Source organism: Streptosporangium sp. NPDC000509 (assembly GCF_042898365.1).
Classification (GTDB): domain Bacteria; phylum Actinomycetota; class Actinomycetes; order Streptosporangiales; family Streptosporangiaceae; genus Streptosporangium.
Genome location: NZ_JBIAYX010000005.1, coordinates 285,700 through 398,684 on the forward strand (window position 1 = coordinate 285,700; position 112,985 = coordinate 398,684).

The following is a 112,985-nucleotide window of genomic DNA, read 5'->3' on the forward strand; positions in this document are numbered from 1 at the left end:
GCTGAGGAAGTCGAAGATCGACAACCAGGTGCTCTTCATCGACGCCTCGGCCGAGTTCATGCGTCAGGGCAATAAAAACAAGCTCGCCGCCAGCCACCAAGCCAAGATCTTGGAGACGTTCACGCGCCGGGAGGCCATCGACCACTTCGCAGCCATGGTCGACTACGAGACTATCCGTGACAACAAGTACAACATCGCGGTTAGTTCGTACGTCGCGGCCGAGGACACCCGCGAAGCGGTCGATATCAAGGCGTTGAACGTCGAAATTGCTCGGATAGTCGCCCGCCAAGCTGAGCTGCGCACCCAAATCGACGCCATTGTCGGCGACCTGGAATCTGTCGATGCGACTGTCTGAATTATTGTCCAAAGCCCCTGTGAAGGAGGAGGCACAGGTGGAGCGCTTCCTCAATGCTCGCCTGCCTTGGGGTAAACACAAGACGATCGAGGTCGGCAAGGTCGCTATCAATTTCAAGTGCAAGACCTGCGACAACGTTCGGACGTTCATGTCGGGTGACAAGCTGTCCTGCCTCGGTGTTGGTGATCGGGTGGTGAGCATCGACGCGTGCCTCAAATGCCCAGTCTGCAAAGCGACCGTAGAAGCTTGGTTCCTCGTGGTGTCCAGGGATGAACTGGACGGACAGGCGCCGACCGTGCGGTTGGAGCGCTACGTAGACAACCGGCGCGGCATGGCGAGTCGGGTCGAAGTCGGCGCCGGTGATTTCGATGATCTGTTGGAGCGTGCGCAGCTCGCCTACGAGGTACAACTTGGTACGGGGGCTATGGTTTACCTTCGGAAAATCTTTGAAGCGATCACCAAGCAGGTCGCAGATATTGCAGGCATATCCACCACCGGAAACAATGGTGGTCGCAAGCCGTTCCGCAACCTCCTGCAAGAGGTTGATGAACAGCATCACATTATTCCGGCGGCATTCTCCAGTGACGGATACAAGTTATTCAGTGAGCTGAGTGAGATCGTTCACGGAGATTCAAGTGAGGAAATTGCCCTGCAGAAGTACCACCCCTGCCGAAGTTTGGTCATCGGCATCATCCGGAATGTCGCCAGCGATCAGGAGATGAAGCGGGCGATCGATGCACTTGGGTGGACTATAAACCAGTTGAACGTGCCTTCGAGTGGGGCGATGGCACCATGAGTGAGATCGACAGGCTGCTTGCCGAGCACTGCCCGGATGGTGTTGAGGTCAAGATGCTCGGCGAGATCGGAACCTTCATCCGGGGACGCCGCTTTACCAAAGCTGACATGGTCAAGAAAGGTATCCCCTGTATCCACTACGGGGAGATCTACACTGAATACGGTGTGTCCACGGAATCTACAATCTCTCACGTAAGAGAGGACTTGCGTAACCAGCTGCGCTACGCGCAGCCGGGGGACGTGATCGTTGCTGGCGTCGGGGAGACGGTCGAGGACGTGGGCAAGGCCGTGGCTTGGCTCGGCGAAGGAGAGGTCGCGTTCCACGATGACTCGTTCCTGTTCCGGAGTGAACTTGATCCGACCTACGTCTCCTACTATTTCCAGACCAGTACCTTTCGTACTGAAAAGGAACAGCATGTCTCCCGCGCCAAAATGAAGCGGCTCTCCAGTAGTGGCTTGAGTAGGATCACGATCCCGGTTCCGCCGCCTGAGGTGCAGTGCGAGATCGTGCGGATTCTCGATAATATGACTGAGTTGCGAGCTGAGTTGCGAGCTGAGTTGCAAGCCGAGCTGCAAGCCCGAACCCGCCAATATGGGCACTACCGTGATCTGATGCTTCGTCTGCCTGCGTCGGGAAAGTCATGGCCTAAGGTCAAGTTGCGCGAAGTTGCTGATATTCGCGTCGGATTCGCATTCAAGAGCAAAGAATTCTCCGAAGATCCTGCTGCAATACGTCTGATCCGAGGAGACAACATCGGACAGGGCCGTCTCAAGCATAAAGGCTACAAGCGCTGGCTCCGGAACGAGAATGACGCACTCGATCCCTTTTTGCTCAGAGAAGGCGACGTAGTCTTGGCGATGGACCGACCATGGATCCCGGCCGGTCTAAAGTGGGCGCAGATCAAGGAAGGCGATGTGCCGGCTTTGCTCGTACAGCGTGTGGCGCGGATGCGAGCTCATTCTGCGCAAGTTGATGAGCGGTTCTTGGGTCGACTGATCGACTCACCGAACTTCACCGAATATGTGCTCAGCGTGCAGACGGGAAACACCGTGCCTCACTTGAGTGGTGCGCAGATCGGCAACTACGAATTCCGCTTGCCGTCGCGTGCAGAGCAAGTTCATCTTGCTGAGCGACTTGAGGCCTTTGATGCACTGATGAACGACCTATCGACGGGCCTTCATGCCGAGATTGATGCTCGGCGGAACCAGTATGAGCACTACCGGGACAAGTTGCTGAAGTTTGAGAAGCGGGTGGCGTGAGTCAGGGCGGCGGTGCGGAGGCACCGGACTCGGCGCTGCGGTACGAGCCGATTGCGGTGAGCGACGAGGCGACGGTGGTCGCCACGTACGAACCGGACGGCGGCAGTGATCAGAGCTACCAGTCTGAGGCGGAGCTTGAGGCCAGTTTCATTAAGATGCTGGGACACCAAGCGTACGAGCGACTTCACATCACGTCGTCGGCTGACTTGGAGGCAAACCTTCGTAGACAGCTAGAGCTGTTGAACAATGTGGTCTTCAGCGACGATGAGTGGAAATGGTTCTTCACCAAGAAGATCGCCTCGAAGAATGAGGGCGTCGTTGAGAAGACATCGCGCATCCAGGAGGACCCGATCCAGGTCCTCGCGCGTGACGACGGCACGAGCAAGAACATCAAGCTGATCGACAAGTCGAACATCCATGCCAACCGACTCCAGGTGATCAATCAGTACGAGACGGTCGGTGAGGGGGCTGGGACGGCTCGCAAGCATCGCTATGACGTGACGATCCTGGTCAACGGGTTGCCGCTAGTACATGTAGAGCTGAAGCGGCGGGGGGTGCCCTTGAAGGAGGCATTCAACCAAATCAACCGCTACCAGAGGGAGTCGTTCTGGACCGATGCCGGCCTGTTTGAGTACGTCCAGATCTTTGTGATCTCCAATGGTACGCACACCAAGTATTACGCGAACACGACGCGAGCACGGAAGGTGGCCGAAGCCGAGGGCGGTAAGCGTGCACGGAAACAGTCCTCGAACTCGTTCGAGTTCACCTCCTGGTGGACCGATGCGAAGAACCGGCGTATCGGTGACCTGACCACGTTCACCCGGACCTTCTTCGTCAAGCACACGCTGCTGAATGTGCTGACGAAGTACAGCGTCTTCGACGTCTCCCGCACGCTGTTAGTGATGCGGCCCTACCAAATCGTGGCAGCCGAGCGGATCCTGCAGCAGATCGTCTCCTCGGGGAACATAAAGTCGACCAGGTCAGAGGCTGGTGGCTACATCTGGCACACCACCGGGTCGGGCAAGACGCTGACGTCGTTCAAGACCGCGCAACTGGCCTCGAAAATGGAGGGCATCGACAAGGTCCTCTTCGTTGTGGACCGCAAGGACCTCGACTACCAGACGCTACTAGAGTACAACCGGTTCGAGAAGGACTCGGTCAACGGATCACGCTCGACTGCGGAGCTTAAACGGCGGCTGCAAGACCCGAACGCCACGATCATCGTGACCACGATCCAGAAGCTGTCGCGGTTCATCGAGCAGAACAAGGGCCACGAGATCACCACGGGTCGTGTGGTGCTGATCTTCGACGAATGCCACCGCAGCCAGTTCGGCGACATGGGCAATGCAGTGCGCAAGGCGTTCCGTCGCTCCCACCTGTTCGGGTTCACTGGCACCCCGATCTTCCCGGAGAACGCGGGCGGTGCGACTAAGGACACTACCGAGAAGATCTTCGGCGACCGGCTGCACACCTACACGATCGTGGACGCGATCAACGACGGAAACGTTCTGCCCTTTCGAGTCTCCTACCTGAATACGGTGCGAGCCAAGGACGAGGTCGAGGACAAACAGGTCGAGGCCATCGACACCGAGGAGGTGCTGCGCAATCCAGAGCGAATCGGATTGAACGTGGGCTACATTCTCGACCACTTCGATACCAAGACCATGCGCACTCAGGGTTACAGCTTGGGTGAGAAACGGGTGCGTGGTTTCAACTCGATGCTGGCGACTGCGTCAATCCCCGCGCTGAAGATCTACTATGACGAGTTCGCTCGGCAACAGGCTGAACGCGCAGCCGCGGACCTGTCCTACCAGCCGCTCAAGATCGCCACGATCTTCAGCTACGCGGCCAACGAGGACGAGCAGGTCGGCGGTGTCCTCGATGACGAGGCGATGGACACCGACAAACTCGACGCCTCCTCCCGCGATTTCCTCGAACGCGCGATCAGTGACTACAACGCAGCTTTCGGCACGATGTACGACACTTCGGGGGCGAAGTTTGAGAACTACTATAAGGACCTTTCGCGTCGGGTGAAGGAGCGTGAGGTCGACCTGGTCATCGTCGTCAACATGTTCTTGACCGGGTTCGACGCAACCACGCTGAACACGCTGTGGGTGGACAAGAACCTCAAGTCCCACGGCCTGATCCAGGCGTTCTCCCGCACTAACCGGATCCTCAATTCAGTCAAGACCTACGGCAATATTGTCTGTTTCCGTAACTTGGAGAAAGCCGTCGACGACGCTTTGGCGCTCTTCGGTAGCTCCGAGGCCCGAGGTGTCGTTCTACTCAAGCCGTACGCCGAGTACCACGCTGCGTACGTCAGTCTGGTTGGGCGGCTCCTGGAACAGTATCCGCCCGGCACCGAACCGTACGGCGAGGCGGCCGAGAAGGCATTTGTCGTGCTCTTCGGCCAGATCCTGAGGTTGCGCAACATCTTGACCTCCTTCGACGAGTTCGCCGAGGACGAGTCGTTGACACCGAGACAGCTGCAGAACTACACCAGCGTCTACAACGCCCTATGGGAGAAGCACCGCAAGCGCGACGCCGGGGAGAAGGAGTCGATCCTCGACGACGTCGTATTCGAGATCGAGCTCATAAAGCAGGTTGAGGTCAACATCGACTACATCCTGATGCTGGCGCAGAGGTGGCGTGACGAGGGCCAAGCCAAGATGGGCGAGGAAGGCAGGACGCCATTACGTGCCATCGAGGACGCCGTCGACGCCAGCCCATCACTGCGGAACAAGAAGGACCTGATCATGGAGTTCGTCGACTTCATATCGGTCACAGGCGAGGTCAGCGACGACTGGCGCATCTTCGTCACCCAACGACAAGAAGCCGAACTCACCGAGATCATCGATGCCGAGCGCCTCCGACCCGAGCAGACGAAGTCATTCATCGAAGTGGCCTTCCGCGACGGGGCGATCGCGACCAACGGAACGGCGATCACTCAGATCCTGCCACCGGTCTCCCGCTTCGCGAGGGATAACAATCTCGGCGCCAAGAAGCAGCGCGTCATCACGAAGCTGAACGCATACTTCGAGCGCTTCTTCGGTCTGGCCTGAAAGACACTGCCACCGCAGGTTATCCGGTTTTCCTTCGGAGCTTGGCCGCCCAGCGATGTGAGTCACGTGTCGTCAGATGACGGGCGCAGTCAGGTGCCAGCGGAACATGCGCGGGATGATCAGGGATGGCGAGCGACTGTGAAGCTGCGTTTCTGCAGGTCAGCTCCCCATGGGAAAGTCACAGTCCGAGCTCTCCTGATGCGGGTGTCTCTGTCGAATCCCATGGCAGGGCCGTGACGATCGCTGACTTCGGTAACCGCCGTTGGTTGCTGGGGCGATCGACGCCAAGCCCCTCCTTCGTCGGAACTTGCCACCGGTTGCCATGGCTGAGGTGACAGCAGCGCTGACAGCAACGTCCCCACACACGGACTCACTTCGGCTACCGTCCACCACCCTCTGAGCACGGTCTCCGCCACCCCACCAGGGTGATTGGTCCGCCTGAAAAGCGGAAGGTCGGCGGTTCGACCCCGCCCCTGACCACAGCAACTGAGCAGCACAAACGCCCCGAGCCATTTATGGTCGGGGCGCTTTTCGTTGTGCTTGACGACAACGCGCTCTTTTCGTTGAGGGAGCGAGTTCCGCACCTTGGATCACGAGCCGCTTCACCGCAGGAATGTCAGCGGCAGAAGAAACGCTCAACGCGACCAGTCCGAACTGTTCTGTCCCCTCGCCCTCAACCCCGAACAGCGCGAAGGCGTCACCAGCCGCCGGACCCTGGAGCCTGATGGCACCGCCGGTGTCCGGACTACGGGGAACCTCAGCTCAAGAATCCCCGAAGATCTTCTGTTGATGCGTCAGTTGATTCGGCGCACCGGCTGCCCGGTCAGGCGGGAGATAGTGTCGAAGTCGGCGTCGGCATGCAGCACGGTGAGCTTGTGGTGCCGAGCCGTTACGGCCATGAGGAGATCGACCGGGGAGGCACTCTGGTGCCACCTCTTGTCGGCGAGTTCGCGTTGCAACTCGCTCGTCTCGTCCCAGGCCGATTCGGGGACGACGTAGTACGGGAAGGTCTCCTGGAGCAGATTTCCTGCTTCGTAGAAGGCCGGCCGACCGCCGACGGCTCGGAGATATTCCTGCCTGACCGGCTCGCAGATGCCGACGAGCCCGGCAGAGACCGTCTGGTCCCATTCTGTTCCGACCTGGCCGCGATAGAAGCGGACCAAGGCGCTGGTATCGATGAGATAGAGCTCTGTCACGCCACAGCCTGGGGTGCACTGTCACCCTTGTCGATGGCTGAGAAGTCGATCTCGCCTTCAGCCACCATCTCCCGCATGCGAGCGACGGCCGCCGCCCGCTTGCGTCGATCAACGATCTCTCGTAGAGCGGCGTTGACCGTATCTTTCTTGGACGAGGTGCCGAGGAACTTCGCGGCCTCGGCTAGTGCATCGTCATCGAGGTCGATCAGGGTCTTGGTCATGACACCCCCGTCTGTATATACGAACTGAGATTAATATATCAGCGATGTTGATCCGGAGACGCTGTTCGCAACCTGAACGCGCGAAAAGGAGGGTCACGTCCCTGCCAGGAGGTTGGAGGCTGTCGGTTGTCGGGGGTTGGGATGTGTCTGTGGAGGTGGTGTACAGCAGTGGCATACAGCTGGGTGACGGCTACTCCTTGCAGGTCGGTTCTGGCCCCAGCGATGGCAACATGTGTTGGTGTCTGAGGGGGGGCGGCCGGTCTCGGTTCTGGAACGCGAGGGTTGACGACAACGGTGACGACAACGTCGGCCACCGCGAGCACACCTCGGCGGCCGTCCACAGCCTTCTGGCCTCGTGTCCGTCGAGGGGAACCGGGTGATCGCTCCGCCTGAAAAAGTGGAAGGTCGGCGGTTCGACCCCGCCCCTGACCACAGCGACTGAGCAGCACAAACGTCCCGAGCCAATCATGGTCGGGGCGCTTTTCGTTGTGCTTGACGACAACGGGTTCTGACGTTCCAGGTGGAGGTCGGCTTCGGCTACGTGGGCCCCGACACCCACAAGGCCGCCCCGGCAGCCTGACCACCACACCAAAGGCGTTCGCCGAAGCGGAACGAGCTCAGGCATCCCGCTGCAAGATCGTAATGAGACGCGAGTCATCGGAGTGATGTCCAGCCCGGATAATGCTGCGATGGTGTTTCGTGCGTTATATGTACTGATCATCTTGTTTATGGTTGTGGGGGTTTCCGCGTGCTCGGTCATCCCTGAGCCATTGATTTCCAAGGCGACAGGAAGAGAGTCCTACCGCGAATCGAGCGAGGCGATGATGCCTACGCTCAAGAAGGGTGCCGTGGTAACCGGTACGGTGACCGACGGGACGTACACACCCAAGACGGGTGACGTCATTGCCTTTCTGCCCCCGAAGTCGTGGGGCGGAAGTGGCGGCTACATGATCAAACGAATCATCGGCGTTCCAGGGAACACGGTCGGTTGCTGCGACCCGCAGCATCGGATGGTCATTGACGGTAAGCCGGTGGATGAACCATATGTGACCAACGAGCGGGCTTCGCAGCTCATCTTCGAGCCGATAGTCGTCCCGGAGGGGTGTATCTGGGTCCAAGGCGACAATCGCGATGTCTCTCTTGACTCGCGTAACCACCATCGCGTGGGGGTTGACGGCACCGTTCCCGTGTCCAACGTCATCGGAGTCATCGACGTCAGCACCGCGAAGTAGAACTCGCTCATGAAGCGTTCGACGATCGTGGTGCTCGTGGTCGTTGTTGTATGGGGCGGTACCCTGATCGTTCCCGTCGCTTTCCAACCCCCAGGTTTTTCGTGTCCTGGACGATCCCGCCCAAACGCAGGATCATGAGAACGTGAGCAGGACGGACAACACGATGCCGCTTCGCTTGCAGGAGGAGGATGGTCGCCGCTACAGGCACGATGTGGGCGGCTCCTATTCGGGCGTCGGTGAAGATGCCAACCTGGCGGAGCGCAAGGCCCGGCAACGGGTACGACTCACATTGCTGCGCGGTGAGGAACCGGAGCCGACCAGGCATCGCCATTGCGAAAAGTGGCGCTATTAACGAGGGCGGCAATGAAGCGTCCCGGAAGGTGACCTCCGGGACGCTTCATTTGTGTACGTGCGATGTCAGCCGAGGGCGTCGCCGGGGGTGCCGTTTCGCCCGGGAAGAGGCTGGACAGGTACGAGCGGGGATTCTGGTGAACCCGGCCCACGAGGCGGCACCGTACGTCACGGCGACGATCGGCGCTCACGGCGGCGCGGTGCTGGTCAGGGCCAACGAAGAGACCGCCGGCGCCACGGCCGGGTGGGGGCGCACGCTGCCGCGGCGCGTTTTCGAAGTCGCCGCCAAGGAGGAGATGATCGAGGCGGTGTCGGCCGCCGTCCGTTTGATGGTCCACGGCGACGGCCCTCGCTGAGCCGAGGCTCGCGCCACCGGGGCGACGAGAGCCCAAGGGCGTTGACTTTGTCGCAATCTTTGACGCATCCTATTGATACAAAGTTTGCGTCAAAGGAGATGTCATGACCCGTGAACCGTTACCGGACGACGGCCCGTCGGCGCGTACGACCGATCTGCGGCTGGCAGGCGCGTGGCTGACCCGGCACGGCCTGACCGACGCCCGCCCGACCCCGCTGCTCGCCAGTCGGCTGGCGGTCCGTGAACGCGCCCGCCTGGCCACCTACCTCATCCTGGCCGCGCTGATCATCGTCAGCGCACTGGCCGCCGTCTCCGCGTTCGGCAACCCCCAGCCCTATCGCCCGCTACCGCTGCTGGCCCTGACCGCGGCCGTGGCCGGGCTGCTGCTGGCACAGTCGCTGCTCGACCGGTGGGTGCGACGCGTCGACCAGCGGGCGGCCGCGACGCTGTCGCGCAGGGCCGCCCATCCGATCCAGCCCGGCTGGCGGATCGTGCTCGGCCGGCCGTACGCCCTCTTCGCCGGCACCACGTTCGCCGGCGCGATAGCGCTGGCCGCCAGCGCCCTGGCCGTTGCCGATCCCACCGTGCGGCAGCTGGCCGTCGTCGTGCTGATCGGCCTGCTCGGCGCGACGGCCATCACCGCCCTGCAGCTGCGCCACCTGCTACGCCACCCGGTCGTGGCGCAGGACGAGGAGTCGCTCACCGCCGACGTCATCATGCGCGTCGAGGACGCCCGCGAGCTCACCACGCCGAACGTGCAGTGGTCACTGCCCATGGTGCTGCTGTTCGGCACCGCGCCCACCTGGTGGGGCGCCACCGCGATCACCTATCTGATCCTGAGCATGATCGCCCTCATCGCGCTCCGCTTCAAAACGCCGTCGTGCGCGACGGTGGCCCGACAGGTCATGAGCGTCCGATGATCGTCATCGATGCGGCCTCGCCGGTACCGCCGTTCGAGCAGCTACGATCCCAGCTCGCCCGGCAGATCCAGGACCGCACGCTGACCGTGGGCGCCCGGCTGCCGACCATCCGCCACCTCGCGGCCGACCTCGGCCTGGCCGCCAACACCGTCGGCCGCGCCTACCGGGAACTGGAGGAGGCCGGACTGATCGAGACACGCGGACGAGCGGGCTCGTTCGTCTCGGCCACCGGCCAGGAAGGCCGGGAGCGAGCCCACCGGGCCGCCGCCGACTACGCCGCCGTGATCGCCAGCGTCGGCATCGACGAGGACGAGGCGATCCGCATCGTACGAGCGGCCCTGACATCCGGCACGGCAGCACCGACCTCGTCATGACCACGACCCGGCCGCAGGTGTCACGTCGTCGAACGCGCGACGTCGGTGTAGTGGCCGATCAAGCCCGGTGACCTGCTGAGAGCGACCGAACCACGGGGGCGACCAGGTCGTTCGAACGGTGGCGGACGTTATCTCCACCAGTCGCCAGGCGCATGGGAATTCCCATGAAGTCGTTTTCCCGGCCGACTCCCATCAAGGCGGCGCTCCGGATCGTCGGACGAAGGACGTCACGGGCGGCGTCCGCCTGCTCGACTCCCGCCGCGAACCACGGCCCCTGTCTCTCCGCGTGATCAAGCGAAAGGGCACGCGTACCCGGCGGTGCCGATTTCACAGTCATCGAGAAAGCATCTGTTCCTTGTGAAAAGGAGTATCAGTGCGATTAAAACTGACATTGTTCATCGCCGTGGCGACGGTGGCCATCGCGGTGGCAGGCGTGCCCACGTCGGCCGGGGCCCGGATCGGCACGCCGGAGCCGGCGGTGGCCGAAGCCAGGGGAGCGGCTCCGATGTGGGGCGAGTGCCTGCCGGTGGAATCCGGTGGCGTCTCGCGCGACCCACGCCAGCAGTGCGCGATGTTGCGGGTGCCGCTGGACTACCGCGCCCCGCGCGGGCGGAGCATCGAGATCGCGATCTCCCGGATCGGCACGGCGCGTCCCGGGGCGCGTCGCGGGATCCTGCTGTCCAACCCGGGCGGCCCGGGCGGTAGCGGCCTGGACCTGCCCAGCCAGCTGGCGAACGTACTGCCGCGCGAGGTCCTGGATCGGTACGACCTGATCGGCTTCGATCCGCGCGGGGTCGGCCACAGCACCCCGGTCACCTGTGGCCTCGATCTCATGAGGCAGTTCACGCTGCTGTTGCCCTACCCGGGACCGGATGGCGGCATCGAGCGCAACGTCGCCTTCGCACGGGACACCGCGGCCGCGTGCGCCGAGCATTCCGGCGATCTGCTTCCGTTCATCACCACGGCCAACACGGCCCGGGACATGGATCGCATCCGAGCCGCACTCGGTGAGCCGAAACTGTCCTACTTCGGCCTCTCCTACGGCACCTATCTGGGAGCCGTCTACGTCTCGATGTTCCCGGGACGCACCGATCGGATCGTGCTGGACAGTGCCGTCGATCCAGACCTGGTATGGCGGGAGATGCCGCGAACCTGGAGTCAGTCGATCGCGGTGCGCCTGCCCGACCTGCTGGCTTTCGCAGCCGAGCGGGACGCCGTCTACCACCTCGGCGCGACACCGGACGAGGTGCGGCGCACCTACGACCGGCTGCTCGCGGCCCTTGACAGGCGGCCCCTGCCGATCCCGGGCGGTCCCGTGCTCGACGGCAACGCACTGCGCGAGATCACCCGAGTGGGGCTTTACTTCGACGGCGACTTCCCTTTCATCGCCGGGTTCTGGCAGGAGCTCACGGCCACCGTCTCAGGATCCACCGTGGACCCCGCCATCATGAGGCGACCGGACCGGCTGGGTTCTGGCGGCAGGGCCGATGACGGCGCCGTCGGTGACAATGGCGCCGGGACGGCGCGGATACCGGCGGACAACCGCATCGCCGCGCTCTACGCTGTGTTCTGCGATGACGTCGCCTGGCCGCGCAGCGTGGCGTTGCACGCCCGGCAGGTCGCAGCCGACCGGCAGGTGTGGCCGGTGACGGCGGGCATGCCCGCGAACATCTGGCCGTGCGCGGCGTGGCCGACCCGACCGGTGGAGCCGCCGGTGACGGTCACCGGTCATGGGCCGCGCAACGTGCTGATCCTGCAGAACACCCGTGACCCGGCCACGCCCCTGGCGAGCGCGCGCGGCCTGCGCGCCGCCCTCGGACGGCGGGCCGTCATGATCACGGTCGACCAGGGCGGCCACGGCGTCGTCGGGCTGGGCAGCTGCGCCGACGAGGCGATGAGCTCCTTCCTCGCCACCGGGGCACTGCCTGGGCGGGACCGCTTCTGCCCGGCTCCGGGGACGCAACCACCGGCCGACGCCGCCCGCTCCACGGCCCTGCCGTACATACCTTCCGTGGGTCCGTTGTAGGGCCGCTGCCTGTGGACTGCCGTGTGCCGGTAGATACCGAACGAGCGACCCGTTTCCCGCTGTCACCCTCGCGACCGGGCCCGCAGGCCCTCCCCGTTGGTGATCTCCACCGATCCCGGAGCGGTTCAATGATCGATTCCCAGGGGTCAGCGATCGATCATCTCTTGACCTCCATCATGCTTGAGGTAGCACCGTGGTGCACATGAACACGGAATCCACGGCGTACGCCGCAGACCTCGAAGCCATCGAACAGGTCGTAGCCACCGTAGAACACTCCCAGCAGCACAAGGACCCCGATGAGTTCCTCGCCCTCTTCCACCCCGACGCGGTCTGGACGACGGCTGCCGGCAAGGTCCTCATAGGCCTTGACGCGATCTCGGAGTTCACCCGCAGGGTCCTCCCCGCGGCGGACTGGGACGGCAAGGTCAACTACGAGGTGGTCCACGTGTTCTTCATTCGCCCGGATGTCGCGGCGGTCAAGGTTCGTCAGCTCTACCTGACCTCGGGCGACGAGAGCGAGGGGGCTCCGCTGTACGTGATGTCCAAGCAGGGCGACGGCCGCTGGTTGCTGACCGCCTGCCAGAACACGGGGGTCGTCGCCGGTTGATCGATTCCGGGGGATCGGCCGTACGCATGAGGCGAGGGCGCCCAACGTCGGTAGGGGTTGAGTGTCCTCGCCACCACGCTGTACATGAAGACCGACGACCTGCTGGAGGACTCACCCCGTCTCGCACCATGGCGATCGATGTGGGGATCGCCCCCGGTCGAGCGCCGCCGAGCCGGTCATCCGCGGAGCGCGAAGCGGCGTATTCTTCGCCCATGGGTCTGAGGCTCAAGACACGTCGGTCCGACTCGCCGTGGGTCGACACCGTGTGGACATGCACGAGCGGGCAGGTCACTTCGATGACGTCCGTCGCAGGGACGTGTTGGGGGCTCGTGTTCTGGGAGCAGGCCGGCCGGACGTACACGAGCATCACCGGTCCCGAGACCCGAACCGGGACGGCGCCGGTGCCGGAGGGTGCGACCTTTACCGGCATCGAGTTCGCCGTGGGCACCTCGTTGCGTGCCGTGCCCACGCCGACGCTCGTCGACGGCGGCATCGAACTCCCCGACACCACGCGCCGGACGTTCCGGCTGGACGGCGCGCGCTGGGAAACGCCCGGCCCCGACGACGCCGAGGCCCTGGTCGACGGGCTTGTCCGGGCCGGGATCGTGGTCCGTGACCCGCTCGTCGCCGAGGTGCTGCGGGGGCACCGCCCGGCCGTCTCGGGGCGCACGGTCGAACGCCGGTTCCGCGCCGCGACCGGACTGACGCGGGGCGTGGTCCGGCAGATCGAGCGGGCCCGTACGGCGACGGAGTTGCTGGCCGCCGGCGACCCGGCCGCCGATGTCGTCGCCAAGCTCGACTACTTCGACGAGCCGCACCTGGCCCGAGCACTGCGCTCCTATGTCGGACGTACCGTCAGGCAACTGCGCGAGGGCGCGGGCGGCGCGATCGCCCTCGACCTGGATCAGCGCTTGACGTCGTAGACGAGCTTCAGGATCCCATTCGAGTAGCTCTCCGACTCTCGCAGCGTCAGCATGTGCTTGTCTCGGTCGGCCCGGCCGAACAGGCTCTTCCCGGCACCGAGCAGCACGGGGAAGACGAGCAGGTTGTACTGGTCGATCAGGCCCGCGTCCGACAGCCGCCGGGCCAGCTCCGCACTCCCGTGGATGAAGATCGCGCCGCCCTCGCTCTCCTTGAGCGCGGCGACGTCCTCGATCGAGCGCAGGATCGTCGTCGGCCCCCACCCGTCGACGAGGGCGTCGTCGGACAGCGTGGTCGACACCACGTACTTGGGCAGTTCCTTGTAGTCGGCGTGGTCCTCCGAACCGGGCCAGACCGGCGCGAACACCTCGTAGCTGCGGCGGCCGAACATCAGCGCCGTGGTGTCGGCGAGCTCCTCACCCTTCAGCGACCAGGCTTCCGGGACGAAATCGAGGTCCTTGACCACCCACCCGCCGCTGCGGTGCTCTTCCCCCGGCCCGCCGCCGGGCGAGTCCACGACGCCGTCCAGCGACATGAAACCGGTGTAGACCAGGTCACGCATTGTGCTGTCTCCTCATGTTCGGGCGAACTGCCGGCTCCACATTAGATCGCGGTCGCGACGGCCGTCTTGGACGGAAACGACAGCGGGTCCAGAGCGTTGTCGATCGAGCCCGCACCCGGTTTCGGAGTCGACCGGCTTCGCCGCCACCAGCACCGAAGTGGCCGCGGTCGGAGCGTTCGGCGAACCGATGCCTGCGATGCGCTTCCATGCGGCTCCCATACGGATGGAGGGAAAGTCACGCACGTCTGGTCGGGAGATCACCACTTGTCCTAGCCCGACCATGCGTACCAGGGGCCGGAGATCGGATCGAGTCGTCCCGGGCCCTCTTCGGACACCTGGCCCCTCGGGCTCCACACGAACCCCACCGACGTGCGTATTCGCCAGTCGTCGATGCTGAACCGGGCTCCGCCGTCGGGGGTGGCCGCTGACCAGCAGACCGGATAAAGACCCACGAGTCGACACTCGTGGGAGGAGGTGCCGCTCCGGGCCACGGCCTGGGCGTGGTCGGTCAGTGCGGACTTCGACAGCGTGAACCGTACCTGGAAGGGAATGTCGGCGCTGATCGCCAAAGCGGTGCAACCGGCGATGATCCATGGCGTCAACCAACGGAGCATGTTCGCCTCCATCGCGCCGATGTCGGTCAGCAGCGCCGGGACGGCCCGGATGATCCACAGGAGGAAGAGCGCGCCACCCGCGAAGAGCACCCAGACGAAGAGCTCGACGTACAGGTACGGCGCGCTGGACCACCACAGGCACACGAACGCCGCGAACGAGAACGCCGTGAGCAACGGCCATCCGGGCGGCTTGGCGATCACGGCGCCACCTTAGCGATCAGCCGACCGATACCGACAGTGGGCGTGGCCGATCGCCGCGGTTCTCCACTCGGTCGCGGCCGAGCGCTGGATCGCCACCCTCTTCCAGCCGGCCGGCGACCTCACGGGCCCGCGCTCATCGGGCACGTCGCCAGGCGAAGTACGGTGTCGGCTGCGGGTGAGGTGGAACGATGGTGCGTATGGGACTCGGGCGTGCGGAGGCACAGCGGCTGCATGACATCGCCGTGATCCGTCGTGTCCGAGACCGGATCGATCGTGAGTACGCCAGGCCGCTGAACCTCCAGGCGCTGGCCGCAGGGGCGCACATGTCGATCGGGCACCTGAGCCGGGAGTTTCGTCGCGTCTATGACGAGTCTCCGTACTCGTATCTGATGACCCGGCGGATCGAACGGGCGATGACGCTGCTGCGCCGCGGAGACCTCAGCGTCACGGAAGTGTGTTTCGAGGTGGGTTTCTCCTCGCTGGGCACGTTCAGTACGAGGTTCACCGAACTCGTCGGCGTGCCGCCGAGCGTCTACCGGCGTGACCGTTCCCAGGCCGCGGCGGGTATTCCGCCGTGTCTGAGCAAGCAGGTGACCAGACCGGTCAAGAATCGAGAAGCCCGCCCCCGATAGTCATGCGTAGCGTGCCGGGCGTGGAGGTCACCATTCAGCACACCTTCCTCCCGCACACCGATCCCGAGGCCGCTCTGGGTTTCTATCGCGACATCCTGGGCTTCGAGGTCCGGGCCGACGCCGGTTACGAGGACATGCGGTGGATCACCGTCGGTCCGGTCGGACAGCCCGGCACCTCCATCGTGTTGCACCCGCCGGCGGCCGATCCGGGCATCACCGATGAGGAGCGCCGCACCATCCTGGAACTCGTCACCAAGGGCGTCTACGCCGCCGTCACGCTGGCCACCGATGACCTCGACGGGCTGTTCGACCGCCTCCAGGCCGCCGGGGCCGATGTGATCCAGGAACCCATCGACCAGGACTACGGGGTCCGCGACTGCGCCTTCCGTGACCCCGCCGGCAACCTCATCCGGATAACCGGCGCGTCTGCCTGAGCCCGCCCGCACGACGCTCGCCCCGAATCGACCGATCTCGGAAAGCACGGAGGAACCATCTGATGCCGCTCTCTGTCGACATCGTCACTCTCGGCGTACCTCAGGTAGGAGCCGCACGCACCTTCTACACGTCCGCGTTCTCAGCCAGGGCGACGGAGAACGACCACACCGCGAGCCTTGACCTTCACGGCACCGGGCGGCTCGCTCTCCGCCGGATCGACGCGCTCGCCGCCGACTCCGGTACGGCCCCGGAGACCTCGGGTTTCCGTGGCTACGTCCTGTCCTCCATCGTGAACCGGCCCGCCGAGGTCAGGACCCTTCTCGATGCCGCCACGGCCAAGGGCGCGACGGTCGTCAAGCCGCCGAAGAAGCAGCTTTTCGGTGAGTTCAGCGCCGCTTACCGGGCACCGGACGGGGCCGTGTGGAAGCTGGCCGCGGCCTCCAAGAAGGACACCGGCCCCGTCCCCGACCCGCCGAAGCCGACCGAGACCGCCGTCTACCTCGGCGTCGCCAATCCGACGGCATCCAGGGCGTTCTATGAGGCGTTGGGCATGAGCGTCAATCACGACTACGGTGACAAATTCCTCGACTTCGTCATCGCCGACGGCGTGTGTCGGCTGGGCCTGCTGCCACGTAAAGCCCTCGCCAAGGACGCCGGCGTCGACGAGCACGGTGACGGCTTCTCGGCGCTCGTACTCACCCACGTCGCCGCTTCCCGTGACGACGTCGATGCTCTTCTCGCCGCCGCGGGCTCGGCCGGTGGTCGGGTCACCGCCGCGGCGGCCCGAACCGACCGGGGAGATTACGCCGGGCACTGCACCGACCCCGACGGCTACCACTGGATGATCACCACACCCGGCTGACCGCGACAGGCCGACCGTCGTCACGCGACCCCCGAGTCGGATACCGCTTCGGGAATCGCGTGACGACGGTCGGCTGGTTCCCGCCCGTCAGGCTTACCGATAACGGACGGACTGGGCGTCCTCCCTCAAACGCCGCGCCACGCGTCCAGCCGCCTTGTCGAGTTCTCCTTCGATCTGCTCCGATCCTGCGGCGGACACCCTGGGCACCGGGTATGGCAGTGCCAGCACGCGTTGCATGCGCAGGTACGTCGGCGGATGGGTCGTGTCGACCCCCGTCTTCTCAAGGCGGGCGGACTTGCGGTGTCGTTCGAGTTCGGTGTCGGCGACGGCGTCCACGTGGGAGCGGAGAGCCGTCCACAGGTTCCCGGTTCCGACGGCCACCGCGCTGGATGCGAGGAAACCTTCGACCGATCGTGTCCGGGTGGTCAGGACGTCCAGAAGCGAAGCGGCGGCCGCGGAGCCGGCTACCTGGGCCTGCATCTCGTCGGCGCGGTATTCGGCGTGCTGGGAGGAGCGGTTCAGCAGGAGCTCCAGCAGGAAGATCAAGCCGCGGACGGGGACGCCCAGGATCGCGAGGAGACACTGGGTGACGAGAGCGGACAAGCCGTCACCGGGGTGCCACTCGAAGCCGGTGACGACGCGGAGTTCGTGGAGCGAGTGCAGGGCACTGCCGGCGACGAGGCCGTGTCTGGCGTCGCCGTTCCTGGAGTGGGCCATCTCGTGGGCCAGCAGGGCGACGCGTTCCTGCGGGGTGAGGATCAGCCAGAGCGGGTAGCCGATCTCCACCAGACGGCTGCGTCGCCACCCGTAGGTGCGGAACGAGGCGTTGACCGCACCGCTGACGGCGACCAGATCTGTTCGGGGGGCTCCCAACTCCTCGCCGACGCGGTCAACGAGGGCGTACAGGTGGGGAGCGTCCTCGCGGGCGAGAGGTACGGCGAAGGCGGGGAAGGGGGCGGGGCGGGGGCGCAGCAGCCAGGCGAGGTCCAGGACTACGAGACCGAACAGGATGCCACCTATCGTCAGACGGGTGACCAGGTATACGCCGGTGAGCAGGAAGGCCGGTGCCAACAGGTGGACGGCCAGGGCAAGAACGTAGCCGCCGGTTCGGGAGACGCGACCGGTCGCTCGGCGTGACTGGACGGGGGCCGCCGGAGGGGGCAGGAAGGGGCCGGGAGGTCGCGGGGGCTCCTGAAACGCGCCCGATGTTCCGGCTGGTAGATCGGTGGACACGACGAACAAGGTGACAGAACCCGAGCTTGGCGGCAATATGCTGGGAACTCCCCTGGGTTCGGCCTTCGGGACAGTCCTGGAGCAGTCGGTTCGCGGCTGCCGGTGGAGTGACGACGCCGCGTCGCCGAGTCGGGGATCGAATACGGGCCACTCGCCGGGCGACCGAACAGGTGAGAGGCGGCGCCCGGCAGTGACGTCATGTGCGAAGTGGGTCAGCAGGCCTTGATGCCCGCGATATACGCGCTGTCCGGGATGCTCGTCCAGTCGCCGATCGTCCGGCCGGCAGGGATATAGTGACACGGCCCGTCCGGGTATCCGACGATTGGACGCCTGATGTCGAGCTTGCGGCTCACCGCGTAGTCATGGCAGTTCCGGATCGTATAGTCATAGCGACCGAACACCGGGCCGCTGTAGCTCAATCCGCACGGCGCCGCGGATGCGGACGACGCGGTCGGAGTCAGCGTCAGCGTTGCGCTAATGGCGAGCAACAGGTACGCCCATGGAGCGGGGCGATAGGTTTTGGTGAGCATCGGGCACCTTTCCTGACGATCGTTCGGATGGTGAACTAGCGACAGCGCAGCAGCTTGAGATCGTTTCGCGCGATCCAGCCGATTCCGTCTACTTTTGACCTGCGTGTGTCGACTGCTCTATACCATCGACGTTCCTGCGGATGATTGTTGTAATGAGTGAGCGCGCTATGCCCGCGGACGATGCCGCCTTTCGGCTTATAGCCGAGTTGGTTGTTCCGGCCATGCAGGCGCTTTGCCGTTGACGGCCATTCGTACACGCCGGTACGCCGCTTTACGCGGTACTCGCAGTCTCCACTGGTCGTGGCTTGGGCAGGGAGGGCGCTGACGAGAGCGCTTGCGACGACCACAGGCATCGCCAGGAGGCGGACTGCGAAGTGGCCAGGTTTCCACATGTGAATCCTTCCTGTTACGGCGAATATCGCCACTTCCGCGACATATGCGGGTAGCGGCACAGGCCAAGTAGATCCGAAGCCCTGCGAGAAGAGAGGGTTGTCTGGAATGCTCTGGACAGACCTGGACACGTACGACAGCCGGACTCTCGTCAAGGAACGCCGTGGACGATGCTCAGCTCTTTCCGCCCCAGCAGCCGATCACTTCCAGGAAGGATCTGGGTGCAGCCCTCAGGCATCACAAAACGCAATACGAACGCAAAAATGGAAAGCGTAACTCGGTGTCCGCCCTGGTCAAAAGGGTGGCTGTCTCCCGTAGCAGTCTGTACGCCTATTTCAACGGCGGCACGCTGCCGGACGCGGTGACACTGGACCGGCTCTTGGTCGCACTCGAGGTCTCCGACGAAGAAAGACGTCGTCTGGGCACCGCCCGGGACGTACTTGCCGAGGCCATGCTGGGAAGGTGCGCGATCGAGGGCGGGGGTGCGGATGAGGACACGGTCGTTCCGCTCCGGCCTTTTCAGCTTCCCGGAGTCAGCACCCACTTTTTCGGACGCGACCAGGAGTTGGCGATGCTCGCCGAGATGGTCGAAGGCAAGAGCGCGCGAGACGGCGCGACCACCATTGTGGTCGTCAGCGGTATGCCGGGCGTCGGTAAGACTTCGCTCGTCCTGTCGTTCGCGCACCAGGTCGCCGACCGCTTCCCGGACGGGGTTCTCTACGTCGACCTGCAGGGATACAGTCCGGATCGCCCGAAACGCCCCAGCGAAGCGCTGAAGCTCTTTCTGGCGGCGCTCCGGGACGACGACACGGACCTGCCGCAGGACGAGGAGGGCCGTGTCGCGCTGTACCGATCGCTGGTGGCGGACCGGCGGATGTTGATCGTGCTGGACAACGCGAACGCGCCCGATCAGGTTCGTCCTCTGCTACCGAACTCGGCGAAATCCGTGGTTCTCGTGACCAGTCGCAGCAACCTGCCTGCGCTGATCGGCAACGGTGCGATCCGGCTACCACTGGCTCGGTTGCCGCACAGGCAGGCGGTCTGCCTCCTGGGGCGCGTCATCACCGCCGAGCGGGTGGAGCGAGAGCGCGCGTCCGCGGACGAACTGGTGCGGGTCTGTGCGTATCTCCCTCTCGCCCTGCTTATCGTCGCCCAGCGGGTGCTGCTGGATCCGCAGGTCTCGCTGGCCCACGTCGTCACCGAACTCGCCGGTGCCAAGGACCGCCTGCACCTGCTCGCCACGCCGGACGACGACCGATTCATGAATGTGGGGGCGGTCTTCTCCTGGTCGTACCGTGCGCTCACCGAGTCGCAGGCTCGCATGTTCCGCCTGCTGGCGCTGCATACCGGGGCCGATGTGAGCGTCGATGCCGCTGCGGCCCTCTGCGGAAGGACCACGTCCGAGGCTCGGAGAGCACTCGAAGTCCTCGCGTCCGTGAACCTGCTCGAACCGCGGGGCGGCGATCGGTACGCGTTTCACGATCTGCTGCGTGAGTACGCCGCCGAACGAGCCCACGAGCACCCGGTAGAAGAGGGGAGGGAAGCGGTTCGGCGCGTTCTCGAATGGTATTGCCATACCGCGCGCGCCGCGTCCCGAATTCTCCTGCCTTATCTTCGCCCAGTCGATATCGAGCCGAGTGAATGGGGCTGCCCTCCACCGCGCTTCACGCGTGCCGATGAGGCCCTGCAGTGGTGCGAAGCCGAGCGCGCCAATCTCGTCGCCGCCGTCCGTCAGGCGGTGGAACGAGAAGAATACGACATCGGCTGGAGGCTTCCTGCCGCGCTGTCCGGCTTCTTCAATCTACGCAAGCCCTGGGAGGAGTGGATCGAATGCTGCGGGCTCGGGTTGGAGTCGGCCCGTGGTCGCGGCGAACGAACGGGAGAGACGTGGTCCCTGACCAATCTCGGCCTCGCCTATTGGGGGTTGGGTGAGCTGGACAAAGCACTGGAATGTCACAACAAATCTCTCGCGGTCTGCCGCGAGATCGGCGACAGATGGGGAGAGGGGATCGTCCTGTCCTGCCTGGGCGATATTCACCGCGATCTCGCTCGCCTCGACTCGGCCATCGAATGCTACGGACAGGCCAGAGACATCTTTCTGGAGATCCAGGAACGATGGGGAGCCGGACTCGCCCTGCATAACCTGGGGCACGCGTATACGAGCCGCGAACAGTACGGTGCCGCGATCGACTGTTACCTTCAGACCCTGTCCCTGTCGGATGAGCTGGGCGACGACCCCTGGGGAAAAGCACAGACGCTGCATTACCTGGCAGACGCGTACCGCCTCTCGGGCTCTTTGGACGACGCCGTGGAGACCTACCGGAAGGCACTCGTGATCCGCAGGGAGATCGGCGACGCGCGAGGAGAGGCGATCACACTCGACAACCTTGGTATCGCCCAGGACAACGCCGGTCTCCATCAGCAGGCACGGCACTCATGGGAGCTCTCCGTCGAGAAGTTCGCCGAGCTCAGGGATACGCGGGCCACCGATGCCGTTCGCGCGCGACTGCGCTGATCCCCCCGGCGTTCATACCGCGCCGATCCCCGGCTTCACGAGGGGACGTCCCGGCGCAGGTCGCGGACCTCGGGGCGTCGCTGGAAGCCGGCCGACCCGTAGGTGGCGACGGCGCCCACATTGGAGCTCGGGGTGATGACGGTCGCGCTCGACGAGCCCAGCTTCCTGAGGGCGGCCGCCGCGGCGAGGGTGATCGCGCGGCCGTGGCCGTGGCCGCGATGGTCGCGGTGCACGCCCATCGGCTCCAGCAATCCGGGCTTCCCCGGACCGGCCGACCACACCGTCACCGCCGCCACCGCGTCGCCCCGGTCGTCGTACGCGACCAGACATCGGGCGTCGGCGTACGGCGGTCCGGCCGCCATCGCGTGCCAGCGCTCGTCGGTGAACGTCGACCCGTCGAACGACGCCCGCTGTACGGCGGCCCGCACGTCCGCCCGCTCCGGTCCGATCACCTCGACCCGCACGCCCGGGTCTCGCACCGGCTCCGCGAGGTCGCGGCGCAGCGGCGTCCACGGCTCGCCGACGTTCCAGCCGTTCCCGGACAGCAGGTCCTGGATCAGCGCGCGCATGGGCGCTTCGACGTTCGCTCTCCCCTCGGGCAGTACGCCGCGCTCCGGCTCGGTCATGTCCGCGACCAGCCGCCGCGCCAGTTCCTCGTCCCGCCGGGCGTCCGGCGCGATCGCGAGCCGCAACACCCTGGGGTCGTCCAGCAGCCCGACGGCGAGAATCCGTCCGTCTCGGCTCCAGGTCCGCACCGCCGCGGCCGTCGCCTCCGCGCCGAATCGCCAGAACCAGCCCAGGTCTCCCGGGTGGAGTTGCGGTGGCGCCTCGTCGTGCTGCCAGTCCCGCAGCACGTCCACGACCGCGCTCAGCCCCTCGACTCCCGGCTCACCCGGCACGATCGTCATGGCCCCGATCACACCCCACCACACCGGTGATCCGCACCTGGTTTTCCGCCGGAGTGGTGGGGCGGGACATCAGGAACGCGAGGACGATTTTCTCGGTGCGTTCCGATCCCCCTGTTTCCGCGCTTCGAGAGCGGTCTTTCTGCGATCGCTCCCGGAACGTGATCGATAACCGCTTGACTCTCCAGCCGCTGGAGATTCCACCGTGGATCGCATGGATTCTGTTACGCAGGAGATCAACCGCGATATCTATGGAATGCCCGCCTTCGTCACGGTGACCGTCGCCGATCTCGATCGCACGGTCGACTGGTATGTGAACGGACTGGACTTCATCTCGCTTTTCACCGTCCCCGGACCCGACGGCAACCCGGTGCTGGTGCACCTGCGCCGCTGGCGCTACCAGGACATCCTGGTGCGCCTCGGCGAAGCGCCCGCCGGTGGCGAATGGACGATCAGCATGATGGCCGCGTTGGAGCAACTCGACGGGCTCGCCGAGCGGGCACGCGCCCACGGCGGTGGCATCGTCGAAGGTCCCTTCGACACGCCGTGGAACACCAGGGATCTGCGCGTGACCGACCCGGACGGCTACACCGTCGTCTACACCGCACGGCGCGCGGAGGGCGAGCGCGACGCGCGTTTCACCGCGATGATGGAGGAGGAGGCGCGCCTGCAGCTCGGCGACTGAGGCGCGCTTGGTCGTTCTCCCCGTCCGTCCTGGTCTGTCCCCGGCTATCCCTGTTTCGCGATGAACTCGCGCAGCCAGTGGAAGCTCGCCTTCTCGGTGCGGGCCTGGGTCTCGTAGTCGACGTGGACGAGCCCGAATCGGGCGGCGTACCCCCGGGCCCACTCGAAGTTGTCCAGCAACGACCAGCAGAAGTAGCCGCGCACGTCCACGCCGTCGGTCATCGCGGCGCGGATGGTGGCGAGATGGTCGCGCAGGAAGTCGACGCGACCGGTGTCGTCGAGGGTCCCGTCGTCGCCGTAGCCGTTCTCGGTGATGAGGATCGGCGGCAGCGCGGGGTAGCGCTTGGTCAGGCCGAGGAGGGTCTGGTGGAGCCCTTGCGGCTCCACCGGCCAGCCCAGCCCGCTCGTCCTCGCGCCGTCGGGGGTGACGCCGCGCACCCCGAGGTCGAAGGCGGAACGCAGTGCGGGGTCGGTCTGCTCGTACGGCGCCGAGGCGGCGTGGATGCGGTAGTAGTAATTGACGCCGAGGAAGTCCAGCGGCGCGCCGATGACCTCCAGGTCGCCCTCGCGGCGGAAGGAGAAGTCGCTGAGGGCGCCGAAGGTCTCCTCCATGTCGGACGCGTAGGCGCCGAGCAGCAGCGGGTCGGTGAACTGCCGGTTGACCAGCAGGTCCATCCTGCGCGCCGCGTCGGCGTCGGCCGCCGAGCCGGTCGCGGGCACCGTGGGCGACATGTTGAGCGTGATGCCGACCTGCTCTCCCTCGCGCGCCCGCGCCCGCAGCCTGGCCGTGGCGAGGCCGTGGCCCAGCAGCAGGTGGTGGGCGGCGGCGAGCGCGCCGTGACCCTCGCGTGCGCCGGGTGCGTGGCGGCCTTCGGCGTAGCCGACGATGGAGGAGCAGTACGGCTCGTTCAGCGTGATCCAACGGGACACCGTGTCGCCCAGCGCCTCGTGCGCGACCTCGGCGTAGTCGGCGAAGCGCTCGGCGGTGTCGCGGTCGCGCCAGCCGCCGCGGTCCTCCAGCGCCTGAGGCAGGTCCCAGTGGTAGAGGGTGACGTACGGTTCGATGCCGCGCTCGCACAGGGCGTCGGTGAGCCGCCGGTAGAAGTCGAGGCCGCGCCGGTTCACCCGGCCGTCGCCGTCGGGCATGATCCTGGGCCAGGCCAGCGAGAAGCGGTAGGCGCCGGCGCCGAGCCGGTCCATCAGCTCCACGTCCTCCCGCCAGCGGTGGTAGTGGTCGCAGGCGTGCTCGCCGCTCTCGCCCCTCGCCACCGCGCCGGGGACGCGGCAGAACGTGTCCCAGATCGAGGGGCCGCGCCCGTCGGCGTCCACGGCGCCCTCGATCTGGTAGGCGGCGGTGGCCGTCCCCCACACGAACCCGGCGGGAAAGGGCGTATGGTCCTGGGTCATCCCTTGATCGCTCCTGACATGATTCCCCCAATGATCTGACGGCCCAGCGCGGCGAAGACCGCCACGATCGGCACGATCGCGAGCACGGTGCCGGTGAGCACGAGCGCGTAGTCGGTGGTGTAGCCGCTGGCCAGGCTGGAGAGCGCGACCTGGACGGTCGGGTTCTCCGGCGTGAGGACGACCAGCGGCCAGAAGAAGTCGTTCCAGGCATGCATGAAGGTGAACAGGCCGAGCACGGCGGTGGCAGGCCGGGCGGCGGGCAGCACGACGTGCCAGAACAGCCGCAGCGTGCTGCACCCGTCGATACGGCCGGCCTCCAGCAGCTCGTCGGGGATGGCGCTGGAGAGGTACTGGGTCATGAGGAACACGCCGAACGCGGTGACCAGGCCGGGCACGATCACCGCCCCGAGCCTGCCGGTCCAGCCGAGCTCCGCCATGAGGATGTACAGCGGGATGATGCCGAGTTGCTGCGGCACGGTGGTGGTGGCGATGGCCATGACGAGCAGCACGTTGCGTCCGCGGAAGCGCAGCTTGGCGAAGGCGAAGCCGGCCAGCGTGGAGAACAGCACGACCGAGACGGTGACCGAGCCGGAGACGAGGAAGGAGTTGAACATCGCCTGGCCGAACGCGGTGGTGTCGAAGACGCGGGCGATGTTCTCGAACAGGTGGCCGCCGGGGGTGAGGACCGGCGGGACGCTGGCGATGACGTCGTTGTCGTGGGAGGCCACGGCGAGCGACCAGTAGATGGGAAAGATCGAGCCGAGCAGCACGGCGACGAGCGCGGCGTAGGTCCAGAACCCGGCCCCGTGGGGGTTCAGTCCGCGTCGGACGGCGGTGAGGGGTGCCATTCAGCTGCTCCTGATCCTGCGGGTGACGGCGAAGTTGACGAGCGCCATCACCACGATGATCACGCAGAGCGTCCAGGCGATCGCCGAGGCGTAGCCGAACTCGTACATGCTGAAGCCCTGCTCGTAGAGGTAGAGGCCGACGGTCTGGAACTGGCGGTCCGAGCCGCCGGTCGGGTTGCCGGTGCCGGCCTGGAACAGCAGCGGTTCGGCGATGATCTGGAAGCCGCCGATGGTGGACACGACGGCGGTGAAGATGATCGTGGGGCGGAGCATCGGAATGGTGATCTTCCGGAACTGGGTGAACTGGCTCGCGCCGTCCAGCCGGGCCGCCTCGTACAGGTCCTCGGGGATGGTCTGCATGGCGGCCAGGTAGATGAGGGCGTTGTAGCCGGTCCACCGCCAGATGACGATCAGCGAGATCGCGACGTGTGAGGAGAGCGTGCCGGCCTGCCAGTCGATCGGATCCAGGCCCACCAGGCCGAGGCCCCAGTTGACCATGCCGAAGTCACGGCCGAAGAGCTGGGTGAAGATGATCGTGACCGCGACGATCGAGGTCACGTTGGGCAGCAGCACGCCCATCCGGAACAGCGTGCGGGCGCGCAGCCTGCGGTTGAGCATGTGCGCGAGGAACAGCGCGGCCAGCAGCTGCGGCACGGTGGAGAGCAGCCAGATGCTGACGGTGTTGAACAGCGCGTTCCAGAAGTAGTCGTCGGCCAGCAACTCGGCGTAGTTGGCCAGTCCCACCCACTCGCGCTCCGGGTCGAGCAGGTTCCAGTCGGTGAGGGAGACATAGGCGGTGTACAACAGCGGGAACATGCCCACCGCGCCGAACAGCAGGAAGAACGGGGCGATGTAAAGGTACGGCGAGCCCTTGACGTCGAGCTGGTAGGCCCAGCGGCGCCGGGGCCCTGATCTGACGGGGGTCACGGTCGGCTCCTCGGGGGAAGGGGGCGCGACGGCGGGCTCTCCCCTGAGCCCTAAGCCCGCCGTCGCGCGGCTCTCACGGATCGATGCGCGTCGTCACTTGCCGATGCGCTCGACGTCCCCGAGCATCTGCGTCCACGCCTCGTCGCCGTTCTGCTTGCCCTCCTCCACGCGGTTGATCGTGTCGCGGATGGCGGTCTGGATGTCACCGGCCCTCGGGCCCTGGTGCTGCGGTTTGAGGTTGCGGGCGGCGGTGGTGAAGATCTGCCCGATCGGCGCGTCGTTGAAGAACTCGTGCTTGAGGCCGGTCACCTCGGGCTTTTCGTAGGTGGCGACGGTGGAGGGCAGGATGCCGTGCTTGCTGAACACCTCGATCTGCTGTTCGGGTGCGGTGAGCCAGGCGATCAGCTCCACGGCCTCCTTCTGGTTCTTGCTCTGGGCGGGGACGGTGAGGTAGGAGCCGCCCCAGTTGCCGCCGCCGCCGGGGATGGCGGCCACGTCCCACTTCCCGGCGAACGCCTTCGCCTGGTCCTGGATCTTGGCGAGCATCCAGGCGGGACAGGCGATGGTGGCGAACTGGCTCTTGGCGAAGCCGGTGTTCCACGCGGGCGAGCTGCCGACGAGCTTGGCCGACTGGCCGTCGGCCACGGCCTTGAGCACCTCGTTGTAGGCGGAGCGCACGGCCGGGTTGGTGGCGACCACGATGTTGTCGTCGGCGTCGTAGTAGCCGGTCTCGGCCTGGCCGATCATCGCGTTGAACACCTGGGGGCCGCCGTCGAAGAACGCGGCGCCTTCCGGCTTCTTGGCGGTGTAGCGCTTGCCGGTCTCGAAGTAGGAGGTCCAGTCGGGCCAGAGCTTGCCGACCTCCTCACGGTCGGTGGGCAGGCCGGCCTTCTCGAACAGGTCGCGGCGGTAGCACATGGCGAGGCCGCCGACGTCGGTGCCGTAGCCGATCTGGGCTCCCGACTTGGCGAGCGACGCCTCCCACTTCCACGGCAGCCAGCGGTCCTTGAGCTGGTCGGCGCCGTGCTGGCGCAGGTCGACGAAGTGCTGGGGCTGGTTCCTGAACTGGGCGATGAAGCCGGTGTCGATCCCCTCGACGTCGGCGGTGCCGGCGCCGGTGGCGAGGTGCGCCGCGAGGTTGCGGTGGTGGTCGTTGTACGCCGACGTTCTCTCGACGATCTTGATGTTGGGGTGGGCCGCCTCGTACTTGGCGTAGAGCTCCTTGAAGCCCATGTTCCCGAACAGGTTGAGGGTGAGGGTGATCTTGCCGTCGGTCGGCGTGGAGCCGGTGGAGGTGGAGCCGCCGCACCCTGCGGCGAGCATGCCGATGGCGAGCACTCCGGCGGCGAGACGGATTCGTTCAGCAGACACCTGGGGCTCCTTCTGGGGGAGAGGAAGGGTGGCTGCGAGATGCGATGAGCGGGCCGAGCCCCGTGGCAGCGGTGTGGCATCGGCCTGTCAGTGGGATATTTCACAGAACGTCGCCACTTGATGTCAAGTCACGGAAACGTCACGCGCCTGAAACCCGAAATGGTGGGTTGACACGATGCGGCCTCTCGCATAACTTCCATGCAACCGGTTACATGAAACCGGTTTCAGCGAGATGCGATAACGTACGCCCGTGGCAACGATTCGAGAGCTGGCGCGCCTTTGCGGGGTGTCGTCGGCGACTGTCTCCCGCGTTTTCAACAACCCCGAGGTGGTGAACGCACAGACCCGCGAGCTCATTCTCAGCACCGCGGCACGCATCGGATACCTGCCCAACGAGTCGGCACGCACCCTGGCCACCAAGAGATCCCGCATGGTCGGCCTGATCTGGGACACCGACCACCGCCGTCCCGGCTGGCGGCACCCGTTCTTCCAAGAGATCCTCATCGGGCTGAAGACCGCGCTGAGCGAGCGCGGTTACCACCTGCTCATGCTCGCCACCAGCGAGGACGGCACGCCCGACGACTTCCTCCGCGCCGTGCGCAGGCACAACCTCGACGGCGTGGTCTTCATCGACAACGGCAGGGACGACCCCTCGCTCCAGCCGCTGGCGGCCTCGGAGGTGCCGTGCGTCTCCCTCGACCGGCCCATCGAGGGACCGCGGACCACCTACGTGACCTCGGACAACGCGGCCGGGGCGCGCGAGGCGGTCCGTCACCTGCACGCGACCGGGCGCCGGGTCATCGCCACCATCACCGGCCCGACCCGCACCAGGCCGGGCGCGGAGCGGCTGCGCGGCTACCTGGAGGAACTGGCCGCACTCGGCCTGGCGCACCGCCCCGAGCTCGTCGTCGAGGGCGACTTCTACCTGTCGAGCGGGTACGCCGCGATGCGCGCCCTGCTGGAGCTGGAGGAGCCGCCCGACGCGGTGTTCGCCGCGGGCGACGAGATGGCGATCGGCGCGCTGCGGGCCGTGACCGAGGCGGGGTTGAAGGTGCCCGAGGACATCGCGCTGGTCGGGTTCGACGACATCGAGCTCGCCGCGCTGGTGCCGCCGGGGCTCACGACGCTCGCCCAGGACAAGGCCGGCTTCGGTACGGCGGCGGCCGCGGCGGTCATCACGATGATCAACGAAGACGTCACCCCTCCTTCGCGCCTCCTGCCCACCACCCTGGTCGTCCGCGGCTCCACCGGCCCCGACCCCCGTTTCTGACCGCGATCGCCGGGGCGGGCACCGACAGCGCCCGGATCCGCCTGACCTCGGACGACACCGGCTGAACCAGTTGAAGGAAGCGTACGTTTGTGGGGCATGAGACTACGAACGGCCCTGCTCGTCGCGCTGTTGTCACTGACCGCGGCATGCGGGGGAGCGGAATCGGATATGTCGGCTGTCGCGGCCGACGGCGGGCCGGTGAAGCCGGTCGCCCTGTGGGGCGCGGAGGGCGGGTTCGTGACCCCGACCACGAACGTGCTGCGTCCGCCGAGGGTGGTGCTGTACAGCGACGGCCTGGTGATCGTCGACGCGAGCAGGCAGTTGAAGCTCACCGATGCGGAAAGGGACGAGACGGTCGCGTCGATGGAGAAGTACCTCACCGGGCAGTCGCCGACCGCGGAGCCGAGGTCGGGTGCGCCGGCGGTGACGGACGTGCCGACCACCGTCTTCGGGGTGCGGGGGAAGGACGGAAAGATGCTCCAGGTCCGGGTCCCGGCTTTGGAGCAGGTCGCGGACTTCTACCCGAAGGCGCTCTTGGACGCGAAGAAACTGATGGAGGGCTTGGCGGCCCGGGCGGAAGCGGGCACCGACTACGTCGCCACCCGCGTCCGAATGGTCGTCGAAGCGGCCGGGTCGGCGGAGGGGAGGCCGGCGCCGTGGCCCGCGGGGGTCCCGGAGCCTTCGGGCACGGTGGACCCGGTGTGGCAGAAGGACATCGAGGGGGCGGCGGTGAGCGCGATCGTCAAGGCGGTGCCTGCCGGGCAGCAGTACGAGCGGTCACTCTTCAAGACCGGCTCGGGAACGCTCTTCCTGCTCTCCTGGCGATACCTGCTGCCTGACGAGTAATCCCACGAGAGCGACGGCGGGTCCTTGTGGATGGCGAAAGGGCCCGCCTTCAGGCGATTCTCTGGCGTTGTTAGCGCTAACTTTCCGCCTTTCAATCGTGCTTTGTTCTCTTTCGAGCGGGTTGTGGTGGTGGAGGGAAGCAAACCTCAGGCGGGAGGGGCTGTCAAGAACCCCGTGCGCGCCGGGCCGGGGGGAAGGTGGGGCGCGCCAGCCTGTTCGGCATCTCGTCGGGCGGTCGTACCTGGTCGGAGAGGGCGCCGCGCTGAAAGTTTCATCGGCGATGTCGTGGCTCGGGTGGCGACGGCGCGGCTTTCGGTGGGATCGGGCGGCGTCGGAGCAGGTCCGTGGCACTCGTGTCGTACAGGTTAACCGAAAGTTTCTGGGAGACCTTGACATATTTCGTCAACGTTTCCAGACTGAGTCCCCGAGACGGTCTTCCTGCCAGTCGGTGGTGCGCGGCAGAGATCGTCGTCCGCGACGCCTCAGTGGTGTGCGTTCCCCGGCGAGGGACGCGGCGTCGGTCCATGGGATGTCCCCCCGTTTTCCCCGCTTTCCATGACCAAAATACGGAGGCTCAGTTATGGGCACAAATGCCATTCCCCCGCCCGGAATCCGGCGACCCCTCGGTGGTCTCCGCCGGACCCTGGTCGCCGGTGCCCTCGGCACCCTCGTGCTCGGCACGTTCGCGGCGGTGACGGTTCCGGGTTCGGCCGGCGCATCGAGCTCCGCGAGTGCCGCGGCGACCACGCTCGGCGCGGCGGCCCAGCAGAGCGGTCGCTACTTCGGCGCCGCGATCGCCGCGGGCAAGCTCGGTGATTCGCAGTACACCACGATCGCGAACCGTGAGTTCGACATGATCACGGCCGAGAACGAGATGAAGATCAACGCCACGGAGCCGAACCAGAACCAGTTCAACTTCAGCAGTGGCGATCGCATCTACAACTGGGCGGTGCAGAACGGCAAGCGGGTGCGCGGGCACACGCTGGCCTGGCACTCCCAGCAGCCGGGCTGGATGGAGAGGATGTCCGGCAGCAGCCTGCGTCAGGCGATGATCAATCACATCAACGGTGTGATGAACCACTACAAGGGCAAGATCTACGCCTGGGACGTGGTGAACGAGGCCTTCGCCGACGGCAACTCCGGCGGCCGACGCGACTCCAACCTGCAGCGCACCGGCAACGACTGGATCGAGGTCGCCTTCCGCACCGCGCGCGCCGCCGACCCGGCCGCCAAGCTCTGCTACAACGACTACAACATCGACAACTGGAGCTGGGCCAAGACCCAGGCCGTCTACAACATGGTCCGTGACTTCAAGGCGCGCGGTGTGCCGATCGACTGTGTGGGCCTGCAGTCGCACTTCAACAGCCAAAGCGCCTACAACAGCAACTACCGCACCACCATCTCCAGCTTCGCGGCGCTGGGCGTGGACGTGCAGATCACCGAGCTGGACATCCAGGGCGGCTCTGCCCAGACCTACGCGGCGGTGGTCAACGACTGCCTGGCGGTGGCGCGCTGCACCGGCATCACCGTGTGGGGGGTGCGCGACAGCGACTCCTGGCTGGGCGCCAACACCAGCCCGCTGCTCTTCGACGGCAACGGCAACAAGAAGGCCGCCTACACCTCCGTGCTGAACGCGCTCAACGCCGCGAACCCCAACCCGAACCCCACCCCGACGGTGACCCCGACGGTCACGCCCCCGCCGGGTACCTCGTTCCGGCTGCGTAACGAGGCGGCGGGAAGGTGTGTGGACTCGCCGAACAGCGCCACCGCCAACGGCACCCAGCTGCAGATCTACGACTGCCACACCAACCCCAACCAGCAGTTCACCTACACCTCCGGCAGGCAGCTTCAGATCCTCGGCAAGTGCCTGGACTCCCCGACCGGCGCGGGTTCCGGCGCCCGTGTCCAGCTGTACGACTGCCACAGCGGCAACAACCAGCAGTGGAACCGTAACTCCAACGGCACCATCACCAGCGTCGCCAACAACCTGTGCCTCAGCGTCACCGGCACCGGCAACACCTCCGGTGTGACCATCGCGAGCTGCAACGGCCAGTCCACCCAGAGGTGGAGCAGCTAGGACGGGATGCTCAGGAGACCCTGACACCACCCGGCACGTGAGCTCCTCGGATCCGGGGGAGCGGCGTCACGGCACGTGACCAGGACCCGATGAGGTCGGCACGGCGGGCTCGGTACGACACCGAGCCCGCCGTGTCGCGTGGAGGGCGTTCACGTCCGGAGAGGTGAGACCCGCCTGCTCGGTGCGGGTCTGTGCGTCGTGGTCGACACGGACGAACCTCGGCCACCGAGGCGGCCCGTGTACGGAACGGCGCCGGTGGCACTACGCTGCCGTGTCGTGCTGGAGACCCGCCTCGACACCGCTCGGATCCGGGCGGCTCGCCATGTGATCGACCCGGTTTTTCTCGACACCCCGCTGTACCGCTGCGAGGCGCTGGAGCCCGGCCTCGGGTGCGCGGTGAGCGTCAAGCTGGAAACGGCGAACCCGGTGCGCAGCTTCAAGGCCCGCGGCACCGAGGTGATCGCGAGCCGGCTCGCCGACGAAGGACCGCGGGCGGCGGTGTGCGCCAGCGCGGGCAACCTCGGCCAGGCGCTCGCCTGGTCCGGGCGCGGCAGAGGGCTCGACGTCACCGTCGTGGCCTCCCGTTTCGCGCCCGTGGTCAAGCTTGATCGCATCCGCGCGCTGGGCGCGAGACTGGAACTGGTGGACGGCGACTTCGACACGGCGCGCGAGCGGGCCGTGGCCATCGCGCGCCACGACGGCATCCGGCTGGTCGAGGACAGCCTGGACATCGAGACCTGCGAGGGCGCGGCGACCATCGGCCTGGAACTGGTGAACACCGCACCGTCGTTCGACGCCGTCCTGATCGCCCTCGGCGGCGGGGCGATGGCGACCGGTGTGGGGCATGTGCTGAAAGCCCTCGCGCCCGGAGTCGAGGTGATCTGCGTCCAGCCGCTGGGCGCACCGGCGATGACACACTCGTGGCGCCAACGGCGCGTCGTCACCACCGACTCGACCGACACCATCGCCGACGGCGTCGCCGGTCGGCGTCCCATCCCCGAGGTCCTGGACGACCTCCTGCTCGTCGCCGACGACGCCGTCCTCGTCCGGGAGTCGTCGATCATCGCCGGTATGCGGATGCTCCTCGACCACGCCGGCCTCGTCGTCGAACCGTCGGCCGCGCTCGGCGTCGCGGCGATCCTCGAAGACCGTGACCGTTTCGCGGGCCGCCACGTGGTCACCGTCGTGTGCGGCGGCAACGTCGACATGAACGCCTATCACCGCTGGATCGGCGCGGCTCCCGTCCGCGGATCGTGACGATCGCTCCTACGTTCCCCGTACTCCGTCGCGCAGGACGGCGCGTGGCCGCCCCGGATCGGTCGGCGCCGTGAGCTATCGGGGCTCATGAGGACAATGCCAAGGTCAGCGGCGCCGAAGACGGCGAGAATGTCGATCATGTGCTCCATCTTCGACCGAGCCTCGGCGGAAGAGGGGGTCGTGTCCGTCCTGGGAGCACTGGGACCAGGCTCCCGGCCGCGGGGAAACCTAGCCTGAGGACATGGCAACCTCAAGACTGGGTGAGTACCTGCAGGGCCGACGCGCGCAGGTGGCGCCGTCCGACGTGGGTCTGCCGGAGGACGGGCGGCGACGCGTCCCCGGCCTGCGCCGCGAAGAGGTCGCGATGCTGGCCCGCATCAGCGTCGACTACTACCTGCGGTTGGAGCAGGGCCGTGAGCGGCGGCCGTCGTCGCAGGTCCTGGACGCCTTGAGCGACGCACTGTTACTCGACGACGACGGTCGGCTGCACCTGTATCGGATCGGGGGAATGACCCCGTCCCCACGCCATCAGGGCAGCATCGAGCACGCGGATCCCCAACTGCTGGCCTTGGCCGAGCAGTGGGACCGCACACCGGCTCTGATCCTGGGACGGGCCTACGACGTCTTGGCCGCGAACACGTTGGGGCGCGCGGTTTTCGACCATCTCCAACCCGGCACGAACCTGCTGCTCGCGATCTTCCTCGACCCGGCGCTTCGATCGTTCTACGCCGACTGGGAGACGGCCGCGGCCAATGTGGTCGCGGGATTCCGCTTCCTTGAGGGCGCCCGGCCGGACGATCCACGGATCCGCGAGGTGCTGCGGACGGCCACGGAGAACAGCCGCGAGTTCGCCGACCTCTGGCGGCGGCGAGACGCGCGCGGCAAGAGTCACGCCGCGAAGGTCCTGCTTCATCCAGAGGTCGGCGAGTTGACCCTGCGCCTACAGGCCTTCGACGTACGCTCAGCCCCTGGGCAGCAACTGATCGTTTACCACGCCCAGGAGGGCACCCGGACCGCGGACGCGCTGCGCCTGCTCGGCTCGCTGACGGCGACTCGCTCCGGACAGCGGGACGACCTGCGGGGGAGGACCTCGTGAGGGCTCGTCTCGAAGCCATGACCGGCGGCATGTGCGTCGCCGTACTCCTCAGCGGAGGTCTCGCCGCGTGCTCCACGGGGCCGGACGGCGGAAGTCTCGCGGGCCCCGACAACGCGGGGCGGCCCAGCCTGCAGGAGCCCTCGCCACCCGGTACGGCGACACCACGGACACGTCCGGCCGAGACCGGAGAGGTGTCACCGCACCCGTACGTCGGAATGTGGGTGACGGCCGACGGGCACATCCGCCAGGAACTGCTCGCGAACGGCCGCTACGACGAGGCTCGCGGAGAGTGGGAGAGCGCCTACACGGGTTCCTACCGGGTCCTTGGGACCCGGATCGAGTACGTCGACGACACCGGATTCAGCGCGGACGGGACGTTCGACGAGGACGTGCTGCACCACGGGGGCTACGTCTTCTACCGAGAGGGCAGCGACGCGCACCGACGAGCAAGGGAGGAAGAAAGATGACGAACGGCATGTCACAGCGGAGCCGGCGCACATTCGTGACGGCGGGCATCGCCGGCGGGCTGATGATGGTGTCCGGGACCGCCGGCGCCTCGGCGGCACCTCACGAGGACGCCGGCGCGGCGCGGTCCGGCCGGTCGGCTCGGGAGCGCCGTAACAGGGCAGCCGTGCTCCGAGCCTTCGAGCGGCAGAACGCCGGCGGCGACATCTATGAGATCCTCCACGACGATGTGAAGTGGACGATCGTGAATGGGCGCACGTACACGTCCAAGGCAGAGTTCCTCGCACAGGGATCGGCACCGATCATGGATCGTCTGGCTTCGACGCTCGTGATGACGATCCATGATCTGTGGAGTGAAGGCGACACCGTGATCATTCGCTTCGCCGGCGACGCGACGGCGATCGACGGTGTGGAGTACCACAACGAGTACTGCTGGGTCTGGCGGCTACAGGGCGGCCGCGTCATGCGCAGCCACGCCTACCTGGACATGATCGCCGTACGGGAGCTCGTCGATCGCGTCGAACTGGACTGATCTGTTTCCGCTCCGGAACCGAAGGGTCTTCAGGATGAGCCAAGGCCTCCGGCTTTTCACGTGGCGTTCGGCCCCTCGGGTCCGTCGCGACCGACGGGGTCGTGCCTCTCACGCGAGGGAACCGAGGGGTCCTGCTCCTCCGGCGTGAGAGGACGCGGGATCCGGGGTGACCCAGATCAAGCCCGTCCCGTTGGCATCTCATGATCAAGGAATGGCGATCAGCGAAGGGACACGTGAAAACGGCCTTGATCCTCCGTCACCACCGGCTCACGAAACGACGGGACGTGCCGTCGCCTGCCGGTCCGGGGGTCACCGTGACGCCTCGGTCAGTTCCGGGGACGTCCGCGGCGCGTCGGCCTTTCCCAGGCGGCTGGGCCACCAGGCCCGCGCGCCCAGCTCGCGTACCAGCGCGGGGACGAGCAGGGAGCGCACCACCAGGGTGTCGAGCAGGACGCCGAAGGCGACGATGAAGGCGAGCTGTACGAGGAAGGTGAGGGGGATCACCACGAGCGCGGCGAAGGTGGCGGCGAGCACGACACCCGCCGAAGTGATCACTCCGCCGGTGGTGACGAGCCCGCGCAGCAGACCCTCTCGTGCCCCGTGGTGCACGGTCTCCTCGCGCACCCTGGACATGAGGAAGATGTTGTAGTCCACCCCCAGCGCGACCAGGAAGACGAAGCCGTACAGCGGCACGGACGCGTCGCCGCCGGTGAATCCGAACACGTGCGTGAAGACCAGCGTGGAGACGCCGAGGGTGGCGAGGAAGTTCAGCGCGACGGTGGCCACCAGGAGCACGGGTGTCATCAGCGAGCGCAGCAGGACGACGAGGATGAGCAGGATGATCACCAGGACGACCGGGATGATGAGCAGCGTGTCGTTCTTCGCGGTCTCCGTCGTGTCGTACCGCTGGGCGCTGAAACCGCCGATCAGGACGTCGTTCTCGGCGGCGAAGGCGGCGCGCAGGCGCTTGACCGTGTCCTGGGCGGCGTCGCTGTCCGGGGCGTCGTTCAACGTCGCCTCCACCAGCACGAGCCCGTCGACGATCTTGGGGGTGTCGTCGCCCGGCCGTCCGCTCTCGGGCACCGTCGCGGCCTCGGACACGCCTTCGACACCGCGTGCCGTCTCCTCCACGGCCTCGGCACGCTCCGAGGGGGCGACGATGACCGCGGGCTGCCCCGAGCCTCCGGGGAAGTGCTCGCTCAGCGCCGCCTGTGCCGCCACCGAAGGCGCGTCGTTCACGAAGGTCTCGTCCAGCGGCACACCCCTCGCGCTCAGCTGCGGCGCGAAGAGGGCGAGGGCGATGAGAGGCAGGATGGTGGCGATCCAGAGCCGGCGCGGATGGCGGTCGACCACGGCGGCCACGCGGTGCCAGATCCCGCGTGCCGTGCTGTCGGCCGGACGCGGCTTCGACGGCCACAGGGCGGCACGGCCCAGCAGGATCAGGGCCGCCGGCAGGAAGGTGAGCGCGCTGAGGGCGGCGCACGCGATGCCGATGGCGCCCACCGGGCCGAGCGCGCGGTTGTTGGTCAGGCCGCTGAGCAGCAGCGCGAGCAGGGCGAGGGCCACCGTGGCGGCACTGGCGACGATCGGCTCGAACGAGCGCCGCAGCGCGACGCGGCCCGCGGCGAAGCGGTCGCCGGTCGCGGCCAGTTCCTCGCTGAAGCGGGCGGTGAGCAGCAACGCGTAGTCGGTGGCCGCGCCGATGACCAGGATGAACAGGATGCCCTGCACCTGACCGTCGACCCGGACGATGTCGCGGTCGGCGAGGAAGTACACCACGGCGCACGCCAGGCCGAGCGCGAAGATCGCGCCGCCGATGATGACGAGAGGTAGCAGAACGCTGCGGTACACCGCGAGCAGGATGATCAGAACGGTGGTGAGCGCCACCCCGAGAAGCAGGCCGTCGATCCCGGCGAAGGCGTCGGACAGGTCGGCCCGGCTCGCCACGGGACCCGCGAGCTGGGCCCGCAGGCCGTCGACCGCCACCGCAGAACCGACCCGGTCCAGGACCTCTCTGAGCGAGGTGTCGAGGTCGGGGCTGAGCTGGACCACGCCCTGCAGCGCCCGGCCGTCCTCGGAGGGGATGGAGGGCGTGGGCGTCCCGACGACGCCGTCCGTGCCGCGCAGCGAGGCGAGCGCCTGGGTCGCCTCGGTGTTCTGCTCGGGGGTGATGTCGCCGCCGTTCGCGGTCCACACCACGATGAGCGGCTGCGTCTCGTCCTGACGGAACTTCTCCTGCGCCTCCAGGACGCGTGTCGACTCCGCGCTCTCGGGCAGGAAAGCGGCCTGGTCGTTGGTGGACACCTCGGTGAGCTTGCCGGCGAACGGCCCCAGCCCTCCGCCGATGCCCAGCCAGACCAGCACCAGCAGCGCCGGCACAAGCCAGCGGATCGGTCGCCGCCCCATGACATCACCTTTCCATGACGTACGATAACTCAATCATCGAGTATCTCAATAATTGAAGTAATGTAGCATGGCGTCATGAACGGCGACAGCGGGGAGGGCATCGACCGGCTGGCCTTCGCGATGCGACTGCGAAGGATGACCGCCGAGTTCAACCGCATCGCCCACGAGTTCGCCCACCAGCACGGGCTGCACCCCACCGACGTCCAGGCCCTGATGAAGATCTTCGACGCTCCGTCGCCGATCACCCCGAGCCGGCTGGCGGAGCAGCTGAACCTCACCTCGGGGGCCGTCACCGCGTGCCTCGACAGGCTGGAGCGGGCCGGGCACATCCGCAGGGTTCGCGACGTGCACGACCGGCGCGTGGTTCACCTGCACTACCTCGACGCCGCGCAGGAGTTCGCCGCGGTCTTCTTCCGCCCGCTCGGCCACAGCACGGACAAGGTCCTGCGGCGTTTCAGCCCGGAGGAACTGCGCACCGTGGCCGCCTTCCTTGACGCGATGAACGAGGAGCTCGACGTGTTGCGAGCCGCGCCGGGTTCTCACTGACCCGCTCTTCGAGCGCGCGGGCCTGGCGGTTGCGTACGGCGTCGGTCTTCTCGTTCGCGGTGGGAGGCGGGTGCGGGCGGCGGGTTCCCTCCCCGTTCCTCCGGACATCTGACCCGAGGTCGTGCCTGTACGGAGGGCATCGGCCGGGGCGGCGCCCACGTGCCGGAATCCGGGCTCATGGCCTGGGCTCGTGGTCCGAGGTCATGCCTTCGGGGCATGGTCCGGGCTCATCACCCGGGTGAGCCAGTCGTCGCGCGTCCGGCGCGCCGCGGCCGAGAGGCGTACCTGCGGATACAGCGCGTCGAAGCCGTGGAAGCCTCCCGCCCAGATGTGGAGTTCCGCCTGGCCTCCGGCCGCCCAGATCCTGGTGGCGTAGTCGACGTCCTCGTCGCGGAAGACCTCGGCGGTGCCGGCGTCGATGTAGGTGGTGGGCAGGCCCGAGAGGTCGTCGGCCATCGCCGGTGAGACGTAGCCGGACACGTCCTGGCCGGTGAGGTCACCGAGAACCGACCGCCACCCGTACTCGTTCATCTCGCGGGTCCAGACACCGTGCCCGCCGGAGTACTGACGGCTGGAGGTGGTGACGTTGCGGTGGTCGAGCATGGGGCAGATCAGCACCTGGGCGGCGATCGCCGGGGCGCCGCGGTCGCGTGCCATCAGGGTGACCCCGGCGGCGAGCCCCCCGCCGGCGCTGGCGCCCGCGACGACGACGCGGGCGGGGTCGATACCCAGGTCCTCGGCGTTCTCGGCGATCCAGAGCAGACCCTGGTAGCAGTCCTCGACCAGGGTCGTGCCGGTCGCCTCCGGCGCGAGCCGGTAGTCCACGGAGATCACGACGGCGCCGAGCAGGTCGATCCAGTCGAGGGGGATGTCGATCTGCGAGAAGCGATCCCCCATGATCATCCCGCCGCCGTGGATCCAGTAGACGCACGGTGCCGCCGCGGTGCGGTCGGTCCCGGCGGGACTGATGATCGACAGCGGGAGCATCGTGCCGTCCGGAGTGGGGACGGTGACCTCGCGCCGGTCGACGGCGCGGCCTTCGAGGAGGGTGTCGATCGGCGTCTGCGGGTACTGGCGCAGCTGGGCGAGCACCTCGGGGCTGAGCGGGGGCATGGGCGGCATCTCCGCGAGCAGCGCGCGCAGTTCGGGGTCGAGGTCGGGGCGTACCGATGTCATGGTGAGTTCCTTTCGAGAAGGCCCGGAGAGGGAGGGCCCGCGGGGGTTGGCCGGAGGGGTCAGAAGGCGGCCTTGCCGCCGACCGGCACCTCGTCGGTGTAGAGGGACTCACCGACGAGCAGTGACTGGAGCTTCGCGACCAGCGCCTGCGCCTCCTCGGTCGCGAAGAACCTGGCGTGGGTCTCCCGGCTGGTCCAGCCTTCGGTGACGTGGACGGTGTCCGGGTCACCGGCCGAGCGGCCGACCAGGAAGACGACGCAGTCCTCGTTGGGCAGGGACGGCGCGTTGAGCAGGAACTCGACCAGTTCGTCACCCTTTCCCGGCTGCGCGGTCATGGTGGCGTGGAAACCGTGGCCGACGATCATGGGGGATCTCCTTGTTCGTGGAGCTCGCGTTTGCTCCTGCGATGCTTGCAACTTCATGAAAGCAGCGCGACCAGGGAAAACGTTAGAAAGATGCTCTCTCGCCCTTGCCTAATACTCTTGCTTTGAGGAGTATCGGCCCTGTGCTTCAATCGAGGGCATGGACCTTGAGGAGCTGCGTTCCCTGCTCGACCGCCACGCCCGGCCCGACATGACCACCGCCATCGACGGTGTCCTGGTCTCGAAGGTCGAGCGGCCGAGCCCACCGTCCTCCTCGATGTCGGGCACGGTGCTGGCGCTCATCGCGCAGGGCGCGAAACGGATCGCGCTGGGCGACCGCGTGTACGAATACCGTGCCGGGCAGTATCTCCTCGCCTCGGTCGACATGCCGATCACCGGCCACTTCACCGCGGCGAGCCCCGAGCGGCCGGCGATGGGCTTCGGCCTGGTCCTGCACCCGGCCACCGTCGCCGAGCTGTTGCTGCAGGCCGCCCCCGGAGACCTGCCGCCCGCCGGCGGCGGAGCCCCGTCCGGCATGGCCGTCAGTGACGCGCCCGACGCGCTCGTCGACGCGGTCGTCAGGCTGCTGCGCCTGCTCGACCGGCCGCGCGACATCGCGGTGCTCGCACCGTTGATCAAGCGGGAGATCCTCTGGCGGGTCATCACCGGCGAGCAGGGCGCCGTCGTACGCCAGCTCGGACTCGCCGACAGCAGCCTCGCCCACATCGCCCGCGCCGTCCGGTGGATCCGCGACCACTACACGCGGCCCTTCCGCGTCGAGGAGGTGGCGCGACTCGCGGGCATGAGCGTGTCCGCCTTCTACCGCAACTTCCAGGCGGTCACCGCGATGAGCCCCATCCAGTTCCAGAAGCAGATCCGGTTGCAGGAGGCCCGGCTCCTGCTCGCCACACGTTCCAACGACGTCACCGGCGTCGGTCACAGCGTCGGCTACGACAGCCCGTCACAGTTCAGCCGAGAGTACCGCCGCCAGTTCGGCGTGCCGCCGAGCGAGGACGCCGCCCGCCTGCGCGGTTCGACGTCCCGCCTGTCACCGGCTCTCGCTTGACGCGCTCCCCGGCCCGAAGGCCGAGCACCGGCCCGTATTTCGGTAGCCGCCGTCCGCGGGCCGGCCGTGGGCATGACGAAGGACCGGCCGCCGATGACGGGACCGGTCCGTTCGTCGCCTCGACCCGGGGCGGCCTCGCCGGGAGTGACGTCGTCCATGATGCGTGCCCCGGTATCCGTACCGTGGCGGGCCACACTTCCTTGGAGGTAGGGCATGGTCACGGTGGCCGTGACCATGCCCTGTAGTCGTACCGTGGCGGGGTTTACGGGTGCCTGCGCAGGTGCGCGCGCAGCAGGTTGGGGTCGGTGGCCGTGGTGTAGGCGGCGCTGAGGACGTACACGTCATTGCCGCGCAGCGCGACGGAGGTGGGGTTTTGAAGTCCGTCGCCGGTGTCCAGAACGGTGGTGCTGGTGCCGTCGGGCTTGATGCGTACGACCGTGTTGGGGGCGTTGAGAGCCGCGAGGATCTCGTCGCCGCGACCGGTGAAGGCGAAATCATCGATACCGACCAGGCCCGATGCCTTGACCTGCGGCGTTCCCGCCCGGTTTCCCGGGCGGATCGGAATGCGCAGGAGAGTGCCCCGGTCGAGGTTGGTCACCCACAGCGCGCCGTCGCGTACCTTCGCGCCGTTGGCTCCGAGGAAACCGGTGGAGGCGAGTTCGGGAGCGGTGGACCAGGCGGTGGGTGTGCCGCCGGTGACGGGGACGGTCCACACGGTGCCGAGCACCGAGTCGGTGATGTAGAGCCGTTCGCCCTTCCCGTCCAGTGCCAGCCCGTTGGGCAGGCCGTTCGCGGGTAGCGCGGCGATGCGCCGAGGGGCCTTGCCGTGGCGCAGCCGCCACAGCCCCGTCAGGTCGGCCGTGCCGGTCGCGTACAGCACGTACACGGTGCCGTCAGAGGTGTGGGCGATGCCGGTGGCCAGGGGGAAGCCGAGGATCGGCGTGTTGACCCCGCCGTCGGCGGGCGCGGGCAGGGTCGCCAGGATGCGCGTCTTGCCCTGGGGGGTGACCTGGGCCACCTGGCGGCTGGCGGCGAAGGTGATGTTCGCCGTGCCGTCGGGCAGCAGGGCGATGTTCTCCGGCATCTGGCCCGCCGACAGGTCGAAGTGGGTGGCGATCCGCACGTCCGTCAGTGGTCCCTTGGGAGACGTCGCGTTGGCCGGCGCGGTCGTGGTCATGGTGGCCGCGGTCATGAGAAGGGCCGACAGGGTGATCTTGATGCTTCGCTTGGACATGGTTCCTTCACTGTTTTCCGGCATGCGGCAGCCGCGGCGCGGCGCCGTGGTCGAGAGGGGGTTCGGGGGAGGTCGTGATCGTGCCGCCGACCGGCGGGCTGAGGGCGGCCGGAGACGGGGGGCGGCCGGGAGGCGGTACAGACCGTGCCATCGGGTCGCCGAGCGCGAGGCCGGTCTCGACGGGAGGCACGGTGGGGGGAGGGCGGGGCGGCGCGGTGGAGGGAGGGCGTGGTGGACACGCGCCGTGACCGGACGAGCCCGGACGAGCCCGGACGCACCCGGACAAGCCCGGCCTCCTCGGCCGATGGGAGGACTCGGGTCAGATGGTGCGGGTCTCCGCGCCGAGGCGCGGCCGGGTCGTCTCCGGGGTCGTTGCCCGGGCCGCCTCTCGCGGTGCGATGACCTGGGAGAGCAGGGCCAGAGCCGTCGCCGAGGGGGAGCCGGGGGCGGCCGTGGCCACCACCAGGGCCGGGCCGTTCCCCTGCGGGCTCTGCAGCGTCTGCTGGGTGACCGTCAACGTCCCGACCAGGGGGTGGCGCATCTCGTAGTCGGCGACATCACAGGCCAGGACCCGGTGGTCGGCCCACATCGCGGCGAACTCGGGACTGCGCATGCTCAGCTCGCCGATCAGCTCGGCAAGCAGCGGATCGTCCGGATGTCTCCCGGCTGTCAGGCGCAGGTTGCCCACCACGGCCCTGGCCTTGGCGGGCCAGTCGGCGTACAGGTCACGGGTGTGCGCGTCGAGGAACACCAGCCTGGCCATGTTCGGCCGTCGGCCGGGGACGTTCGGGCCGTCCCGGTCGAGATGACCGGCGAACAGCCCGTGGCCCTGGCGGTTCCAGGCCAGGACATCGCTGCGGCGGCCGATCACGATCGCGGGTGTGCTCCCGAGGGCCGCCAGCAGGGCGGCGGTCGCCGGGGTGACGCGTTCGGTACGCGGCCGGCCCGAGAGTCCGCCCCGTCTCGGTGCGCGGGCCAGGGCGTGCAGGTGGGCACGCTCGGCATCGTCCAGCCGCAGGGCGTTCGCTATGGCGTCGAGCACCTCGCGCGAGGCGTTGTGTGACTGGCCCTGCTCCAGGCGCGTGTAGTAGGGCGCGCTGATGCCCGCGAGCATCGCGAGCTCCTCCCGCCGCAGCCCGGGAACCCGGCGCCGCTCGCCGTAGGTCCGCAGCCCGACGTCCTCCGGCCGCAGCTGGCCCCGGCGTGTCTGCAGGAAGTCGGCGAGATGGCCGTGCTTGTTCATGCAACCGAGTATGCGTGCGGCCGGCGATCCGCGCCTCACCCCGCCGGGGTAGGGATCGGCGGGGTCTGGCTCGCGCGAGCCTCGGTCTCCAGGATGAGCGCGCCCCCCTTCGACGATTCTGTTCTTCGCTTCGAGGAGAGCCCGTGAGCGTCGCTTCCGGTCGGGGGCACCGGCTGGGAGGAGCCCGCAGCCGGTGCCGGTCCGCCGCCGGTTCACCCGCTGATCCATCCGCCGGTCCGCCGTCGCGGCTTCCGCGAGCGGACCGATCGGGGACGGCGCCGCCACGACGAGGTGCCCGGCGGTGGTCAGGGGGTCAGCGCAGGCCGTCGTAGAAGGTGCGCAGGTCTTCGGCGAGCACGTCGGGCACGATGTGAGCGGCGTAGTGGCCGCCGCGGTCGTACGACTTCCAGTGCACGATGTTCGTGTGGTCGCGCTCGGCGAACGTGCGCATGGACACGAAGTCACCGTCGAACATCGCGAGGCCGGTCGGCGTCTTCGTGGGCTCGGTGGGGTGTTCGGCGCGCGCGTCCTCGTAGTAGAGCCGGGTGGCCGACGTCGCGGTGCCGGTCAGCCAGTAGAGCATCGTGTTGGTCAGGATGAAGTCGGCGTCGACGCTGTCGCCGAGCAACTGCGAGTTCCAGCCGAGCAGCCCGGTGGGCGAGTCGAAGATCGCGTATGACAGGGTCTGCGGCTGCTGCGAGTGCAGCGTGTTGAACGACATCTTGGTGTCGTAGAACTCCTGCAGCACCTCCAGGGCCTTCTGGTCCTCCGGGGTGATCCTCTCGAACTCGGCCGGATCGCCGGAGGGGAAGGAGAAGAGCTGGGTGACGTGCACGCCGACGACGTGTTCGGGGTCGATCCGCCCGACCTCGGGGGAGATGAGCGAGCCGCCGTCGTTGCCGACGGCGCCGTAGCGGTCGTAGCCGAGTCGCCGCATCAGCTCCGCCCACGCCCCGGCGATGCGGTACCGGTTCCAGCCCTTCTCCCCGGTCGGACCGGAGAGGCCGAAGCCGGGCAGCGAGGGGATGACCAGGTGGAACGCCCGCGCCGGGTCCTCGGGGTCGGTGAGCGGTTCGATGATCTTCAGGTACTCCACGATCGAGCCGGGCCAGCCGTGCGTGAGGATCAGCGGCAGGGCGTTCTCGTGCCGCGAGCGGACGTGCAGGAAGTGGATGTTCTGCCCGTCGATCTCGGTGGTGAACTGCGGGTGCCGGTTGATCTCGGCCTCGTGGGCCCGCCAGTCGTACTCGTGGCGCCAGTATTCGGCCAGGTTCCGCACGTACTCCACGGGGACGCCGTAGTCCCAGCCGGCGTCCGGCAGCTCGTCGGGCCAGAGAGTGCGGTCGAGCCGGTCGTGGAGGTCGTCCAGCCTGGCCTGCGGGACGTCGATGCGGAAGGGCTTGATCTCGGCGTTTTCGCTCATGATCGGAACACTACGGACCCTTCCGGTCAGCTTCTGTCCTGAAGTACTGGCAGGGTTGGGGACATGTTGGAAACCTCGGCGCGGTTGCTGCGCCTGCTGTCGTTGTTGCAGGCCAGGAAGGACTGGCCCGGCGCGACCCTCGCGGATCGGCTGGGCGTGAGCGAGCGGACCGTGCGCCGCGACGTCGACCGGCTGCGCGAGCTCGGATATCCCGTGAACGCGACGCGGGGCACCGACGGGGGCTACCGCCTGGGCGCGGGGACCGTCATGCCGCCGCTCCTGCTCGACGACGAGGAGGTGGTCGCCGTGGCGGTCGGTCTGCGGACCGCCGCCGGTGGCACCGTCGCCGGCATCGAGGAGACGTCGGTGCGCGCCCTCGCCAAGCTTGAGCAGGTGCTCCCCTCCCGGTTGCGCCACCGGGTCAACGCGTTGCAGACCTACGTCGAACCCGTGCCCGCGGACAGTCCGGGCCCGGTGGTCGACCCCGAGGTGCTGACCGTGCTCGCCGCCGCCTGCCGCGACGGGGAACGGGTGCGGTTCGACTACCGCGCCCACGACGGGTCGGCCAGTGTACGGATCGTCGAACCGCATCGGCTCGTGGCGTGGGGACGCCGCTGGTATCTCGTCGCCTGGGACGTCGACCGTCAGGACTGGCGTACCTTCCGGATGGATCGCGTCGAACCGCGCACTCCCACCGGCCCGCGCTTTCCGCCCCGCGATCCGCCGGAGGGCGGCGCGGCCGCGTACGTCGCGCGCGGGGTCTCGGCGGCGGCCTGGCGCCACCGGGCACGGGTCGTCGTCCACGCGCCCGCCGACGTCGTGACCGAGCGCGTCAACCCCGCGGTCGGCGTGGTGGAGGCCGTGGACGAGCACACCTGCGTGCTGAACACCGGCGCGGACAGCCTGCACGTGATCGCCGTGTATCTCGGCATGCTCGATCTGGACTTCGAGGTCACCGAGCCCTCGGAGCTCGTCGAGCACATGCGGGCCCTCGCGGCCCGCTACGCCCGCTCCACGCCGGTCCACGCCGGTCCACGCGGAGGGGTGACGTCTTTTGCGGAGGGGTGACGTCTTTTAAGGAACCGCCTTCGGAAACCGCCGGGCGGTCGTCGTCGAGCGCGGCCTTCCGCGTCGAGTCGTCTTCGGGCCGTCGTCGAGCGCGGCCTTCCGCGCGGATCCGGTCGGAGTCCCCGGTCGCCGGGGGCGTGTCGCCCCGGTCGCGGCCTCGGGGACTCCGGTCCGTCTCACCCGGTCCGTTTCACTCGCTCGGGTTCACCCGGTCCGTTTCACCCGGTCGGGTTCACGAGTGCCGGGCTCACGAGTGGGCGACAAGGCACTTCTTGAGCGTGTCCCTGGAATCCTGACGCTTCGGTGCGACCTTCATGAGCGCGGCGTCGCGCACCTGCACGTACTTGGCCCCGGCGGCGTTGTATGCCTCCACCATCTTCTTCGCGGCGGGGTCCAGCGCCGGAGCCTTGACCCCGAGCTGCTGCAGGGCCACCTTCTGGGAGAGCTGGTCGATGTTCGCGGCGGCACCGGCCTTCATCAGGGCGGCGTGGGCGGCCTTGACCTCCGGTAGGGCGTCGATGTCGGCGAGGGCGTCCTCGGCGTTCATCAGCGCGAGCTGCTCCTGCGCGCAGGGGGCCGGGGCGGTGGCGGCGACGGCGGTGGTGGCGGTGGCGCCGACGGTGGTCAGGGTGGCGAGAAGGCCGAACGCGGCCAGCGCCGTCGCAGTGGTGCGGGTGTGCATGGGGTGCTCCCGTTGGTGCTGAGGGTTGATTGGCATGTGACCTCATGCACCGTAATCACTGTGGGTAATCACTCCGCCGCTTCAAGTTAACGTCAAGGGTCGCGGGCCGTCCGATTTCCGAGGAGGTCTGATCGCCCGTGGTGCCGGCTCGGGGTGACGTCGGCTTCCGTTCATGACCTGTGAGCAGACCTCACCACGGATCGACGAGTGCGAAAAAGGGTGAAACCACTGGATTTCTATCGGTGCGACAGCGTCGAAATCCGACTCCCGACAAGCCATCCGACTTGCTGGGATCCAGTTTGCCGTTAGCAGGTAAGGCCGGTGTCAGCATCGTCGGAGAGTCATAACCGATCATGACATCTGGGGGAAAAATGCTTCGAAAACTGATCCCGATCCTGGTCGCGGTCGCGGCGGCCGGATCACCCGCCATCGCGACCAGGGCCTGGGCGGAGGTGGCGCCGGCCGCTTCGGCGGCCCGGTCGGTCGCCGCCGCGCAGACGACCGGTACGTGCGTTCCGGGATCGCCGTGCGCGGGGATCAACTGCGGTCCGGGCCGCATCTGCGTCCCCTCGCCCAAGCAGTGCTTCACCACGCCGTGCCCGCAGTACGACTGCGTGCCCGTGTCGGGTTACCCGGGCAGCTACCCCGGCTACCCGGTCGGGTACCCGCCTCCGTATCCGGGCTGGCGTCCCCCCTACCCCGGCTGGCGGCCACCATATCCGGGCTGGCGCCCTCCGTATTCATACTCGTATCCGCGGCCTCCGTACCCACGGCCTCCGTATCCTCCCTATCCGCCGTATCCGGGCGTGCGGCCTCCGTACCCCGCTCCGCTGCCTCCCGGACCGGGGCGGCCTCCGTATCCGGCGTATCCGGCACCGATGCCTCCCGGTCCGGGGCCCAGGGCCATCGGCGGCTGACGGATCGCGGGTCGTTCGGGGGCACCTCCACCGGCGGGCACCAGGTGAGCCTGGCGCGTAGCGGTCCGGCCCTCACCGCAGTCGGTGGCTCGCCCGCGCCGACGATTCGTACGTCACATCCAGCGGTCCCGGCGTGCCCGGCACCGCCCGTCGTCGCCCCGGGCCGCCACGACGGTGGCCCGGGGGGCGGGCGGGCGGCGACGGCTTGTGAGGACACCGGGTGAGCTGGTCTGATGTGCGAAGGATGAGGTGAGCCGGTACGGGGGTTGTTTTCTGCCGTGGAGGCATCTGTCGAGCAACTGGTGTACGTCCGCGAGGACGAGTACACGATCGCGCGGATGAGCGCCGAGGGCATGCCCGGCTTCGTCGCCTCCGGCCGGGCCCTTGGCGGGGTCCAGCCGGGGGAGACGCTCAGGCTCGTCGGTGACTGGGGCGAGCATCCGCGGTACGGCAGGCGCTTCGAGGTCGTCGCGTGCGAGCGGCTGGTTCCGGCCACGGTCCGGGCCATTCGCATCTATCTGGGCTCCGGCCTGATCCGCGGCATCGGGCCGAGGCTCGCCCACGCCATCGTGAGCCACTTCGGCGAGGCGACGCTGACGGTCATCGACACCGAGCCGGGACGGCTCACCGAGGTCGTCAACATCGGCCCCGCGCGGCAGGCCCAGATCGCCGACGCGTGGCAGGAGCAGAAGGCGATCGCCGAGCTCATGGTGGTCCTGCAGGGTTTCGGGATCAGCCCGCTGCTCGCGGCGAAGATATACCAGGTCTTCGGGGCCGACTCGGGAGAGGTGCTCACCTCCGACCCGTACCGGCTCATCGGCAAGGTGAGGGGCATCGCCTTCGCCACGGCGGACAGGATCGCGCTGCGCTCCGGGGTCGCGGAGGACAGCCCGCAGCGGGTCAAGGCGGCGATCCTGGACAGGCTGGAGACGGCGGCGAGCCGCGACGGACACTGCTACGTACGCCTGATCGCGCTGATCGCCCAGTCCGCGGAGCTCGTCGAGCAGGACCACGACCTCGTCGCGCGGATGGTCGACGCACTCGTCGCCGACCGACGCGTGGTCGTCGAGGCGTCGCCCGACGGCCAGGCGACGGCCGTGGTCTATCTGAAGGAGACCCACAGCCGTGAGATCACGCTCGCCGACCAGCTGACCAGGCTCTGGGAGGCTCCCTCGACGCTGCCCATGCGCACCTTCCAGGAGGATCCCGGGCTGGACGAGGACCAGCGGGCGGCGGTGAACATGGCGCTCACCAGTACCGTCTCCGTCCTCACCGGCGGTCCGGGCTGCGGGAAGAGCCACACCGTCAAGACCATCGCGGCGACCGTGCGGGCGATGGGCGGCACGGTGACCCTCACCGCGCCGACCGGCAAGGCGGCCAAGCGCCTGTCGGAACTCACCGGCCTGCCCGCCATGACCGTGCACCGGATGCTGGCCCACCAGCCGGATCCCGACAGCGGCACGCTGTTCGAGCAGACGCCCGCGCAGGCCGACCTGATCGTGGTCGACGAGGCGTCCATGCTGGACCTGAGCCTGGCCACCCGCCTCACCGCGGCCATATCGCCCGGCAGCCACCTGTTGATCGTGGGCGACAGCGACCAGCTTCCCAGCATCGCCCCAGGCAGCGTGCTCGCCGATCTGCTGCGCGTCGAGACGATCGCGCGGATGCGCCTGACCCGCGTCTTCCGCCAGGCGGAGGGCAGCGGGATCATCCGGGCCGCCCGCCGGGTGAGGGCGGGCGAGGTGCCCGCGACTCCCGGCGGGGGAGGCTTCTGGTTCGAGGAGGTCGACGACCCCGAGCAGGTCGCCGAGCGGGTGCTGCACCTGGCGACGGTGGCGATCCCCCGCAAGCAGGGGGTGAGCCCGGACCAGGTCCAGGTCCTGTGCCCGATGCGCAGGGGCCTGACGGGGACGGCCGAACTCGGCAGGATGATCCAGGAACGGCTCAACCCCGCTCGTGAGGGGGTCGCCGAACACTGGTCGGGCGCCTCCGCCTTCCGTGTCGGCGACCGTGTCATGCCGATCCGCAACAACTACGACAAGGGCGTCTTCAACGGCGACACCGGTACGGTCACCGCCATCACCCCCGAGGAGAGGGTCGTCGAGATCCGCACCGACGACGGGCAGACCGTGAAGTACGGCTTCGGCGAGCTCGACGAGCTGACCCACACGTACGCCATCAGCGTCCACCGTTCCCAGGGCAGCGAGTATCCCTTCGTGGTCGCGCCGCTCGTCACCGAGTCCGGGGGCGTCATGCTGCGCCGCAAGCTGCTCTACACCCTGCTCACCCGGGCACGGTCGTGGGTGGTCGTCGTCGGCGAGCGCAAGGCCCTGGAGATGGCCGTCAACCGGCTGGACCACCGCCGCAACACGGGGCTCGCCCGCAGGCTCGCGCTGAGCCTCGGCGCGGGCCTCCACTACGAGATCGCCCCCGACTGACCTTCGAAGGCCTGCCGCGGCCCGATGCCTCGCACCACGGCGGGAGGACGAATCTCGGCGCGAATGCCATGGGGGAGTGGGTCCTAGGTAGGAATATGCGAAGGTATGGTGATTGCTCGTGACGACGTTTCGGATCAGCGAGGCCGCCGCGCTGCTGGGAGTGAGCCCCGACACCGTCCGCCGGTGGGTGGACGCCGGACGGCTCGTGGCCCGGCGGGACGAGCACGGCCACCGGATGGTGGAGGGAGTCGATCTGGCGGCGTTCGCACGTGCCCGGATCGAGTCCGAGGAGGGCACGGGGCACTCCTCGGCCAGAAACCGCTTTCGCGGGATCGTGACCGAAGTGATCAGGGACGCGGTGATGGCCCAGGTGGAGATCGCCGCGGGACCGTACCGGGTGGTGTCGTTGATGAGCCGCCAGGCCGCCGACGAGCTGGGCCTGGCGGTGGGGGTGACGGCCGTCGCCGTGATCAAGTCCACCAACGTGGTCGTGGAGATCGCCGACCACGCCCGTACGACGAGTTGACGGCGCCGTGAGTGGCCCGGCCGACGGGGTAGCGGGTGGCCCGGCCGGCGCCGTTCCGAACGGTCCGTCCGGCGGCGTGCCGGGAGACCTCCCCGGTGGGGTACGCGGCGGTCCGGCCAACGGTGGTGCGGGCGGTGCGTCCGGTGGGGTGCGCGACGGCGGGGTGGCGGGCCGTCTGCCCTGGGTGCTGGTGCTGCCGGCCGTGGCGGGCATGGTCTTCCTGACGCTGCCGCTGGTCGGGCTGCTGACGCGCGCCCCCTGGTCCACCCTGCTGGAGAGGCTGGGCGAGCCGCAGGTGCTGGAGGCACTGCGCCTGTCGCTGGTGAGCGCGACCGTGGCCACGCTGGTGTGCCTGCTGCTCGGCGTGCCGCTGGCGTGGCTGCTGGCCCGGGTCGACTTCCCCGGCCGCCGCCTGGTACGGGCGCTGGTCACCGTCCCCCTCGTGCTGCCCCCGGTGGTCGGCGGGGTCGCCCTGCTGCTCGTCCTGGGACGGCGCGGCCTGGTCGGTCAGTGGCTGGACTCCACCTTCGGCATCACCCTGCCGTTCACCACGGCCGGGGTCGTCGTCGCCGAGACGTTCGTCGCCATGCCGTTCCTGGTCATCAGCGTCGAGGGTGCGCTGCGCGCCGCCGACCTGCGGTTCGAGGAGGCCGCCGCGACGCTGGGCGCCTCCCGCTGGGTGATCTTCCGCCGTGTCACCCTGCCCCTGATCGTCCCGGGCATCGTCGCGGGAGCCGTGCTGTGCTGGGCCCGCGCGCTGGGCGAGTTCGGGGCCACCATCACCTTCGCCGGCAACTTCCCCGGCCAGACCCAGACCATGCCGCTGGCCGTGTACCTCGCCCTGGAGACCGAACCCGAGGCCGCGATCGTGCTCAGCCTCGTCCTGCTCGCCGTCTCGGTGATCATCCTGGCCGGCCTGCGCGACCGGTGGGTGAGCGGCCCGTGACCCTCGACGCCCGTCTCGTCGTCACCCGGCCCCGCTTCCGCCTGGACATCGAACTGGAGGTCGCGGCCGGTCAGGTCGTCGCACTGCTCGGTCCCAACGGCGCGGGCAAGACCACCGCGCTGCGCGCGCTGGCCGGGCTCACCGCCCTGTCCGGCGGGCGGATCCTCCTGGACGGCGAGGCGCTGCATCCCCTGGCGTCCGAACGTCGCCCGATCGGCATGGTCTTCCAGGACTACCTGCTCTTCCCACACCTGTCCGTCCTGGACAACGTCGCCTTCGGACCTCGTTGCCGCGGCGCCTCCAGAGCGGAGGCGCGGCGCGGTGCCGCCGTCTGGCTGGAACGCGTCGGCCTGGCCGGGTACGCCGCGGCGAAACCCCGGCAGCTGTCGGGCGGTCAGGCCCAGCGCGTCGCACTGGCCCGTGCCCTCGCCGTCGGCCCCCGCCTGCTGCTGCTGGACGAACCACTGGCCGCCCTCGACGCCCACACCCGCCTGGAGATCCGCTCCCGGCTCCGCCGCCACCTGGCCGACTTCGAGGGCGCGACCGTCCTGGTCACCCACGATCCGCTGGACGCCATGGTGCTCGCCGACCAGCTGGTCGTCATCGAGAACGGCGCCGTCGTGCAGCGCGGCGCCCCCGCCGAGGTCGCCCGCCGCCCGCGCACCGACTACGTCGCCCGTCTGGTCGGCCTCAACCTCTATCGGGGACTCGCCGCCGAACGGCAGGTCACCGTCGGTGAGGTGCGTTTCAGCGTCGCCGAGAACCTGGAGGGCCCCGCGTTCGTCGCCTTCCGGCCCGGCGCGGTCGCGCTCTACCGGACCCGTCCCGACGGCACCCCGCGCAATCTCTGGGAGGCCACGATCGAGGGTGTCGAACGGCACGGCGACAACGTCCGCATCCACCTGGAGGGACCCATCACCGCCTCCGCGGACGTCACCCCCGCCGCCGTCGCGGATCTCGACCTCACTCCCGGGCAGCGGATCTGGGCGTCGGTCAAGGCCACCGAGACCCACGCCTACCCATCGTGATCGGCGGCCGTGCAGCCGTGCGGCCCGAGAGCCGGGTGGGTGGCCGAGAGCCGGGCGGCCGGGCGGGCGTGGGGCCGCGGCGAGCGAAGGCGAGAAAGAACCGGCCCGTGCTCGCCGTACACGCCCCTGTCCGCCGGCGCGAATCCCCGCCCCCTTGACGGGACTCGCCCCGGCGGACGCTTGGACCGGCGGGCGGCGGACGCCTAGACCGGCGGGCAGTTCTGCGGGCCGCCCGAGGCGAGGTCGGCGAGCGAGCAGACCGAGACCTTCGGGTGGTACGGGCCCATCACGGCGGCGGCGGAGGCCGGGTCACCGTCCTCGGGGACGTTCTGGACGGCCTCGGCGAAGTTCTCGTCCACCACCATGTTGCGGAGCAGGACGGTGTGCGCGGCCCTCGGCTGCGTCGTGGAGAACGGCAGGAAGGTCACCCCCGGAATCCTCTCGATCGCCGCGCGCTGCGACTCCCTGCCGATCACGTACGTGTAGTGGCCGGTGGAGTCCAGCGCGGTCTCGTCGTCGCTGCGGCACCCGTAGCTGACCGTCCCGTTCGGCAGGTTGTTCACCACCACGGGGAGCAGCGGGAAGGTGAGGTTCGTGCACATGGACCAGTAGCGCACGTCCTTGTCCGTCTCCGGCCACGGCGAGGGGTGGGAACCGGCGGAGGCGCGCGGCGCCTTGCCCCGGACGACGACGACCTCGCGGTCGGCCGGTGGGGGGACGGTCGCGCTGAGGTAGGCGGAGTCCGCGTTCGGGAAGCCGCCGACGCGCCGCGTGTCGAGTTTCACCCGGGCGAACCTCATCGGCTCCGGCTCGGCGAGCGGCGGGTCCATGCGGAGTCCTTCGAGCGACTCCATCTGCGCCTGCGTGGGTGTGCCGGTGCTCTCACACCGGGGTACCGGCGTGGAGACGCCGTCGCGCTCGAAGGTGACCGACGGCAGCGGCACCCGCGAGAAGTCGCCGTCGGCCGGCAGGTAGGCCCTCAGCAGAACGTAGCCGTCCGCGCCCTCCGCGGTGCCCTCGGGGGCGAGGGGAAGCGTGTTGACCTGGCCGGGAGCCGCGTCGGAGCTCACGGTCACCGTGTAACGCCCGCCTGGCTCCGCCTGCTGCTGCCACGGGTTGACACTGCCCGGGTCCGGGTCGATGAGGTGGTCGGGCAGCGACGAGCCGACACCGTTGAACGTGAACGACCCTCCGCCGTCCTTGTACACGTTGAACGAGGTGTACCGGCTGTCCGCGTACTCACCCGAGAGCTTGATCCGCAGACGGTCCTGAACCGTGAACGGCAGGACCCAGTACGACGCCGCGGTGTCGGGGAAGAAGACGTTGACGGTGTCCGCGCTCACCCGGAGTTTCCAGGAGCAGTCCGGTGTCACCGGCGGTGCGGCGGTCGCGGCGGCGGCCTGTGGGAGCGGAGAGGCGATGAGCGCGCCGACTCCCAACGCTGCGAGCAGCCCTCGAAGGCGAGGAGAGCGCCGAGGACCGGATTTCGTGCTGGTCATGTGAGATGTCCCCCTGTTTGCGATAGGTGTTTTCGATGGCACGGGGAAGCCGGAGCCTGATGCCTGAGCTCCGATGTCGGAGGCCCGGTTCCGGAACCTTGGTGCCGGACCTTTGGTCCGGAACTCCGATGCCGATGCCTCCGGCGGAAGGCAGGAAGGACGCGCCGTCCCCCGGCCTGTCCTCGTGGTCGGCCCCCGGCCGATCCGGCTTCCGCCCCCGTGCGGATGGGTCGTCGTCAGCGGCTCTTCGCCACCTCGGCGGCCACGGCGCGGAACGCGACCAGCGCCTCGCGCTGGTCGTGGGCCGAGGTGGAGACGGTCGACTTGACGACGACCACGCCGTGCTTGGGCGAGACGTAGACGTACTGCCCGCCGAACCCGGCGGCCATGAAGTCGCCCTCGTCGCCGTCACCGAGCCACCAGTGCAGCCCGTAGCCGGCGTTGAAGGAGGCGGAGGGCGTGGTCGACTTCTTCACCCAGGCGCTCGGCACGACCTGGCGTCCCGCCGCCTTGCCGTCACGCAGGTAGAGCAGGCCGAACCGGGCGAAGTCGCGGTCGGTGGCGTGGTAGCAGCAGTAGCCGAGGCTGTCGCCGGTGGCGTCCTTCTCGATACGCGCCGTGGACTCCATGCCGGCGGGCTGCCAGATCTTCTTCTCCACGTACCGGTGGTACGGCGTGCCCGTGGCGCGGCTGACGATGTCGGCGAGCACGAAGGAGTTCATGCTGGTGTACTCGAATCTGCTGCCGGGCTTCCAGCCGCGCACCTGCCGCGCCGCCAGCTTCTCGACCGACCGGCCCCGCTTCACGGCCATCTGCACCTTGGGGATGTCGGAGCGCTCGTCCCAGGCGATCCCCGACGACATACGCAGCAGGTTGCGGATGGACACCCCGTCGTAGCCGGAGCCGCGCAGTTCGGGAAGGTAGCGGGTGACCTGGTCGTCGATCGAGCGGATGTGGCCCTCCTGCAGGGCGATGCCGATCGCGGCCGACGTGAAGGACTTCGCCATCGACCAGGACTGGAACCGGGTGTTGCGGTCGGCCTCGACGTAGCGCTCGTCCACGATCTTCTGGCCGTCCAGGACGACGAAGCCGTTGGTCTTCGTGCGCGCGAGGAAGTCGTCGAGGGTGCGCTCGTCGCCCTCGTAGGTGTAGGTCACCGAGAGCTTTCTCGGATCGCTCCGCAGTCTGACCGGATTCGCCGATGGTCGTACGAGGTCGAAGGCACCGGCCTCGGCGACGACCGGCGCGGACGGCGACGAGGCCGGTGCGAGGGAGGCCGACGTCATGGCCAGGGCTCCGGCCGGAGCCGCCGAGCCGATCAGCGTGAGTGCGGCGACCGTCGCGATCGCGGGTACTCGCAGGCGATGGATGTTCATGTTCCCCCCGTGGGTTCGGTGGCGGGGTGAGCCGCTCGCGTACGGCGGGGATCATGACGCACTTTCTTGGCAGATTTCTGGCACGACCCACGGCGGGCCTTCGGGACGGCCCACGGCGGATCTCCGGCAGCCCCACTGCGGGACTTCGGCATGCCCACGGCGGATCTCCGGCACGGATTACGCGGAGATCCAGCAAATCTCCCGCACGGTCCACGGCGGAGATTCAGCGGGTCTACGGCGGGGACCGGCGCGGCTCGGTGAGCCAGGAGCCGACCTCGGGAGGACGCTCGTCGGGGCGCGTCGGGGAGCGGGGGGAGAGGGGAGCCGAGGCGGGCAGCCGCACCTCGACGCGCGTTCCGCGGCCCTGTTCAGGGTCGGTCACCGTGACCGTGCCGCCGTGCAGAGCCACCTGCTGGCGGATGAGGGTGAGACCGAGGCCCGAACCCGGGCTGCCGGGTCGGCGGTGGAACCTGGTGAAGACGGAGTCGCGTTCGGCGAGCGGTATCCCCGGTCCCGCGTCCTGAACGGCGAGTACGGCGACCGTACCGTCGGCGGACAGGGTCACCGTGATCGTGGCACGCTCGGTGTCCTCGGTGCGGTCTGTGCCGTCCTTGGCGCTCGTGCCGCCCATGCCGCTGTCCGTGCGGTCTGTGCTGTCTGCGTTGTCTGTGTTGTTCGCTCTGTGCAGGCCGTTCACGGCGTCCGCGCTGTCCGCGCCATCAGGACGGACCACCCTGTCCTTACCGTCAGGGGGGTCCGGGGCATCCGTGCCGTGGATCGCGGCGTTGTCGAGGAGGTTGTCCACGATCATCCGGAGTCCTTCGGCCCATCCCCGTACCGGCAGGTCGGCCGTGGGGGAGAAGGCGATCGCGGCCCTCGGGTGGCGGCGCCGCGCCTCCTCGACGGCGACGGCGGTGATCTCCGCCAGATCGGTCTCGGCGAAGGCCGCGGGCTCGACCAGCTCACCGCGCGCCAGCCGGCGCAGCATCGTGATCAGCCGCTGTGTCCGGCCGTGTTCCGCACTCAGATCGGCGACGATCTCGGCGCGCTCCACCGGATCCAGTCCGGGGTGGCCGAGCAACTCCAGGTTGGTGCCCATGCTGGTCAGCGGCGTCCGCAGCTCGTGCGCCACGGTGGCGGCGAAGGCGCGGGCGGTCTCCAACGCCTCGCCGGTGCGCGTCACCGCCGCGTCACGCCGGTCCAGCAGATCGTTGAGCACGCCGGCCAGTTCGTCGATCTCGGTGACCCCGGAGGCGGTCTCCAGCCGTGTCTCCCCCACGGGGGAAGCGCCGATTCCCCGCGCCTGGCCGCGAAGTACCGCCAGGGGACGCACCGCGAACCTGCCGAGAGCGAGACCGGCGACGACGCCCACCCCCGCCGAGATCAGGGTGACCAGCGCCAACCGGCTGCGGAGCACTCCGAGCCGCCGGTCGAGGTGCTCCTCGGACTCGAACACCCACAGGCGGCCCGCGCCCCCTCGCGGGCCCAGGTCGGACACCACGAATCGCCATTCCCGCGCGCCTTCGCCGAAGGTGGCCGGTCCCTCACCGGCCACGGCGGGTGTCGTGGCCGGTACCTCTCCCATGTCGAACGGCGTGCTCCCCGGTATCTCGACGCGTATCCCGCCGGGGCTGCCGGCCCCCATGGCGGCGGCCCCGGCGAGTCGTTGTGCGATGAGGTCCGGCGGTAGGCGGGGGGTCATGCGGACGCGCCAGGAGTACGAGGTGGCGAGCGGCGCCAGCGCGTGCGCCCGCGTCGCCATCTGCTCGTCCCGCTCGGCGCGCAGGTCGCGGGAGACCAGGTTCAGTACGAGCAGGCCGCCCAGCAGCACCAGCAGCGGGACGAGCGTGGCCAGGCAGGCCGCGAACCGGGTGGAGAGCCTCACCGGTGCCCGTCCCGCACCACGAACCCGACCCCGCGCACCGTGTGCACCACGCGCGGCTCACCCCCGGCCTCCAGCTTGCGCCGCAGGTAGCTCACGAAGGTGTCCACGGCGTTGCCGGTCACCTCGAAGTCGTACCCCCAGACCCGTTCCAGCAGCACCGACCTGGACAGTACGACCCCCGCGTTGTACGCGAGCACCTCCAGCAGGTCGAACTCCCGGCGGGTCAGCTCGACCTCCCTGCCGCTCACGGTGACCCGGCGGGCGGTCGGGTCGACCGTGAGCGGGCCCACCCGGACCGTCTCGCCGGCCGCCCGCCCGGCCCTGCGCAGCAGGGCACGCAGCCGTAGGACCAGTTCACCGAGGTCGAAAGGCTTGACGACGTAGTCGTCGGCTCCCGCGGCCAGCCCCGCCACCCGGTCGGCGACCTCGTCCATCGCCGACAGCATCAGTACCGGAACCTCCGTTCCGCGTGCCCGCAGGCGGGCGCACACCTCGATGCCCGACAGTCCGGGCATCGAGACATCGAGGACGATCGCGTCGGGCGCGGTGCCTTCGGCCAGTTCCAGGGCCCGCTCGCCGGAGTCCGCGGTCTCCACGCCGAAGCCCTCCAGACGCAGGCCGCGCCGTAACGAGCGCAGGATCGCGGGGTCGTCGTCGACGGCGAGGATCCGGTACCCGGTCATCGAAGGGCTCCCGTGCGTGTCAGTGGTCAGGATGCGAGGGCGGAACCGGCCTCCCCGGGGGTGCCGATCCGCTGGGTGTGCCGATCCACTCCGGGGCGGGAGGCGGCGACAGACGGCATCCTGGCAGAAGTCCACACGGACCGGGCAGCCCCACCAGGTCCCGGTCACAATCCGGGGCACCACCGCCCGGTCGTGCCCCCGAGCCGTCGTCTACCTGGCCACGCCTTCCTCCGACCGACCCGCCCGGTCGTGTCCCGGCCACCATTCGCCCGCTTGTGCCCCGAGCTGTCATCTGGCGGCCGCACATCCCTCCGACCGACCCGCCCGGTCACGATCCGTTCGGCAGCCCGGTGCGCCCGTACACGACAAGAGCCCAGGTGAGGCAGCCGAAGGCGGCCACGCACGCCAGCGTGCGGACGAGGTTCCAGCGCACCCAGGCCGCCTCGAACCTCGTCCGCACCGCCGCGAGGTCGGTGACGCGGTCGGGGTCCCCGGCCGCGTCGAGGGCGTTGTTCAGCGGCACGTTGATCCCCATCGTGACGGCGAGCGTCACCACGTAGAGGACGAGCGCGGCCACGATCCAGGGCAGCACGGGCCGCGCGTCCTGGGAGAGGTGCAGCGCCGCGGCGAGGACGGTCAGTACCAGCGCGCCGCCGAAGCAGGCGGCGAACCAGCCGTTGAGGATCGCCACGTTGATCCGCTGCATCGCGCTCACGAAGGTCCGGTCGTCCGTCCGGGCCAGGCCGGGCATGACGGAGCAGGTGTAGGCGTAGAAGAGACCCGCCATGAGTCCCATGGTGATGGCCGCCGCGACCAGCGCGGGGCCTCGGAAGAGCGACATCGCAGTCATGGGACCAGTGAACCGGCGTGGATTGAGACGGTCCATGGTCGAGAAGCGCGTTTCCATGTTTCAGCGTCTACGGTGGATTTCGCGTTTCAGCGTCTACGGTGAAGGTGTGGACGCACTCACCGACTTCCTGGACGGTCCGAGGGCCAGGGGAGCGTTCCTGCTCCGTTCGATCCTGAGCCCGCCCTGGTCCCTGCGCGTTCAGGACCGGGCACCGCTCGCCCTGACGGCGGTGGTCCGGGGTGAGGCGTGGGTGGTCCCCGACGACGGCGACCCGGTGCGTCTGGGGCCGGGGGACGTCGCGATCGTCCTCGGCCCCGACCCCTACACGGTCGCCTGCGATCCGGCCACACCGCCCGACGTGGTGATCCATCCGGGCCAGCGCTGCACCACCGTCGACGGGCGGAGCCTGGCTCAGGAGATGGACCTGGGCATCCGCACCTGGGGCAACAGCCCCGACGGGTCAGCGGTGCTCCTCACCGGCGCCTACCAGATGCGCGGGGAGATCAGCAGCCGTCTGCTGGAGGCACTGCCCTCGCTGCTGGTCCTTCGGGAGGACGCCTGGGACTGCCCGATCGTCCCGCTGCTCGGCGACGAGATCGTCAAGGACGATCCGGGCCAGGAGGCCGTTCTCGACCGGCTGCTCGACCTGCTGCTCATCGCCGTCCTGCGGGCCTGGTTCTCCCGCCCCGAGGCCGGGGCGCCCGCCTGGTATCGCGCCCACGGCGACCCCGTGGTGGGCAAGGCTCTCCGCATGCTGCACAACAACCCGGCCCACCCCTGGACGGTGGCCGCGCTCGCCGCCGGGGCCGGTGTCTCCCGCGCGGCCCTGGCTCGCCGCTTCACCGAGCTGGTGGGCGAGCCGCCCATGACGTTCCTCACGGGCTGGAGGCTCGCCATGGCCGCCGACCTGCTGCGCGAGACCGACGCGACCGTCGGCGCGGTGGCGACGCAGGTCGGGTACGGCAGCGCGTTCGCGCTCAGTGCCGCCTTCAAGCGCGAACGCGGCGTCAGCCCGCAGGAGCACCGGGCCGGGGTCGGGAATTCCCGGCGGACCGGCTCCGCACGTTGACCGGGGGCACGAACCGATGACCGGCTCCCCCGGATCCGGTTTCTCCGGCCATGGTGGTGTGACGGCCTACCGGAACAGCCAGTCGAGCAGACCGCCGCCGCCGCCGCCACCGCCACCGCCGCCGCCGCCACCCGAGTTGTCGTTCGTTCCGGTGTCCTGCGTCGGCGGTGCCGTCGTCGGCTGCCGGCTCGGTTCGGCGCTCTCGGTGGGGGTCTGGCCGGTCTGCGAGGGGGCGGGTTCCGAGGTGATCCGCGCTCGCGGGGTCGAGTTCTCCCGGGAGGCCTCCTCCTGCTCGCTCTCCTCGGCGGTCCGCGTCGGGCGGGTCTCCCTCGGCGGGGCGCTGCGGGTCGGCGACGGACGGGCGGAGGGCTCCTGGGCCCGGGGTGCCCGGGTGGGAGCGGTCGTCGGCTCCTCGGCCGTGGGCGCCTCCTCCGACGGTTCCGTCGTCTCCTCGGGCCCGGGGGCCGGTGTCTCGGAGGGCAGCTTCGGTACGTCGGCCACCGAGCACCGCGCGCCGGGTGAGCACCTGGTGTCGGGCTGCCCGTTCACGGAGGCGGAGAGCATCCAGCCGCCCGCGACTCCCGCGACCACGACGCCACCCACGACCGCGAGCAGGATCCTGCTCCTGCTCCTGCCTTTGCGGCGGCGATCCTCGTAGGGGTCGGGGTCCTCCCGCCAGCCCGATCCCAGGAAACCGCGCGTCGGCGTCTCCTCGTCCTCGTCACGGTAGAGGGGGCCGTCGGAGGTGACGTCGGTGTCCCCTGTCTCGCGACGCTCGTCGAGATAGACCATCTCCCGGGAGCCGTCGGTCCGGATGATCTCCCGGGACCCGTCCACGTGGACGATCACCTGAGATCCGTCGCCCGGTACGGGGTCCGGAAGGTCGATCTCGTTCCATCCGTCCGACAGCACGTCGCCGGCGGGGCGTTCGGGTTCCCGCTGGGCCGGTCCGAGGGGACCGGTCTGCTCGCGAGGATCCTCTTCGTACGATCCCTGGATGTCGTCGCGCCCCACGATGACCCTCTCTGATGTGAACCTTGGTCGGGCATCTTAATAGCAGATTCGACACCAGCATGTCCGAAAAGTTCACACACGGCCGGGAATAATGTGACTTATGAGACATCGCGGGGAATCATTGATGGACCGAGCCACCGCTTCCTGAGCGGCGGATACCCGGGTGAAAGACGTGCCTGAAAGCGGCAGGCGGGGTAGGAAGGGCGCCTGACGGTCCTCTCCGTTCGAAGGCGGAGGTCTCCAGGCTCAAGGAGAACTGATGACAGGGAACTCACCCGCGCACCAGCTGCCCGGTCCCTCCCCTTTCCCGCCCATCGCCGACTACGGGTTCCTGTCCGACTGCGAGACCACCGCGCTGGTCGCCCCGAGCGGGAACATCGAGTGGCTCTGCCTGCCTCGGATGGACTCCCCCAGCGTCTTCGCCGCACTCCTCGACCGGGGCGCGGGAGGCTTCCGGCTCGGCCCCGCCGACCTGAGGGTGCCCGCCGCGCGCCGCTACCTGCCGGGCACCATGGTCCTGGAGACGAGCTGGGGCACCCCCACCGGCTGGATCATCGTGCGCGACGTGCTGCTCATGGGGCCCTGGCACCACGAGGAGGAGGAGCTCTCCCACACGCACAGGAGGGCGCCGACCGACTACGACGCCTCCCACGTGCTGCTCCGCACGGTGCGGTGCGTCAGCGGGGAGGCGCAGGTCACGCTCGACTGCGAGCCGATCTTCGACTACGGGCGCAAGTCCGCCGACTGGGCGTACACCGACAGGGGCTACCAGCAGGGCGTCGCGACCGCGGAGGGGGAGAGCCTGGAGCTGCGGCTCACCACCGACATGCGGCTGGGGTTCGAGGGCGGACGCGCGATGGCGCGCACCCTGCTCAAGGAGGGCGACACGCGCTTCTGCGCGCTGTCGTGGACCATGCACGAGCCGCCGTACACCTTCGAGGACGCCTACCACCGGCTCGTGTGGACCGCCCACCACTGGCAGCACTGGCTCGCCAGAGGCGCCTTCCCCGACCACCCCTGGCGGAGATACCTGGAGCGCAGCGCCCTCACCCTCAAGGGCCTCACCTTCGCCCCCACGGGTGCCCTCATCGCGGCGGCGACCACCTCCCTGCCCGAGACGCCGCGCGGCGACCGCAACTGGGACTACCGCTACACCTGGATCAGGGACTCGACCTTCGCCCTCTGGGGCCTGTACACGCTGGGCTTCGACTGGGAGGCCGACGACTTCTTCTGGTTCATCGCCGATGTGGCGGAACGGGACGAGGAACTCCAGGTCATGTACGGCATCGACGGCGAACGGGAGCTGGACGAGTACGTTCTCGACCATCTCTCCGGCTACGAGGGCGCCAAGCCCGTCAGGGTCGGCAACGCCGCCTACCGGCACCGTCAGAACGACGTCTGGGGCGCGGTCCTCGACTCCTTCTACATCCACACCCGGTCGCGGGACCGCCTGGACGAGCGGATCTGGCCCATCCTGAAGCGGCAGGTCGAGTCGGCCATCAGGCACTGGCGGGAGCCCGACCGCGGCATATGGGAGGTACGCGGCGAGCCACAGCACTTCACCTCCTCGAAGGTCATGTGCTGGGTGGCGACCGACAGGGGCGCGAGGCTCGCCAGGCTCAGGGAGGAGCCGGAACTCGCCGAGCGCTGGCAGGCGGTCGCCGACGAGATCCACGCCGACGTGTGCGCCCACGGCGTCAGCGAGCGAGGGGTCTTCAGGCAGCACTACGACACCGACGCCCTCGACGCGTCGCTCCTGCTCATCCCGCTGGTGCGCTTCCTGCCGCCCGACGATCCCAGGGTCCGCGCCACCGTGCTGGCCATCGCCGACGAGCTGACCGCCGACGAGCTGGTCCTGCGCTACGAGACGAAGAGCACGGACGACGGCATGAGCGGGGAGGAGGGCACCTTCGCGATCTGCTCGTTCTGGCTCGTCTCGGCGCTGACGGAGATCGGGGAGCTCACCCGGGCCCGCAGGCTGTGCGAGAGGGTCCTCTCCTTCGCCAGCGCCCTCGGTCTCTACGCCGAGGAGATCGACCCGGTGACCGGGCGCCACCTCGGCAACTTCCCCCAGGCGTTCACCCACCTGGCGCTCATCAACGCGGTGATCCACATCATCCGCGCGGAGAGCGAGCGGACGCCCCCGACCATCTGGCCGTCATGATCCCGTACTCGCCCTGGCGCCCACCCGGGCGCTGACGTGCGGGACCATCCGGATGCCTGGCTAGGCTCTCAGGTATGAACCGTCGAGTGATTGCCGTAGTGGTGGTCGTCGGCCTGCTCGCGACGAGCGGTCTGTCCGTGGTGCTGGCCTGGGGGTTGAGCGGCTGAGCGCCGCTTCGCCGTCGCGTACGCCCCCGACGCCGCGACGACCCTCCCAAGGGCGACCTTTCGAAGAGGGGGGCTAGGCGCCCACCATCGAGGTCTGGTTCGCGGCCTGCTGCTGAGGGTGGGCGGGCTGCCGGTGCGTGGCGGGCTGCTCCGCGGCGGGCTGAGGCTGGGACTGCTGCTGGGGAGCGGCCTGCTCGGTGGGGGTCTGCTCGGCGGGACAGGTGCAGTAGCCGTTGGCCAGGATCAGGCGTCCTCGCTGTGCGGTGTAGGTGCGGGAGTCGGTGGCGAGGAGAACGCCTGTGCATTTCTGGCAGACGACGGACTGTTGATCCATGGCCGGCTTCCTTCCTTGAGGGTAGCCGTCGAACGTCCTCGGTCCGGTCGGCTGGCTGCTCGTGCCCCGAGGGGAGGAGTTGAATCCCCCAAACGAGGTTTTCATCTTACTTCGTAGCGCGCAGTGATCTTTTGGTGACACCTGATAGCGGGTGTGAACCTTGGTGGTGCTGCTTCACAACGGTCTCATGTGAAGCGGTCCGGCGGGTGGGAATGTCCCTCTCTCACCCCCGCCGGCCCACGCTTCAGCGATCTTCGCGACGCCCGGATCCCCGACGTGGCCGGGGATCGCTACGTGCTCAAAACTTTTTTCTTTTTTTCCTGCACCACCGGCCGGAACAGCAGCGCGTTGGCGGCCACCGCGATGCAGACCACGCCGAGCAGGAAACCCCAGCTCACGTCGCTCAGGTGGTGCATGCCGCGATACATGCGCGAGTAGGCGATGCCCAGGGGAATGCCCAGGCCGACCACCCACCACAGCACGTTCAGGATCTTGAAACGGTGGGTGTGGAGAGTCAGGACCAGGGCGACGCCGCAGTAGAAGGCGACCGCGGCGCTGGTGTGCCCGGAGGGGAAGCTGGAGGTGGGCGGGGCGGGGTCGAGGTGTTCGACGGCGGGTCGCTTGCGCTCGGCGAAGACGGTCGCGAGCAGGAAGATCGCCGACTGGGAGAACACCGCGAGCGCGAGGAAGATCGACTCGTTCCAGCGCTTGAAGGCGAGCCGGAAGCCGATGACCAGCAGCGCGGTGGCAGTGATGATCACCGGGGTGTCGGACAGGCCCGACAGCACGTCGGTGATCGAGCTCAGCTGGGCCGTGCGGCCCTCGGCCATCTGCGCGTTGACCCCCTGGTCGTTCGCGATGAGGGTCGTCGTCTGCAGGACCTTGGTGATGAGGAGGCCGACGCCGATCGTCAGCACGGCCATGATGGCCAGCGGCGCCAGGATGAGACGTGTCACGCCTTTGAAATCCACCGACATTTTCGACATGGCGCGCCAGCTACCCCGAACGGGTCTCCCGGAACGCCTCGGGTTCGACGCCTTCCACGTGTGGTTCGGCGGGTCTGCGGCCCTCTCCACGGCGCCAGGCCTCGAACCCCGCCGCCGCTCCCACCACGACCACCACGCCCAGCGCGACCCCCGCGATCACGTCGCTGGTCCAGTGGACGCCGAGCGCCATCCGGCTGTACGCGACGAACACCATGATGGCCGCGGCGACGACCCAGGCGATGATCCGCGAGGCCGTGCTCCGCAGGAAGGGCAGCAGCAGGAGCACGAGGATGCACGTACCCAGCGCCGCTCCCATCGCGTGCCCGGAGGGGAAGGAGGCTCCGGGCGCCGAGGCCACCGGATCCGGCAGGTCGGGCCGGGCGCGGTCGACGATCTCCTTGACGGCGAGGTTCAGCAGGCCGCCGAAGGTGATCGTGGCGACCGCCCAGATCCCCAGGCGCGGCGCGCCCCGGCGCCAGAGCCAGACGGCGGCCAGCACCACCAGCACACGCCACGTCCAGGGGCCGAACACCTCGGTGGCCACGCTGAGGAAGGTGGTGTAGCCGGGGTTTGCCAGCGCCTGGGCGTGCAGACTCAGGGCGATGCTCTCGTCGAGGCTCTTGAGCGGCGAGGAGGAGGTCTTCACGAGCACCAGCAGCACCACGAACGGCACCGTGAAGATCGCCACTGCCACGAGCGCCATCGTCAGGCGCACGCCCAGCCGCAGGTCAGAAGCGTGGTTATCGGGTTTCCCCTGCGGCGAGGGCTTGCCTTCGACAAATCTGACCATCATTCATGGCTACCCGATTCCCCGCGAATATTCCCCGCGATTCCCCGCACGACATGTGAACGTCCGGACCGGAGGAGGACTCAGGCCGCGTGGCGGGGTTCGCGCCGGGTCGTCCAGCGCAGGACGTCGCAGTGCCGCCGCTCGGCCTCGGCGAGTGCCGCGTCGTCGGTGTGGGCGTCGAGTACGGCCCGCAGCCACGGCATCTGCTCGCTGACGTCGTCCCACGCCTGGGAGGGGTCGTCGAGGCCCAGCTCGATCAGTGCGTCCAGGTGCGCGGCGTAGGCCGTCCACCACTGGCGGCTCAGCTCGGCCAGGAACCCGCCCAGCCCGCCGAACTCCCGCTGGATCTCCTCCTCCCACCAGGCGGGGAGGATGACGTCACCGGTGTCCGCGAGGTCGCGGAGCACGAGGTTCGCCAGGGTGCGCCGTCGTCGGGCGATGGCCGAACGTGACAGGATGTTCATAGGCCCAACCCTGCCGATCGTTGTTTGCCGAACGCTTAACGATGTATTGACGGTGATGTCCGGCCCCTGCATACGGCCAAAGGGGGAACCGCTTGGCCGGAGTCATCGGGCAGCACTAGGCTTTGTTTCGCAGATCATTCCGCCCTGTGTCCGCGGAGCTACCTCGACGTGGAGGAAGCTCGCCCATGACCCAGGTTCTTGAATTCACTCAGCTCGTCGACCGTACCCTGAGCGCCCTCGCCGACGTTCTCGGCTCCGACGGGGCCGCACTCATGCTGATAGACGACCACGACCGGTTGCGCGCGGTCGGAGGCTCCGACGAGCGGGGCCGGCAACTGGAGCTGATCCAGGAGCAGATCGGCGCCGGACCCGCCATCGAGACCCTGAGCCGCGGCGAGGACGTCGTGGTCGACGACCTGCGGGCGGCCAGGCCCCTCGGCTTCCCCGGCGTCGCCGCGCGGGTCTCGGAGGTCAGGGCGGTGCTCTCCGTGCCATTGCGGGCGGAGAAAACGCTGATCGGCACCCTGAATTTCTACGACCGGACGAGCCACGAATGGCAACCCGCGAAAGTCCGTACGGGAGAACGTCTCGGAGAGCTCATGGTGATGGTCCTCCAGAGCATGGCTCATAGATCTTCTCGTTGAGGGAAGTCGTAGTGTGCACGTCAAGTAACCAGGTCGACGCTGAAAGGCGCTCCACATATGACTCACATTGATCCGGAAGCGCTGGTCGCGAGCCTGAGAAGGCTTCAGACGACCTCGTCCACCACAGGCATAGTTCAGCAGTTGGAGCGTGCCGTGGATGTGGTGAACTCGCTGTTCGGATATGCGGGTGCGGGTTTGATGTTTGCCGAAGAAGGTAAAGATCTTCGTTATTTGGTGGCCACCGATGAGCGGGGCCGCAGTCTTGAAGGCGCGCAGCTCCATCTTGGTCAGGGGCCATGTGTTTCCGCGTATGAGCAGAATTGCGCGGTGACCTCAAGTGATGTGCGGGTCGACCCTCGTTGGCCGAAGCTCGCCGACCGGCTGCACCCCGAGGTGCGGGCGGTGGCCGGGGTGCCGGTGCGTCTTGGAGGCGAGCCCGTGGGCACGCTGAACGTCTACCAGGCGAAGTTGTACGAGTGGGACGAGTCGGATGTCCAGGCGCTTTACGGCTACGCGGATGTGATCGAGCAGCTTCTCACCGTCGCGATGGCCGCCGAGGAGAAGAGCGCCCTGGCCGACCAGCTCCAGTACGCCCTCGACTACCGCGTGGTCATCGAGCGGGCGATCGGCTATCTGATGGGAAAGCACGATCTGACCGCCACCCAGGCTTTCACCGGCCTGCGCAAGCAGGCCCGTGACTCCCGCCGCCGCGTCGCCGACCTGGCGGCCGAGGTGCTCGGTGAGGGGGCGGGCGAAATACGGTGATCCTGCTCACGTCGCCTGAGCCCTCGAAGAACAGCGTCGAGATCACCGTTCACGGTGATCTCGACGCCGTTGGAGGCGTCGAGCTACGACGTGTCCTCGGCACGACCACCGCGAAGACGGTGGAGTTCGACCTGGCCCACGTGGGCTTCATCGACTGCGCGGGCGCCCGGACCCTGCTCCGGGCCGACGAGGACATGCGCGGCCTGGGCCGCGAGATGATCGTTCTCCGCCCCTCGGGTCCTGTGCTCCGCCTGTTGCGGCTGCTGGGATTCGACCGATACCTCCTGATCAGATACCCCGGGGACGCGGTGGGCGCGAGCGGCACCCCGCCGGGGCACTAACCTGATCGGTGATGTATCGATTCGTCTTCTCGCAGGTCCTCAGCCGCCTCGACCCGGAGGACGCGCACCATCTGACGGTGCGCGCCCTGCGCGTCCTCTCGGTGACGCCCGTGGTCGGACGGCTGGTCCACCGCCGTCTCGCGCCACGCGACCCCGCGCTGCGCGTGCAGGCCTTCGGCGTGCACTTCCCCGGCCCGTTCGGGCTGGCGGCCGGCTTCGACAAGGACGCCGGCTGCGTGGAGGCCGTGTCCGCGCTCGGCTTCGGCCACGTCGAGGTCGGCACGATCACCGCCCACGCCCAGCCGGGCAACGCCAGGCCCCGCCTGTTCCGCCTCGTGAGAAACCGGGCGATCGTCAACCGGATGGGCTTCAACAACGCGGGCGCGTCCGCCGCGGCCCGGCTGCTGGCCAGGCCCAGGGGCGTCCCCGCGATCGTGGGCGTCAACATCGGCAAGACCAAGGTCGTTCCCGAGTCGGGTGCCGTCGCCGACTACGTGGCCAGTGCCAGGGAGCTCGCCCCCCTGGCCGACTACCTGGTCGTCAACGTCAGCTCGCCCAACACCCCCGGCCTGCGCGACCTGCAGGCCGTGGAGCTGCTGGGTCCGCTGCTGCGGGCGGTGAAGGAGGTGGCCGACGCCACGCCCAAGCGCACCCCGCTGCTGGTCAAGATCGCCCCCGACCTGGCGGACGCCGACGTGGACGCGGTCGCCGACCTCGCCCTGGAGCTCGGGCTCGACGGCATCATCGCCACCAACACCACGATCGGCAGGCAGACGCTGGCCGTCGCGGAGCCCTCGGGCCGTGACCACAGCCGCGAGAGCGGCGGCCTGTCGGGGCGCCCGTTGAAGGCCAGGTCGCTGGAGGTGCTGCGCAGGCTGCGCGCCAGGGTGGGCGACCGCCTGGTGCTCGTCTCCGTCGGCGGGGTCGAGGACGTGGACGACGTCTGGGAGCGCCTGCTCGCCGGGGCCACGCTCGTCCAGGGATACAGCGCGCTGATCTACGAGGGGCCCCTCTGGGCCTATCACGTCAACCGCGACCTCTCTCGCCGCCTGCGCCGTCACGGCGTGGTCGACCTCCGCCAGATCATCGGCCGCACCGCCGACCGGAGCGCCACGGCCTGACGCTATACCCTGGGTGGGTAACCTCACGGCTTTGGAGGCACGATGAGCACGATCACATACACCGTCACCGGCATGACCTGTGGTCACTGCGTGAGCTCGGTCAAGGAGGAGGTCGGCGAGGTCCCGGGTGTCACCGGTGTCGACGTCGACCTTGAGACCGGACGGGTCGACGTCTCCGGCGACGCCTTCGACGACACGGCCGTCCGCGCCGCCGTCAAGGAAGCGGGCTACGAGGTCTCCTGACCGAGCGGAATCCACGTCCCGCCCGTAAACGGGGTGCCCGTCCCGCGCCGGGGCGGGCCGCGGGACGGAAATCCACGTCCCGCCCGTGGGGCTCGTCAAGAGCCGGAGGCCGTCACCTGCCGGGACGGGCAAAGAGGCCGGCTACGGGACCACGGGCGGCCACACCCCGTGGGGACTCGTCAAGGGCGGAAAGACCCGTCACATGCTGGGACGGGTCGAGTCGGCCTCGTGGGTCAGCTCCTCCAGGTGTTTCATCGCCTCGTCCACCTTGACGACCCCTGGGCGGTGGCGTCGGCGGCCGGTCCCCCCACGCTGCCAGGGGTGCGGGCCGGTCAGCGGCCGATACTCGACACCGAGCGCGTCGAGGCGGGTCAGGTGCGCCTCCAGCCGGGTCTCGAACCCGGCCCCGGCCGAGCCCGACCAGGCGATCTCGGCCAGCGCGCACCCCCGGGGCCAGGCCCGGTAGTCCACCGCCCGCGCGTCGGGCAGCCGTTCGCTCCACAGCTGGAACTGTGCCCCGAGCACGTGTTCCCGTTCCTCGGCCGTCCACGACTCCGGCGCCGGAGCGTAGGCCGCGACGTCGGAGACGGTGATCGCGTCGCCGATCGCGAGGGGCTCCTCCTCGCTGGAGGCCTCGGCGTAGTCGAAGTACAGGGGGAAGACGGGGGTCTGCACCACGTCGTGCCCGGCGGCGGCGGCGCGCCTCGCCACCCCGGGACCGCGCCAGGGCATCACGATCGTGTCGGGCCTGAGCATGCCGCTCACGAACGCCTCGTCCCACACCACCGCCCTGCTGCCGCGTTCGGCCAGCTCGTCCGCGAGCCGGCGCAGGAACCAGGCGTGCAGGTCGCTCAGGCTCCCCAGCCCCAGCTCCGCCTGGAAGGCGACGATCTCGGGGGAGCCGGCCCAGTCGTCGAGCACGCACTCGTCCCCGCCGATGTGGACGTACGGGGTCTCGCCCAGCGCCCCCGTGATCTCCTCGATCACGCCGGTCAGGAAGTCGATCGTCTCCGGCAGGGGGGACAGGATCGCGGGGGAGATGCCCCAGCGATCCAGCACCGTGAAGGGCTCGGGGCTCCGGCCGCCGGTGGCGCGGGCGTCGAACCCGGGGTAGGCGGCGAGGATCGCCGAGGCGTGTCCCGGCACGTCGATCTCGGGCACGACCGTCACGGCTCGGGCCCGCGCGTAGGCGCCGATCTCAGCGAGGTCCTCCAGCGTGTAGTAGCCGCCGTGCGGTACGTCGTCGAAGGCGAGATCCTCCCGGTAGTGGCTGGTGACCGTACGCGGGCGGTGCGCGCCCACCTCGTGCAGCCGGGGATACCGACGGCTCTCGACCCGCCATCCCTGGTCGTCCACCAGGTGCAGGTGCAGGCGGTTCAGCTTGTGGACCGCCATGAGGTCGACCATCCTGAGCACCTCGCGCTTGGGCATGAAGTGCCGCGCCACGTCCAGGTGCACCCCGCGCCAGGAGAACCGGGGCGCGTCCCGCACCCGGCCGAGGGGGACGCTCCAGTCCGCCCCGCCGCCGGCCACCGTGCGAAACGCCGCCGAGGGCAGCAGCTGCCGCAGCGTCTGGCCCGCGTAGAAGGCGCCGGCGCGGTCTCCGGCCGCGATCCGCACGCCCTCGCCGGTCACCTCCAGGACGTACGCCTCGGCGCCGAGTGAGGCGTCCGGCTCCACCGTGATCGTTCCCGCCTCGCCCGGGCGCGGGCCGAGGACGGCGAGCGCGAGACGTACGGCGTCGACCGGCTCGGCGGGGCCGGAGACGACGACCCCGTGGGGCAGGCCGAGGACACCGCCGGCAGGTGTGAAGGCGGAGGGGGACGGCAGGAGGTCAGTCATGCTGTAGATCATGCCAAATCGCCGGAATCGCCGGAGGGACCGGCTTTTCACGCCGGCGAGCCCGGACACGGGATCAAGAACCGCCCAAGTACCGCGCGGGAGAAGCGGGGGAGACGCTCCGCCCGGACATGCTGCTGCTCATGTTCCAACCTTCCAGGGTCTCCAGGCGTCAGGCCCGCACACTGTCGGCGATCCTGGTGACGATCATGCTGGTCGCCGGGTGCGCCGTCACCGTCGAGAACCCATCGACCTCGTCCTCGCCCACTCCCACGGTGTCCTCCTCCGCGGTGAGGAGCGCCGAGGGGGACGACACCACCGTGGCGGAGAACGCGAGGGAGGGCGATCCCGGCTGGCGGGTGCGCCGACGTGGCGCCGAGCACGAGATCGAGGGCTTCGCCGACCGGGTGAGCGTGCTGCCCGGCGAGAGCTTCCGGCTGTACGTCTCGACCACCGCCGACCGCTACACCGCGAGGGCCTTCCGGATGGGCTGGTACGGCGGGGCCGGGGCGAGGCAGGTCTGGCGGGCGGCCGGACTGCCCGGCAGGAGGCAGGCGCCGCCCAGGACGATCGCCGCCACGGGAACGGTGACCGCCGCCCACTGGAAGCCCGGCCCCGAGGTGGACACCTCGGGATGGCCGGAGGGCTCCTACCTGATCAGGCTGGACGCCGCCACCGGGGGACGGCGCTACGTCCCCCTCACCGTGAGGTCCGCCTCCGCCGGGGGACGCCTCGTCGTCGTGAACGCGGTCACCACCTGGCAGGCGTACAACGACTGGGGCGGCCGCAGCCTCTACCACGGCCCCGGCGGCTTCGCGGACAGGTCCCGGGCGGTCAGCTTCGACCGTCCGTACGACACATCGGGGGCGCGGCTCTTCCTGGACATGGAACGCGACGCCATCGAGCTCGCCGAGCGTCGCGGCCTTCCGCTCGCCTACGTCACGAGCCTGGACCTGGACCGCGACCCGCACGTCCTCGACGGGGCCAGGGGGCTGGTGTCGCTGGGCCACGACGAGTACTGGTCGCCGGGCATGCGCCGCACCGTCGAGGCCGCCCGTGACCGCGGCACCAACCTCGCCTTCCTCGGTGCCAACGCGGTCTACTGGCGGATCCGCCTCGCCGCGACGCGCCTGGGACCTCGCCGCCTGGTGGTCTGCCACAAGGACGCCGCCGAGGACGCCCGGACGGTCCTGTGGCGGGCCACCGCCAGGCCGGAGAGCTCGCTGACCGGCCCGATGTACGACTGCTTCCCCTCCGAGTCCGCCTACGTGGTCAGGCGCCCCGGCAACTGGATCTTCAAGGGGACGGGGGTGCGGCGCGGCACTGTCTTCCCCGGGATGGTCGGCGTCGAGACCGACAGGGTCGGCGCGGGCGTACCGCGTCCCATGGAGGTCCTGTCGGTCTCCCCGGTCGACTGCGGAGGTCGCGCCACGGTCGCGCACAGCGCCTACTACACCGTGCCGAGCGGCGCCGGGGTGTTCAGCTCGGGCACGATGCGCTGGGTGTGCGCGATGCGGGGTGCCCGCTGCGGCCACGGCGTCACGCGGGAGGCGGGGGCTTTCGTCCGCAGGGCGACGGGGAACATCCTGAAGGTCTTCGCGGCCGGCCCGGCCGCGCGCAGCCACCCGGCCCGCGACAACCTGAGGTCCCTGGGTCTGGAAGGACCCCGCTGAGGTGCCCCCTCCCCCCGAGCATGGGCTCGGGGGTGCCGCTGTAAGCCGCTGAGCGTGTCTCCGCGCCGCCGGAACTCCCTCCGGCGGCTGGGCCCCGGGGTAACGCTGGAGGCCGCTGAGGGGCTTCTCCGCGCCCACGGGATATCGCCGGAGCCCGCCCGAGGTGCCTCGAGGCGCCTCGGGCGATCTCGCCCTCGACTACCGCTTGAGGTACTGCTGGAGCCCGTTCGCGAGAGAGAGCGCGATCTTCTGCCGGAACGCCGCCTGCTGGAACTTGGCCGCCTCGGTGGGGTTCTTCATGTTGCCCGACTCGATGAAGATCTTGGGAACCGTGGAGAGGTTCAGTCCGCCGAGGTCGTCGCGGTAGTCGAGGGCGTTCTTGCCGATGTAGGTGGAGTACGACAGCCCGGTGCCGCGCGCGAAGGCGTTGCGAACGTCCAGGCCGAGCTTCTTGGAGGCCCCGACCACCGGGTCGACCGGGCCGCCGATCTTCTCCGGCATGATCACGTGGAAGCCGTGGTTGGCGGTGCTCGACCCGTCGGCGTGGACCGAGATCGCCGCGTCCGCCTTCGCGTCGTTGCCGATCGCGGCTCGCTCGGTGATGCACGGCCCGACGCCGGAGTTGTCGGCACGGGTCAGCTTCACCGTCGCGCCGCGGCTCTTCAGGATCTTGGCCAGGCGCTGCGAGACGTCCCAGGTGAAGGCGGCCTCGCTGTAGCCGTTCGCGGTGGCGGTGCCCGTGGTGTCGCACGCCTTCCACTGGGTCAGAACGTTGACCTTCTTGTTGATCTCCGCGGGGTGGCGGTAGTTCTGCCCGTTGTGGCCGGGGTCGATGACCACGATCTTGCCGCTGAGCGGCCGGTCGCTCTGGACGCTCCGCCCCGCCGCGGGACTCGCGGTGGGATCGCTCGCCGTGCCGGTCGCCGGGCCGCTCAGGGCGTCGGCGGCCGGTGCCGCGGCCGTGTCGGCGGCGGGAGGGACGGGGCCGCGCTCTCGCGCGAGGTCGGCGCCCGTGGCGGTGCCACCGCAGGCGGCGGCGCCGAGTCCGCACAGGACAAGGGTCGTCGCGAGTGCTTTGCCGGTCACGCTCATCGCCCCCAAGGAAGTCGTCAATCACCCAACTTACGTGGCTCGGACGTATGACTCAGCCGGTGTCGCGATATGTGCTCGCCCGTCACGAGGCGTGACGCACTCCCTCCTCAGAAGGGCTCTCCCGCCCCGCGACGCCCGTCACGCGATGTGACACGTTTCCGCCTCAGGCGGGCCTTCCCGCCACGGGACACGGCCCGCCATGGGACACGGCCCGCTACGGGATACAGCCCGCTACGAGACCCGGCCCGCCAGGAGACACGGCTTCGGGGAACCCTCCCCGTCACGGGACCCGGCCTCAGCCGGACTCTCCCGTCACGGGACAGGCTCACCAGACGTGCTCGCCGACCTCCTGCTTCTGCAGGAGCGAGGCGAGCTCCCTGGCGTCCTCGGCGTCCAGCCCGAGGACCACACGCGGCCGTCCCCACGGATGGTCGATCGAATGAGCCACGTAACTGGCCACGGACTCGGCTCCGGCGTCGCCGCCGCGGCCCCGGGCGGCCCGCCAGTGGGCCCATGCCCGCTCAAGCTCGGCCGCGGCCCGCTGGGCGCATGACACAAGTTCCGGATCACGCATCGCTACCCCCTCGTCTCGGCCAGAGTCAACACCGGCGGCACGTGGGCGCCCTCGATGTTGACCCGGATTTGAGGAGGTCATGAAGCCTGCCTGGGCGGACTGTAACGCTCCAGGCAGGCTCTTCAGCGTTCGGTGGGGCCCGTGCTGTTCCGTACGACCAGCTGCGGCGTGACCTGACGCAGACGCGAGGCCTTGCCGGGGTCTCCGATCCGGTCGTTCAGCAGCGCGGCGGCGGAGCGTCCCATGGCGCGGCGGGGCTGGTCCACGGTGGTCAGCGAGATCGGCTGGGTGCCCGCCCGGTGGATGTTGTCGTACCCGACCACGGACAGGTCCTCGGGAACCCGCAGTCCCAGCTCGGTGGCCGCGGAGAGCACGCCCATCGCCACCCGGTCGTTGGCGGCGAAGATCGCTGTCGGCCGGGGGTCGCGCGTGAGCAGGCTGTGCGCCGCCCTGGCGCCCCCCTCCTCGCTGGACTCGCCCTCCTCGACCATGATGTACGGCGCCAGGGAGTGCCTGCGCATCGCGACCAGGTAACCCTCGCACCGGAAGCGCCCCGAGGAGATGCCCGCGGCCTCGATGTGGGCGATCCTGCGGTGACCGAGCTCCACGAGGTGGTCGACGGCGAGGCGGGCACCGAGCTGGTCGTCGTCGACGACGATGTCCACGCCGCCGAGGTCGATGTCGCGCTCGCCCACCACCACGGTCGGCGTGTAACCGGTGGCCTCGATGAGCGTCCCGCTGGTGGGCGCGATGCCGAGCAGGACGAGCCCGTCGACGCGAAGTTCGAGGAACGCCTCGACCGCCTCGTCCTCGAAGGCGGGGTCCCACTGGCTGTTGCCGATGAGGAGTCTCAGCCCGTCGCCGTGCAGGCTCTCCTGCAAGCCGTCCAGGAACTCCGCGTAGAACGGGTTGTGCAGGTCGGCGACGAGCGCCCCGACCAGGTGGGTACGGCCCTCGACCAGGCTGCGCGCGACGGCGTTGGGCCGGTAGCCGAGGTCTCTGGCCGCCTGGAGCACGGCCTGCCTGCGATGTTCGCTGACGTGGGGCGATCCGCGCAGGACGAGCGAGACCAGTGATTTGGAGACACCGGCTCGTTCTGCCACGTTGCGGATCGTGGGTCTCGGGCGTGGCCCGCCCCCGTCGGATAAGACGGGCTCGGCGAACCCGCGGGCTCGGGTGACGGTGGTGTTGACTGACGGTCCTGACATGGCTCTCCCCCGCGATGGTGGATGGGCACCTGTCACTCAAAACGATCGAGTTCCGAATGGGGTACGGGTTGGAGGGAAGGGAACTCCGATCTTGACCAAGCGACCGGGCGGAACGGCTCCGATAGTCTTCACGATGTGAGGTCGACATCCGGAGCCGCCGAACGGGCGAAAACCGTGCCGGGGGACACGCGACCGGCGCGGCGCAGGCTCAGTGTCGACCGGCGTCGCGAGGAGCTCATGGCGGCGGCGCTGGAGCTGTTCAGCAGGCATGACGCCGAGCACGTGTCGATCGACGACGTGGCCTCCGCGGCCGGCGCGTCGCGGGCTCTGGTCTACCACTACTTCGGTGGCAAGCAGGAGCTCTACGTCGCCGCGCTGAAAAGCGCCGCGGTCCAATTGGAGGCGAGGCTCAGGCCTCAGGGGGCGGGCACCCCGCTGGACGAGCTCGCCGGAGGGCTCACCCGATACTTCGACTTCGTCGAGGAGCACGCGACGGGCTTCGCCGCGTTGCTCAAGGGCGGTCCCGCCAACCGCAGCGGCGAGATCGGGGAGGTCGTCGACTCGGTCAGGCACCGGCTGCTCAGGCTGATCATGAAGCAGATGCGGATCGAGGAGCCGGGACCCGTGCTCCGGGTCGCGCTGCGCTCGTGGATCGCCTCCGTCGAGACCGCGGGCCTCGACTGGCTGGAGCGCCGCGACATCGAGCGGCCGACGCTGGAGCGGATGCTGATCGGCCAGTTGGTGGCGCTGCTCGGCGTGGCGGCCGAGCACGATTCGCGCGTCGGCGAGTTGCTGGACGACCTGTTCAGAGAACAGGCGAGTCGTCCCGTGGACCTGGAGAGGTCCGGGACGGACGGCTGAGGAAGCCCCTGGGGCACCGCTGAGCCGTTCAGGAGCACGTGCTGGGGCGGCGCCGGGCGGGCGACGCCGCTCCCCACAAACCCGTGTGGCCTACACGCTCAAAGGGTGAGCGCGCACCAATCCCCCTAGGTCAGTGACGGCCCCCGTCTTACTCTGAGCGCTGCTGTGGAATCCCCGCGAGCAGCGCGCGAACCTCGGTCTCCCGGTATCGGCGGTGTCCACCCAGGGTGCGGATGGACGTCAACTTGCCCGCCTTCGCCCACCGGGTCACGGTCTTGGGATCGACGCGGAACATGGTTGCGACCTCCGCCGGGGTGAGCAGCGGCTCTGCCTCGGGTGTACGAGCTGACATTTGTGCGGCCTCTCCTCCATGTGGACCGGCGACAGCGATCCTGCGACTTGACGCTTGTCACGGATGTCCGCCTATGGCCCTTGCGTGCGGCTGTTTGGGCCATATGCGGCATCACCCGATGTGACCATACAGCCACGTAGAGCGATTGGCGAGTCTTTGAGCGACTCATCTCTCTTGTGCACGTGTTGTTGTCACGCTCGGTGATTCTAGCGACACGTTTCGTGGTATCGCAGTGAAAACGGCAAACTACTCAGTTCGTAGGTGCATCCCCGGTCATCGACGGACCTACTTACGCAGGTTGAAGGGATGATTTGCGACTCAGTTTGCTGATTCGAGAAGTTGTATTGATCGCCAGCGGAGGATGACGCGCTGGTACATGGCGAACGCCAGTTCTTCCTCGCCTTTTTCCAGACCTGTCAGCGCCGCCGTGAGTTCCGCCACGGACTCGTCGGCCTGGAGTGTCTCGTCGTCCATGAGGTTGACGATGCCGCCGTAGTCCAGCTCGACCAGGGAGTGCGGGTGGAACTCCTCCAGCCAGCGTGCCACGTCCTCGACCTCGGCCGTGACCGAGGCGTCGCCCACCTGCCTCTTGATGATCTGCAGGGCGCGGGCGCTGCGGCGCCTCGCGTGGGCCATGGAGGTGACGTAGATCAGGTTGCGCGTGGTGGTCGTGCCGCCCTGCCCCTCGCCGCCGTCGATCACCAGCCAGCGCTCGTTGCCGTCGAAGGGGACGAACCACGAGGTCGGAACGTGCCAGGTGGAGCTGCGGATGTGCGTGCGCAGCGCGGCGGAGTCGGTGCCGCGCTTGAACCGGTCGAAGTCGTCGGCCGTCCGCTCCGCGACGGCCGGCGGGAAGAAGCGCTCCATCAGCTTGGGCGGGGTCGCCCCGCGAAAGCGTGAGAAGGCGAGCCACGACCTCAGCCTGCTCTGCCAGGGGCAGACGTACAGGACCTCCTCCACGCGCCTCAGGTAGGCGTTGGGGCTCTCCTGGGCGGGTGCCGGGGTCGGCGGTACCCCGAGGAGGCGCCGCACCGCCTCGCCGTGTTCGGCGTGCAGGGCGCTCGCTCGGCGCGGTCGGTCGGTCGTCTCGGAGTAGGCGGACCACGAGACGCGCTCCGCCGGGGCGAACGCGACCAGCGGTTCGTAGACGCGGAGGTACGCGGCGTAGGGCAGCACGACCGCATCGTGTCACGAAGGACCGACCGTTGTCCGTAGCGAGCCCGCTTCCGCGGGGGTCGTCTCGGTCACTGAGATGGGACGTTCGTGCACGTCGTCCCGGTTGGGGACTTGTGGTTACGCTGAGGGTGATCTCCGTCGCAACGGTGCGGCGGTAACGAACGACTGGGAGTCACCACAGTGACCGACGTCTTCGGGCTGTCCCACAAGGACGCGGGCCCGGTAACCGGCCAGGCGAGGCACGAACAGGTCGTTTTCTGCTCCGACGAGCGAAGCGGTCTCCACGCGATCATCGCCATCCACAACACCGCCCTGGGCCCCGGTCTGGGCGGCACCAGGTTCTACCCCTACGAGAGCGAGCAGGCCGCGCTGGCGGACGTGCTCAACCTCTCGCGGGCGATGGCCTACAAGAACGCCCTGGCGGGACTCGACCTCGGTGGCGGGAAGGCCGTCATCATCGGCGACCCGGCGAAGGACAAGAGCGAGGCGCTGCTGCGCGCCTACGGCAGGTTCGTCCAGTCGCTCGGGGGCCGCTACTACACGGCGTGCGACGTCGGCACCTACAGCGAGGACATGGACGTCGTGGCCCGCGAGTGCTCGTACGTGACCGGCCGCACCCTGGCCAACGGCGGGGCCGGCGACTCGTCGATCCTGACCGCGCTCGGCGTGTTCCAGGGCATGCGCGCCGCCGCCGAGCACGCGTACGGGACGCCCTCGCTGCGTGGCAGGCGTGTCGGCGTGGAGGGCGTGGGCAAGGTCGGCCACCGCCTGGTCGGCCACCTGATCGAGGACGGCGCGGAGGTCGTGGTCTGCGACGTGAGCGAGCGGGCCGTGGAGCGGCTGCGGCGGATCCACCCGCAGGTCGAGGTCGTCGCCGACCGGTCGGAGATCACCTCCGCCGACATCGACGTCTACGCGCCGTGCGCCCTCGGCGGGGCGCTGGACGACGAGACGGTGGCCCGCCTGCGCGCCGCGATCGTCTGCGGCGGGGCCAACAACCAGCTCGCCCACCCCGGCGTGGAGAAGCGGCTCGCCGACCGCGGGATCCTCTACGCGCCCGACTACGTGGTCAACTCCGGCGGTGTGATCCAGGTCGCGGACGAGATCAGGGGGTTCAACATGGAGCGGGCGCGGGCAAAGGCCACCCAGATTTACGACACGACTCTCAAGATCTTCTCCAGCGCGGCGGAGGAAGGCGTTCCCCCGGCTGTCGCAGCCGATAGGCTGGCTGAGCGCAGAATGTCGGAAGTCGGGCGAATTAGGGGCATTTGGCTGGGCCGCTAGCCCCACACGCCCATACGACGTACCGAGCTGGGCGTAAAACGGGTACGGTTGTAGGCGAACGAGAGCTGACGCCTAAGTCAGGTGGCGTCAGTGCGTGGTGCGTTAGCGACGAGGGGTCGGGCACGACCCCACACGAGGGGGTCGAGCCAATGGGGCGCGGCCGAGCAAAGGCCAAGCAGGTCAAGGTTGCTCGCCAGCTGAAGTACAACAGCGGTGGCACTGATCTTGAGCGTCTGCGCGACGAGCTCGGAGTCAGAGACGACTCCAACCACAATGACGACTCCAACGACGCCTACGACGAGCTGGCGGATCGGTACGCCGATTACGCCGATGACTTCGGCTCCGGAGATGACCGCGACGACGGGAAATCCGGCCGCCGCTAGGCGGATTTCAGATTGATGTGAGCAGGGCACCCGGTGGTGGACACAAGCCGCCGGGTGTTCTTCTCGCTGCGGGTCGACCATATGCGGCGCTCCGGTGGGTCCGGAGCGCCTTTCGCCGTACCCGACTCCCACTCGGTTCCTCCTCCCCTTCGCGAGGGGAGGAGGAGAGCTACGCGGAGGTTTTCCGGAAAAGCGCGGATCAGCGGAAACGCGCCTCGCCCGAGCCCTCGACGATCTCACCGAGCACCCAGGCGGGGAGGTTCCGCTCGCCGAGCAGCGCGAGGGCGGGCCCCACGGCCTCGGCGGGGACGACCGCGGCCATGCCCACGCCCAGGTTGAACGTCCGGTCCATGTCGGCCTGGGCCACCCCGCCGTGCCCAGCGAGCACCTCGAAGACGGCCGGCGGGGTCCACGACGAGCGGTCGAGCAGCGCGTCCAGCCCCGGAGGCAGCGAGCGGGACAGGTTGCCCGCGAGGCCGCCGCCCGTGATGTGGGCGTACGCGTGGACGTCGACCGCGCGGGCGAGCTCCAGGCAGTCGAGGGAGTAGATCCTGGTCGGCTCCAGAAGCTCCTCGCCCAGCGTCCGCCCCAGCTCGGGCAGCTCGGCCTCCAGCGAGAGCCCCGCCCGGTCGATGATGTGCCTGACCAGCGAGTATCCGTTGGAGTGCACGCCCGAGGACGCCAGCGCGAGGACCACGTCGCCCGCGCGGACCCTGTCGCGGCCGAGCATCCTGTCGGCCTCCACCACCCCGGTGGCGGCGCCCGCGAGGTCGTACTCGCCGGCCTCCATGGCACCGGGGTGCTCGGCGGTCTCCCCGCCGATGAGGGCGCAGCCCGCGAGGCGGCAGCCCTCGGCGACGCCGCCCACGATCTCGGCGATCCGCTCGGGGACCACCTTGCCGCAGGCGATGTAGTCGGTCATGAACAGCGGCTCGGCACCGCAGACCACCAGGTCGTCGACGACCATGCCGACCAGGTCGATCCCGATCGTGTCGTGCTTGTCCAGCCGCTGGGCCAGCATGACCTTGGTGCCGACACCGTCGGTCGACGTGGTGAGCAGCGGTCGTCTGTACGACAGCAGGGCCGAGGCGTCGAAGAGGCCGGCGAAGCCGCTGGCGTCGTCCACGACCTCCGGCCTGCGCGCCCGCGCGACCTTCGACTTCATCAGCTCGACGGCGCGCTCGCCCGCGTCGATGTCCACTCCGGCGGCCGCGTAGCTGGTCATGAACCCTCTCCTCGCGTGCCGGGCCCGCTCAACGCTTGGCCTCGAGCACGTACTTGCCCACGTTGTCCTGGTCGATCGGGATCGGATACTTACCGTCGAAGCAGGCGCGGCAGAGCCGGTCCTCGGGGATCGTGGTGGCCGCGGTCAGGCCCTCCAACGAGATGTATCCGAGCGAGTCGGCGCCGAGCGAGGCGCGGATCTCCTCCACGCTGAGCGAACCGGCGATCAGCTCGGCCCGGGTGGCGAAGTCGATGCCGTAGAAGCAGGGCCAGCTGACCGGCGGGGAGGAGATCCGGACGTGCACCTCGGTCGCACCCGCCTCGCGCAGCATCTTCACGATCGCCCGCTGCGTGTTGCCCCGCACGATCGAGTCGTCCACGACCACCAGGCGCTTGCCCGCGACGACCTCCTTCAGCGGGTTGAGCTTCAGCCGGATGCCCAGCTGCCGGATCGTCTGGGACGGCTGGATGAAGGTGCGGCCCACGTAGGAATTCTTGACCAGACCTTGACCGTAGGGGATCCCGCTCTCCTCGGCGTAGCCGACGGCGGCGGGGGTGCCCGACTCGGGCGTCGGGATGACCAGGTCGGCCTCGATCGGGTGCTCGCGGGCCAGCACACGGCCGACCTCGACGCGCGTGGTCTGCACGCCGCGCCCGGCGATCGTGGTGTCGGGGCGGGCGAGGTAGACGTACTCGAACAGGCAGCCCTTGGGCTCGGCGAGCGCGAACCTGCGCGAGCGCACGCCGCGCTCGTCGATGGTGATCAGCTCGCCCGGCTCGATCTCGCGGACGAACGTGGCGCCCACGATGTCCAGCGCCGCGGTCTCCGAGGCCACCACCCAGCCGCGCTCCAGGCGTCCCAGGACCAGCGGGCGGACGCCCTGCGGGTCACGGGCCGCGTAAAGGGTCTTCTCGTCCATGAAGACGAGCGAGTAGGCGCCCCTGACCTGCGGAAGCAGGTCGGCGGCCGCGTCGTCGATCGACCGGTCGCGGTCCTGGGCCAGGAGTGCGGCCAGCACCTCGGTGTCGGTCGTCGCCCGGGTGGAGCCGGGGGAGAGCCGCCTGGACAGCTCCGGGGTGTTGATCAGGTTGCCGTTGTGGGCGAGCGCGAGCCCGCCCGACTCGGTCGAGCTCAGCGTCGGCTGCGCGTTCTCCCAGACGCTCGATCCGGTGGTCGAGTAACGGCAGTGGCCGATCGCCAGATGGCCGCGGAGGGTCCCGAGCACGGACTCGTCGAAGACCTGGGCCACCAGGCCCATGTCCTTGTAGACGAGGATCCTGCTGCCCTCGCTGACCGCGATGCCCGCGGACTCCTGGCCGCGGTGCTGCAACGCGTACAGCCCGTAGTAGGTGAGTTTGGAGACTTCCTCCCCGGGGGCCCACACTCCGAAGACGCCACATGCGTCCTTCGGAGGCCGGTCGCGGGAGTCGAGGTCATGGCTCAGATGGCCGTCGCCCTTCAGCACATGCTTCATTCTAGGTCGGCTTCTTCCCTGCTCGCACCCAGGGTCCGTTCCGTGGCATGTCGCACCCTGACCGAACGATCATCGGTGTTTTGCCGTGTCAGCCTGTTTCGTCGCCGGCCGACAGGGGAGTGTGAGATATCCGGCATGCCCGAGCGTCGGGAGACGAGACGTGACAACACCTGTGGACCCTGTGGACCCGAACCAGCCCGGCCCGCGACGAGTGCCGCGGGACAGGGGCTCCGACCAGGAAGGGTCCGGCGCGGAGGAATCGCGGGGCACCTCCGAGGAGGCGGCCGTCCCCGGCGAGCCCGAGCACGCGCCCGCCGCCCCGGAACCGGGCGCGTGGCCCGTCCCTCCCTCGAACGAACCGCCCACGTGGCGGGAGCCCGCAGCCCCGGCGAGCGGGTCCACCGGGTGGACCGAGCCTTCCGGTTCCGCCGAGCCTCCCGACAGGACGGCGTCGACCGGGTGGACGGAGATTCCCGGCAGGGCCGAGCCGCAGGGCGGGGTGCCCGGCGAGGGGGCCGTGTGGGGTGGGGGGGGGGGGGGGGCCCCCCCCCCCCCCCCCCCCCCGCGGGGGGCCCGCGCGGGGGGGGGGCGGGGGCCGGGCCCCCCCCCCCCCCCCCCCCACCCCCCCCCCCGGGGCGGCGCGGTGGGGGGGGGGGGGGGGGGGGGGGGGGGGGGGGGGGGGGCCCCCCCCCCCCCCGAACCCCCCGACGCCGTCGGTTCCCGAGCCGTGGGAGGAGCCGGATCCGGAAACACCCGTGCCCGATCCCAACGAGCCGACCTGGAAGCCGTCCTCCATCCCCACGGAACCGCAGGTGCCGCCGCACCCGGACACGCCGACCGCTCCCGAGGTACCCCCGCCCGACCAGGGGGGTGGCCGGCACGTCACGCCGGGCTCTCCCGGGACCCCGGGAGGCCCCGGGCAGGGATCGCCGATCGGCCCGTCGCCCGAGGGGGCGCCCGAGAGGACACCCGAAGGAGCACGGGAGGGGACGTCCGGGGGAGCCGGGGAGCCCGAGGGGCAGCCCTACACGGTGCCCGGCACCACGCCGTCCGCCTACCCCGGCTGGGAGAGTGCCTCGGAGACCTCCGGCGAGTCCGGCAGGCCCGAGCCCGATCACCCCGAGGTCCCTGAGCCCTCCACCCCGCCCTCGCGCTACGAGCAACCGGGACCGGGGTACGAGCAGCCGAGATACGGGGAGGCGCAGCAGGCCGGGCAGCCCTACGGTGGTCCGGGAGTGCCGCCACCCGGGGCCGCCCCCTCCCAGCAGCCCCATGCCGGCGCGCCGTATCCCGCACCGCAGGGCGCGCCCGGCTATCCGTATCCCGCGACCTATCCGGCGTATCCGGACGAGGGGCGCCGGTCCAGCGGGAAGCTGGGCACCGCCGCGCTCGTGCTCGGGATCGTCGCGATCCTCTCGCTCGTCGTCTGCGGCTTCGGCGTACTGGTGGCGGTCGTCGGCCTGATCATCGGCATCGTCGCGCTCGCCAAGCGGTCGGCCCCCGGCAGGGCCTGGGTGGGAATCGTGCTGAGCCTGCTCACCCTGGTGATCGCGGCGGTGTTCCTGAGCTGGGTCTACAGCAAGGTCGGCGACTGCATGAACCTGCCTCCCGAGCTCCAGCGGCGCTGCATCGAGGACAGGTTCGGCATCCAGGTGCGGCCCGCCCCGTAACGGCGGGTGCCCCTCACGGGCGTACGTGGGGCACGTGACGCCCGGTGGAGATCAGGGGCATGCGGTGAGCACGTGCCGGTGGGACGGCGTACCCGGGGCCGCGCGGCGTGACCGAGCGTCACCGGGGCCACCGGTGGTGCCCGGCGCATCCGGGGGGTGTCGCAAAGGCGGGTGGCCGGACCGGGGTTACCGCAGGGGCAGGTGGCCGGACAGGTCGGCGCGGGCGCCGCTCGCCGCGATCTTTCCCGCCGCCGTCGCCTCCGACCAGGTCAGGCCGCCGGTGGCGAGTTCCAGCCAGGTGCGCGCGTCGGTCTCCACCACGTTGGGCGGGGTGCCCCGGGTGTGTCGAGGCCCCTCCACGCACTGCACCGCCGCGTAGGGCGGGACCCGGACCTCGACGGTCCTGCCGGGGGCCGCCGTCGCGAGCTCGTCCAGCAGGTGCCGTACGGCGAAACGGGTGATGTCCCGCTCCGGGCGGACCTCCCGGGCGAAGGCTCGCAGCACCACGCTCACGCAGGCGCCGAGCAGCGCCGCGAGCCCTCCCGGCCCGTCGTAGGGTGGTTCGTCGAGGGCGCTCAGCTGGGTGTCGAGAGCGGCGCGGACCTTGGCCGGGTCGGGTTTGTGAGGTGGCACGCTCTCCATGATGCCCGCCTGAGCCGTGCCCGCGGACGACTCCGGACCCACTCGCGCCTTCCGGACGGTGTCGGAACGGCCCGTACCGGCCACTCGTCCGGAGCGTGACGCTCACCTGAACAGCTCATTCGGACAGACGGTTCATTATCCCGGCAAACGTCGTTCACCTCAGGTTCGGTCGGCGCACGTAGCCTCCGGGCCGGAAGACCTCGCCCCTTTTTGGAGGACCCCGTGGCGAACACGTCACCGCGCCGACTGCTCCCCCTGCTCACGAGCCCGCACAAGGGGGGCCGCAGCGCGCTCACCTGCCGGTTCCGCTGCGGTGACCAGTGCGCCCACGATGTGGTGAACACCAGCGACAACACCTACTTCGGCGACGTGGTCGCCGAGGCGATGACCCGCAGGGGCATGCTGCGCGCCGGTGCCCTGGGCGCGGTCGTCGCCGGCGTCGGGCTCGGTACGGCGGCCCCCGCCCTCGCCGACCCGGACACGGATGTGAACGCGAAGACCCTCGGCGGAGGCCACGGTCCGGGCCACGGCCCTGGCCGGCAGGGCGGCCTCCGCTTCACCGCCATCGCGCCGAACACCGACGACAAGGTGACGGTCCCCTCGGGCTACCTGTCGGCGGCCGTGGTGCGCTGGGGCGACCCGGTTCTGCCCGGTGCCCCCGCGTTCGACTTCGAGAGGCAGACGGCCGCCGCGCAGGCCAAGCAGTTCGGCTACAACTGCGACTACGTCACCCTCTTCCCGATGGGGCAGCACCGGGGGCTGCTCTGGGTCAACCACGAGTACACCGACGAGAACCTCATGTTCCGCGGCTACACGGACGGCACCGCCGCGACGGAGGAGCAGATCAGGATCGCGCTGGCGGCGCACGGCGGTTCGGTGGTCGAGATCGAGCGGGTGAAGAACTCCGGCCAGTGGAAGCTGGTCACCAAGGGCGCTCGCCGTTACAACCGCCGCATCACCGTGCAGACCCCGATGAAGTTCACCGGCCCGGCGGCCGGAAGCGCCCTGCTGAAGACCGCGGCCGACCCCCGGGGCACCACGCCGATCGGCATGCTGAACAACTGCGCGGGCGGCACCACGCCGTGGGGCACGGTGCTCAGCGGCGAGGAGAACTTCAACCAGTACTTCGTCAACGGCAACGGCGTGCCCGAGGCGCAGAAGCCGTACCTCGCCCGGTACGGGGTGAGCACCACCGCGGGCATCCCGAGCGGCAACCGCAGGTTCGACCGGGTCGAGGAGCGCTTCGACCTGGCCAAGCACCCGAACGAGATCAACCGCACCGGCTGGATCGTGGAGATCGACCCGTTCGACCCCGACTCCGCCCCGATCAAGCGCACCGCCCTGGGCAGGATGGCCCACGAGGGCGCCACCACCTCCCTCGCCGCCGACGGCCGGGTGGTCGCCTACATGGGCGACGACTCCCGGTTCGAGTACGTCTACAAGTTCGTCTCCCGGCAGCGCTACATCCAGGGCTTCGACCGGCACAACCGGACCCTGCTGGACGACGGCACGCTGTACGTGGCGAAGTTCACCGGCGACAGCCCGGCCGCCGAGATCGACGGCACCGGCACGCTTCCCGCCGACGGGCAGTTCGACGGTTCGGGCGAGTGGATCCCGCTCGTCACCGGCAAGGTCTCGCACGTTCCCGGGATGACGGCCGAGGAAGTGCTCGTCTACACGCGTACGGCGGCCGACAAGGTCGGCGCGACGAAGATGGACCGTCCCGAGGACGTGGAGCGCAACCCCGTCACCGGCGGCGTCTACGTGGCCCTGACGAACAACACCAACCGGACCCCGGCCCAGGTGGACGAGGCCAACCCGCGTCCGGCCAACAAGCACGGCCACGTCCTGGAGATCGTCGAACGGCGCAACGACGCCGGGGCCACCACCTTCGCCTGGTCCCTGCCCCTGGTCTGCGGAGACCCGAACGACCCGGCGACCTACTTCGCGGGGTTCGACAAGACCAAGGTCTCGGCGATCTCCTGCCCCGACAACGTCGCCTTCGACGCGGACGGCAACCTCTGGATCTCCACCGACGGCAGCCAGCTCGGCGCCAACGACGGCCTGTTCGTCATGCCGGTCCGCGGTCCCGAGCGCGGCCACCTGAAGCAGTTCCTGAGCGTGCCCGTCGGCGCCGAGACCTGCGGCCCGCTGGTCAGCGAGGACCAGCGCAGCGTCTTCGTCGCCGTACAGCACCCCGGTGAGACCAACGGCGCCACCCCTGAGGCCCCCAGCAGCCGCTGGCCCGACGGCGGCACCTCCCAGCCCCGCCCGTCGGTCGTGGTCGCCTGGCACGCGAAGGGCGACAAGATCGGCTCCTGACCAGGCCACCGGCCCGCGCCCTTCGGGAGGGGCGCGGGCCGGTGCCGTTCCAGATGTGCGGTCCCGGTAGGCGGGAGCCTCCCTAGCCCACCGGTACGGCCGGACGCTCCTCGGCGGCCATGGGCGGGTTCGCGGTCCGGGAGGCCCGCAGGGAGAGCAGGCTGACCGGCACGCCCACCAGCACGATGGCCGCGGCGACGACCAGTGTGTACCGGTACGCGTCCAGGAAGGCGGTCAGCTGTCCCGCGCCCTCGGCCAGGAGCGAGGACTGCCGTGCGTTGAGGATCGCCCCCAGGACCGTGATCCCGAGCAGGCCGAAGACCTCGCGCGAGACGTTCAGCACCCCCGAGGCGACTCCCGTCCTGTCGGCGGGCAGCGCGCCGAGGATCGCCGTGGTGAGCGGCACCAGCATGCCGCCGCCCAGTCCGTAGACCAGGAACCACGGCAACAGGTCGCCGAACGACCCGTCCTCCCCGATGAACGAGATCCCGAACACCGACACGGCCATCAGCAGGAGCCCGGTCGCCACGGTCCGCGCGGTGCCCAGGACCCTGGCCAGCCTCGGGGCGAAGACGGCGGTGACGGCCATCGTCAGCGCCATCGGCACGAACGCGGCCCCGGCCTCGATCGGCGAGAAGCCCAGCGCGTTCTGCAGGTACAGCGCGGTGAAGAAATAGATCCCGAACACCCCGAAGGACCACAGGCCCATCGACAGCGTGCCCCCGCTGAACACCCGCGACCGGAACAGCGACAGGTCGATCATCGGCTCCCGGCTCCTGAGTTCGATCGTCACGAAGGCCAGCGCCGATACGGCGGCGACCCCGAAGGCGCCCAGGATCTCCGGCGAGGTCCATCCGGCACCCGCGCCCTCGATGAGCGCGTACGTCAGCGCGAACAGCGTCAGGCTCGATGTCACCAGGCCCGGGACGTCGAGGCCGCGCCGTACGGTCTCCTGCGGGGCCGTCCTGATCGCCCAGAGAGCGAGGCCGAGCGTCACGGCCCCGATCGGCACGTTGATCAGGTAGATCCAGCCCCAGTGCCAGCGTTCGCTGATCAACCCGCCGGTCAGCGGGCCGAGGGCGAGGGCCAGCGCGCCGATCGCGCTCCACAGGCCGACCGCCGTGGCGCGTTCCCTGCCGTCGGGGAAGGTCGAGGTGAGCAGTGCCAGCGCCGTGGGGGTGAGGAAGGCCGCCCCCACACCCTGCACCGCCCTGGTGGCGATCAACACGCCGCCGTCGGTGGCCATCCCGGCCGCGAACGACGCCACGGTGAACACGACGAGGCCGATCAGGAAGACGCGCCGCCGCCCGAAGACGTCGGCCAGGCGCCCGCCGACGAGCATCAGCCCGGCGAACACCAGGATGTAGCCGCTCACGACCCATTCCAGCCCGGAGATGCTCAGCCCGAGGTCACGCTGGATCGTCGGCAGCGCCACGTTCACCACGTTGTTGTCAAGATATGTCATGAAAGTGGCCAGTGAGATCGCTCCCAGCGCCCACCACCTGCGGGTGTCCGTCATTCCCCGTCCTCTACGTTGTACTTATACGTCGTACATGTACGGCGTACAGTTGAACCCGTACGGCGTATAGTTGTCAAGCGTGATGGGGAAACTGACCCGTGAAGCGGTCGTCGAGCAGGCGCTGGAGATCGGCGACGCCGAGGGACTGCCGGCGGTGACCATCCGGAGACTCGCCCAGGAGCTGGGCGTCACCCCGATGGCGCTCTACTGGCACTTCAAGAACAAGGAGCAGCTGACCGTCGGCATGGCGGACCACCTGATCGAGGACTTCGTGATCGAGGGGGGCTACACGGGCCCGTGGCAGGAAGGGCTCCGCGAGCTCGTCGCGGGCCTGGTCAGGGTGCTCCGGCGCCACCCGTGCGCGGCGGACGTGCTGGACGCGGTGGACCACACGGAGGTGCCCACCTTCCTGGAGGTCTGGGACACGACCCTCGGTCTCGCCAAGCGCGGCGGGTTCTCCCCCGAGGAGAGCTGCATGATCTCCCAGTATCTGCTCAGCGGAGCGATCGCGCTGGCGGCGGGGCCGGGGCGGCATTCCCCTCCCGGGGTCTCCGAGCAGGAGGCGGCCGAGCGGATGCGCCTCAAGCGGCTCAGGCTCCAGTCGTTGCCGCCGGACGTCTACCCGCACATCGTGGAGATGGCCGTTCCCCTCTCCGAGGGCGGGGATCCCGACCTCTACGACACCTTCGGCGTCGACGTCCTCATCTCCGGCATCGAGCTGCTCTCCGCCCGTTCAGGAGGGCGCTGACCTCGCGCGTCCCGGGCGGCGGGGACGGGCGAGGGCGGCCGTGAGGGCACCGGTGAGCGCGACGGCGAACAGGACGGCGTAGGTCCGCTGGAAGCCGGTCATCAGGTGCTCGACGGCGACGGGGGAGAGGCGCGACAGCGTGCCCGCGTAGACCTGGCCGCGCAGCTCGGCACTGACCGAGCCGGTCAGGACGCTGAGCGTGAGGGCGACGCTCAGCACGATCCCGACGTTCATGATCATGAGTCGGAAGCCGTTCACCACGCCCAGACTCCCCGCGGGCAGGGCGGACATGACCTGGGTCGTGTTGCCGGTCATGAAGGTGCCGCTGCCGCAGCCGCACAGGAACAGGCCCACCGCGATGATCCAGTACGGCGTGGCGGGGGCGGTGTTCAGCAGCAGGACGCCCAGCCCGGTCGCGCTCAGCAGGGCGCCGCCCACCGAGAGCGCGTACGGCCTGATGCGGCGGCCGAGGGCGCCGGTGATCGGGGAGGCGAGGGCCATGCCGATCGGGACGGGAAGCACGCCCAGGGCCGCGGTGACGGCGTCGAGGCCCCTGGCGGCCTGGAAGTAGAGGGCGACCAGCAGGATCAGCGCGGAGCGCGCCAGCGCGTTGCAGAAGGAGGCGAGGTTGGCGAAGGCGAGCACGCGCTCGCCGAACAGCCCCACGTCGAGTACGGGATGCGAGGCCCGGCGCTCCACCACGACCAGCGCCGGCACCAGTACCGCCGCGATCGCCGCGCCGACGATCACCACGGGGCTCGACAGGCCGCGCGATCCCGCCTCGGACAGCGCGATCAGGGCCGCGGAGAGGGCGGCGAACACGATCAGGTTGCCGAGCGCGTCCACCGGCCGGCGCGCTTCCCGCGAGACGTGGCGGAGCGTGAACGCGCCCCAGACGAGGGCGATCAGCCCCGCGGGCACGTTCATCCAGAAGACCCACTGCCAGCCCGCGGTGTCGGCGATGAGGCCGCCGAGGGTGGGACCGGCGAGCTGGGCGACCGAGAGGGTGCCGATGTAGACGCCCATGCCCTGGCTGAGCCGGTCGGGCGGGAAGGCGTCGGTGATGATCACGGTGCCGTTGGCGAGGATCATCGCGGCACCGATCGCCTGCACGACGCGCATCGCGATCAGGAACCAGATGCCCGGCGACAGCCCGGCCAGCAGTGATCCCACGGTGAACAGGACGAACCCCGCGAGGTAGATCTCCCGGCGCCCGAGCAGGTCGGCCACCCTGCCGAAGAACACCAGCGTCGCGGTGTTGACGAGCAGGAAGGCGAGCAGCACCCAGCCCGCGGAGAACGCGTCGGCGTGGAAGTGCCTGACCACGGTGGGAAGCGCCACGTTCAGGGTGCTGCCGGAGATGCCGATCAAGACCAGGCCGAGGCTGGTGACCGAGCAGACCCGCCATGCGTAGCGGAGCTTAGATGTGTATTCGGGGGATCCGGGTAGGTCTTGGGGGATTGCGACCATACCTACCAGTCTGACGCACGTTGTACCTCGCCCCTCGGGGCCATCAGCGGGCCCGTTTGCGCAGGCCCTCCATGTCGTGGATGATCACGCGGCGCCGGCCCGTCTCGATCAGCCCGCGATCGCGCAGGGAGCGCAGCGCCTTGCTCACCGCCTCGCGGGAGGCCCCGGTCCAGCCGGCGAGCTCGTCCTGGGAGAGGGGCAGCGCCACCAGCACCCCGCCGTTGTCCGGCTCGCCGTACCGCTCGGCCAGCTCCACCAGCCGGGTGGCCACCCGGCCCGTGGTGTCGAACGCGCCGTACTCGATGCGCTTGCGGTCGGAGTCGCGCATCTTGCCGATCACCATCCGCATCAGCAGTACGGCGACCCTCCCGTGGTCGCGCAGGTACGAGGAGAAGTCGCGGACCGTGATCCCCTCCACGGGTTCGAGGGCGGTGACCGTGGCGGACCTGGGCAGCCCGTCGATCGCCGCGAACTCGCCGAGCAGCGCACCGGGTCCTCGTACCGCGAGGACCACCTCACTGCCGACCGCGGTGTGCGAGGAGACCTTGACGCGGCCGGAGGTGAGAACGAGCACCCAGTCGCTCTCGTCGCCCTCGGTGCACAGCGTGTCACCCCTGTCCCAGCGCCGGGGCCTTCCGGCGGCGTACAGGGCCTTCACCTCGTCCTCCGTGAGCAACGTGATGAACTCGCCCGGTTCGGGGGAAGAAATCATGACCACCTCCTGGCGACTTCGATTGTGTGCGCGCCGCTCTCGCGGCGAAAGGTACTTTTACCTGAGATCGGACAGTACGTAGGCATGGACGGGTTGCGCCCTTCCCTTGAGGCTGAGCGGGCCCAGCGATCGGGTCTCGGCCCGGGAGCCGATCAGGTCGAGGGTGCTCTGGCCGATCACGACGCTGCCCGGCTCGGCGATCCCCTCAAGCCTGGCGGCCACGTTGACGCAGTCGCCCATCGCGTTGAAACCGCGCAACTCGGGGCTGCCGATGTTTCCGACGAGCGCCTCACCGGTGTTGATCCCAATTCTGAAGCGAGGATATCCGGGCATTCCCTCCGCGATCTCCTCGGCGGCCCGTTGCATCGCGAGGCCCGCCCGCACCGCGGCGAGGGCGTGGTCCTCCTGCCGGGCCGGGGCGTTGAACAGCGCGAGCAGCGCGTCACCCACGAACTGCACGATCGTGCCGCCGTTGCCGAGCACGATGGGCACGGCCGCGGTGTGGTAGCGGTTCAGCATCTCGACGATCTCGCCGGGCGCCACCCGCTCGGAGAAGCTCGTGAAGCCCTTCAGGTCGGCGAAGAGCGCGGTGAGCTCCACCAGCTCGCCACCGAGCGCCGCGGTCTGGGGGTCGGCGAGCAGCGACTGGGCCACGTCCGGTGACATGTACTGCCGGAAGAGGGTCTCCAGCTCGCTGTAGAGCCGGGCGTTCTCCAGGGAGATGGACATCTGGCCGGCGAGCGTGGCGGCGAGCGCCTCGTCCTGCGGGGTCCTGCCGATCGGCACCTCGATCGCCCCGGCGAGCCTGCCCTTCACCATCAGCGGGTGGACGACCTTCCCCTCCAGCCGGATCGGCCGGTCCTCGGGGAAGTCCCGCCGGCCGTACTCCGTGGAGTTCACGGTGACCCGGCCGTTGTCGACCAGCTTGATCCGCACGTCCCCGTACGCCTGCCGGACGCGGTCGAGACCCTGGGCGAGCATCTCCTTCTCCGGCAGGCCCACCCGGGCCTGCCTGCCGATGTCGGCCAGCGCCGCGAGCCGGTCGCTCAGCTCCCGCTCGTTGGCGAGCGCCTCACCCGCCCGGTCGAGCACCGCCGCCTGCGACTCGGTGAGCCCGAACTTGCCCGCCAGCCGGTCCGCGATCGGGACCCTGCTCTCCTCCCCGCGCCGCAGGTGGCCGACGAGCTCCTCCAGGGCGGCCTCGTAGTCGGCCCTGATCCTGCGGACCGTCGCCGACAGCGCCACCGAGTCGAACAGCCCCGCGCTGGTGCCCTCCCGCCGGAACTGCAGGTAGGCGCTGTAGGCGACGAAGACGAACGCGGTGGTCAGCAGCGCGTGCCACAGCCACCACGACAGGTGCCAGTTGCGGTGGGACAACCCCGCGACCAGCGCCTCGGCGAGGAGCGCGTACGCGGTGACCAGGCTGATCAGCACGACCGCCGGGCGCCTGCGGTGCAGCTGGAACATCATCGCCGACGCCGCCGCGAACAGGGCCACCCCGACCCACTCCAGCCCGCCCAGGCCCGTCCCCATGGGAGGCGAGCCGCTGAGCGGGGTGAGGTCCGGCACCAGGCAGGCCACCCCCCACCCGATGATCAGGGCGGCGAGTCCCCCGCGCAGCCACATCTGGTTCCTCAGCACGGCCTCGGCCGCCCGCTCGCCCAGGGGCAGCGCCGACGCGAACGCGAACACCGAGGCGACGAGAAGACCGACCGGATGGGAGAGGTCGAAGCCGTAGCTCGTGCCCTCCAGGATGATCCCCGGCGTGGTCAGCCCGTGCACCAGGAACGATCCCGCGCCGCTCAGGAAGACCAGGGAGACCAGCAGCAGGCGGGCGTCCGAGCGCCGGGCCGACGCCTCGCCGACCATGAGCCCCAGGACCAGGTTGATCCCGGCGATGGTGATGATCAGCCAGAAATGACTGGGGTTGTCCTGCAACACGATGTTCAGGTCGGGCTCGGCGAGCAGCAGCCAGAGCCCGAGCATCGGCAGCGCCAGATGCAGCGCCCACACCACGGTGCGGATCGGCTGGGTCGCCGGTGGAAGGTACGGTTCCCGCCGGGCGTGGTCTTCCGCGACCGCGTCTGCCGGGTTGATGGTCGGCACGGTGGCCTCCGCGTCTGGAGAACCCTGTCGGTTCCCTGTCTTTGTTCGTCCGCGCCCAGCGGGCGGGTTCCCCCGAACGGCCCGATTATCCCGTACGCGGCAGGTGTCGGCAGGCGAGTCGAACGGCAGGGTTTCGAGGCCTAAGCGTGATGTTTGACATGCCAACCCTTGGAACGCTTGAAACGTGTACTACGTGTACCTCTTCAATCACACCAGGCTCTGGTGTCGCAGAAAGGAAGCCCAGTGGCTATCAGGTTGCCGGGCGGACGCTCGCTCGCCGCCGTCACCGTTGGCGTGCTCGTAGGAACGCTGTTCACCGCGGGCGGCAGTGCCGTCGCCTCGTCGGCGGGCGCGGAGATTCACGCGTGCGTTCACAAGCAGACGCGCTACACCCGGATCGTCAACGCGACGGCCAAGTGCAGGACGACCGAGATCCGGATCAGGTGGGGGCAGCAGGGCGAGGCTCAGCAGCAGGGCATCGCCAGCGCCGGCCCGCAGGGCGAGCGCGGTCCGCAGGGCCTCAAGGGCGACGCCGGACCGCAGGGCCCGCAGGGTCCGCAGGGGCTGCGCGGTCTCCCCGGCAAGAACGGCGCCACCGGCCCGCAGGGCCCGAAGGGCGACACCGGGGCCCAGGGCCCGAAGGGTGAGGACGGCAAGGACGGCGCCACCGGCCCGCAGGGCCCGAAGGGTGAGGACGGCAAGGACGGCCTTCCGGGCAAGAACGGTGTGGACGGTAAGCCCGGTCTCCCCGGCAAGGACGGCAAGGACGGCCGGAACGGCTACAACGGTAAGGACGGTAAGGACGGTCTCCCCGGCAAGCCCGGTGCGGACGGTAAGCCTGGTCTTCCCGGTAAGGACGGTGCCGACGGCAAGGACGGTGCCAAGGGCGCTCAGGGTCCGGCCGGTCCGGCCGGTCCTGCGGGTCCCGCCGGTAAGGACGGCGCGGACGGCAAGGACGGTAAGGACGGCAAGGGCGCTGTCCCGACCATCAGCACCGTCAACGAATCCTTCAACTTCGGCGGTCAGGGCGGAAGCAAGAGCGTGAGCTGCGGCGCGGGCAAGGTCGTCACGGGTGGCGGCTTCAGCGGCAGCGGCAGCGGTTCGGGTCAGATCTACACGAGCGCGCCCAGCGGCAACGGCTGGACCGTGGCCGGCAAGAACACCAGCGGCACCGCCTACGCGCTCTGCATGAGCGCCTCCTGATCTCCGGCGGCACTCCACGGCACGTGAGAGATCCCGGACGGTCGTCAGGGCCTCTCACGTGCGGTGGGACGCGGACGGCCGCGCGATCCACCGTGTGATGCCACCGGTGGCGGTCACGGGAGGGGAATCCTCGTGCCCGGGCGCCGTCCTCGTGATCCGTCCGGTCGCCCGACCCGTTTTCACGGGAGCGCGACCCACGTGATCCGTCCGTCCTGTTTTCGCGGGAACGCGAAGGGCGGGCGGCGCGGTGGGGACTCACCGTCCTCACCGCGCCGTCTCCCGGTGCCGACCGTGTGATCCACATAGATCGGCCGGGCCCCTCACCGTCAACACGACGGTGAGGGGCCCGGCCTCCCAAAACCCCTGAGATTCCCGAGATGCTTGGAATCTCGTACGAGGATCAGCCGAAGATGCCCGGCAGGGTGGACGTGTGGGTCTCCCTGAGCTCGGCGACCGGGATCTCCAGGACGCCCTCCACCTTCAGCGCGTCGCCACCGGTGGTGCCCAGGCCGTAGCAGGGCACGTCGCGGGCCGCGCACAGCTGCGCGAAGGCGTCGAACGACTCCGGCGCGACGGTCACCAGCGCGCGGGCCGACGACTCGCTGAACAGGTCGACGAACGCGTCGTCGCCCGTCAAGGAGACCTCGCAGCCCACGCCCTGGGCGATGCACGCCTCGGCGAGGGCGATGGCGAGCCCGCCGTCCGACAGGTCGTGAGAACCGGTGAGCAACCCCTGTGAGGCGGCCTCCGTCAGGACGAGGGCGAGGTCGCGCTCCGACTCCAGCCGCGCCACGGGCGGCAGGCCGCCGAGGTGGCCGTGGGCCACGTGCGCCCACTCCGAGCCGCCGAACTCCTCCTCGGTCTCGCCGAGCAGGACGATCCTGTCGCCGTCGCCGGTGAAGCCGCTGCGAACCCGCGAGGCCACGTCGTCGATGACGCCCAGCACGCCGACGACCGGCGTCGGGTGGATCGGCACGGATCCCGTCTGGTTGTAGAACGAGACGTTGCCGCCGGTCACCGGGACGCCGAGGGTCTTGCAGGCGTCGGCGAGACCGCGCACGGCCTCGGAGAACTGCCACATGACCTCGGGGTCCTCGGGGGAGCCGAAGTTGAGGCAGTTCGTCACCGCGAGCGGCGTCGCGCCGGTCACGGCCACGTTCCGGTACGCCTCGGAGAGGGCGAGCTGTGCCCCCGCGTACGGGTCGAGGCGGGTGTAGCGGCCGTTGCCGTCGGTGGCGAGCGCGATGCCCCTGGTCGTCTCCTCGGCGCCGGGCATCGCCTCGCTGATGCGCAGCACGCCCGCGTCGGCGGGCTGGGCCAGCACGGTGTTGCCGCGGACGTACCGGTCGTACTGGGAGGTGACCCACTCCTTGGACGCGAGGTTCGGCGAGCCGAGGAGTTCGAGCAGCGTCGCGCGCAGGTCGGTGGGGCGGGCGAGACGGCCGGGGACGTCGCCGTTCAGCGCGACCTGGCCGGCGGGCTCGTGGAACGGCCGCTCGTAGACCGGACCCTCGTCGGCGGCGGTGCCCGGCGGGATGTCGACGATGGTCTCGCCGTGCCAGGTCATCACGAGACGGCTGGAGTCGGTGACCTCGCCGATCACGGTCGCGGGGATGTCCCACTTCGCGCAGATCGCCATGAAGGCATCGATGTCGTCGGGGGTGACGACCGCCATCATGCGCTCCTGCGACTCGCTCATCAGGATCTCCTCGGGCCGCAGCGAGGGATCGCGCAGCGGTACGAGGTCGAGCCTGACGTCCATGCCGCCGGTGCCCTTGGCCGCGAGCTCGGTGGTCGCGCAGGAGACGCCGGCGGCGCCGAGGTCCTGGATGCCGACGACCACGTCCGCCTGGTACAGCTCCAGGCAGCACTCGATCAGCAGCTTCTCCATGAAGGGGTCGCCGACCTGGACGCTGGGGCGCTTGGCCTGGGACTCGTCCTCGAACGTGGCCGAGGCGAGCACGGACGCGCCGCCGATGCCGTCGGGGCCGGTGAGGGCGCCGAACAGGACGACCTTGTTGCCGGGCCCCGGCGCCACCGCGAGCTTGATCTGGTCCTTGCGCAGCAGGCCGACGCACAGGGCGTTGACCAGCGGGTTGCCGATGTAGCAGGGGTCGAAGACGACCTCGCCGCCGATGTTGGGCAGGCCCAGGCAGTTGCCGTAGTGGCTGATGCCCTCGACCACGCCGGGCAGCACCCGGCGGGTGTCGTGGGCGTCGGCCGCGCCGAAACGGAGCGCGTCCATCACCGCGATCGGCCGGGCGCCCATCGACATGATGTCGCGGACGATGCCGCCGACACCGGTCGCCGCGCCCTGGTGAGGCTCGACATAGGACGGGTGGTTGTGCGACTCGATCTTGAAGGTGGCGGCCCAGCCGTCGCCGATGTCCACGACCCCGGCGTTCTCCCCCATCCCGACGAGCAGCGCCTCCGACGTGGGGGCCTTGGTGCCGAACTGGCGCAGGTGCACCTTGGACGACTTGTAGGAGCAGTGCTCGCTCCACATGACGCTGTAGATGGCGAGCTCGGAGCCGGTGGGCCGGCGGCCGAGGATCTGGCGGACCCGCTCGTACTCGTCGAGCTTCATGCCCAGCTCGGCGTACGGCTGGCGCTCGTCCGGGGTGTCCTCGGCCCGCTTGACGGTGTCGAGACTCATGCGTTCACCAGATTCTTCAGGATCGAGGAGAAGAAGCCGCGGCCGTCGATGCTCGGGGCGCCGGTGAGGTCCTCGACGGCGTGCTCGGGGTGCGGCATGAGCCCGACGATGTTTCCGGCCTCGTTGCGGATGCCCGCGATGTCGTTCAGGGAGCCGTTGGGGTTGCCGCCCGCGTACCTGAAGACGACCTGTCCGCCCGCCTCCAAGGCGCTCAGGGTCGCCTCGTCGGCGACGTAGCGGCCCTCGCCGTGCTTGATCGGCAGCACGATCTCCTGACCCTCGGTGAAGTCGGAGGTCCAGGGGGTGGCGGTGTTCTCGACCCGGATGCCCTGGTCGCGGCAGACGTAGTGCAGCCCGGCGTTGCGCATCAGCGCCCCGGGCAGCAGGTGGGCCTCGCAGAGGATCTGGAAGCCGTTGCAGGTGCCGAGCACCGGCAGCCCGGCCCTGGCGGCGGGGATCAGCTCCTCCATCAGCGGCGCGAACCTGGAGATGGCCCCGCAGCGCAGATAGTCTCCGTAGGAGAATCCGCCGGGCAGGAAGACCGCGTCGACTCCCTTGAGGTCGGGGTCGGCGTGCCACAGCGGGACGGCCTCACCGCCCGCGTGGCGCACGGCGCGAGCCGCGTCCTGATCGTCGAGAGTTCCGGGAAAAGTGACCACGCCCACGCGGGCAGCACTCATCGTGTTCCTTTCAGCGCGGAGACCCTGCCTTCGGCTTCAGCCGTGGGGGAAGAAGTCAAGACAGCGTTCCCCTCCACAAACGAGCACCGCGCCGGCGTCTCACACACTCGGACGTCGGTCCGCGGCGGTGCTTCCAGGTTATCCGCTCCCGGTGGGCGCTCAGCCGCGGAGTGTCCGATCGCACAGCTCAGCGGGCGGTGGCCGGGTTCGTACGGCCTCCTACGATCTTGTACGGCCTCGGGTGCGCGGCCGGGCGGGCCTTCAGACGGCGGCGAGCATCCGGTCGCGGAGGTAGGCGGCGTCGTGGTCCCAGTCGAGGTGCTTGCACAGGTGCACGACGGTCCCGCGGCCGGGAGTGATGTCGAAGGAGATCTCGTCGACCACGGCCTGCATGATCAGCAGGCCCCTGCCGTTCTCGGCGTCGGTCGGCGGGTAGTGCTCGGGCACCCGGACGAGGCCCTGGCCCCGGTCGATGATGCGGACGTCGCAGCGGCCGTGGCCGATGGTGGTCTCGACCTCGTAGCGGGTGGCCGGACCTCCGTGTCTCACGGCGTTGGCGCACGCCTCGGTCACCGCCAGCAGGATGTCGGAGACGCAGTCTTCCGTGACGCCGAGCGAGCGCAGGGAGTCGCCGAGCGCCCTGCGGACCATCGGTATACCGACGGCCTGTCGTGGCAGAGCCAGCGAGAACTCCATGTCCACCGGTTTCCTCCCGGGGTCAGACGTCACCTTGTGAAGGCTTCCCTGCAGAATCCGGGCTAACCGCAAAATAACCGTAATGTTATTGACTGGTGGTCAAGCCGTGGGATTGCTCCGCCCCTAAAGCCGGATATAACCGGATTTGTGCAGTCGATCTGCGTGGAGTGACGGCCTAGGACTCGACGGTGACGGTGTAGTCCTCGATCACCGTGTTGGCGAGGAGGGTCTCGGCCATTTTTCGGACGTCCGCAATTGCCGCCTCGTCGGCGGGCCCTTCGAGCTCCACCTCGAATCGCTTGCCCTGCCGTACCGCTGAGACACCCGCGAAGCCGAGCCGCGGCAGTGCACGGGCGATCGCCTGCCCCTGCGCGTCGAGAATCTCGGGCTTCAGCATGACGTCGACGATGACGCGCGCCACGGTGTTCCTCCTGGTTGAGACGGGGACGGTCCGGCGCCTCAAGAGTAACGGGCTCCGGCCGCGCTCCGGTGCGGGGGCCGGACCCAGGGATCCCGCGCGAGAGGTCACGGACGGTGAACGGTCGCGGATCTCGCGGATGAAGGGACCCGGTGGCGGGGGACACCCCTGGATCCCCGACGTGGCAGGCGATACGCCGGATCTCGCGTGGAGGTACGGGCGGGTGAAAAGGGACGCGCGGGGAACGGGGAGCATATGGACGTCGAGGCAGGTCTTGCGCACAGGTATGTGACCTCTGCCACGATGGCCACAAGCGCGGACGAACCACCACCAGAAGGGTCGAACGCGTCGCGAATCGGCCGGACGACGGTGGAGAACCCATCCAGACGGCCCCGAGCACACAGGAGTGGCACGTGACAGCCGACGCCTCTCGTGGTGCGGAAGCACCTCCGGAGCTCATCCAGCTGCTGACCCCCGAGGGAGAACGGGTCGAGCATCCCGACTACGACATAGATCTGACACCCGAGGAGATCCGCGGGCTCTACCGGGACCTGGTCCTGGTCCGCCGCGTCGACCTGGAGGCCGTCGCACTGCAACGCCAGGGCGAGCTGGGGCTCTGGGCCTCGTTGCTCGGGCAGGAGGCCGCGCAGATCGGCTCCGGCCGGGCGCTGACCGAGGCCGACATGGCCTTCCCGACCTACCGCGAGCACGGGGTGGCCTGGTGCAGGGGGGTCGACCCGGTCAACCTGCTCGGCCTGTTCCGCGGCGTCAACCACGGAGGCTGGGACCCCGCCGAGCACAACTTCCACCTCTACACCATCGTGATCGGCAGCCAGACCCTGCACGCGGTCGGCTACGCGATGGGCATCCAGCGCGACGGCGCCGAGGCCGCGAGCATCGTCTACTTCGGCGACGGCGCCACCTCCCAGGGGGACGTGAACGAGTCGTTCATCTGGGCGTCGGTGTTCAACGCGCCGGTGGTGTTCTTCTGCCAGAACAACCAGTGGGCGATCTCGGAACCGCTGGAGAAGCAGTCGCGCATCCCCCTGTACCGCAGGGCGAGCGGGTTCGGGTTCCCCGGCGTCCGTGTCGACGGCAACGACGTCCTCGCCTGCCTCGCCGTCACCCGCAAGGCGCTCGCCGACGCCAGGTCCGGGCAGGGGCCCATGCTGATCGAGGCCTTCACCTACCGGATGGGCGCCCACACCACCTCCGACGACCCGACCCGCTACCGGGTGGCCGCCGAACTGGAGGCGTGGAAGCTCAAGGACCCGATCGAGCGGGTCAGGGCCTACATGTTCAAGAACCAGTTCGCCGACCAGGAGTTCTTCGACGCGGTCGACGCCGAGGCCGACGAGCTGGGACGCGACGTCCGCAAACGCTGTCTCGAACTGCCCGACCCAGAACCGTCGGCCATCTTCGACCACGTCTACGCCGAGCGGCACCCCCTGATCGACGCCGAGCGTGCCGAGTTCGCCACCTACCTGGAGGGGTTCGAGGCATGAGCATTCTCACGATGGCCAAGGCGCTCAACGAGGGGATGCGCAAGGCCATGGAGGACGACCCCAAGGTCCTCGTGATGGGAGAGGACGTGGGCAAGCTCGGCGGGGTGTTCCGGGTGACGGACGGTCTGCAGAAGGACTTCGGCGAGCAGCGGGTCATCGACACCCCCCTGGCCGAGTCGGGCATCGTCGGGACGGCCATCGGCCTGGCGCTGCGCGGCTACCGCCCGGTCTGCGAGATCCAGTTCGACGGGTTCGTCTTCCCGGCGGCCGACCAGATCATCACGCAGCTCGCCAAGATGCCGCTGCGCTCGCTGGGCAAGCTGAGGCTGCCGGTCGTCGTACGGATTCCGTGCGGCGGGGGCATCGGCGCGGTGGAGCACCACAGCGAGTCGCCCGAGGCATACTTCACCCACACCGCGGGCCTGCGCGTCGTGGCCTGCTCCAACCCGGCCGACGCCTACACCATGATCCAGCAGGCGATCCGCTGCGACGATCCGGTGATCTTCTTCGAGCCCAAGCGGCGCTACTGGGAGAAGGCCGAGGTGGACGTCGACTCCTCCGGCTGGCCGCCCTTCGACGAGGCCAGGGTGGCGCGGCCGGGGACGGACCTCACCCTGCTCGCGTACGGGCCGATGGTGAAGACCTGTCTGGAGGCCGCGAAGGCGGCCGAAGAGGACGGCCGCTCCCTGGAGGTCGTCGACCTGCGCTCGCTCAACCCGCTCGACATCGCGAAGGTCACGGAGTCGGTGCGCGCGACCGGGCGCTGCGTCGTGGTGCACGAGGCGCCCGTCTTCAACGGCTTCGGCGCCGAGGTCGCCGCCCGCGTCACCGAGGAGTGCTTCTACCACCTGGAGGCGCCGGTCCTGAGGGTCGGCGGACCCTCCACCCCCTACCCGCCCTCGCGGCTCGAGGACCACTACCTGCCCGACCTGGACCGGGTCCTGCACGCCGTCGACCGCGCGTTCGCGTTCTGAGGAGGGGCGGAGAGATGAAGGAGTTCAAGCTCCCCGACGTGGGGGAGGGCCTCACCGAGGCGGAGATCGTCCGCTGGCACGTGAAGGCCGGGGAACCGGTCAAGGTCAACCAGATCATCGTGGAGATCGAGACCGCCAAGGCCGTCGTCGAGCTTCCCTGCCCGTTCGAGGGCGTGGTGGCCGCGCTGATGGCGGACGAGGGCGAGGTGGTGGACGTCGGCAGGCCGATCATCTCGGTGGACGACGGCACGGGCGCCTCTCCGGCCCCCGCCCAGGCCCCCGCTCAGGCCACGGCCCCTGACGGGGCGGCGGCGCGGACGGAGGCCCTCGCCGACGACATGGTGCCGACCCCGCCGGCCGAGGTCCGGCAGCCGGTGCTGGTGGGGTACGGCGTGAAGCCGGGCACGGCCAAGCGTCGTCCCCGCAAACCGGTCTCGCCCGGCACGTCCCCCGCGGCGGGGGCGACGCGGCCCGGGGAGGGTACGGCGGGTGCGTCCACGGGGACGGCGCCCACGACGCGGGCCGCCGAGCCGGCGCCGTCCGGTGTGAACGGTCCGGCTCGTCCCGGTATGAACGGTCCTGCCTCGTCCGGTGTGAACGGTCCCGGGGTGGCCGGTCCCGGCGCGGGTCCGGCCTTGTCACCGGGGAAGATCGCGGTTCTGGCGAAACCCCCGGTGCGGAAGCTCGCCAGGGACCTGGGGGTCGACCTGGCATCCTTGGTGGGGACGGGCCCGCACGGCTCGATCACCAGGGGTGACGTCCAGGCCGCCCTCGACGCCGCCCCTGGGGACGCCGTCGAGGCCGGGCTCGCCCTCGGGAACGACGTCGGGACGCGAGGACCCGCCGCGACCTGGGAGGGCGAGGACGAGGAACGAATCCCGATCAAGGGGGTACGGAAGGCGACCGCGCAGGCGATGGTGTCCTCCGCGTTCACCGCGCCACATGTGACGGAGTTCCTCCAGGTGGACATGACGGCGACCATGGACGCGGTCCGGCGTCTTCGCGGGCTGCCCGACTTCGCCGAGGTCAAGGTCTCCCCGCTGCTCATGGTCGCGAAGGCGGTGCTCGTCGCCGCCCGTCGTCACCCGATGATCAACTCTGCCTGGGACGAGGCCCGCCAGGAGATCGTGGTCAAGCACCGCGTCAACCTGGGCATCGCCGCGGCCACCCCGCGCGGCCTGCTCGTTCCCAACGTCAAGGACGCCCACCGCCTGTCGCTGCCCGACCTGGCCGCCGCCCTCGGAGCCCTCGCCGAGACCGCGAGGGCGGGCCGTACCCAGCCCGCCGACATGGCGGGGGGGACGATCACGATCACGAACGTGGGTGTCTTCGGGGTGGACGCGGGCACCCCGATCCTCAACCCGGGGGAGTCGGCGATCCTGGCCTTCGGGCAGGTGAGGGAGATGCCGTGGGTGGTGGACGGGCAGGTCGTGCCGCGCAGGGTCTGCACGCTCGCCCTCTCGTTCGACCACCGGGTGGTGGACGGGCAACTCGGCTCGCTCTTCCTGCGCGACGTCGGCGCCATGCTTGAGGACCCTCTCCGCATGCTCGCCTGGGCCTGACCCCGTGCCCCCGTGACTCGGCGACGTCGTGACCCCGTGACGTGGTCTCCCCCTCCTCCCACGGAGGGGAGACCACGTGCGCGTCCTCTCCCGCCGCGGTGAGATCTCCCTCCCGCGCCCGAGGGCGCGGATTTCCCGCGGCCGCGAGCGTCTCTTCCCCGCGCGGGTAAGGGCTCTTTCCCGCCTGTCAGGAGGGATGGGGCCCTTCCCATATGTCGGTGAGGGCGCTTTTCCCTTCGTGCCCGTCGGGAAAGTGGGGTGGGAGAGAGGGGCGATATACCCCCGGTGCTCGCCTTCCCTTTCCCGGCTTCACAAGTCGATTACCTCGGTGGGAAAACGAGGGTGCGCCTCGGGAGGGTCCGTGCCGGACAGCCGGAACGCGGTGCGAGCCGTCACCCGGCCGGTAATGGGAAACCCCGTTTTTTCTCCCGCGGATCGATCTTTAAGGTGCGCCTCCCCGGCTCCGGCGGGGCGGCGGAGCGATGCCGGGAAGCCGAGGCGGTCTTTACTCGCGATCCGTTTGCGGCCTTTACGAATCGCTTGGCGAAACATCTTGAATGCGTGATAAATGTGACGGTTTGTCCGGGTATGAGAGTTAGTGTCGTGATTGGTAAGCGCGACAAGCTCAGTGCGAAGGGGGAAGCCATGACTTTCAAACAGCTCTTCCCGGCCGGCCGTTTCCTGGACTGGGGAGGCGGTTGCTGCCGTCGCCGCCGCCGCTGTGGATGCCGCTGCGGAGGGTGCGGTGGCGGGTGGTGGTGGTGAGCCGGATCCGGTGCTAGCGGAAACAAATGAGAGCCGGCGGGTCAACCGTCGGCTCTCATTCTCAGAGTCGCTCTCGCCTCACGGGGCGAGGGCCACCGTACGCCGTCCTCCGGTGGCACCCACGGTCTCCATCCGCAGGACCTTCCGGGAGTTCTGGCCGTACACCCGCGGCCTCCGCCGTCTGCTCCTGGCCGGTGGCGTGCTCGCCGTCGTCGCGGCCGTCTGCGAGGTCGCCGCGATCGGCCTGTTCGGGTACATCACGGACGAGGTGCTCAGCAGACAGAACCTGGGGGCCTTCTGGCTCCCCGCCGCCGCCTGGCTCGGCCTCGCGGCCGTCGCGGGTCTGGTCTCCTTCGCGGGGTCCTACCTCACCGCCCTGGGCGGCGAACGCTTCCTGCTGAGGTTGCGCGACAGGGTGTTCGAGCACATCCAGACGCTCACGCCCGACTTCTTCGACAACCGCCGCCTGGGCGACCTGATGGCGAGGCTCACCGACGACATCGAGGCGATCGAGGAGCTCGTCGGCTCCGGCCTGGTCAGACTCTTCACCACGCTCGTCAGCGTCGTCTTCTTCGCCGGTGCCGCCTTCTACATCAGGTGGGACCTGGCGCTGCTGACGTTCCTGCTGGTCCCGGCCTTCCTGCTGGTCGCCAAGGGTTTCGCGAGCAGGTTCAGGATCGTGTCGGCGCGCGAGCGGCTCAGTAACGGGATCATGAACAGCGTCATCGAGGAGAGCCTGTCCAACCAGTCGCTCGTCCAGGCGTACAACCGCCAGGGCGCCGAGGCCGAGCGGCTGCACTCCGAGGGACACACCTGGATGCGGGCGAACGTGGCGCAGGCGTGGCTCTCCTCCCTGTACGGCCCCGTCGTCCAGGTCATCGAGACCGCCTGCCTCGTCATCATCCTCGGGTTCGGCGCCTGGGAGATCTCCTCGGGGCGCCTCACCATCGGTGGCCTCCTCGCCTTCGCCGCCTACCTCGCCTACCTCTACCCGGCGGTGCAGAGCCTGGGGCAGATCGCCCTCACCGTCTCCGAGGCGGCGGCGGGCTCCGACCGTGTCATCGAGATCCTGGCGACCCGGCCGACCGTCGTCGATCGCGACGACGCCGTTCACCTGGGACGCGGCCGGGGCCGCATCGAGTTCCAGGGAGTCGGCTTCACCTATCCGAACAGGAGAAGACCCACGCTGCGGGACCTGTCCTTCACCGTCGAACCGGGGGAACTGGTCGTGTGCACCGGGCCGAGTGGCGTGGGCAAGTCCACGCTCGCGAAGCTGCTGCTGCGCTTCCACGACCCCACCGCGGGACGCGTCCTCCTCGACGGGACGGACCTCCGGGACCTGTCGCGCGAGTCGCTGCGTGACAACATCACCATCCTGCAGCAGGAGAGCCTGCTCTTCTCGGGGACCGTACGCGAGAACATCGCCTACGGAAGTCCCGGCGCCGACCTGGACGCCGTCGTGCGGGCCGCCGTGCTGGCGGACGTCCACGACTTCGTCACCACGCTCCCCCTCGGGTACGACACTCCGATCGGGCAGCGCGGCCGGTTGGTGTCGGGCGGGCAGCGCCAGCGGATCGCCATCGCGAGGGCGATCCTGCGCGACGCTCCCGTCCTCGTCCTCGACGAGCCGATGACGGGCCTCGACGCGCCCACGGCGGCGCGGATCATGGAACCGCTCAAGAGGCTCATGGCCGGGCGCACGACCATCCTGATCACCCATGACCTCAGGTTCATCCCCGAGGCGGTCCACAAGATCGTGCTCGAAGCCGTGCCGAGACGCTCCAGCCGGATAAGGATCAAGTCCGCCGGACGCCGTCGAGGGTCCACGTCGCGTCCCGCGTGATATCGGCTCCCGTGCCGTGGGGGCGCCGCCGCGTCCCGGCGCGTCTGGCCGTACGCTGGCCGGGCGCTCAGGGCACCTGGGATACCCGAGGGAAGGGAAGATCATGTTCCGGCATGTCGTGCTGTTCACCTGGACGGAAGAGGCCACCGAGGAGCAGAGGGCCAGGGTCGCCACGGAGCTCGCCAAGCTGCCCGGAGCCATCACCGAGATCCGCTCCTACACCATCGGCTCCGACGCGGGTGTGAATCCCGGCAACCACCAGTTCGCCGTCGTCGCGGACTTCGACAGCGTCGACGACTTCCTCGTCTACCGTGACCACCCGCTGCACCAGGCCGCGGTCACCGATCACATCAAGCCGATCGTGGCCTCGCGGGCGGCGGTGCAGTTCGAGGTCTAGGACGGCACAACCCGAGACCGCCGGAGGTCCTAGACCTCCGGCGGGTGGTTCTCGCGGTGCATCAGGCGATCCTCGGACGTGTGCCCGCGCTTGGGGGACATCACGATGCTCAGCACGATCCCGACAGCCCCGACGATCATGAAGATCAGGCCGATCACGTCGATGTGCACCGCCTCGCCGAGGACATCGGGATCGATGGCGAAGCGGAGGATGGCGCCGAGCGTGAGAAAGAAGATGCTGACCCCGACACCCATGAGTTCCTCCGGGTAAGGCTGTACGCCAGGCAAAGAGAGAGTCCGGGATTGGTCATACCCTTTCCGGCGTGATCACACCACCGAGAAGGACCTTGTCTGCGGCGGTGGGTCCCGACGAGCCCAGCCACACCGGCACCCCGAGGGCCTCGGCCACCGCCGCGGGCCAGTCGTCGATCCCGTCGGCGTAGCGCGGCCCGGCCCCCGTCAGCGGTTCCAGAAGCCGTTCCGTCAGCCGGGCCTGCCCGTCGAGGTCGCCCGTCACGCCCACGGGAAGCTCGCCGATGTCGTACGAGACACACATCCGCGACACCGGCGCGTCCAGGTGGGTGAGCGCGAGGGCGTCTGCCCCGCCGCAGACCGCGAGCGCGTAGCGGTGGGCCACCGCGTCGAAGTGGCCGGCGCGGAAGGGGCCCTGCCAGGGGCCGGTCCCGTTGTGGGCCTCGGGCAGCGCGAGGTCCGCGTCCTCGGTGACGAGCGGTCCCGGGCCGTGCCGCGGGGTGTAGGTCCGCAGCACGCCCAGCCGCGTGGCGGGCACCCCGTCGAGCAGTTCCAGCGCATTGGCGAAGGTCGTCGTGCTCCAGGTGGTGTACGGATGGAAGCCGTGCCACTCGTCGAGCAGCACGCCCTGCGCCCCCTCGAAGACCACGGGCCGCCTGCGCAGCAGCGCCGCCGTGAACGAGGAGCCGACCAGGATCACCCGCTCGGCGAACGCCCGGTAGGCGTCCACGCAGTCCGCCACGGGCGGCCCGCTCCCACCGAGGGCGTCGCGGAGCGCGCGCAGCTTGCGGGTGAGCCGGACAGGTTCCTCGCAGTCGCCCGCGACCGGCGCGAGATCGGGGTGCTCCAGGGCGTAGGCCATCGTCTCCCCGACGCCCATCCCGCACGACCCGTGCCGGTCCTCACCGCGTGCCAGCTCCCTGGCCCGCCCCGCCGCCACGTGGTACGGCGTGGCGAGCAGGGCGTCCCGGTCCACGGTGAGCAGGCGGAACGGGTCGGGGACGCCCAGCGCCTCCAGATGGGCCGCCTCCCCGGCCAGCGAGAGCGGATCCACGACCATGAACCTGGACAGGTGGGTCGGCACTCCTCTGAACGTGCCCGATCCGAACTGCGCGAACGTGTGGTGTCTTCCGTCGGGCAGGACGACGTTGTGCCCCGCCTGCGCGCCCCCGTTGAACCTGACGACCGCCTGGACGGGCTCGCGGGCGCAGAGCCAGTCGACGACGGTGCCCTTTCCCGCGTCGCCGTACCCGAGGTCGGTCACGATCACGTGCTCACGCATACGGCCACCCGTTCACCCTCGTCTCCTCTTCCTCTGTTTCTCTTCCGGACGAGCCGTTCTCCGGCCGGTCTCTTCAGCCGGAAGCCCCTGCCGGTCCCTCTGCCGGAGCCGTCGGTACCTTTCGCCGGAGGGACCTCGAAGGTTCCCGTCAGCGGGGGCGCCAGGACGGTCTCCTCCGTCGAGGCCCGTCGAGGCCCCTCCCCGGCGGGTTTCGTCCCGCCGGGGAGGAACCGTCTCCCTTCGTGGTGGCACTCCCCGCCGCTTTCGCGGTGGCCGCCGCACGGCGGGGAGGTTCTCAGAGCCGCATCACGCCGCTGTCGCCGCCCAGGTCGAGCCCGTCGGACACCACGAGGGCGCCCCGGTCGAGCTTGGCGAGGGCCTTGCCCACGGCGCTCCCGGCGTTCGAGCCGATCTCGTCGAGGTCGTCCAGCCCTTCTCGCAGGTCGATGGCGTCCTCGCCGAGGCCGACGGTGAGCGCGATGGTCTCGCAGACCGCGTCCAGGTCGTCCAGCTCCAGCACGTTCTGGCCGAGCAGTTCGCGCCAGGCGGCGAGCACCCGGCCGTCCCCGGCGTAACTCGATCCGGCGGGGAGGATGTAGTAGACGTCGTAGATCCTGGTCAGCTCGGCGACGAGGTCCTTGGTCGGGATGTCGCGCCGGAGCCGCTCGCCGACCACCTTCTCGACCTCGCGCCGCTTGACCTGCGGATAGGGCAGCTCGTCGCCGATGATGAACAGGTAACCCCGGCGGCCACGCTTCTCGAAACAGTCGATCGAGGTGTGCCTGGCCATGAAGTACATCGCCAGCTCGTACGACTCGGACATCTGGCCGCCGCCCCCGCCTTCGAGCAGGATCTTGCCCAGGTGTTCGTCCATCCGGTTGTCGGACTCGAACTGGCCCACCTGAAGGGGAGCGCGGTCGCAGGTGGCGTCGCCGATCGCGCCGAAGAGGATCTGCGGGTCGGTGGCGTACCCCTTGCGGAGCAGCAGTCCGAGCAGGTCGGGCAGCTTGGTCTGGAGGGTGCGGGGCACCCCGCGCATCGAGCCGGTCACGTCGAACAGGACGGCCACGGCGAGGGAGTTGGGGTGCTCGGCGGAGTCGCGGCTCTCGCGGAGCGCGACCTTGTGCGGGTCGAGGTCGGGGTGAGCGGAGCGGGCGCCGCTGTCGCTGTAGGCGAAGGCGCTCGAACCCTTGGCCGCGCGGTAGCTCGCGGCGGCGGAGTAGACGTCGGTGGACCAGATTCCGCTTCCCACGGGGGATCTCCTCGGATCAGGTGGAACGTTCTATGAGGTCGTTCCTGAGGTCGTCAAGGTCGTTTCGAAGGTCGTTCTGGGAGTCGAAGGTTTCGAGGGTCGGGGTTTCGAGGGTCGGGGTTTTCGAGGGTCAGAGATGAAGCGGCCGGTATTTCCTCGGCCCGTACAGGTCGTCGAGCAGCTCGTCGAGCTCTCCCAGGAGCCGCCAGGCGTCGTTCGGCGGGCTGAGCAGGCTGCCCCGGACGAAGTGCCTGACCGGGGTGGGGAGGCGGTCGCCCATGAGGGCGGCCACGCAGCGGGTGGCGAGGTGGATGTCGGTGGCCGGGGTCGCGGGCTTCCTGGCCAGGACCCAGGGCGGATAGTCGTCGCGGTGCCTGGCCACGAGAGCGGTGATCGGAGTGCCGAGCGGGACCGACTGGCTCCAGTCGACGAGCACCAGGCCGTGGTCGAGCGGGTGGACGAGGACGTGGTGCCCGAACACCGCCCCGTGCACGACCCCCGCCCGGTGAGCCGCGCCGACGGCCACCAGCAGCCGCCGCCAGATCCACGCCGCGTCCCGCACGTCCAGCACCGGCCGGCGCCGCCGGACCTCCTCCAGGCTCAGGAACCCGTCCGGCACCCGGCTGATCACGTTGGCCTGCCGCTCGACCCCGTCGGACCGGTGCCGGAACGACTCCACCAGACGGGGAACGTACGGCAGGAGCAGCGGGTCGCCGTCGTGCGCGATCGTCCTCAGCGACTCCGCCTCACGGCGTATGAGGTCGTTGTCCGCGTGGCTGCGCGGGAGCTTGAGCAGCGTGTCGGTGCCGCTCTCGTAGAGCACGGCCGACGCGCCCTGCCGGAAGACGCCCCCGATCCGGTAGGTGCCCCGCCTGGTGGTGATCACCATCTCCTTGGCCCGCTCCGAGGCTCCCTCGCGGGCCGCCCACAGCTCCGCCAGCCGGGTGAACGCCACGGCGGCCTCCGCTCCCGGCGCGAGGTCGGGGTGGAGCAGCCTCGCGAGCCTCCGGTACGCCCGGTGGGGGGAGTCCCCGCCGAACAGGTCCTCGGGCGTGTGAGCGGCGGTCACCAGCGCGATCGCCTCGGCCGTGGTCATCGGATCTGCTCCTCCCTGGCCGGTCGCAACAGGGCGGGGTGCAGGAGCCGGGCGTCACCGGCCCGATAGAGCTTGGCGCGGGGCCCGCCCCTGGCCCCGCCGCTCTCGGTGGTCTCGCCGGTGCTCTCCACGAAGCCGGGAACCGACAGGATCTTGCGGTGGAAGTTGCCCGCGTGCAGCTGCACCCCCCAGACCGTCTCGTAGACGCCGCGCAGCTCGGAGATCGTGAACCTCTCACCGGCGAACGCGGTGGCGAGCGGGGTGTACTCCAGCTTGCCGCGGGCCCGCTCCAGCCCGTGCGCCAGGATGCGGTCGTGGTCGAACGCGAGCTCAGGAAGCTTGTCGACCGAGTGCCAGGAGGCGTCGGCCGCGTCCGAGCCCGCCCGGGGATCGGGCAGGTCGGGGGCGAAGGCGAGGTAGGAGATCGACACGACCCTCATCCGCGGGTCACGCTCGGGCGCCCCGTAGCTGGCGAGCTGTTCGATGTGGATTCGACCCAACGGCCCAGACGGGTCGGACAGCCCCGTCTCCTCGGCCAGCTCCCGCGCCGCGGCCTGTGGCAGGTCCTCTCCCGGCCGGATGAACCCCCCGGGTAGCGCCCACAGCCCCGCATGGGGTTGCTCGGCCCGCCTGATCAGCAGAACGCGCAACCCGCCCCCGCGAATGGTGAGCGCCACCACGTCGACCGTCACCGCGACCGCCGGGTATGCCCGTGGGTCATAGCCGGCGAGGAACTCCGATTCATCCATCCCATGTCCTTCTCAAGTTGAGACAAACTCAGTATGAGAATAACAGAGGGCCGCTGTCAACAACTCCATGGCGATCCGTCCTCCTTTGTGGCACCCCATCTGCTCCGGCGACGCGGTGCTGCCTCTGAACAGCGCCTTTCCGTAGAGGCGTGTCAAGACTTTGCCCACCTCTTGTAATGCGAACGTATTACGTTAAGCTCTGTGGGGTATCGAGCCATTTACTGGACCGAGCGGTCCGAGGAGCACATCGCGCGGCACGGTGTCACGCCGGAAGAAGTCGAACAGGTGGTGTTCACCCGTCCTTATTGGGAGGCGGCGGGTCGAGAGGGCAGCACGCTCATCTATGGCGTGACGGATGACGGGCGATATCTGCTCGTCGTGCTGGTGGAGAGCGTCGCCGAATCGGGTGCCTGGTACGTGGTCACCGCACGAGACATGACCGCCACCGAGAAGCGACTGTTCGCCAGGAAGGTGAGGTGATGACCGTGACACGAGACGAAATCGACGACTTGGCCGATTACTACGACGAGCACGACACCACCGCGGAGCTGGAGCGTGCGGTTCCGCGCGAGCCGGTGCCCGCCGACGAGGTGATGATCGTCACCTCGCTGCGATTGCCGAAACCCGTGATGGACCAGGTCCGCGCGCGAGCCCAGGAGCGCGGCATGAAGCCCACCACGCTCATCAGGGAGTGGGTCGAGGCGGCGCTTGCGGGGCAGGACGCCGTCGTCCCGATCAGTGTGATCATGGCCGCGGTCGCCGAGTATCAGCACAGGCGCGCATCCTGACCGTTCCGTGCGCGGAGAAGCGGAAAACGGACGAGGGACCGGCCCCGGGAGAGCGGGGCCGGTCCCTCGTCGTGCCTGCCGCGGGAGCAGGTGATCATGCGGCCTGAACCGACAGGACTCAGGCCGGTGTCAGGCCGGGATAAGGCGGGTCAGAAGGCCTCTTCCGGCAGCTCCATCAGGTCCTGGTCCGTGGCGTCGAGCGTGCGGCGCTCGGCGGCGATGCGGGGCAGGACGGTCTGCGCGAAGAACGAGGCCGCGGAGACCTTGCCGCTGTAGAAGGCGTGGTCGCTTCCCTCGGTGGTCGAGCCGAGCGCGGCCAGGGCCACCTCGGCCTGGCGCAGCAGCAGCCAGCCGATCACCAGGTCGCCCAGGGCGAGCAGGAACCGGGTGGTGTTGAGACCGACCTTGTAGACCTCCTGCGGGGTCTCCAGCGAGCCGATCGCCCAGCCCGCCATCGTGTCGGCCATCGCCTTGACCTCGTCGGCGGCCTCGTCCAGGAGCTTGCGCCCCTCCTTCAACCGCCCGTTGCCCGCCTCGGAGGCGGCGAAGGCCTTCACGTCGGCGTACAGCGAGCCGAGGGCGACCCCCTGGTTACGCAGGACCTTGCGGAAGAACAGGTCCAGGCCCTGGATCGCGGTGGTGCCCTCGTAGAGGGAGTCGATCTTCGCGTCCCTGATGTACTGCTCGATCGGGTAGTCCTGCAGGTAGCCGGACCCGCCCAGGGTCTGCAGCGAGCGGGCGAGCAGCTCGTACGAGCGCTCGGAGCCGACGCCCTTGACCAGCGGGAGCAGCAGGTCGTTCATCGCCTCGGCGTGCTCGTTCCTGCGGCCCTCGTGCTCGGCGAGCAGCACGTCGTCCTGGTAGGTGGCGGTGAACATGACCAGGGCGCGCATGCCCTCGGCGTACGACTTCTGGAGCATCAGCTCCCGGCGTACGTCCGGGTGATGGGTGATCGTCACGCGGGGGGCCGACTTGTCGGCCATCTGGGTGAGGTCGGCGCCCTGCACCCGCTGCCTGGCGTATTCGAGGGCGTTGAGGTAGCCGGTGGAGAGCGTGGCGATCGCCTTCGAGCCGACCATCATCCGGGCGTGCTCGATGATCATGAACATCTGCTTGATGCCCTCGTGCACCTCGCCGATGAGCGTGCCCACGGCCGGGTGCTCGCCACCGAAGGTGAGCTCGCAGGTCGTGGAGACCTTGAGGCCCATCTTCTTCTCGACGTTGGTGACGTACACGCCGTTGCGCTCGCCGAGCTCGCCGGTCTCCAGGTCCACGTGGTACTTCGAGACCAGGAACATCGACAGGCCCTTGGTGCCGACGCCGTGCCCCTCGGGGCGGGCGAGCACGAGGTGGAAGATGTTGTCGGACAGGTCGTGCTCGGCGCTGGTGATGAAGCGCTTCACGCCCTCGATGTGCCAGGTGCCGTCGTCCTGACGCACGGCCTTCGCGCGGCCGGCGCCCACGTCGGAGCCGGCGTCCGGCTCGGTGAGGACCATGGTGGCGCCCCACTGCTTCTCGATGGCGAGCTCGGCGTAGCGCTTCTGCTCCTCGGTGCCGATCACGTGGAGCACGTGGGCGAAGGCCGGGCCGCTGGAGTACATCCAGATGGCCGGGTTGGAGCCGAGGACCATCTCGGCCAGCGCCCAGCTCACGCTGCTGGGCAGACCGGGGCCGCCGAGCTCGGCGGGGAGACTGAGGTTGGTCCAGCCGGCGTCACGGTAGGCGGCGAAGGACTTCTTGAAGCCCTC

The 112,985-nt window shown here is 69.1% G+C and carries 105 protein-coding genes and 2 tRNA genes (2 of these 107 only partly in view); 55 read left to right on the top strand and 52 right to left on the bottom strand.

Annotated features, from left to right (window positions below; genetic code table 11):
• The 5 genes from ACFY3D_RS12095 to ACFY3D_RS12115 form a co-directional block, all read left to right on the top strand.
• A protein-coding gene (locus ACFY3D_RS12095; protein ID WP_389978183.1) for a type I restriction-modification system subunit M crosses the window boundary here: on the top strand, window positions 1-355 show its 3' portion. It extends 1,256 nt beyond the left edge of the window; 355 of the gene's 1,611 nt are visible here — the last part of the coding sequence; its start codon lies off the left edge, out of view; its stop codon occupies window positions 353-355.
• Window positions 356-392: 37 nt separating this feature from the next.
• Window positions 393-1,151, top strand: coding sequence for a hypothetical protein (locus ACFY3D_RS12100; RefSeq protein ID WP_389978186.1), 759 nt, complete (start codon window positions 393-395; stop codon window positions 1,149-1,151).
• On the top strand, window positions 1,148-2,410 hold the full coding sequence (locus ACFY3D_RS12105) for a restriction endonuclease subunit S (RefSeq protein ID WP_389978189.1): 1,263 nt from the start codon (window positions 1,148-1,150) through the stop codon (window positions 2,408-2,410). The genes ACFY3D_RS12100 and ACFY3D_RS12105 overlap by 4 nt, the downstream gene beginning before the upstream one ends.
• Window positions 2,407-5,472, top strand: coding sequence for a type I restriction endonuclease subunit R (locus ACFY3D_RS12110; RefSeq protein WP_389978192.1), 3,066 nt, complete (start codon window positions 2,407-2,409; stop codon window positions 5,470-5,472). Before ACFY3D_RS12105 ends, ACFY3D_RS12110 begins: the two co-directional genes overlap by 4 nt.
• Window positions 5,473-5,895: 423 nt before the next feature.
• A tRNA-OTHER gene (locus tag ACFY3D_RS12115) sits at window positions 5,896-5,952 on the top strand.
• Window positions 5,953-6,266: 314 nt separating this feature from the next.
• On the opposite strand, the gene ACFY3D_RS12120 is transcribed toward ACFY3D_RS12115, so the two are convergent.
• Both ACFY3D_RS12120 and ACFY3D_RS12125 read right to left on the bottom strand, forming a co-directional pair.
• Complete coding sequence (locus ACFY3D_RS12120) at window positions 6,267-6,668, bottom strand: PIN domain nuclease (protein WP_389978196.1); 402 nt, start codon at window positions 6,666-6,668, stop codon at window positions 6,267-6,269.
• On the bottom strand, window positions 6,665-6,889 hold the full coding sequence (locus ACFY3D_RS12125) for a type II toxin-antitoxin system VapB family antitoxin (RefSeq protein WP_389978199.1): 225 nt from the start codon (window positions 6,887-6,889) through the stop codon (window positions 6,665-6,667). The genes ACFY3D_RS12120 and ACFY3D_RS12125 overlap by 4 nt, the downstream gene beginning before the upstream one ends.
• 365 nt (window positions 6,890-7,254) lie before the next feature.
• On the opposite strand from ACFY3D_RS12125, the gene ACFY3D_RS12130 reads away from it, so the two are divergent.
• From ACFY3D_RS12130 to ACFY3D_RS12170, 9 genes are all read left to right on the top strand, one after another.
• Window positions 7,255-7,321, top strand: a tRNA-Phe gene (locus ACFY3D_RS12130).
• A 257-nt stretch (window positions 7,322-7,578) separates the two neighbouring features.
• Window positions 7,579-8,121, top strand: a complete 543-nt coding sequence (gene lepB / locus ACFY3D_RS12135; RefSeq protein ID WP_389978202.1) for a signal peptidase I — start codon at window positions 7,579-7,581, stop codon at window positions 8,119-8,121.
• A gap of 142 nt (window positions 8,122-8,263) precedes the next feature.
• Window positions 8,264-8,473 carry a hypothetical protein gene (locus tag ACFY3D_RS12140; RefSeq protein WP_389978205.1) on the top strand — a complete coding sequence of 70 codons (210 nt, stop codon included), beginning with the start codon at window positions 8,264-8,266 and terminating at the stop codon, window positions 8,471-8,473.
• A 136-nt stretch (window positions 8,474-8,609) separates the two neighbouring features.
• Window positions 8,610-8,828, top strand: a complete 219-nt coding sequence (locus ACFY3D_RS12145; RefSeq protein WP_389978208.1) for a hypothetical protein — start codon at window positions 8,610-8,612, stop codon at window positions 8,826-8,828.
• Window positions 8,829-8,931: 103 nt separating this feature from the next.
• Entirely contained in the window at window positions 8,932-9,747 is an 816-nt protein-coding gene (locus tag ACFY3D_RS12150; protein ID WP_389978211.1) for a hypothetical protein, read from the top strand.
• On the top strand, window positions 9,744-10,121 hold the full coding sequence (locus tag ACFY3D_RS12155; RefSeq protein ID WP_362907457.1) for a GntR family transcriptional regulator: 378 nt from the start codon (window positions 9,744-9,746) through the stop codon (window positions 10,119-10,121). The genes ACFY3D_RS12150 and ACFY3D_RS12155 overlap by 4 nt, the downstream gene beginning before the upstream one ends.
• 373 nt (window positions 10,122-10,494) lie before the next feature.
• A complete protein-coding gene (locus ACFY3D_RS12160; protein ID WP_389978214.1) occupies window positions 10,495-12,147 on the top strand; it encodes an alpha/beta hydrolase in 1,653 nt (550 codons plus the stop codon).
• 202 nt (window positions 12,148-12,349) lie between these two features.
• On the top strand, window positions 12,350-12,754 hold the full coding sequence (locus tag ACFY3D_RS12165; RefSeq protein ID WP_389978217.1) for an SgcJ/EcaC family oxidoreductase: 405 nt from the start codon (window positions 12,350-12,352) through the stop codon (window positions 12,752-12,754).
• A gap of 296 nt (window positions 12,755-13,050) precedes the next feature.
• Window positions 13,051-13,677, top strand: coding sequence for a helix-turn-helix domain-containing protein (locus ACFY3D_RS12170; protein WP_389978220.1), 627 nt, complete (start codon window positions 13,051-13,053; stop codon window positions 13,675-13,677).
• Here the strand turns inward: ACFY3D_RS12170 and ACFY3D_RS12175 are convergent.
• Together ACFY3D_RS12175 and ACFY3D_RS12180 are read right to left on the bottom strand one after the other, a co-directional pair.
• Window positions 13,659-14,237, bottom strand: coding sequence for a dihydrofolate reductase family protein (locus tag ACFY3D_RS12175; RefSeq protein ID WP_362923468.1), 579 nt, complete (start codon window positions 14,235-14,237; stop codon window positions 13,659-13,661). The two genes, ACFY3D_RS12170 and ACFY3D_RS12175, sit on opposite strands and share 19 nt — an antisense overlap.
• A gap of 269 nt (window positions 14,238-14,506) precedes the next feature.
• Window positions 14,507-15,052 (bottom strand): hypothetical protein, encoded by a 546-nt coding sequence (locus ACFY3D_RS12180; RefSeq protein ID WP_389978223.1) that lies wholly within the window; start codon window positions 15,050-15,052, stop codon window positions 14,507-14,509.
• 197 nt (window positions 15,053-15,249) lie between these two features.
• Between ACFY3D_RS12180 and ACFY3D_RS12185 the strand changes: the two genes are divergently transcribed.
• From ACFY3D_RS12185 to ACFY3D_RS12195, 3 genes are all read left to right on the top strand, one after another.
• Window positions 15,250-15,684: a helix-turn-helix transcriptional regulator gene (locus tag ACFY3D_RS12185; protein ID WP_389779840.1), complete on the top strand. Its 435-nt coding sequence runs from the start codon at window positions 15,250-15,252 to the stop codon at window positions 15,682-15,684.
• Between the two features lie 20 nt (window positions 15,685-15,704).
• Window positions 15,705-16,118, top strand: a complete 414-nt coding sequence (locus tag ACFY3D_RS12190; protein ID WP_389978225.1) for a VOC family protein — start codon at window positions 15,705-15,707, stop codon at window positions 16,116-16,118.
• A 62-nt stretch (window positions 16,119-16,180) separates the two neighbouring features.
• The gene (locus ACFY3D_RS12195) at window positions 16,181-16,981 is read left to right on the top strand and encodes a VOC family protein (RefSeq protein ID WP_389978228.1); all 801 of its coding nucleotides are present in this window, start codon (window positions 16,181-16,183) and stop codon (window positions 16,979-16,981) included.
• A 93-nt stretch (window positions 16,982-17,074) separates the two neighbouring features.
• On the opposite strand, the gene ACFY3D_RS12200 is transcribed toward ACFY3D_RS12195, so the two are convergent.
• Together ACFY3D_RS12200 and ACFY3D_RS12205 are read right to left on the bottom strand one after the other, a co-directional pair.
• Window positions 17,075-18,214, bottom strand: a complete 1,140-nt coding sequence (locus ACFY3D_RS12200) for a M48 family metalloprotease (RefSeq protein WP_389978231.1) — start codon at window positions 18,212-18,214, stop codon at window positions 17,075-17,077.
• 212 nt (window positions 18,215-18,426) lie between these two features.
• On the bottom strand, window positions 18,427-18,744 hold the full coding sequence (locus ACFY3D_RS12205; protein WP_389978234.1) for a hypothetical protein: 318 nt from the start codon (window positions 18,742-18,744) through the stop codon (window positions 18,427-18,429).
• A 553-nt stretch (window positions 18,745-19,297) separates the two neighbouring features.
• Here ACFY3D_RS12205 and ACFY3D_RS12210 point away from each other — a divergent pair.
• Entirely contained in the window at window positions 19,298-21,649 is a 2,352-nt protein-coding gene (locus ACFY3D_RS12210; protein WP_389978237.1) for a tetratricopeptide repeat protein, read from the top strand.
• A 35-nt stretch (window positions 21,650-21,684) separates the two neighbouring features.
• Here ACFY3D_RS12210 and ACFY3D_RS12215 read toward each other — a convergent pair whose 3' ends face one another.
• Window positions 21,685-22,557, bottom strand: a complete 873-nt coding sequence (locus tag ACFY3D_RS12215; protein ID WP_389978240.1) for a GNAT family N-acetyltransferase — start codon at window positions 22,555-22,557, stop codon at window positions 21,685-21,687.
• A gap of 211 nt (window positions 22,558-22,768) precedes the next feature.
• On the opposite strand from ACFY3D_RS12215, the gene ACFY3D_RS12220 reads away from it, so the two are divergent.
• Complete coding sequence (locus ACFY3D_RS12220; RefSeq protein ID WP_389978243.1) at window positions 22,769-23,239, top strand: VOC family protein; 471 nt, start codon at window positions 22,769-22,771, stop codon at window positions 23,237-23,239.
• A gap of 44 nt (window positions 23,240-23,283) precedes the next feature.
• On the opposite strand, the gene ACFY3D_RS12225 is transcribed toward ACFY3D_RS12220, so the two are convergent.
• From ACFY3D_RS12225 to ACFY3D_RS12240, 4 genes are all read right to left on the bottom strand, one after another.
• Window positions 23,284-24,645 carry a GH1 family beta-glucosidase gene (locus tag ACFY3D_RS12225; protein ID WP_389978246.1) on the bottom strand — a complete coding sequence of 454 codons (1,362 nt, stop codon included), beginning with the start codon at window positions 24,643-24,645 and terminating at the stop codon, window positions 23,284-23,286.
• Complete coding sequence (locus tag ACFY3D_RS12230) at window positions 24,642-25,493, bottom strand: carbohydrate ABC transporter permease (RefSeq protein WP_362923477.1); 852 nt, start codon at window positions 25,491-25,493, stop codon at window positions 24,642-24,644. Before ACFY3D_RS12230 ends, ACFY3D_RS12225 begins: the two co-directional genes overlap by 4 nt.
• Window positions 25,494-26,420: a sugar ABC transporter permease gene (locus ACFY3D_RS12235; RefSeq protein WP_350941327.1), complete on the bottom strand. Its 927-nt coding sequence runs from the start codon at window positions 26,418-26,420 to the stop codon at window positions 25,494-25,496.
• A gap of 93 nt (window positions 26,421-26,513) precedes the next feature.
• Window positions 26,514-27,791: an extracellular solute-binding protein gene (locus ACFY3D_RS12240; RefSeq protein WP_389978249.1), complete on the bottom strand. Its 1,278-nt coding sequence runs from the start codon at window positions 27,789-27,791 to the stop codon at window positions 26,514-26,516.
• A gap of 250 nt (window positions 27,792-28,041) precedes the next feature.
• Here ACFY3D_RS12240 and ACFY3D_RS12245 point away from each other — a divergent pair, with 250 nt between their 5' ends.
• From ACFY3D_RS12245 to ACFY3D_RS12275, 7 genes are all read left to right on the top strand, one after another.
• Window positions 28,042-29,061, top strand: a complete 1,020-nt coding sequence (locus ACFY3D_RS12245; RefSeq protein WP_350941325.1) for a LacI family DNA-binding transcriptional regulator — start codon at window positions 28,042-28,044, stop codon at window positions 29,059-29,061.
• Between the two features lie 96 nt (window positions 29,062-29,157).
• Window positions 29,158-29,907: a hypothetical protein gene (locus ACFY3D_RS12250; RefSeq protein WP_389978252.1), complete on the top strand. Its 750-nt coding sequence runs from the start codon at window positions 29,158-29,160 to the stop codon at window positions 29,905-29,907.
• Between the two features lie 580 nt (window positions 29,908-30,487).
• The gene (locus ACFY3D_RS12255) at window positions 30,488-31,984 is read left to right on the top strand and encodes an endo-1,4-beta-xylanase (protein WP_389978255.1); all 1,497 of its coding nucleotides are present in this window, start codon (window positions 30,488-30,490) and stop codon (window positions 31,982-31,984) included.
• A 276-nt stretch (window positions 31,985-32,260) separates the two neighbouring features.
• Window positions 32,261-33,241: a threonine/serine dehydratase gene (locus ACFY3D_RS12260; protein WP_389978258.1), complete on the top strand. Its 981-nt coding sequence runs from the start codon at window positions 32,261-32,263 to the stop codon at window positions 33,239-33,241.
• 241 nt (window positions 33,242-33,482) lie between these two features.
• Entirely contained in the window at window positions 33,483-34,337 is an 855-nt protein-coding gene (locus ACFY3D_RS12265) for a helix-turn-helix domain-containing protein (RefSeq protein WP_389978261.1), read from the top strand.
• Window positions 34,334-34,804, top strand: coding sequence for an Atu4866 domain-containing protein (locus tag ACFY3D_RS12270; protein WP_389978264.1), 471 nt, complete (start codon window positions 34,334-34,336; stop codon window positions 34,802-34,804). The genes ACFY3D_RS12265 and ACFY3D_RS12270 overlap by 4 nt, the downstream gene beginning before the upstream one ends.
• The gene (locus ACFY3D_RS12275) at window positions 34,801-35,334 is read left to right on the top strand and encodes a nuclear transport factor 2 family protein (protein ID WP_389978267.1); all 534 of its coding nucleotides are present in this window, start codon (window positions 34,801-34,803) and stop codon (window positions 35,332-35,334) included. The genes ACFY3D_RS12270 and ACFY3D_RS12275 overlap by 4 nt, the downstream gene beginning before the upstream one ends.
• Before the next feature lie 309 nt (window positions 35,335-35,643).
• Here ACFY3D_RS12275 and ACFY3D_RS12280 read toward each other — a convergent pair whose 3' ends face one another.
• Complete coding sequence (locus tag ACFY3D_RS12280) at window positions 35,644-37,740, bottom strand: MMPL family transporter (protein ID WP_389978270.1); 2,097 nt, start codon at window positions 37,738-37,740, stop codon at window positions 35,644-35,646.
• 75 nt (window positions 37,741-37,815) lie between these two features.
• Between ACFY3D_RS12280 and ACFY3D_RS12285 the strand changes: the two genes are divergently transcribed.
• Entirely contained in the window at window positions 37,816-38,286 is a 471-nt protein-coding gene (locus tag ACFY3D_RS12285; RefSeq protein WP_350941302.1) for a MarR family transcriptional regulator, read from the top strand.
• Window positions 38,287-38,487: 201 nt separating this feature from the next.
• Here ACFY3D_RS12285 and ACFY3D_RS12290 read toward each other — a convergent pair whose 3' ends face one another.
• Together ACFY3D_RS12290 and ACFY3D_RS12295 are read right to left on the bottom strand one after the other, a co-directional pair.
• Complete coding sequence (locus ACFY3D_RS12290) at window positions 38,488-39,462, bottom strand: alpha/beta hydrolase (protein ID WP_389978275.1); 975 nt, start codon at window positions 39,460-39,462, stop codon at window positions 38,488-38,490.
• 59 nt (window positions 39,463-39,521) lie between these two features.
• Window positions 39,522-39,827: an antibiotic biosynthesis monooxygenase gene (locus ACFY3D_RS12295; RefSeq protein ID WP_362906704.1), complete on the bottom strand. Its 306-nt coding sequence runs from the start codon at window positions 39,825-39,827 to the stop codon at window positions 39,522-39,524.
• A 157-nt stretch (window positions 39,828-39,984) separates the two neighbouring features.
• Here ACFY3D_RS12295 and ACFY3D_RS12300 point away from each other — a divergent pair, with 157 nt between their 5' ends.
• Entirely contained in the window at window positions 39,985-40,890 is a 906-nt protein-coding gene (locus tag ACFY3D_RS12300) for an AraC family transcriptional regulator N-terminal domain-containing protein (RefSeq protein ID WP_389978279.1), read from the top strand.
• A 262-nt stretch (window positions 40,891-41,152) separates the two neighbouring features.
• Here the strand turns inward: ACFY3D_RS12300 and ACFY3D_RS12305 are convergent, their stop codons facing one another.
• The 3 genes from ACFY3D_RS12305 to ACFY3D_RS12315 all read right to left on the bottom strand — a co-directional run bounded on the left by ACFY3D_RS12305 (window position 41,153) and on the right by ACFY3D_RS12315 (window position 44,790).
• Complete coding sequence (locus tag ACFY3D_RS12305; RefSeq protein WP_389978282.1) at window positions 41,153-42,124, bottom strand: hypothetical protein; 972 nt, start codon at window positions 42,122-42,124, stop codon at window positions 41,153-41,155.
• 319 nt (window positions 42,125-42,443) lie between these two features.
• A complete protein-coding gene (locus ACFY3D_RS12310; protein WP_389978285.1) occupies window positions 42,444-43,367 on the bottom strand; it encodes a helix-turn-helix domain-containing protein in 924 nt (307 codons plus the stop codon).
• Window positions 43,368-43,680: 313 nt separating this feature from the next.
• Window positions 43,681-44,790, bottom strand: coding sequence for an epoxide hydrolase family protein (locus tag ACFY3D_RS12315; protein ID WP_389978288.1), 1,110 nt, complete (start codon window positions 44,788-44,790; stop codon window positions 43,681-43,683).
• A gap of 63 nt (window positions 44,791-44,853) precedes the next feature.
• On the opposite strand from ACFY3D_RS12315, the gene ACFY3D_RS12320 reads away from it, so the two are divergent.
• Window positions 44,854-45,858, top strand: coding sequence for a helix-turn-helix transcriptional regulator (locus ACFY3D_RS12320; protein WP_389978291.1), 1,005 nt, complete (start codon window positions 44,854-44,856; stop codon window positions 45,856-45,858).
• 247 nt (window positions 45,859-46,105) lie between these two features.
• Here ACFY3D_RS12320 and ACFY3D_RS12325 read toward each other — a convergent pair whose 3' ends face one another.
• Together ACFY3D_RS12325 and ACFY3D_RS12330 are read right to left on the bottom strand one after the other, a co-directional pair.
• On the bottom strand, window positions 46,106-46,576 hold the full coding sequence (locus tag ACFY3D_RS12325) for a hypothetical protein (RefSeq protein WP_389978294.1): 471 nt from the start codon (window positions 46,574-46,576) through the stop codon (window positions 46,106-46,108).
• Window positions 46,577-46,730: 154 nt separating this feature from the next.
• The gene (locus ACFY3D_RS12330; RefSeq protein WP_389978297.1) at window positions 46,731-47,099 is read right to left on the bottom strand and encodes a hypothetical protein; all 369 of its coding nucleotides are present in this window, start codon (window positions 47,097-47,099) and stop codon (window positions 46,731-46,733) included.
• Window positions 47,100-47,735: 636 nt separating this feature from the next.
• On the opposite strand from ACFY3D_RS12330, the gene ACFY3D_RS12335 reads away from it, so the two are divergent.
• The 4 genes from ACFY3D_RS12335 (at window position 47,736) to ACFY3D_RS12350 (ending at window position 52,395) form a co-directional block, all read left to right on the top strand.
• Window positions 47,736-49,895 (top strand): ATP-dependent RecD-like DNA helicase, encoded by a 2,160-nt coding sequence (locus ACFY3D_RS12335; RefSeq protein WP_389978300.1) that lies wholly within the window; start codon window positions 47,736-47,738, stop codon window positions 49,893-49,895.
• A gap of 118 nt (window positions 49,896-50,013) precedes the next feature.
• Window positions 50,014-50,421, top strand: a complete 408-nt coding sequence (locus tag ACFY3D_RS12340; protein ID WP_389978303.1) for a molybdopterin-binding protein — start codon at window positions 50,014-50,016, stop codon at window positions 50,419-50,421.
• 211 nt (window positions 50,422-50,632) lie between these two features.
• Window positions 50,633-51,367 (top strand): ABC transporter permease, encoded by a 735-nt coding sequence (locus ACFY3D_RS12345; protein ID WP_362906725.1) that lies wholly within the window; start codon window positions 50,633-50,635, stop codon window positions 51,365-51,367.
• Window positions 51,364-52,395, top strand: a complete 1,032-nt coding sequence (locus ACFY3D_RS12350; protein ID WP_389978306.1) for an ABC transporter ATP-binding protein — start codon at window positions 51,364-51,366, stop codon at window positions 52,393-52,395. The genes ACFY3D_RS12345 and ACFY3D_RS12350 overlap by 4 nt, the downstream gene beginning before the upstream one ends.
• 203 nt (window positions 52,396-52,598) lie before the next feature.
• Here ACFY3D_RS12350 and ACFY3D_RS12355 read toward each other — a convergent pair whose 3' ends face one another.
• The 5 genes from ACFY3D_RS12355 to ACFY3D_RS12375 form a co-directional block, all read right to left on the bottom strand.
• Window positions 52,599-53,894 carry a hypothetical protein gene (locus ACFY3D_RS12355; RefSeq protein ID WP_389978309.1) on the bottom strand — a complete coding sequence of 432 codons (1,296 nt, stop codon included), beginning with the start codon at window positions 53,892-53,894 and terminating at the stop codon, window positions 52,599-52,601.
• A gap of 236 nt (window positions 53,895-54,130) precedes the next feature.
• Complete coding sequence (locus tag ACFY3D_RS12360) at window positions 54,131-55,270, bottom strand: serine hydrolase domain-containing protein (protein ID WP_389978312.1); 1,140 nt, start codon at window positions 55,268-55,270, stop codon at window positions 54,131-54,133.
• A 232-nt stretch (window positions 55,271-55,502) separates the two neighbouring features.
• A complete protein-coding gene (locus tag ACFY3D_RS12365; RefSeq protein ID WP_389978315.1) occupies window positions 55,503-57,155 on the bottom strand; it encodes a sensor histidine kinase in 1,653 nt (550 codons plus the stop codon).
• On the bottom strand, window positions 57,152-57,838 hold the full coding sequence (locus ACFY3D_RS12370; RefSeq protein WP_350941276.1) for a response regulator transcription factor: 687 nt from the start codon (window positions 57,836-57,838) through the stop codon (window positions 57,152-57,154). The genes ACFY3D_RS12365 and ACFY3D_RS12370 overlap by 4 nt, the downstream gene beginning before the upstream one ends.
• A gap of 328 nt (window positions 57,839-58,166) precedes the next feature.
• Complete coding sequence (locus ACFY3D_RS12375) at window positions 58,167-58,688, bottom strand: anthrone oxygenase family protein (protein ID WP_362926546.1); 522 nt, start codon at window positions 58,686-58,688, stop codon at window positions 58,167-58,169.
• A 106-nt stretch (window positions 58,689-58,794) separates the two neighbouring features.
• On the opposite strand from ACFY3D_RS12375, the gene ACFY3D_RS12380 reads away from it, so the two are divergent.
• Complete coding sequence (locus tag ACFY3D_RS12380; protein WP_389978319.1) at window positions 58,795-59,757, top strand: AraC family transcriptional regulator; 963 nt, start codon at window positions 58,795-58,797, stop codon at window positions 59,755-59,757.
• A gap of 66 nt (window positions 59,758-59,823) precedes the next feature.
• On the opposite strand, the gene ACFY3D_RS12385 is transcribed toward ACFY3D_RS12380, so the two are convergent.
• A complete protein-coding gene (locus ACFY3D_RS12385; protein WP_389978322.1) occupies window positions 59,824-60,771 on the bottom strand; it encodes a hypothetical protein in 948 nt (315 codons plus the stop codon).
• A 259-nt stretch (window positions 60,772-61,030) separates the two neighbouring features.
• On the opposite strand from ACFY3D_RS12385, the gene ACFY3D_RS12390 reads away from it, so the two are divergent.
• Window positions 61,031-62,935: a glycoside hydrolase family 15 protein gene (locus ACFY3D_RS12390; protein WP_389978324.1), complete on the top strand. Its 1,905-nt coding sequence runs from the start codon at window positions 61,031-61,033 to the stop codon at window positions 62,933-62,935.
• Window positions 62,936-63,175: 240 nt separating this feature from the next.
• Here ACFY3D_RS12390 and ACFY3D_RS12395 read toward each other — a convergent pair whose 3' ends face one another.
• From ACFY3D_RS12395 to ACFY3D_RS12410, 4 genes are all read right to left on the bottom strand, one after another.
• Window positions 63,176-63,436 (bottom strand): hypothetical protein, encoded by a 261-nt coding sequence (locus ACFY3D_RS12395; protein ID WP_389978327.1) that lies wholly within the window; start codon window positions 63,434-63,436, stop codon window positions 63,176-63,178.
• Between the two features lie 290 nt (window positions 63,437-63,726).
• Window positions 63,727-64,392, bottom strand: coding sequence for a phosphatase PAP2 family protein (locus ACFY3D_RS12400; protein WP_389978330.1), 666 nt, complete (start codon window positions 64,390-64,392; stop codon window positions 63,727-63,729).
• 40 nt (window positions 64,393-64,432) lie between these two features.
• Entirely contained in the window at window positions 64,433-65,125 is a 693-nt protein-coding gene (locus ACFY3D_RS12405; RefSeq protein WP_389978462.1) for a phosphatase PAP2 family protein, read from the bottom strand.
• Between the two features lie 167 nt (window positions 65,126-65,292).
• Entirely contained in the window at window positions 65,293-65,676 is a 384-nt protein-coding gene (locus ACFY3D_RS12410) for a hypothetical protein (RefSeq protein ID WP_389978333.1), read from the bottom strand.
• A 185-nt stretch (window positions 65,677-65,861) separates the two neighbouring features.
• Here ACFY3D_RS12410 and ACFY3D_RS12415 point away from each other — a divergent pair, with 185 nt between their 5' ends.
• From ACFY3D_RS12415 to ACFY3D_RS12435, 5 genes are read left to right on the top strand one after another with little or no spacing between them, the layout of a single operon-like run.
• On the top strand, window positions 65,862-66,320 hold the full coding sequence (locus ACFY3D_RS12415; protein ID WP_362906663.1) for a GAF domain-containing protein: 459 nt from the start codon (window positions 65,862-65,864) through the stop codon (window positions 66,318-66,320).
• Window positions 66,321-66,377: 57 nt separating this feature from the next.
• The gene (locus ACFY3D_RS12420; protein ID WP_350941261.1) at window positions 66,378-67,085 is read left to right on the top strand and encodes a GAF and ANTAR domain-containing protein; all 708 of its coding nucleotides are present in this window, start codon (window positions 66,378-66,380) and stop codon (window positions 67,083-67,085) included.
• Window positions 67,082-67,426: an STAS domain-containing protein gene (locus tag ACFY3D_RS12425; protein WP_389978336.1), complete on the top strand. Its 345-nt coding sequence runs from the start codon at window positions 67,082-67,084 to the stop codon at window positions 67,424-67,426. The genes ACFY3D_RS12420 and ACFY3D_RS12425 overlap by 4 nt, the downstream gene beginning before the upstream one ends.
• 11 nt (window positions 67,427-67,437) lie before the next feature.
• On the top strand, window positions 67,438-68,547 hold the full coding sequence (locus ACFY3D_RS12430) for a quinone-dependent dihydroorotate dehydrogenase (RefSeq protein WP_389978339.1): 1,110 nt from the start codon (window positions 67,438-67,440) through the stop codon (window positions 68,545-68,547).
• A gap of 42 nt (window positions 68,548-68,589) precedes the next feature.
• Window positions 68,590-68,790: a heavy-metal-associated domain-containing protein gene (locus ACFY3D_RS12435; RefSeq protein ID WP_350941256.1), complete on the top strand. Its 201-nt coding sequence runs from the start codon at window positions 68,590-68,592 to the stop codon at window positions 68,788-68,790.
• A gap of 198 nt (window positions 68,791-68,988) precedes the next feature.
• Here the strand turns inward: ACFY3D_RS12435 and ACFY3D_RS12440 are convergent, their stop codons facing one another.
• Window positions 68,989-70,632, bottom strand: coding sequence for a beta-N-acetylhexosaminidase (locus ACFY3D_RS12440; protein ID WP_389978343.1), 1,644 nt, complete (start codon window positions 70,630-70,632; stop codon window positions 68,989-68,991).
• A gap of 128 nt (window positions 70,633-70,760) precedes the next feature.
• On the opposite strand from ACFY3D_RS12440, the gene ACFY3D_RS12445 reads away from it, so the two are divergent.
• Window positions 70,761-72,302, top strand: coding sequence for a N,N-dimethylformamidase beta subunit family domain-containing protein (locus tag ACFY3D_RS12445; protein ID WP_389978346.1), 1,542 nt, complete (start codon window positions 70,761-70,763; stop codon window positions 72,300-72,302).
• A gap of 198 nt (window positions 72,303-72,500) precedes the next feature.
• Here the strand turns inward: ACFY3D_RS12445 and ACFY3D_RS12450 are convergent, their stop codons facing one another.
• The 3 genes from ACFY3D_RS12450 to ACFY3D_RS12460 all read right to left on the bottom strand — a co-directional run bounded on the left by ACFY3D_RS12450 (window position 72,501) and on the right by ACFY3D_RS12460 (window position 75,176).
• Window positions 72,501-73,415, bottom strand: a complete 915-nt coding sequence (locus ACFY3D_RS12450) for an N-acetylmuramoyl-L-alanine amidase (protein WP_389978349.1) — start codon at window positions 73,413-73,415, stop codon at window positions 72,501-72,503.
• A gap of 304 nt (window positions 73,416-73,719) precedes the next feature.
• Window positions 73,720-73,968, bottom strand: a complete 249-nt coding sequence (locus ACFY3D_RS12455; RefSeq protein WP_344978307.1) for a hypothetical protein — start codon at window positions 73,966-73,968, stop codon at window positions 73,720-73,722.
• A 122-nt stretch (window positions 73,969-74,090) separates the two neighbouring features.
• A complete protein-coding gene (locus ACFY3D_RS12460; RefSeq protein ID WP_389779761.1) occupies window positions 74,091-75,176 on the bottom strand; it encodes a LacI family DNA-binding transcriptional regulator in 1,086 nt (361 codons plus the stop codon).
• A gap of 135 nt (window positions 75,177-75,311) precedes the next feature.
• On the opposite strand from ACFY3D_RS12460, the gene ACFY3D_RS12465 reads away from it, so the two are divergent.
• A complete protein-coding gene (locus tag ACFY3D_RS12465) occupies window positions 75,312-76,037 on the top strand; it encodes a TetR/AcrR family transcriptional regulator (RefSeq protein ID WP_389978352.1) in 726 nt (241 codons plus the stop codon).
• A gap of 148 nt (window positions 76,038-76,185) precedes the next feature.
• On the opposite strand, the gene bldC is transcribed toward ACFY3D_RS12465, so the two are convergent.
• Window positions 76,186-76,389, bottom strand: coding sequence for a developmental transcriptional regulator BldC (bldC, locus tag ACFY3D_RS12470; RefSeq protein ID WP_013133571.1), 204 nt, complete (start codon window positions 76,387-76,389; stop codon window positions 76,186-76,188).
• Window positions 76,390-76,707: 318 nt separating this feature from the next.
• A complete protein-coding gene (locus ACFY3D_RS12475; protein WP_389978355.1) occupies window positions 76,708-77,565 on the bottom strand; it encodes a hypothetical protein in 858 nt (285 codons plus the stop codon).
• Between the two features lie 180 nt (window positions 77,566-77,745).
• Between ACFY3D_RS12475 and ACFY3D_RS12480 the strand changes: the two genes are divergently transcribed.
• Both ACFY3D_RS12480 and ACFY3D_RS12485 read left to right on the top strand, forming a co-directional pair.
• Window positions 77,746-78,849 (top strand): Leu/Phe/Val dehydrogenase, encoded by a 1,104-nt coding sequence (locus ACFY3D_RS12480; RefSeq protein ID WP_389978358.1) that lies wholly within the window; start codon window positions 77,746-77,748, stop codon window positions 78,847-78,849.
• Between the two features lie 149 nt (window positions 78,850-78,998).
• The gene (locus ACFY3D_RS12485; RefSeq protein ID WP_350941243.1) at window positions 78,999-79,232 is read left to right on the top strand and encodes a DUF3073 domain-containing protein; all 234 of its coding nucleotides are present in this window, start codon (window positions 78,999-79,001) and stop codon (window positions 79,230-79,232) included.
• A gap of 199 nt (window positions 79,233-79,431) precedes the next feature.
• Here the strand turns inward: ACFY3D_RS12485 and purM are convergent, their stop codons facing one another.
• Both purM and purF read right to left on the bottom strand, forming a co-directional pair.
• Entirely contained in the window at window positions 79,432-80,457 is a 1,026-nt protein-coding gene (gene purM / locus ACFY3D_RS12490; RefSeq protein ID WP_389978361.1) for a phosphoribosylformylglycinamidine cyclo-ligase, read from the bottom strand.
• Between the two features lie 28 nt (window positions 80,458-80,485).
• Complete coding sequence (gene purF, locus ACFY3D_RS12495; protein ID WP_386210653.1) at window positions 80,486-81,931, bottom strand: amidophosphoribosyltransferase; 1,446 nt, start codon at window positions 81,929-81,931, stop codon at window positions 80,486-80,488.
• A gap of 755 nt (window positions 81,932-82,686) precedes the next feature.
• On the opposite strand from purF, the gene ACFY3D_RS12500 reads away from it, so the two are divergent.
• The gene (locus ACFY3D_RS12500) at window positions 82,687-83,601 is read left to right on the top strand and encodes a hypothetical protein (RefSeq protein WP_389978364.1); all 915 of its coding nucleotides are present in this window, start codon (window positions 82,687-82,689) and stop codon (window positions 83,599-83,601) included.
• Between the two features lie 186 nt (window positions 83,602-83,787).
• Here ACFY3D_RS12500 and ACFY3D_RS12505 read toward each other — a convergent pair whose 3' ends face one another.
• Complete coding sequence (locus ACFY3D_RS12505) at window positions 83,788-84,243, bottom strand: sterol carrier family protein (RefSeq protein ID WP_389978367.1); 456 nt, start codon at window positions 84,241-84,243, stop codon at window positions 83,788-83,790.
• Between the two features lie 222 nt (window positions 84,244-84,465).
• On the opposite strand from ACFY3D_RS12505, the gene ACFY3D_RS12510 reads away from it, so the two are divergent.
• Window positions 84,466-86,565, top strand: a complete 2,100-nt coding sequence (locus ACFY3D_RS12510; RefSeq protein ID WP_389978370.1) for a PhoX family protein — start codon at window positions 84,466-84,468, stop codon at window positions 86,563-86,565.
• Between the two features lie 82 nt (window positions 86,566-86,647).
• Here ACFY3D_RS12510 and ACFY3D_RS12515 read toward each other — a convergent pair whose 3' ends face one another.
• Window positions 86,648-88,084: an MFS transporter gene (locus tag ACFY3D_RS12515; protein ID WP_389978373.1), complete on the bottom strand. Its 1,437-nt coding sequence runs from the start codon at window positions 88,082-88,084 to the stop codon at window positions 86,648-86,650.
• Window positions 88,085-88,166: 82 nt separating this feature from the next.
• On the opposite strand from ACFY3D_RS12515, the gene ACFY3D_RS12520 reads away from it, so the two are divergent.
• Entirely contained in the window at window positions 88,167-88,832 is a 666-nt protein-coding gene (locus ACFY3D_RS12520) for a TetR/AcrR family transcriptional regulator (RefSeq protein ID WP_389779837.1), read from the top strand.
• On the opposite strand, the gene ACFY3D_RS12525 is transcribed toward ACFY3D_RS12520, so the two are convergent.
• From ACFY3D_RS12525 to ACFY3D_RS12535, 3 genes are read right to left on the bottom strand one after another with little or no spacing between them, the layout of a single operon-like run.
• Window positions 88,818-90,302, bottom strand: coding sequence for an MFS transporter (locus ACFY3D_RS12525; protein ID WP_389978376.1), 1,485 nt, complete (start codon window positions 90,300-90,302; stop codon window positions 88,818-88,820). The genes ACFY3D_RS12520 and ACFY3D_RS12525 overlap by 15 nt on opposite strands.
• Before the next feature lie 43 nt (window positions 90,303-90,345).
• The gene (locus tag ACFY3D_RS12530) at window positions 90,346-91,014 is read right to left on the bottom strand and encodes a Crp/Fnr family transcriptional regulator (RefSeq protein WP_389978379.1); all 669 of its coding nucleotides are present in this window, start codon (window positions 91,012-91,014) and stop codon (window positions 90,346-90,348) included.
• A gap of 57 nt (window positions 91,015-91,071) precedes the next feature.
• A complete protein-coding gene (locus ACFY3D_RS12535) occupies window positions 91,072-93,120 on the bottom strand; it encodes an adenylate/guanylate cyclase domain-containing protein (RefSeq protein WP_389978382.1) in 2,049 nt (682 codons plus the stop codon).
• Between the two features lie 243 nt (window positions 93,121-93,363).
• On the opposite strand from ACFY3D_RS12535, the gene ACFY3D_RS12540 reads away from it, so the two are divergent.
• On the top strand, window positions 93,364-94,323 hold the full coding sequence (locus tag ACFY3D_RS12540) for a hypothetical protein (protein ID WP_389978386.1): 960 nt from the start codon (window positions 93,364-93,366) through the stop codon (window positions 94,321-94,323).
• Between the two features lie 400 nt (window positions 94,324-94,723).
• Here ACFY3D_RS12540 and purL read toward each other — a convergent pair whose 3' ends face one another.
• The 4 genes from purL to purS all read right to left on the bottom strand — a co-directional run bounded on the left by purL (window position 94,724) and on the right by purS (window position 98,776).
• Window positions 94,724-96,979, bottom strand: a complete 2,256-nt coding sequence (gene purL, locus ACFY3D_RS12545; RefSeq protein ID WP_389978389.1) for a phosphoribosylformylglycinamidine synthase subunit PurL — start codon at window positions 96,977-96,979, stop codon at window positions 94,724-94,726.
• Window positions 96,976-97,659: a phosphoribosylformylglycinamidine synthase subunit PurQ gene (purQ, locus tag ACFY3D_RS12550; RefSeq protein WP_362906940.1), complete on the bottom strand. Its 684-nt coding sequence runs from the start codon at window positions 97,657-97,659 to the stop codon at window positions 96,976-96,978. Before purQ ends, purL begins: the two co-directional genes overlap by 4 nt.
• Window positions 97,660-97,920: 261 nt before the next feature.
• Window positions 97,921-98,388, bottom strand: a complete 468-nt coding sequence (locus ACFY3D_RS12555; protein WP_350950146.1) for an ATP-binding protein — start codon at window positions 98,386-98,388, stop codon at window positions 97,921-97,923.
• A 142-nt stretch (window positions 98,389-98,530) separates the two neighbouring features.
• Window positions 98,531-98,776 carry a phosphoribosylformylglycinamidine synthase subunit PurS gene (gene purS / locus ACFY3D_RS12560; protein ID WP_350950147.1) on the bottom strand — a complete coding sequence of 82 codons (246 nt, stop codon included), beginning with the start codon at window positions 98,774-98,776 and terminating at the stop codon, window positions 98,531-98,533.
• A 410-nt stretch (window positions 98,777-99,186) separates the two neighbouring features.
• Between purS and pdhA the strand changes: the two genes are divergently transcribed.
• The 5 genes from pdhA to ACFY3D_RS12585 all read left to right on the top strand — a co-directional run bounded on the left by pdhA (window position 99,187) and on the right by ACFY3D_RS12585 (window position 105,819).
• Window positions 99,187-100,278 carry a pyruvate dehydrogenase (acetyl-transferring) E1 component subunit alpha gene (pdhA, locus tag ACFY3D_RS12565; protein WP_389978392.1) on the top strand — a complete coding sequence of 364 codons (1,092 nt, stop codon included), beginning with the start codon at window positions 99,187-99,189 and terminating at the stop codon, window positions 100,276-100,278.
• Window positions 100,275-101,252, top strand: coding sequence for an alpha-ketoacid dehydrogenase subunit beta (locus ACFY3D_RS12570; RefSeq protein WP_350950149.1), 978 nt, complete (start codon window positions 100,275-100,277; stop codon window positions 101,250-101,252). The genes pdhA and ACFY3D_RS12570 overlap by 4 nt, the downstream gene beginning before the upstream one ends.
• A 14-nt stretch (window positions 101,253-101,266) precedes the next feature.
• On the top strand, window positions 101,267-102,814 hold the full coding sequence (locus tag ACFY3D_RS12575) for a 2-oxo acid dehydrogenase subunit E2 (protein ID WP_389978395.1): 1,548 nt from the start codon (window positions 101,267-101,269) through the stop codon (window positions 102,812-102,814).
• Between the two features lie 877 nt (window positions 102,815-103,691).
• Window positions 103,692-105,422, top strand: a complete 1,731-nt coding sequence (locus tag ACFY3D_RS12580; RefSeq protein WP_389978398.1) for an ABC transporter ATP-binding protein — start codon at window positions 103,692-103,694, stop codon at window positions 105,420-105,422.
• 103 nt (window positions 105,423-105,525) lie between these two features.
• On the top strand, window positions 105,526-105,819 hold the full coding sequence (locus ACFY3D_RS12585) for a Dabb family protein (RefSeq protein ID WP_389978401.1): 294 nt from the start codon (window positions 105,526-105,528) through the stop codon (window positions 105,817-105,819).
• A 29-nt stretch (window positions 105,820-105,848) separates the two neighbouring features.
• Here ACFY3D_RS12585 and ACFY3D_RS12590 read toward each other — a convergent pair whose 3' ends face one another.
• The 5 genes from ACFY3D_RS12590 to ACFY3D_RS12610 form a co-directional block, all read right to left on the bottom strand.
• Window positions 105,849-106,073 (bottom strand): DUF6458 family protein, encoded by a 225-nt coding sequence (locus ACFY3D_RS12590; RefSeq protein WP_350950153.1) that lies wholly within the window; start codon window positions 106,071-106,073, stop codon window positions 105,849-105,851.
• 52 nt (window positions 106,074-106,125) lie between these two features.
• The gene (locus ACFY3D_RS12595; RefSeq protein WP_350950154.1) at window positions 106,126-107,352 is read right to left on the bottom strand and encodes an adenylosuccinate synthetase; all 1,227 of its coding nucleotides are present in this window, start codon (window positions 107,350-107,352) and stop codon (window positions 106,126-106,128) included.
• Window positions 107,353-107,647: 295 nt separating this feature from the next.
• Window positions 107,648-108,604 (bottom strand): hypothetical protein, encoded by a 957-nt coding sequence (locus ACFY3D_RS12600; protein ID WP_389978405.1) that lies wholly within the window; start codon window positions 108,602-108,604, stop codon window positions 107,648-107,650.
• Window positions 108,605-108,734: 130 nt separating this feature from the next.
• Window positions 108,735-109,700, bottom strand: coding sequence for a lipopolysaccharide kinase InaA family protein (locus ACFY3D_RS12605; protein WP_389978408.1), 966 nt, complete (start codon window positions 109,698-109,700; stop codon window positions 108,735-108,737).
• Window positions 109,697-110,449 carry an NUDIX domain-containing protein gene (locus ACFY3D_RS12610; protein WP_389978411.1) on the bottom strand — a complete coding sequence of 251 codons (753 nt, stop codon included), beginning with the start codon at window positions 110,447-110,449 and terminating at the stop codon, window positions 109,697-109,699. The genes ACFY3D_RS12605 and ACFY3D_RS12610 overlap by 4 nt, the downstream gene beginning before the upstream one ends.
• A gap of 201 nt (window positions 110,450-110,650) precedes the next feature.
• Here ACFY3D_RS12610 and ACFY3D_RS12615 point away from each other — a divergent pair, with 201 nt between their 5' ends.
• Entirely contained in the window at window positions 110,651-110,929 is a 279-nt protein-coding gene (locus tag ACFY3D_RS12615) for a hypothetical protein (protein WP_389978414.1), read from the top strand.
• 5 nt (window positions 110,930-110,934) lie between these two features.
• On the top strand, window positions 110,935-111,237 hold the full coding sequence (locus ACFY3D_RS12620) for a hypothetical protein (protein WP_389978417.1): 303 nt from the start codon (window positions 110,935-110,937) through the stop codon (window positions 111,235-111,237).
• Window positions 111,238-111,386: 149 nt separating this feature from the next.
• On the opposite strand, the gene ACFY3D_RS12625 is transcribed toward ACFY3D_RS12620, so the two are convergent.
• On the bottom strand, window positions 111,387-112,985 hold the 3' portion of the coding sequence (locus tag ACFY3D_RS12625) for an acyl-CoA dehydrogenase (RefSeq protein WP_389978420.1). It continues 231 nt past the right edge of the window; only the last 1,599 of its 1,830 coding nucleotides appear in the window; its start codon lies beyond the right edge, outside the window; its stop codon occupies window positions 111,387-111,389.

Excerpts from the sequence above, each read along its gene's own strand:
- ACFY3D_RS12105 (WP_389978189.1), top strand. The coding sequence starts at position 1,148 with ATGAGTGAGATCGACAGGCTGCTTGCCGAGCACTGCCCGGATGGTGTT.
- ACFY3D_RS12125 (WP_389978199.1), bottom strand. The coding sequence starts at position 6,889 with ATGACCAAGACCCTGATCGACCTCGATGACGATGCACTAGCCGAGGCC.
- lepB (WP_389978202.1), top strand. The coding sequence starts at position 7,579 with ATGGTGTTTCGTGCGTTATATGTACTGATCATCTTGTTTATGGTTGTG.
- ACFY3D_RS12150 (WP_389978211.1), top strand. The coding sequence starts at position 8,932 with ATGACCCGTGAACCGTTACCGGACGACGGCCCGTCGGCGCGTACGACC.
- ACFY3D_RS12155 (WP_362907457.1), top strand. The coding sequence starts at position 9,744 with ATGATCGTCATCGATGCGGCCTCGCCGGTACCGCCGTTCGAGCAGCTA.
- ACFY3D_RS12165 (WP_389978217.1), top strand. The coding sequence starts at position 12,350 with ATGAACACGGAATCCACGGCGTACGCCGCAGACCTCGAAGCCATCGAA.
- ACFY3D_RS12170 (WP_389978220.1), top strand. The coding sequence starts at position 13,051 with ATGACGTCCGTCGCAGGGACGTGTTGGGGGCTCGTGTTCTGGGAGCAG.
- ACFY3D_RS12175 (WP_362923468.1), bottom strand. The coding sequence starts at position 14,237 with ATGCGTGACCTGGTCTACACCGGTTTCATGTCGCTGGACGGCGTCGTG.
- ACFY3D_RS12185 (WP_389779840.1), top strand. The coding sequence starts at position 15,250 with ATGGGACTCGGGCGTGCGGAGGCACAGCGGCTGCATGACATCGCCGTG.
- ACFY3D_RS12195 (WP_389978228.1), top strand. The coding sequence starts at position 16,181 with ATGCCGCTCTCTGTCGACATCGTCACTCTCGGCGTACCTCAGGTAGGA.
- ACFY3D_RS12205 (WP_389978234.1), bottom strand. The coding sequence starts at position 18,744 with ATGCTCACCAAAACCTATCGCCCCGCTCCATGGGCGTACCTGTTGCTC.
- ACFY3D_RS12215 (WP_389978240.1), bottom strand. The coding sequence starts at position 22,557 with ATGACGATCGTGCCGGGTGAGCCGGGAGTCGAGGGGCTGAGCGCGGTC.
- ACFY3D_RS12220 (WP_389978243.1), top strand. The coding sequence starts at position 22,769 with ATGGATTCTGTTACGCAGGAGATCAACCGCGATATCTATGGAATGCCC.
- ACFY3D_RS12225 (WP_389978246.1), bottom strand. The coding sequence starts at position 24,645 with ATGACCCAGGACCATACGCCCTTTCCCGCCGGGTTCGTGTGGGGGACG.
- ACFY3D_RS12230 (WP_362923477.1), bottom strand. The coding sequence starts at position 25,493 with ATGGCACCCCTCACCGCCGTCCGACGCGGACTGAACCCCCACGGGGCC.
- ACFY3D_RS12250 (WP_389978252.1), top strand. The coding sequence starts at position 29,158 with ATGAGACTACGAACGGCCCTGCTCGTCGCGCTGTTGTCACTGACCGCG.
- ACFY3D_RS12255 (WP_389978255.1), top strand. The coding sequence starts at position 30,488 with ATGGGCACAAATGCCATTCCCCCGCCCGGAATCCGGCGACCCCTCGGT.
- ACFY3D_RS12265 (WP_389978261.1), top strand. The coding sequence starts at position 33,483 with ATGGCAACCTCAAGACTGGGTGAGTACCTGCAGGGCCGACGCGCGCAG.
- ACFY3D_RS12275 (WP_389978267.1), top strand. The coding sequence starts at position 34,801 with ATGACGAACGGCATGTCACAGCGGAGCCGGCGCACATTCGTGACGGCG.
- ACFY3D_RS12280 (WP_389978270.1), bottom strand. The coding sequence starts at position 37,740 with ATGGGGCGGCGACCGATCCGCTGGCTTGTGCCGGCGCTGCTGGTGCTG.
- ACFY3D_RS12285 (WP_350941302.1), top strand. The coding sequence starts at position 37,816 with ATGAACGGCGACAGCGGGGAGGGCATCGACCGGCTGGCCTTCGCGATG.
- ACFY3D_RS12290 (WP_389978275.1), bottom strand. The coding sequence starts at position 39,462 with ATGACATCGGTACGCCCCGACCTCGACCCCGAACTGCGCGCGCTGCTC.
- ACFY3D_RS12295 (WP_362906704.1), bottom strand. The coding sequence starts at position 39,827 with ATGATCGTCGGCCACGGTTTCCACGCCACCATGACCGCGCAGCCGGGA.
- ACFY3D_RS12300 (WP_389978279.1), top strand. The coding sequence starts at position 39,985 with ATGGACCTTGAGGAGCTGCGTTCCCTGCTCGACCGCCACGCCCGGCCC.
- ACFY3D_RS12305 (WP_389978282.1), bottom strand. The coding sequence starts at position 42,124 with ATGTCCAAGCGAAGCATCAAGATCACCCTGTCGGCCCTTCTCATGACC.
- ACFY3D_RS12310 (WP_389978285.1), bottom strand. The coding sequence starts at position 43,367 with ATGAACAAGCACGGCCATCTCGCCGACTTCCTGCAGACACGCCGGGGC.
- ACFY3D_RS12315 (WP_389978288.1), bottom strand. The coding sequence starts at position 44,790 with ATGAGCGAAAACGCCGAGATCAAGCCCTTCCGCATCGACGTCCCGCAG.
- ACFY3D_RS12320 (WP_389978291.1), top strand. The coding sequence starts at position 44,854 with ATGTTGGAAACCTCGGCGCGGTTGCTGCGCCTGCTGTCGTTGTTGCAG.
- ACFY3D_RS12325 (WP_389978294.1), bottom strand. The coding sequence starts at position 46,576 with ATGCCAATCAACCCTCAGCACCAACGGGAGCACCCCATGCACACCCGC.
- ACFY3D_RS12330 (WP_389978297.1), bottom strand. The coding sequence starts at position 47,099 with ATGCGGCCCGGACCGCAGTTGATCCCCGCGCACGGCGATCCCGGAACG.
- ACFY3D_RS12345 (WP_362906725.1), top strand. The coding sequence starts at position 50,633 with ATGGTCTTCCTGACGCTGCCGCTGGTCGGGCTGCTGACGCGCGCCCCC.
- ACFY3D_RS12355 (WP_389978309.1), bottom strand. The coding sequence starts at position 53,894 with ATGACCAGCACGAAATCCGGTCCTCGGCGCTCTCCTCGCCTTCGAGGG.
- ACFY3D_RS12360 (WP_389978312.1), bottom strand. The coding sequence starts at position 55,270 with ATGAACATCCATCGCCTGCGAGTACCCGCGATCGCGACGGTCGCCGCA.
- ACFY3D_RS12370 (WP_350941276.1), bottom strand. The coding sequence starts at position 57,838 with ATGACCGGGTACCGGATCCTCGCCGTCGACGACGACCCCGCGATCCTG.
- ACFY3D_RS12375 (WP_362926546.1), bottom strand. The coding sequence starts at position 58,688 with ATGACTGCGATGTCGCTCTTCCGAGGCCCCGCGCTGGTCGCGGCGGCC.
- ACFY3D_RS12390 (WP_389978324.1), top strand. The coding sequence starts at position 61,031 with ATGACAGGGAACTCACCCGCGCACCAGCTGCCCGGTCCCTCCCCTTTC.
- ACFY3D_RS12395 (WP_389978327.1), bottom strand. The coding sequence starts at position 63,436 with ATGGATCAACAGTCCGTCGTCTGCCAGAAATGCACAGGCGTTCTCCTC.
- ACFY3D_RS12405 (WP_389978462.1), bottom strand. The coding sequence starts at position 65,125 with ATGGCGCTCGTGGCAGTGGCGATCTTCACGGTGCCGTTCGTGGTGCTG.
- ACFY3D_RS12410 (WP_389978333.1), bottom strand. The coding sequence starts at position 65,676 with ATGAACATCCTGTCACGTTCGGCCATCGCCCGACGACGGCGCACCCTG.
- ACFY3D_RS12415 (WP_362906663.1), top strand. The coding sequence starts at position 65,862 with ATGACCCAGGTTCTTGAATTCACTCAGCTCGTCGACCGTACCCTGAGC.
- ACFY3D_RS12420 (WP_350941261.1), top strand. The coding sequence starts at position 66,378 with ATGACTCACATTGATCCGGAAGCGCTGGTCGCGAGCCTGAGAAGGCTT.
- ACFY3D_RS12430 (WP_389978339.1), top strand. The coding sequence starts at position 67,438 with ATGTATCGATTCGTCTTCTCGCAGGTCCTCAGCCGCCTCGACCCGGAG.
- ACFY3D_RS12435 (WP_350941256.1), top strand. The coding sequence starts at position 68,590 with ATGAGCACGATCACATACACCGTCACCGGCATGACCTGTGGTCACTGC.
- ACFY3D_RS12440 (WP_389978343.1), bottom strand. The coding sequence starts at position 70,632 with ATGACTGACCTCCTGCCGTCCCCCTCCGCCTTCACACCTGCCGGCGGT.
- ACFY3D_RS12445 (WP_389978346.1), top strand. The coding sequence starts at position 70,761 with ATGCTGCTGCTCATGTTCCAACCTTCCAGGGTCTCCAGGCGTCAGGCC.
- ACFY3D_RS12455 (WP_344978307.1), bottom strand. The coding sequence starts at position 73,968 with ATGCGTGATCCGGAACTTGTGTCATGCGCCCAGCGGGCCGCGGCCGAG.
- ACFY3D_RS12460 (WP_389779761.1), bottom strand. The coding sequence starts at position 75,176 with ATGTCAGGACCGTCAGTCAACACCACCGTCACCCGAGCCCGCGGGTTC.
- bldC (WP_013133571.1), bottom strand. The coding sequence starts at position 76,389 with ATGTCAGCTCGTACACCCGAGGCAGAGCCGCTGCTCACCCCGGCGGAG.
- ACFY3D_RS12485 (WP_350941243.1), top strand. The coding sequence starts at position 78,999 with ATGGGGCGCGGCCGAGCAAAGGCCAAGCAGGTCAAGGTTGCTCGCCAG.
- purM (WP_389978361.1), bottom strand. The coding sequence starts at position 80,457 with ATGACCAGCTACGCGGCCGCCGGAGTGGACATCGACGCGGGCGAGCGC.
- purF (WP_386210653.1), bottom strand. The coding sequence starts at position 81,931 with ATGAAGCATGTGCTGAAGGGCGACGGCCATCTGAGCCATGACCTCGAC.
- ACFY3D_RS12505 (WP_389978367.1), bottom strand. The coding sequence starts at position 84,243 with ATGGAGAGCGTGCCACCTCACAAACCCGACCCGGCCAAGGTCCGCGCC.
- ACFY3D_RS12515 (WP_389978373.1), bottom strand. The coding sequence starts at position 88,084 with ATGACGGACACCCGCAGGTGGTGGGCGCTGGGAGCGATCTCACTGGCC.
- ACFY3D_RS12520 (WP_389779837.1), top strand. The coding sequence starts at position 88,167 with ATGGGGAAACTGACCCGTGAAGCGGTCGTCGAGCAGGCGCTGGAGATC.
- ACFY3D_RS12525 (WP_389978376.1), bottom strand. The coding sequence starts at position 90,302 with ATGGTCGCAATCCCCCAAGACCTACCCGGATCCCCCGAATACACATCT.
- ACFY3D_RS12530 (WP_389978379.1), bottom strand. The coding sequence starts at position 91,014 with ATGATTTCTTCCCCCGAACCGGGCGAGTTCATCACGTTGCTCACGGAG.
- purL (WP_389978389.1), bottom strand. The coding sequence starts at position 96,979 with ATGAGTCTCGACACCGTCAAGCGGGCCGAGGACACCCCGGACGAGCGC.
- purQ (WP_362906940.1), bottom strand. The coding sequence starts at position 97,659 with ATGAGTGCTGCCCGCGTGGGCGTGGTCACTTTTCCCGGAACTCTCGAC.
- ACFY3D_RS12570 (WP_350950149.1), top strand. The coding sequence starts at position 100,275 with ATGAGCATTCTCACGATGGCCAAGGCGCTCAACGAGGGGATGCGCAAG.
- ACFY3D_RS12575 (WP_389978395.1), top strand. The coding sequence starts at position 101,267 with ATGAAGGAGTTCAAGCTCCCCGACGTGGGGGAGGGCCTCACCGAGGCG.
- ACFY3D_RS12585 (WP_389978401.1), top strand. The coding sequence starts at position 105,526 with ATGTTCCGGCATGTCGTGCTGTTCACCTGGACGGAAGAGGCCACCGAG.
- ACFY3D_RS12590 (WP_350950153.1), bottom strand. The coding sequence starts at position 106,073 with ATGGGTGTCGGGGTCAGCATCTTCTTTCTCACGCTCGGCGCCATCCTC.
- ACFY3D_RS12595 (WP_350950154.1), bottom strand. The coding sequence starts at position 107,352 with ATGCGTGAGCACGTGATCGTGACCGACCTCGGGTACGGCGACGCGGGA.
- ACFY3D_RS12605 (WP_389978408.1), bottom strand. The coding sequence starts at position 109,700 with ATGACCACGGCCGAGGCGATCGCGCTGGTGACCGCCGCTCACACGCCC.
- ACFY3D_RS12610 (WP_389978411.1), bottom strand. The coding sequence starts at position 110,449 with ATGGATGAATCGGAGTTCCTCGCCGGCTATGACCCACGGGCATACCCG.